Raw genomic sequence first — 102,795 nt, 5'->3', positions numbered from 1 at the left:
ACCGTCAGCTTCCAACTGGGCGGGGCGCCGGGAACCCCGCCCGCCAGCCAGTACTCGTACCCGGACGACCCGCAGCCCATCAACTGGCCGGTCCCCGACCCGGTTTGGGCGGGCCACTGGTTCGACGGGTGGGCCAAACCCGACGGCAGCCCCTGGGACTTCACCCAACCCGTCAGAAACGACCTGACCCTGACCGCCACATGGAGGACCCCACGGTTCACCATGACCCCCACCCGGGGCCCGGACACCGGCGGCACCACCGTCCACATCACACCACCCGACCCGCCCCAACCCCTCCGGTTCACCCAAATCAGCGCGGGCAGCTTCCACAGCCTGGCCATCGGCACCGACGGCAACACCTACGCCTGGGGGTACAACTTCAACGGCCAGCTCGGCGACGGCACCCGCGCCAGCCGCAGCGCGCCCGTGCGGGTGAGCACGCCCCCGGGCGTGCGGTTCACCGCCGTCAGCGCCGGCGGCTACCACAGCCTCGCCATCAGCAGCGACGGCCGCCTCTACAGCTGGGGATCCAACAGCAACGGCCAACTCGGCGACGGCGGCAGCAGCGACCGCAACACGCCCGCCCCCGTCAACCCGGCCACCGACAACACCGCCACCTGGAAAACCATCAGCGCCGGCGGCTACCACAACCTCGCCCTCCGCGCGGACGGCCACGCCTACAGCTGGGGAGCCAACACCCACGGGCAACTCGGCGACGGCGCCAACGACCCGAACCCCCACAGCACGCCCGCGCCCGTCAACCCCGCCGCCGACAACACCGCCACCTGGAAAACCATCAGCGCCGGCGACAGCCACAACCTCGCCCTCAACCGCGACGGCCACGCCTACAACTGGGGAGCCGACAACAACGGCCAACTCGGCGACGACAACACCACCGACCAACGACAACCCACGCCCGCCAGCCCGGCCGCCGACAACACCGACACCTGGACCGCCATCAGCGCCGGCGGCTACCACAGCCTCGCCCTCAACAGGGACGGCCACGCCTACAACTGGGGAGCCAACGGCTACGGCCAACTCGGCGACACCACCACCACCGAACGACACACCCCCACCCCAACCACACGCGCCATCACCATCACCGGCACCACCTTCGAGCCCACCAACGCCCCCACACCCACCTGGAACCCCACCACCCACACCTGGGACACCACCAGCCCAACCCACCCCGAAGGACAAGCCACCGTCACCATCCACTGGACCCTCGACGGCGCCACCCAACCCAACCACACCCTCACCTACGACTACACCCACTACTACACCCTGCCCAAAGCAGGCGGCGCCCCCACCCAACAACTCGCGGGAGCCACCCTCCTCACCCTCACCACCCTCACCGCCCTCACCCTCACCAGCCACCACATCACCCGCAAACACCACCACACCAACCAACCCACCACCAGCAGCAAATAACCAAGCAACCCCAACACACAACAGGCCCGGCAGCCACACCCAGCCGCCGGGCCATCCCATACCGCTGCCTCCCACAGCGCTTGCGGAAGCAAGGCTGACGCGCACCCCTCCTCGCCCTGCTGCTACACTCCTCCCTCAGCCGAAACGGCCGGAGATGTAGCGCTCGGTGTCCTCCTCATGGGGGTTGGAGAAAATCGTGGTGGTATCGTCCATCTCGACCAGGTGGCCGGGTTGTCCCACCGCCTTGAGGTTGAAGAAAGCCGTATAGTCGGAGACGCGGGCGGCTTGCTGCATGTTGTGGGTCACAATCACAATCGTATACTCCCGCTTCAACTCGTTAATCAAATCCTCCACCGCCAAGGTGGAAATCGGGTCGAGCGCCGAGCACGGCTCATCCATCAGCAGGACCTGCGGGTGCACGGCGACCGCGCGCGCGATGCACAGACGTTGCTGCTGGCCGCCCGACAGACCCACGCCAGGTTTGTCCAACCGGTCCTTGACCTCGTTCCACAGGTTGGCGCCGCGCAGGGCCCACTCCACCAAATCGTCCGCGTCCGACTTGGAGATGCGCTTGTTATTCAGCGTGATGCCAGCCAGTACGTTCTGGCGGATCGACATGGTCGGGAAGGGGTTGGCCCGTTGGAAAACCATGCCCACATCGCGCCGCACCGAGACCGGGTCCACATCCGGCGCATACAAGTCCTGACCTTCCAGGAGCACCTGGCCCTCGACCCGGGCGCCGGGCGTGATCTCATGCATCCGGTCCAAGGTGCGCAAGACCGTGGACTTGCCGCAGCCGGAGGGCCCGATGAAAGCGGTGACCTGGTTGGGCCGTATGGTCATGTTCACGTCCTGCACGGCCAGGAAGTCGCCGTAGTAGACGTTCAGGTGGTTGATGTCGATTCGCTGGCCCATATCACCGCACCGCCTTCCGCTCGGCGCCGCTCCGGGCGCCCCGCTCCCCCGCGCCGGGCTGGCGCAGGCAGAATCGCATGATTGAATCCATCATCATTCACTGGCTTTCGCAGAGAAGACCCGCGAGACCAAGCGCCCCAGCAGGTTCAACAAGAGGACTACGACTATCAACGCGAGCGCCGCGGACCAGGCCCGCTCCATGCGGATGCCTGCCACGCAGCCCGGGACCGCGCCGGGCCCGCAAACCGCCAGCCCCTGGGAGAACTCATTGTAGACATAGACCGGCAGGGTGGTCATGCGCCCGGAGAACAAGTTCGGGTTGGTGGAGGCGATGAAGCCCGAAGCGATCAGCAGGGGCGCCGTCTCGCCGATCACGCGGGCGGTGGCCAGGATCACGCCGGAGACGATGCCAGGCAGGGCCGTGCGCAAGACTATTCGGGTGATCGTGCGCTGCTTGCTGACGCCCAGGGCGTAAGCCGCCTCGCGCAAATCGTCGGGCACCACCCGGAGCATATCCTCCGAGGTCTTGACCACAGTGGGCACCATCAGCAGGCTGAGGGCCACCGAACCCGAGAAACCGTTGACCGTGCCGGGGCCCGCGAGCGCGGCGAACATGGAGAAGGCGAACAGGCCGGCCACAATCGAGGGGATGCCGCTCATCACGTCCACCAGCAGGGAGACTGCGCGGGCCAAGCGGGAACCGGAGGCGTACTCGACCAGGAAGACCGCGCACATGACCCCGATGGGCACCGAGATGACCATGGCTCCAGCCGTGACCTCCAAGGTGCCGATGATCGCATGGAGGATGCCGCCGTGGCCGCCGGTGGCCGTAGGGTTGCCACCCACCACGCCGGACATGTTGTGGGTCAGGAAATCCCAGTTCAAGCGCTTGACCCCGCGCGAGACGCTGACCCACAGGACCGAAGCCAGGGGGACCAAGGCGATCAGGAAGGAGCAGGCGATCAGGGCGGTCATGACCCCGTCGTGGCGCTTGCGGGCCCGGATGGAGGAGCGTGTGGGGCGGAAGCGGTCGAAGTCGATGACCGGCCTGGCCTCTGGGACCGTTTCCGCTCCCGGTTCGCGCGCGGAGCGGCCGTCATCGGAGACCTGGTTTAGCTCCTTGGGATTGGCTATGTCCGACTGTCTCATCGCGCACCCCCCTTCCGCGTGATGCGCCGGGCTAGATAGTTGACCAGGAAGGTGATGGCGAAGAGGACCAGGCCGCTGGCGATCAGGGTGGACACGCCCATCGAATTGGCCTCCGGGAACTGGGCGGCGATGTTGGCGGCGATGGTCTGGTTGGTCGAGGCCCTCAGCAGGCGCACCGAGTAGGTCAGGCCGGGAGAGAGGATCATCAGCACGGCCATGGTCTCGCCCAGGGCGCGGCCCAGGCCCAGCATCGAGGCGGAAATCAGCCCTGCACGGCCGAAGGGCAGGACGGCCAGGCGGATGGTCTCCCACTTGGTGGCGCCCAGGGCCAAGGCGGCCTCCTGCTGGAGACGGGGTGCTTGAGCGAAGATGTCTCGGGCCACCGAGCTGATGATTGGGATGATCATGACAGCCAGAACCAGGGCGACTGTGGCGACCGAGCGGGCGGGCGCCGCTGCGGGCCCAGCGAAGATTGGAATCCAGCCCAGCCAGCGCGCCACCCATGCCCAGAAGCCGGTGATCGCGGGCACCAGGACCAGCGCCCCCCACAGGCCGTAAATCACTGACGGGATGGCGGCCAGGAGGTCGATCACGGCCGACAGCGCCGAGGACAGGCGGCGGGGGGCGTAGTGGGTGATGAAGAGGGCGATGCCGGTCGAAATCGGGAAGGCGACCAGCAGGGCCAGGCCTGCGATCAGGACCGTACCGAACAAGAGAGGCCCCACGTACGACAGGAAGCCGTGGGCACGCCCGCCGGACAGGGAGTCCAAGGCCGAGGCGCGCGCCGCCGGATCGCCGGTGAAGGCGGGCAAGGCCCGCAAGACCAGGAAGAGGGTGACAGCGGCCAAGGCCACAAGAATCAGCAGTCCTGCCCCCCAAGCGCAAGCCTTGAAGGCTTTATCGGCCACACGGCCCGACGACGCACCATCCGCTGATCCGCCTCGCTTACCGGATGGTGCGGGCTCCGCGAGCTCGGGCGGCGCTGAGGTTTTCAATGATTCATCCGACCGGTCCATGTCATCCCGACTTTCCCGTCCCGCGCTCATGCGCCCTCGATCGCTCGCACGGAGCCCATGATCCGCTCGCGCACGGCCGGGCTCAGGGGGGCCGATCCGGCGTTGGACGCAGCCTGGGCCTGCCCGTCCTCAGAGGCCAAGTAAGTCAGCCAGGCCTTGGCGAACGTGGCCTTACGCCGGTCTGGATCGCGCTTGTAAGCCTGGCAGACCACGTCGTAGGAGACCAGGAGGACCGGGTAGGCGCCCGGGGTCTGGCTGGCGTAGTCCACATCGATCACTTGACGCAAGGATCCCGCAGGCTGCGGCAGGAAGGAGGAGTGGTCCAGGGCCTTGGCGGCGCCCTTGGCCGAGGCCGGTTCGTATCCCTCGCCCACCTTGACCGCGACCGTGCCCAAGCCTGTGGTCTGGGCGGCGTCGGCGTAGCCGAACGTGCCCTCAGCCTGGGTCAGCGTCATCACCAGGCCCGAGGTGCCCTTCGCGCCCTGGCCCACATCGTTGGGCCAGTTCTCGCCCGGCTTGTGGGGCCAAGCGTCGCCAGCCGCGGCCTTGAGGTAGGAAGTCAGGCTCTTGGTGGTGCCGGATTTGTCGGAGCGGTGAATCACGGTGATTGGCAAGTCAGGCAGGTCCACCCCAGGGTTGAGCCGGACCAAGCGGGGGTCGTTCCAGCGGGTGATGCGCCCGTCGAAAATCCGCGCCACGGTGGCCGGGTCCATCTTGAGGTGGCGGCCGGCCTGGTTCAGCCCGGCCGAAGGCAGATTATAAGCGAAGGCGATCGGGGTGGCGTAGACCGGCAGGTCAAAGGCGGAACCGGTCGCGCAGACGGACCGGGAGGCCTCCACCTGGTCCTGGGTCAAGGGCTCGTCGGTGCCGGCCCAGACGACCGCGCCGGACAGGAAGGCGGTGACGCCAGCCCCGGAGCCCGCCGGGTCGTAGGAGATTCGGGACGAGGGATGCCCGGCATGGAAGGAGGCGATCCAAGCTTCGTCGGCCGATTGCTGGGAGGAGGCCCCCGAGCCCGCGTATTCGCCGGGCAAATCCACCGCCGCCGGCTGCCCGGACCGCTGGGGCGCGGAAGCCGGCTCATTGTCCCCGCATGCGGCAAGGGACAGCGTCAGGGCGAAAGCGGTCAGCAGGGCCGCGCCTCGAACGAAGGCAGGCTTGCTCATGTTTCTCCTTGACTGGTCATCAGAAAGAGCCACATGAACCAGCTTAACCGAACCTGATGATGAATGGCGCCAGCCGGCCCTAATCCAGCCCAAGTACTAGGGTGAAATTGTGTTGGACGAATCTTTTCACAGGGTTCGCGGCGGAGGAGCAAGAACTGTCCTCCCTTTTCCCATGGGCGGAATTCTGGACGAGCGGTCCACCATTACTACGTATCACGAGACGAAACACCGCGTTAACACGCATGGTAGAACTGATGAATCTGGGAAAATCCGCACTCAGCGGTCCAGTTAATCGGACACGAGAAAAGGAAGTGGTTGTGCATGAGGAAGCCGGAGCTGACTGCAAGCAAGCAGGCGCTCACTAGGGAGGCGGCTTACACCGACGGGCATTTAACAAGGACGGCCCTGATTTCCCTATCCATCCTTACCGCCATCACCTTTTTGGGCAACTTTACCCAGCTCCAGTTGGCTTCAGCCCTGCCCACCATCGTGGGCGAATTCCACATCACCCTGACCACCGGTCAGTGGATGACCTCGGTCTTCCAGCTGGTGATGGGCGTCATGGTGCCGCTGACCGGCTTCCTGACCAAGCGCTTCTCCACCAGGCAGATCGTGATCACCTCGATGACGATCTTCACCATCGGCTCCCTGCTGAGCTGGCAGTCCACATCGTTCGCGCTGGTCCTCCTAGGCCGCGTCCTGGAAGCGGTCGGCACCGGCGCCATGTGGCCGGTCCTGCAGATCACGGTCTTCTCCATCTACCCGCTGGCCAAGCGCGGCATGGCCATGGGGACGGTCGGCGTAGCCATGAGCGTGGCCCCGGCCATCGGCCCCACCTTCGGCGGCTGGCAGACCGACTCCCACGGCTGGCGCTCCATCTTCCTCTCCCTCGCGGCGCTGGGCGCCTTGGCGCTGATCGTCTCCATCCTGTGGCTGCGCGATTTCGGCAGTACTGACAAGTCCATCAAGACCGACTTCTTCTCGGTGGCCCTGTCGATCTTCGGCTTCGGCGGGCTGATGTTCGGATTCACCAACATCGAGACCTTCTCGCTGTCCAGCCCGATGTTCTGGCTACCGACGGCGATCGGTCTGGTCGGCATCGTCTGGTTCTGCCTGCGTCAGCTCCACCAGGCCAAGCCCCTGCTGGACCTGCGGGTGCTTAAGGTCAAGAACTTCACGGTCGGCACCGCCATCGCCTCCCTCTCCTTCTTCGCCTTCAGCTCCGTGACGGTGATCCTGCCCCTGTACATCCAGACCGACCGAGGCTTCTCGGCCACCATGTCGGGCCTGGTCATGCTGCCCGGCGCGATCGGCACCGCCATCGCCCAGTTCTTCGGCGGCCGCCTCCTGGACCGAATGGGGGCCCGGCCTGTGGCCCTGACCGGCTGCACCATCCTCTTCCTGGGCACCTTGGGCATGAGCATGATCGGAGCGACCACCTGGATCGGCATGGTCTCCATCCTCCAGTTCATCCGCCAGATCGGCATGGGCTTCACGCTGATGCCGCTGACCACCTGGTCTCTGAACAACCTGCCGCCCAAGAATCTGTCCGCCGGGTCCGCCGTGACCAACACAGCCCGCCAGATAGCCGGAGCGGTCGGCGCGCCGGTCCTGGTCATCCTGATGGAGACGATCACCTCCATCCACCACCAGGCCATCGGCGGTGGCGCCTCCACCCAGGTCGCCTCGAATATCTTCGGCGTCCAGTGGGCCCTGCGCATCTCCGCCATCATCTGCTTCTGCATGTTGGCCCTGGTCTACTTCGGCGTGCGCGGCGAGGACGCGGGCTCGGGCCGGGCCATGACCCGCATGGTCCTGCGCCACATCCGTTTCGTCCATGTGCCTGGGGCCGCTTCCGCCCGCAGCTCTTCCACCAGCGAGGAAGAAGCCGATCAGAAGGAGGAGGCCGCGGCCACACAGATGACCACGCCCCCGCTCAACGCTCCCGCCAAGCCCATCGGTAAGGACTGATCAGCCCCTTATCGGGCGCGAGCCCACGCTCACTTACTGGGCACCGGCTGCCCAGGGCAGGAGTGCAGGACCATCATCATGGCGTCCTTCTCCTGGGAGGTGACACTCAGCTCGTACTTGGACTTGACCCCGATCTGCCGGGCTACGTAGTCGCAGCGGTAGCTGGCCTGGGGCGGCAGCCAGTAGGCGGCTGAGGCTGAGCCCTTCTCCTGGTTGGAAGGACCATCCACGGCCAGGAGGTTGTACGGGTCGTTGCCCAGCTGGTAGCGCCGGGCCTGGTCCCACTCGCTAGCCCCGGACTGCCAGGCGTCCTCCAAGGCTACAACATGGTCGATCTGCACCTGGGCGCTGGTGCGCGCCCCCCGGGTGAAAGCGATCGTCTTGCCGGTGTAGGGGTCGTGCAAAATCCCGCTGGCGACCTTGCAGCCGCCGGGCGTGGTGGTGCGCACGTCCTTTAAATCCCTGGTGAGCACATCCTCGCGGATGTTGCAGCCGTTGCCATCCTCGTCGGTCATCTTGAAGCCAAAGCTGTCGCGGTTGTAATGGTGGTGGGGTTTGGGTCGGTCCACGACGCTCAAGGTCCCCAGGGTGTTCGCCGCGTCGCCGCTCGCCGTATAGCCCCCGGTCATCCGCGAGACCTGCGGGCTCAGGCGAGGCAGGAGCAAGCCGATGGTGACGCCGATGACGACAGCGACCACCAGCGCGATCAGCAGGCGCTCGCCTAGGCTGGAGGAGCGGAAACGGGCCGATCCCGGGCTCCGGCGGCCGCGCCTGGAGCCGCCGCTTGGTCTATAAGCGCCCATAATCAGGCGTAAGTGAAAGTCAACGGATCGTGGCCGGCTCGGGTCGGCCCGTCCAGGGCGTCGATTTGGACGTGCTCACCCTGGCTCAGCGAGAAGGAGAAGAGATCCAGGTTCTCCACTTGCCGTGCGCGGCGGACGGACTTGGGGATGATGATGGTCCCGTTCTCAATATGCCAGCGCAGAATCACCTGGGCGGGACTGACCCCGTGGGCGCGGGCTATGGCGGCTATCAGGCCTCCTCCGGCCTCCAGGTCGGCGCCGCGCGCCAGGGGCGAGTACGCTTCCACCGCTATGCCATGCTCTCGGCAGTAAGCGACCGTCTCCCGCTGCTGCCAGCTGGGGTGAAGCTCGATCTGGTTGACGACCGGGTACTCGCCGGTCTCCTTATGAAGGCGATCCAGATGTTCGGGCAGAAAATTGCACACGCCCAGCGAGCGCGCGCGGCCCTCCTGGCGCAGGCGGTCGAAGGCCCGCCAGGTCCGGTCCGCCCGCCAGTTAAAGGGCGTGGGCCAGTGGATCATGTACAGGTCCACGTAGTCGGTGCCCAGCAGACCAAGTTGGCGGTCGAAGGCCTTCAGCGCGTTGTCATAGCCCTGCTCGGAGTCTTTGAGCTTGGTCGTCAGCCACAAATCCTCCCGCTCCGGCCAATCGGCGAGACCCGCCTGGGCCAGCCCCTGGCCCACGCCTCGCTCATTGCCGTAGCCCGCCGCCGTGTCGATATGCCGGTAGCCCACTTCCAGGGCGGATGCCACCACCCCGGCGGTGCGCTCGTCCTCCACCCGCAACACGCCCAGGCCTACCTGGGGAATCGTCCTACCGTCCCGCAACGCGATACCCGGCACTTGGCCCATAGTCGCTTCCTCCGCCCGTCCGCGCGCACGCCGCGCGCTTCGTCTCCGTCGGTTCCAGGGACCACTCTAGTCGGCCACCCGCCGCCGGACTAGGGGCCTGTCAGCCATGTGGTCGAATCTCGCGCAAACGCGCTAGGAAGCGCTCTCGGACCCTCGCGCGCACCGCCTCCAGGCACGCGAAGGGCCGGCCGCCACAATCGACGACCGGCCCCTTGTCGGCTACTGGGCTGCTCAGGCCCGACTCAGGCCGAACTCAGCGCTGGTTATCCAACCGATGGTAGATTTCCTCCATCATCATGTCCTTCTCGAACCGATCCGGCGTGGTGTCCTGGTCGATCACAGCCAGCTCCACCCCAGCGATGCGGGCGAAGTCCTCCCAGGCCTCGCGCCCCACCGAGGTGGTCATGCAGGTGTGGTGGGCGGCGCCGGAGCGCAGCCAGCACTCAGCGGACACCTTCAAGCTGGGCTGCGGCTTCCACAGGGCGCGCGCGGTCGGCAGCACCTTCAAGGAGCCGCCGGGCTCCACTACGTCGACCACGTTCATGACCAGGCGGAAACGCTCGCGCATGTCGGCCATCGAGACCACGACCGCGTCCCTGCGCGGAGCGACCGAGAAGACCAGGCGCACAGGGTCGGCCTTGCCGCCGATGCCCAGCGGGTGGATCTCCAGCTTGGGCTTGGCCATCGAACCCACCGAAGGCGAAACCTCCAGCATGTGCGAGCCCATGATCTCCTCCTGGCCCTGCACGAAGTTGTAGGAGTAGTCCTCCATCAGCGAGGCGCCGCCGTCCAGGCCTGCGCCCATCACCGAGCCGATGCGCACGAGCATGGAGGTCTTCCAGTCGCCCTCGGCGGAGAAGCCGTAGCCGTGCTCGGAGGGGAGCCGCTGGGCGCCGACGCCAGGCAGCTGGCTCAGGGTGCCGAGGTCCTCGAAGTTGTCGACGGCAGCGGTGGCGCCGTAGTCCTCCATCATGTTCACCATGCCGGCCTCCTCCTTGGCGGCGGTGAACAGGGAGTCGTAACGCTTGTCCAGGAGCTCGGGGGCCACGTCGTACTTGGCCTTATAGTCCTCGATCAGGTCCTTCACCTGGTCGTCCTTGACCTTGTCCACATAGGAGACCAGCTCGTTGACGGCCCAGGTGTTGACCTGGGTGCCGAAGACCCGTTCGGCCTCGGTCTTGTCGCCCTCGGTCACGGCCACGTTGCGCATGTTGTCGCCCCAGCGCATCACGCGCATGTTCTGGGCGGCGTCCCATCCGGCGCAGGCGCGGGCCCAGGTGCCGATCTGCTCGGCCACCTGCGGGTCGGTGTAGTGACCGACCACGATCTTGCGCGGCACGCCCATGCGGGTCAGGATGTAGCCGAACTCGCGGTCGCCGTGGGCCGACTGGTTCAGGTTCATGAAGTCCATGTCAATCGTGTCCCAGGGGATCTCGAAGTGATGCTGGGTGTTGAGCTGAAGCAGGGGCTTGGTCAGCGCCTCCAGGCCGCGTATCCACATCTTCGCCGGCGAGAAGGTGTGCATCCAGGCCACCACGCCGATGCAGTCGGGATCTGCCGAGGCCTCGACCATGAACCGCTTGATGCCGTCAGAGGACTTCAGCGTGGGTTTGAGGACCAGCTTGACTGGAATCCTGCCGGTCTTGTTCCAAGCGTCCACGATTTCGGCGGACTGGGCGGCCACCTGCCGCAGGGTGTCCTCACCGTAGAGGTCCTGCGATCCGACGCCGAACCAGATTTCCTTGCCTTCAAAGGGGTTTTCCATGGGTGTGCTCTCTTTCCCGCCCCCTGCCCGCCGCTCCGGGTGGCGAGGGGGCTGATTGTACTGCTGGGTATTTCAGGTTTCCACCGGTCTGCGCGTCCTGGCGGGGCTCAGGCCCGAACCAAGGCGCTAGGCGAGGTGGCGGGGGCAGCGTCAGTGCTGGCCGTAGACGTTCTGGTAGCGATCGTTGAGCTTGTCGATGTCATCCGGGTCAAGCTCGATGATCTTGCCCAGCTGGCTGGCGGCCCACATGGTGTGCGCCACCTCCTCGGTCATCGCAGCAGCCTTGACCGCGTCCTCCGCGTCCTTGCCTATCGTGAACGGCCCGTGGTTGCGCATCAGCACGGCGGGCGAATGGGGGTAGCGCTCCAGGGTCTCCACCACGCCCTTGCCGATTTGCTCGGAGCCGATCAGCTCAAAGGGGCCGACCGGCACTGGACCGCCGAACTCGTCGCCCATCATCGTCAACCCGCAGGGGATCTCCTTGCCGGTGGCCGCCCAGGCGGTGGCGTAAGTGGAGTGGGTGTGCACCACGCCGTACACGTTCGGCATGTGCCGGTAGATGTAGGCGTGTGAGGCCGTGTCCGAGCTGGGGGCCTCCAGGCCGTCCACCACGTTGCCCTCCAGGTCGGTGACCACCATGGACTGCGGGGTCAGGAAATCATAGCGCACCCCGGAAGGCTTGATGACCATCAGGTCCGCGCTGCGCAGACGCTGGGAGACGTTCCCGGCCGTCCACACCACCAGGTTCCACTTAATCAGCTGCTCGTGCAGGGTCGCCACCTGCTCGCGCACCTGTTTGACCTCAGCCCGCACCTCGGGTGAATAGTCTGCCAATGTAGCCATTTCAGCTCCTATCGCTGTCTTGTGGCGCCCTATCCAGACACCGTTTACACGCTTCTTCGCCAGGTAAGCCCCGGCTGGCTCAGGATTGCAGGGGAATCGCCCCAATCGCGGCCCGTTCGATCGGCAGACCTTGCCGCCAGCGGTCGAAGAAGGCCTCGAAGCCCTTCACATCCTGGGGATCAGGCTCTTCGGTGGTGGAAGCGACCCCGGCGAAGACCCGCGAATCCAGGTAATCCGCCAGGCTCTGATCCCTGTGGCCCAGGTAATCGGCCAGGACGGCCATCCCCCAAGCGCCGCCTTCGGCCGCGGTCGCCATGACCTTGATCGGGGCGTCGAAGGCGGCAGCCAGGATTTTTTGCGCCACCTTGGGCGTAGCGAAGACACCGCCGTGACCTACCAGAGAATCCACCTGCACCCCCTCCTGCTTGGTCATCACATCCATGCCGATTTTGACTGGCGAGAAGGCGGAGAAGAGCTGGGCGCGCATGAAGTTGGACAGGCTCATCCGGGACTCAGGGCCCCGGGCGAAAACCGGCCGACCTTGCTCCAGGCCAGCCAGGAACTCACCCGAGTAGAAGCAGTAGTTGACCAATCCGCCTGCGTCCGCGTCCCCCTCCAGGGCCGACCGGAAGAGCGTGGCGTACAAGTCGCCTTCGCTCATCGACAGTCCGGATGCTTGGGCGAAATCGGAGAAGACTTTCACCCAGGCGTTCAGATCGGAGGTGAAGTTGTTAGCATGGCTCATGCCCGCCGGGTCGCCGGCCGGCGTGGTGACCGGGTCCACTTCCGGGTGCAGGGCGACCAGGCGGCGTTCCAGGACGACCATAGCGAAGATCGAAGTGCCGGCCGAGACGTTGCCGGTGCGGGGCCTGACCGCGTTGGTGGCCACCATGCCCGTGCCCGCGTCGCCCTCGGGCGGGGCCAACGGCGAGCCGGGCTGGAGGGCGCCGGTCGGGTCGAGGAGCTTGGCCCCCTCGGCGCTCAGGCTGCCAGCGTCCTGGCCAGCGACCAGGGGCTCAGGCAGCAGGTCGGCTATGTCCCAAGGCTGGGCCGCCACCTCGGGCAGGCCCCGGAAGGCGTCGAGCATGGCCTGGTCGAACTGGCGGGTGGTCGAATCGATCGGGAACATGCCCGAGGCGTCGCCGATGCCGATGACCTTGCGACCGGTCAGCTTCCAGTGCACGTAGCCGGCAAGGGTCGTGAAAAAGCCAAGCCGGGGCACATGAGGCTCATCATCCAGGATCGCCTGGTAGAGGTGGGCGATCGACCAGCGCTCGGGGATGTTGAAGCGGAAGAGCTCGGAGAGCCGCTCGTGGGCCTGGCCGGTGTTGGTGTTGCGCCAGGTGCGGAAGGGCACCAGGAGCTCACCGGAACGGTCGAAGGCCAGGTAGCCGTGCATCATCGCGGAAAAGCCCATAGCGCCTATACGCGTCAGCCCCAGACCGTAGCGGGAGCGCACGTCCTCGGCCAAGGCGGCGTATGCGGCCTGCAAGCCCCGCCAAACCTCTTCCAGCGGATAGGTCCACAGCCCATCAACCAGCTGGTTCTCCCAGCCGTAATCGCCCGAAGCCAAGGTCCGGCAGTCCTCGTCGATCAGGACGGCCTTGATGCGGGTGGAGCCCAGCTCGATGCCCAGGCGGGTCCTGCCTTCCCTTATGGCTTGGGCCGCGCCCTGGGGCGTGGGCTTGCTCTCATTCGGATTCGTCATGGCGCAACTCCCTTGTGACCAATCAACGCCTGCGCGCTCGACCCCCGTCAGCGGCCGGGTATTCAGCCGTCTGAGCATGGATTGTGAGCGCTCACATTCTATGGTCAGATTATAGTCGCTCAATCCCGCTTGAGCAAACGCGGAGGCGGGGGACGGTATGGGCTAGAGCCGGCTGACGGCGTGGCCCAGAGAGGAGCGCAGGACCAGGTCGGCCTGGATCAGCCCCACCCCGTGGCGCGTGACCGGAAGCTCAACCGGGGCGCCCTGGTTCGTCAATGCCAGGGCCTGGCGCATGGTGGCGACCCCAAGGTCAGCGAAGCGGGGGCGGACCGTGGTCAGCGGGGGGTACATGTTATCCACAGTCGGTATGTCGTCGAATCCCACCAGGGATATGTCCTGCGGGATGCGCAAGCCGTGCTCGTGCAGGGCCCGGGCCGCCCCCACGGCCTGGTTGTCGTCGGCGGTGACCACGACCGACGGCAGGGAGCTCCCGTTCATCCCCCGCTCGTCGATCAGGTGGTTCATCAGGGCGTAGGACTCGCGGGCCCGCCAACTGCCGGAGCGCACCACCACGGTGCGAATCCTGTAGTGCTTGGCCGCCGCCCTCCAGGAATCCAAGCGGGTGGCCGCATCCCGCCACTCCGTAGGGCCAGCCATATACAAGGCGGTCCTGTGGCCTCGGGCGTGAAGGAGCCGGGCCACTTCCTGCACGGCCCCCCACTGGTCGATGCCGGTCATGGCGATAGGCCGGGAGTCGCGCACCAGGCTTAGGCCCTCGTCGGCGCGCATGGCCCCGTGGGTCGAGGTGACGATCACCCTGGGCTGGCTGACCTGCGCCTTGCAAGCCGCCTCGAACATGGCATCGGTCGGGGTCAGGAAAATGAACGCGTCCACGTTCTGCTGGAGGAAGCTCTCGCACATGGACTCGAAGTCGGCCTGGGTGCAGCTGGCCTCGTCCACCATCATGACCGACATGAACAGGCCGTGTTGCCGGGCGATCGATTCGATCGAAGTGATCGAGGAGACCGGGCCGAAGTGGTCCACCCCGCCGGCGATCAGGCCGATCGTGCGGGAGCGGGCCGAAGCCAGGGCGCGGGCTGAGTTGCTGGGCCGGTAGCCCAGGCGATTGATCGCGTCCTGGACCTTAGCGCGGGTGGGCGCGGAGACGTCGGGCGAATGGTTGATGACACGCGAGACGGTCTGGTGGGACACCCCTGCCAGATGCGCCACCTGAAAGATGGATGGACGATTGCTCCCTCGCCTGGTCGCCGGCATGGCCACCTCCTTCGCTCCCGCCTATCAAGGCCCTTACGAGCTTACTCCCCCACTGGCCCTCAATGCAGGAGTCAAACCAGGTGCCAGCTGACCCGATGGAGGTCGGTGGGGCCAAGGCTGGCGATCGCCGCCTGGTGCTTGGGCGAGCCGTAACCCTTGTTATTGGCCCAATCGTAGGGGGCGAACTCGGGGTGGGTCCGCGCTAAATCCACCATCAGCCGGTCGCGGGTCACCTTGGCCAGGACCGAGGCGCAAGCCACGCTGGCGCAGGAGGCATCGGCCTTGACTTGCACGCTCACTTCCGCCGGAAGCTGGGGAACCGGGGCGTCCAGGGTGCCCAGGGCCTTGGATATGTAGTCGTAAGGGCCGTCCAGGATCGCGGCCAAGGTCCGCGAAGCCGAAGCGCCGGACCGGCACCCGCAGGGCCCCGCCAGGCCCAGGCCCTCCTCCACGCTGGCCAGGGCCCGCAAAGCGGCCAGGCCCAGAGCGTGCATGATCCCCCACTGGTCAATCTCCTGATTGCTGGCCGAACCCACAGCCCAGGCATCCGCCCAGGTCTCCAGACCTGGGACAAGGCCCTCGCGCGCGGCTGGGCTCAGCCGCTTGGAGTCGGCCAGCCCTTCCGGCACCGCCAAATCCGGCAGGCGGTCGGCGCGCAGGGCGGCGGCACCGACCATGACCGGCCCCGCCAGGGCTCCCCGTCCCACCTCGTCAAACCCGACCACCCAGCGGGCGCCCAGGTCCGCCAGGGAGCGTTCCAGGGCCAGGGTGGGTTTCACCCGACGCGCCGTCATTGACCCTCCGAACGAACGCTGGCACTGGAAGCGGAACCGGCTTGCGAGGCGGGGCCGTCGGCAGCGTCCGACGCAACAGACTGATTGATATCGGGCACCGAAGCGAAGGGCCCATGCTGGTTGTCCAGCCGCTTGAAACGGCTCAAGGGCCAGCAGGTGGCCAGCGCCACGCCCGCCACGTTCTCCACCGGCACCGTGCCTTGGGCGCCATCATCGACGTGATAGCGCGAATCCGCTGAATCGGCGCGGTTGTCGCCCAGCACGAACAGGTGCCCGGCCGGCACCGTCACGGCGAAAGCGAATGAGCTCGGCTGCACGCCCGCCTTTACGTAAGAGGATTCATCAATGGCCACGCCGTTGACCTTGACCGGCTCTCCCCTGCCCGCGCAGGAGACCCTGTCCCCCGGCAGGCCGATCAGCCGCTTGATCAGGAAATCATCGCCCGCGTTCGAGGCGCTCTCGCCGCTGAGCCAATCGGCCGGGTCATGGAAGACGATCACGTCGCCACGCTGGAGCTTAGCCAGGTTGAGGGTCAGGTTTTGGCTCGTGAGCACGCGGTCTTCGACCTCCAGCGTGTTCTCCATCGAACCGGAGGGAATCATGTACTGCCCAACCAGAAAGACGCGCACCGTCAGGACCAGCAGGATCGGAATCAGGACGGCCAGCATGAAGTTGCGCACAGTGTCGACCAACTCATAGCGGATGGATTCAGGCAGGACCATCCGTGTAGCGTGGCGGGGGTGGAGTTCGAAGGCCTCACGAACCTCGTCGCCGGACTTGGGCTTGGCATAGGGCGCGGAAAGCCGGTTGGGACGCGACTGGTCCCTCAAGCCACCGCCCTTCCTGGCCATGTAAGTTCCTTCCCCTGGGTTCCAACGACCCCGCCTACCGACACGACGCGAGCGGGCACAAGGGCCCGGACCCCGAGCGAGGTCCGCCGCTCTTGGCAGCTTAGCGCAGAAAGGGTCCGAAAGCCGTCAGACTTTCGGACCCTCCACATGATAGGCGACCTCGTTCAAAAGCCACCCGACCAGACCCTCAGGGCCTGGAGCGAACTCAGCGCTGATCTTCCTTGGCGTCACGACGCTCGGGGATGCGGGCCGCCTTACCACGCAGGTTGCGCAGGTAGTAGAGCTTGGCGCGTCGGACGCGGCCACGGCGGGTGACCTTAATCGAATCGATCTGCGGGGAGTGCAGGGGGAAGCGACGCTCCACACCTACTCCGAAGCTGACCTTGCGCACCAGGACGGTCTCGCGCACGCCCTTGCCCGACAAGGCGATGACGACGCCGGTGAAAGTCTGAATACGAGTGTGATCACCCTCGCGGATGTTCACGTTCACCTCGATGGTGTCACCGGGGCGGAAGGACGGAATCGCGTCCGCATCCTTCATGTGCTTGGCGTCGAATTGATCAATCGCGTTCATAATCTGCCTCCGTCGCCGCCGCATATCAGCGCACTGTCCTTGGGCACGGCCCGGTTCGACCACCGTCCTGCCTCTGCTTAACCCCGTGGGTCAGCCCACGAGGAGCGCCGATCCGCCGGACGAACCGGCTGGACCTTGAGGGAGGGGACCTATGCGGCGGCCCGTCTCCCGGCACAACATCTCTTAACCTTACCCCACCGACCGGACCCCGCGCACGCGATCCCGCGCCAGGACCCCAACCGGTGGGTTCGCGCCTTTCCTTGGCGGTGGCCCCTGAAACTCGCGACGGCGGACCGACGGCGCCGCCCCGCGAGTTTCAGGCCACCGCGAGGCCTTAGTGACGGTGGGCCCGGTAGAAGGCGATCAGGGACTTGGTGGACTGGTCCTGGGCCGCCAGGGCCGCATCGTCCTTGGAGATGGCCGGGGTGATCTCCTGGGCCAGCTTCTTGCCCAGCTCCACGCCCCACTGGTCGAAGGAGTCCACGCCCCAGACGGAGCCCTCGGTCAGCGTGATGTGCTCGTACAGGGCGATCAGCTCACCCAAGGAGTATGGGGTGAGAGCCTCGCCGAAGATGGAGGTCGTCGGGCGGTTGCCAGTGAACACACGAGCCGGGACGATGGCCTCGGGCGTGCCCTCGGAGCGTACCTCGTCAGCCGTCTTGCCGAAGGCCAGGGCCTTGGTCTGAGCGAAGTAGTTGGCCAGGAAGAGCTCGTGCACATCCTGGTCGCCGTCCTTGGCCGGGTTGGGCGTATTGGCGAAAGCGATGAAATCGGCCGGAATCAGACGGGTCCCTTGATGGATCAACTGGTAGAAGGCGTGCTGTCCGTTGGTGCCGGGCTCGCCCCAGAAAATCTCGCCGGTCTGGGTGGTGACGGGAGTGCCGTCCCAGCGCACGGACTTGCCGTTGGACTCCATCGTCAGCTGCTGCAGGTAGGCCGGGAAGCGGTGCAGGTACTGGTCGTAGGGCAGCACGGCGTGGGAGTGAGCCCCGAAGAAGTTGACGTACCACACGTTCATGAGCCCCATCAGCGCCACCACATTGCGCTCGAACGGCGTGGTGCGGTAGTAGGTGTCGATCGCGTGGAAGCCCTTGAGGAACTCCTCGAAGCGCGTGGGGCCGAAGACGATGGCCAGCGAGGTGCCCACGGCGGAATCGACCGAGTAGCGGCCGCCCACCCAGTTCCAGAAGCCGAACGCGTTGGCCGGGTCGATGCCGAAGGCCTCCACCTTGTCCAGGGCGGTGGAGACGGCGACGAAGTGCTGCTTGACGGCCTGGGCGCGGGAGGCGTCGGAACCGTCGATCGCGCGCTTGGCCTGGAGCTGGTCCAGGAGCCAGGCGCGGGCCTCGCGGGCGTTGGTCAGGGTCTCCAGCGTGGAGAAGGTCTTGGAAACGATCACGAACAGGGTGGTCTCGGGGTCCAGGTCGCGGGTCTTCTCGGCCAAGTCGTTGGGGTCGATGTTGGAGATGTAGCGGGCGGTGATGCCGGCGTCCGCGTAGGGCTTCAGGGCCTCGTACACCATGACCGGGCCCAGGTCGGAGCCGCCGATGCCGATGTTGACCACGGTCTCGATCCGCTTGCCCGACACGCCGCGCCACTGGCCGGTGCGCACCTGGTCGGCGAAGTCGTAGATGCGCTGAAGGGTCTCACGCACATCCTTGACCACGTCCTGGCCATCCACGATCAACTCCCCTTGTTCGGACGCGGGGCGGCGCAGGGCGGTGTGCAGCACGGCCCTGTCCTCCGTGTTGTTGATGTGCACGCCGGTGAACATTTGCTCGATCCGCTCGTCCAGGCGCACCTCCTTGGCAAGCTGGGCCAGGAGCGTCAAGGTCTGGGGCTGGATCAGGTTCTTCGACAGATCGAAGTGGAGGTCGCCGGCCTCGAAAGTCAGCTTGGCGGTGCGCTCGGGGTCGTCGTCGAACCAGCGGCGCAGGTTGATGCCCTGACTCTGCAAATCGTTGAAGTGCTGCTGGAGCTGGGCCCAGGCCGGGGTCTGGGTGGCGTCCACAGGAGGATTGATGGCCATGGAGAGGTCCTTTCATAGCAGGAAATGCCGTCTGCTGGCCGCCCGGGTATGGGCCGAGCGAACCGGTTTGATGCCATCATCCAAACTACTCACAAAAGGGGACAAAATAACACAAAAAAGCAAAGCCCGCCTAAGCGCCGCGAGCACCGCCGCGCCCCGCCTGACCCTCGCTGGTCATAACCCCAACTTGGCGAGCAAAGGCTTGCGAACCAGACGGTCAAAGAGCGTGGCCACAAGCACGAACCCCAGGCCGAACACCAGCCCCAGGACCAGGAAGAGGGCGACTGAACCCGTGCGGATGGCCCGGGACAAAAGCCTGGCGCAGAAGGGGTCCCAGAGCCCATACATCAAGGACTGCACGATGTAAAAGCCCAAGATGCCGGAAGCCAGAGCGCTCACCGCCAGCGGCGCGAAACCACGGGCCCGCGCCCTGACCTGGCCCCGATCCCGGCCGCTTGGACTGGAGACTGAGCCGCTCAGCGCGCACCAGAAGAGCGCCGCGAACGCCAGCGCGAACGCCAGCAAAGAAGTGGATTTGAACGACAAGTCATACAGGGCTTCGGGGAGCCTGCCCCACACCAGGGCGCCGGTGATCGCCAGCGCAGCCAGCAGTATGACGCTCAAAGCGCGGCCCCAGAACCGAGGGGACGCCAGGCGGCTGGCCCCGCCCCGCGCGGCCGAGCGGCGGACCCGACAGCTCAGGGCACCGGACAGCATGAAGGAAAGCAAGTAGGTGACGGCGCTCATCTGCTTGCGCCAATCAAGCAGGCCTCGCTGGTTTACGTCACCCTGAGACAGGAAAGCGACATAGAAGTTCACCGCGTACACGAGGAAAGCGAAGAACGCCAGAAGCGCCTGGGCCCAACGCCGCCCCCCATAACGGCGCACCAGCCAGGCCCAGGACGGCGCCAAGAGGATGAAGAGCATGTAGAGCCAGATGAACTCAAGCCCCTGTCCAATCCAATCCAGGGAGCCAGCCCCGGGCACCGGGCGCGCCAGACGGCTGAAAAGCAGCACAAGCACGGCGTAGAAGACCACTGCGGCCAGCACTACCGCGCAACGATGGAGACAGGCCCTCCACTGCCTGCGCCAGTAACCAGCCGCGCCCACCTGCGCCGCCATGTCCGGGACCAGGTAAAACGCGGAAATCATATAAAAAATATGGTTGCCCCAAGCGCCCAGCAGCCCCACTAAACCCAGAATCCACAGGGGCCATCCGACGGCTGCCAAGGGGCAGATGGAGCCTGGCGCTGGATTGAGGCCCACCGCGCCAGGGGCGATGGAGGGGTGGGTGGCCCAAAAGAACCAAGGGGTGAAGACATGGAAGACGGAGATACCCACAATCGCGGCCAGGCGCAAGGCCTCTACGCGAAGGTTGCGCACCCGCTTGCCGGTTGCGACCGCGGACTGTGCGGCCGAACCGCCGGCCTGGCCCTGCGTCCACGGTTCAACCTTTCGCCGCTCCGGGCGCACCGGCTTACCCATTGCCCTACCTTCTCGCTCCACCTAGACCCCTCGCGACCGTAACCCGCGCACACCGAGCCGTTTTTCACGCCTTGAACCCTTCCGCGAAAGGCCTTACAGGATGTTCTCCCGCCCTTCCTCGGTAAGCTTGGCGACCATGTCCTTGACCTCTTGGCTGCGGGCGCGGGGGGCGATAAGCAAGGCATCGGACGTGTCCACCACGACCATGTCGTCCACCCCCAGCAGGGCCACGGTGCGATCAGCGTCGGGGACGACCACATCGCCGGCCGAATCGAGATAGACCACCCGGTCCGGGTCGCCAAGAATCTTGATGTTCCGCCGGTTGGAGGAAGGCAGCAGTGCGGCCACTGAATTGAAGTCGCCGATATCGTCCCAGCCGAAACCGCCAGGCACTACCGCCACGCCACCAGCCACGGACAGGGGCTCGGCCACAGCGTAATCGAATGCGATCTTCTCGATGCCCGCCCAGTGCTCGCGCATGGCCCGCTCGCGCGCCTCAGGGCTGACATCCCAAGCCTGGGCGATGGCCAGTACGGAGCGGTGAAGCTCGGGCTTGTAGCGGCGCAGGCAATCCAGTACCACATCGGCCCTCATCACGAACATGCCCGCATTCCAGCGGTATTCCCCCGTCGCCAGGTAGGCCTGGGCGGTGGCGGCGTCGGGTTTCTCCACGAACTCGCTGACCAGGCGGGCGTCCGGCGCGTCGGGCACCCGGTCGGCCAGGGAGCGCCCCTGATGGATGTAACCGAAAGCTGTGGAAGGACGGGAGGCCGCAATACCGATGGTGGCCACGTATCCGGCCCGGGCGGCGGCCACCGCCTGGCGCACCGACATAGCGAAGGCCCCATCGTCCCGGATCACATGGTCGGCGGCGAAGGAGCCCACGACGATATGGTCGCCGTGGCGCTTGGCCAGGACGGCGGTAGCCAGGGCGATGGCGGCGGTGGAGTCGCGCGGCACCGGTTCGGCGAAGACCGCGTTCACCCCCAGTTCGGGCAGCTGGGTGCGCACCGCGTCGACGTGCTGGGCGCCGGTCGAGACGGCCACATGGTCATCGCCGCAGATGGCCGAAAGCCGGTCGAAAGTAGCCTGGATCATGGTCCGCCCCTGGCCCGGCAGGTCGAACAGGAACTTGGGCCTCGACCGCCGGCTCAGCGGCCATAGCCTGGTGCCCACTCCCCCGGCGGGGATGATCGCGTAGAAATCGTCCGTACTCATAGGCCCCATTCTCGCAAGGGACACGTACAGGCGCCGGTTCAACCCGCCGATCTGCGCTAACTGGACAAATCGAGCCCACCCGCTACAATTTTCAATGTTGTCTCTTGAGCTCGGCGGCATGTGCGGCCGGACCCAGGCAGCAGGCCACTTTAGCTCAGTTGGCAGAGCGTCTCACTCGTAATGAGAAGGTCGACAGTTCGATTCTGTCAAGTGGCTCTTCATCGCAGGTTCGTCGTTTATTCCTTGCTTTCCCGCAAATCCTTCACCTGCACCGGCTGCCCAAGCACCAAGCAGTTACCGCTCTCGGCTATGCGTCGCTCCCAGCGATCGCCCTTGTAATCGGTATAGGCCAATCTGCTCACGTACAGTGCGCTGTCCCCATAATTCGGAACCCATTCGCCCTCCCCCAAACCGAGGGTTACCGGCACCGGATGGCTGGAAGGATATTTCACGTCAGGTTGGACCTGCCAGAATCCCGGAGGGATGACCGACCACGTGGAAGCCTTTCCAGGCAGCGTTCTCGCGCTTTTCGTGTCATGGGCCTTCTGCGGCCACACACTCCAGTGACCGCAAACGTCTATCTGCACATCCGCGATGAAATGGGCGGAATCATTCTCGATGATGACCCCGTTGGCTCCGTCGTGTTTCGCGGCCCAAGCCGTGACCCAAGCGGCCTTTTGCCTGCGGTCTTTTTCCTGATTGATTTTTTCGTCCCGGGCCCGCTTGCGGTCATCCCGGTATGTCATCAGCGCTACCACGACGCTGGCCATAGCCACGACAGTCGCTATGGCTTCGACGGCCCCCCAGCCTTGCCAAGCGAAGAAATCCATATCCGCTTCTCCTCCAACATGCATAGCTCTTTCATGCTTCTCACCCCCCCTGAAGACACTTTTACCACAGGATGAAGAATTTGGAGTTGGGGACAACACGCTCAACGCGGGAGATTCCGAAAAAAGCAGGCACTGACCATTGATGCCGTTCAAGGCGCTCCGGGCCTGGAATCATCACTTTCCTGGACGGCAGCAGCGTAGAAGGAACGTGCCGTTCCAATGCCGCAGCCGACACGATTCAGCCAGTGCGCACGAGGGGACTTGAACCCCTACGACCGAAGTCACAGGAACCTAAATCCTGCGCGTCTACCGATTCCGCCACGTACGCTTGTGCGTCAGCCCGCTCACATAATTTAGCACGGCCCTAGGCCTGAGCCCGACGGCGACGGCACGAACCAGCCAAGAGCAGGGCGCGCATCCGCCAATCGCCGCAGAACCGCGCTTACCGGACGCCAGCCCGCCGTTGCAGCAGGCCACGGACGCCCATAGCGCCCATGAAGGCCAGCAGCAGGCCGACATACACCATCCAACCATGGCCTCCTGCCAAGGGCAAAGTGCCCACGTTGGTAGCGTCATCGAGTTGAAAGTCCTGCGGGGCCGACTCGTTGCCAGCAGCGTCCACGGCGCTCGCGCTCGCCTGGCCGGAGGAGGCCGAGGCGGGCAGGGGCAGGCTCCAGGCTCCGTCGGGGCCGGAGGTGGAGGTGGCGCTAGTACCGTCTGGCCAGGAGACGCGGATGCTGACGCCCTCCTCGCCAATCCGGTCCCGGCCGCTGACCGCGCGGCCGTTCAGGTTACCGGCTCGGACGCCGGACACGCCGGGGTCTGGGGCTTCCATGTCCACCAGCTGCGTCCAGGACGTGGACGAAATCTGCTTGCCGGCCTTGTTGGTCAGCACGACCACGAAGTCGTAGTATAGGCCACGCCCGTCTGCAGGCCGGACGTCCAGGAAGAGCTGGGGATCCACCTGGGCCTGCCAGTCCATTGGCCCTACGGGCAGGTCGCTGCGCTTGTAAACCAGACCCTCGTCAGGCAGGGCGCCGGCTGGAGCGGCGGCCTCAGTCGGCACGACGGTGGATGCAGACCCAACCCCGGAAGAAGGTATAGCCCTAGGTACAGCAGCTGCACGAGCGGAAGCACCCGAAGCGGTAGCCTTGGAGCCCGCCCCGGTGGCGTCTCCACTAGCACCAGAGCCACGCGCGGCACCGGTTCCACCGGCACCACTCGCGCCTCGGTCCGTCGGCCTGGCGTAGAGGGTAAGCTCGCCCCCGGGATTCACCGGGTTCACTGCCCCCACCACCTTCACCGCGGCTCCATCCGGCAGGGCCCCACCTAGGGAGTGCGGCACGCTCACCGACTTCACGCTCGGCGCCGGGTCCTCACCGGCCAGGAAGTTCAGGCTCAGGATGTTTGAGAAGTCAGAGGTCAGCTCGTAGCCGGACTGAAGCTCCGTTTGCCAAGCATGGTAACGGCGGGAGCCGCCCGGCTTGTTGGGCTCGGGGGTCCCGTTGGCGTCATGGACCGTCCAGCGCCCATCCGGGCCGACAATCGCCGACCCCAACTCGAAACCACGGCTGGCCTTGCTGTCGCTGTCGGCGGCCGCGATCGGGTGAGTGGCGTCCTCTGCGAAGAGGGTGACCCGCTGGCCGGGACTGCCGCTGCCGGAGATGGACGGGGTCAATCCGTCCTGGTAGCTGCCGTCGGCGGGCGCGTCGATTACCGGGCGGCTGGGCTTGGGCAGCTCGTAGCGGTAGAAGGCCGTGCCGACGGTCCAACCCTTATCGATACGTTCGGCGATCATCGCCTGGTCCATGCCGGCGCTGATGCCAGCCTCGGGATTGTAGGCGTCACGGTTGATATCGGTGACGCAGCCGTCGGTGCTGCCGTTGGCATTGGTCGTCACTGGCCAAGTGACCAGTTTGAAGTAGCCGTCCAGCCCGTCGGCCAGCTTAGCCTTAGCGAAGTCGATCGAGCCGTCGGGGCGCTGGGCGGATTCGGAACCGTCGCTAGGCCCGGGCGCAATCAGGTTGTAGCCGGACTTAGGCGCGTTGTAGGCGGCGCCTTCATTCAACCCGGGGGGCGGCACGCCGGGGCCCACTGCCTTCTGCCCTTTCGCCAGCTGCCGGTTAGGGGTCAGCGCCGAGACCGGCACCCACTCGCTCCCGTCCTTAAGTCCAATCCACTGATAATAGAAGGATGTGTTGACTGAGCATGGGAAGGGCATGCCGTTGGAAATCATGCCGTAGGCGGGATTGTACCAGTAGACGAAAAAGGACTTGGCCGGGGCGACACCTGCGGGTTCGCTGCGCCCGGAGAAGCCGTGGTCGGTCACCATACCCCAGTTGGCCTGGCCCCCGCTCCACAGGAGCGGATTAGCATCCCAGCCGATGAACGACATGGGCCCATTGCAGGCGCCACCAATGCTGCCAGCCAGACAGTAGGGGGTGTACACGTAAGCCGGGAAGTCGGCGGTGATGTTAGTAGCGTAACGGGGGTCGAGCTTCGTACGAGCGTCCATAAATGGCGCGTTACCCAATTCCCAGTGCGCGGTCCCCTTGCCTGCGATCGCGTAGACATACTGGTTGAGCTTGGCGCCGCCCGGCTGTTTGTAGCTCACTTTTTCCTTTGCGGCAGCATCATAGTCGGGGGAAACGTTACTGTCCGGGTAGCCGATGTCGGCTTCCAACGAGATCGTAAGGTAGTCATAATTGCCCGAGCTCAGCACGTTATGGATCGTGAAGTAGGAGTCGATATTAGTTGCCCAGCGGGTGGCGCCGGTCTTGCCTTGGGTGTTCAGGTAGGTGGACCTGTAATACTGGGCTGGTCTGTCGCCCACCGAACTGTATGAGTAGAGGAAGGAAAGGCCGCACCGATCGCCAAGGTCTGATGTGCCCGCGGGCACGCAGTTCGTGTCGACCTGTCCGTGCTGGACGCGCAGCACGAAGTCCATGCGAAGCTCATCGTTTAGTGTATCGATGCGGTTGTTGTAAGCCAGCATCTTGTATAACCGTGGTTTAGGGTCCACAGGCACCGCAGCCAGGTCATCCCCTTGAGATGTTGGCGTGGCATGGGAGTGCGGTGCGAGCACAGCCAAGACCACCAGGATCATCGCCATTCCCATCGTCGCCGCCATAGTCAGCGTCAAACCCAACCGCTTCCTACATATGCTCATGCTCACCTGTCATCCGCATCTGGAGGCTAATCACGGGTGCACCATCTTGCCCTCGTTGGTTACTCACTGCAGCGGCGGACTCACCTCCAGCGATGCCTTCCACCTGCATCCGCCTCCATCCTTACAGTGGCAGGGCCACCATCGGACAGTGGGGAACAGGTAAGCACAAACAATTCATTTTATCAAGTATATTTTTTGAGAAAATCCTCATAAAGTCAGCAAAATCAAAAAATTTCACTGAGAATACAAGGCCTCAACGCCACCTTGTGTGAAATGGTAAACATTGACCATATCAGCTGAATGATAAGTGCCCCGAACATTGTGAGCGCGCATAGTGGGCATGCAGGGGCCTCCCCTAGCAGTCGCGGTGTTCTCTCAGCCGGCTCTCAGGCCAGGGACTCAATCAGGATGGGCATGATGGCTTTCAGAGCCTTGCCCCTGTGGGAGATGGCGTTTTTCTCTTCCGGCGTCAGCTGGGCAGAGGTGAGCTCCAGGCCGGCTTCACGCGCGCGCTCAGGCTGATTGTCGGGCACGAAAATCGGGTCGTAGCCGAATCCTTGCTCTCCCCGGGGCTCGTGAATCAGATGCCCTTCCATGCGGCCGGTGCGAATGAACTCAGTAGGGCCCTGGCGGCCGGCCGCATCTTGACGCCCCACGCCTGGCGGCAGGACCAGGGCAGCGGCGGTGACGAACCGGGCTCCCAGCTCGCTGACCGGCAGATCGTGGATCTGGGCCAACAGGAGGCGGACGTTCGCCTTATCATCGCCGTGGACGCCGGACCAGCGGGCCGAAAGGATGCCGGGAGCCGCGCCCATCACATCCACCACCAGGCCTGAGTCGTCAGCCAGGGCGGGCAGGCCGGTGCGGCGGGCCACATCCTTGGCCTTAATCAGCGCGTTCTGCTCAAATGTCACGCCGGTCTCGGCGGGGTCCGGCAGCCCGAGTCGTCCGGCTGAGACCAGCTTCAGGTCCGGAAGCACGGACCGCCCACCCCCCAGCTCCCCCAGGCTGGCTTGGAGGATGGCGCGCATCTCGATGAGCTTACCCTCGTTATGGGTGGCGACGACCACCCGTCCGCTTGGCGCGGTCACGGCTCATGCCTCCGCCCCGGTCGAGCCGACCATCTGCCCGGGCTCCGCTTCCAAGGCCCGGCGCTGGAGGGTCTGCAGGGTCTTGTTGCCCTTGGTGGCAAGGTCCAGCAAGGTCCCCAGCTCCTGGCGGTTGAAGGGGCGGTGCTCGGCCGTGCCCTGAATCTCGATGAAGTCCCCTTCACCGGTCATGGCCACGTTCATGTCGGTCATGGCCCGGCTGTCCTCCACATAGGGCAGGTCCAGCATGGGCCGCCCATCGATCACGCCGACCGACACGGCGGACACCTGCCCGGTCAGGGCGCGTTCGGCGTTCTTGATGTGCTTATGGCGTTCGGCCCACTTGAGCGCGTCGGCCAAAGCGATCCAAGCCCCGGTGACCGACGCGGTGCGGGTGCCGCCGTCGGCCTGAAGCACGTCGCAGTCGATCTGAATCTGATTCTCTCCAAGGGCCTTCATGTTCACCACCCCGCGCAGGCAGCGCCCGATCAGGCGGGAAATCTCCTGGGTGCGACCGCCCACCTTGCCGCGCACCGACTCGCGCGCGGTGCGTTCAGACGTGGCCCTAGGCAGCATCGCGTACTCAGCGGTCACCCAGCCCAGGCCGGACTCCTTGCGCCAGCGGGGCAGGCTGGGAGTGAAAGAGGCCGTGCACAGCACCCGCGTGCCGCCGCACTCGATCAGGACCGACCCCTCGGGCGCCTGGGTCCATCCGCGCGTGATCCGCACAGGCCGCAGCTGGTCCGCAGCCCGCCCGTCGGGCCGCACCACGGTGCCCTGCGCGATCATGTCCGCTATAGCCGCCATCTGAAACCGCCTTTCCCCGACCGCCGCTTGGGCCCGGAGCTCATACGCGCCCCTGCTTCCTGAAGCGCCCACGTTTTACTCTAACTCATACAGGCAGGCCTGAGCCCTAGGCTCCGCCCACGCTCAAGCCCGTACGCCTGGGCAAGATGCGATCCACCAGGAAGAGGCACAAGGCGAGCGCGAAGCAGACTAAGAGGTATTCGGCCGCGTTGACGGTCAGCCGCGCCCAGCCCAAGGCCCTCAAATCCAAACCCGGATAGGGGTAAGGGGTGGCGAGGGCGTTCGGACCTGTGCCTGAGCCGGAACCCGGCCAAATCGCGGCCCGCACCAGCACGAAGGCAAGATAGCAGGGCAAGTAGGCCATCCAGGAGAGGGGATAATGCCAGGAGAAGCGCCTGTGGGGGTCGAACAGGAGGAAATCCAGGGCGGCCATAACCGGTATCAGGACCCGGGTCATCAAGCCCACAGGGACCCCCCAGACTCGCGGACCCGAACCCAGTCCGGCGGAACCTTCCATGGCCCACGCGGCCAGGGCTCCAATCAGTGAGTACAGAATGGCGAAGCCCTTGAGCCAGGCCGGCGGCTCGACACCCTTGAGCAGGCTCGCGGCCCCGGCCCAGAGCATGACGAAGGCCAGCACCAAGCAGGCTTGGAAATCCAGGGGCGTCCAAGCCCTGCCCATGCCTTTGAGCCAGCCTTGGTAGCTAGCTGCGAGCGCGAAAGCGGCCAGGGCGAGCCTGTAGAACGAGGCCAGGAATCTCATAACGCCCAGCTTAGAGCGACGCCTTGGCAAGCGACGCGCACCTGACGGCGCAGGTGGGCGGAGCCGGCAGGCCCTATCTGGCCTGAAAGCTAAGCTGGTGCATGAACGGCCGGAGCCCTGGGCGGCGCGCCTCGACAGGGCCGGTCCGGCAGCTCTCGCGCGGGGCGCGCAGGAACGAGCGAGTCATGAGCATGTGCCCGGGGGCCGGTGCGCCCACCGCTTTGTTGACGGACATGTACGAGTACACGATGCTGGACGCGGCCTTGCAGGACGGCACGGCCGACCGGCGCTGCGTCTTCGAGGTCTACACCCGTCACCTGCCCCTGGGACGGCGCTACGGGGTCGCTGCGGGGGCGGGCCGGCTGATGGAGTCCATCGACGCTTTCCACCCCAGCGAGGACGACCTGCGCTTCCTGTCTGACCGCCATATCGTCAGCCCGCCCACGCTGCGCTGGTTGGAGGACTACCGGTTCTCCGGCTCCATCCGTGGCTACCGAGAGGGCGAGACCTTCTTCCCGGACTCCCCCATCCTCCAAGTCGAGGGCACATTCGCGCAGTGCACCCTCCTGGAGACGCTGATTCTGTCCACCTTGAACTACGATTCGGCCGTGGCTTCGGCCGCCTCCCGCATGGTCTCCGTGGCCGAGGGCCGCCCCTGCATGGACATGGGCGCCCGCCGGGCCAACGAGTGGGCGGCGGTCTCAGCGGCCCGCTCAGCGATCGTCGGCGGATTCCAGGGCACCTCCAACCTGCAAGCGGCCAAGCTCTACGACCTACCGGCCATCGGTACCGCCGCCCACTGCTTCACCCTCCTGCACGACAGCGAGCGCGACGCCTTCGCCTCGCAAATCCAAGCTCTCGGCAAGGGCACCACCCTGCTGACCGACACCTACTCGGTGCGCGAGGCCGTCCAAACCGCGGTCGAACTGGCCGGTCCCGATCTGGGCGGCGTGCGGCTGGATTCGGGCGACTTGGCCTCCCTGGCCCAGCAGGTGCGCGCCCTGCTGGACTCCCTGGGAGCCCGCAAGGCCACTATCACGGTGACCAACGACTTGGATGAGTACGCAATCGCGGCCCTGAAGACCGCGCCGGTCGACTCCTACGGCGTGGGCACGCAGCTGGTCACCGGCTCGGGCGCGCCCACCTGTGCGATGGTCTACAAGTTGGTGGAGCGTGAGGGGGCGGACGGTTCGATGGTCCCCGTGGCCAAGAGGTCCGTCGGCAAGGCCTCGATGCCCGGTCGCAAGCTGGCCTTCCGCGCCTTGGAGGACGGCCGGGCCGTCAGCGAGCAGGTCGTGGCCGGGGGTGAGGAGGCCCTGGACGCTTTCCAGCCCCCCGAGGGCTGGCGGAACCTGCTGGACACGTATATGGAGGACGGCGAGACGAACCCGGACTTTGTGGGGCGCGAGGCCCTGCTGCGGGCCAGGGACCGGCGGGCCGCCAGCCTGGCTGAGCTGCCGATCGCGGCCATGAGCCTGATGAAAGACGAGCCGGTCATTCCCACGCTCACCCAAAGTTTGGGATAGCGCAACCGGCGGAGGGCAGGCGCCGCCAAGCAGGGGCTCCTAGATCCCAGGCTCAGCGCTCCGGGCCGCTGGCCGCGCACGCGCGGCACAAGCCCCGACCGTCAGCCGCACCTGTAACGAACACGTATCGAACGCTCATAAGCGAGGGACCGTCCCCCGCTGGAAAGGAAACATGATGGACGAGTGCGCCAAGCAATACATACCCGCGCCGGATCGCTACGAGTCGATGTCCTATAGGCGTTGCGGGACCAGCGGCCTCAGACTGCCCGCCGTCTCCCTGGGCCTGTGGCACAATTTCGGCGATTTGACGCCTGTGGAGCATATGAAATCCATGCTCTTCACGGCCTTCGACCACGGCATCACCCACTTTGACCTGGCCAACAACTACGGTCCGCAACCGGGTGCCGCCGAGCGCCACGCCGGTGAGATCCTGTCCCACGACTTCGCCGGCCATCGCGATGAACTCGTCATCTCCACCAAGGCCGGCTACCTGATGTGGCCGGGGCCCTACGGCGACTGGGGCAGCCGCAAATACCTGCTCTCCAGCCTGGACCAGAGTCTGGAGCGCCTGGGCTTGGACTATGTCGACATCTTCTACCATCACCGCCCCGACCCGAACACCCCGCTGGAGGAGACCATGGGCGCCCTGGCCCAGGCGGTGAGCTCCGGCAAGGCCCTGTACGTGGGACTGTCCAACTACGACGGCCCCGCCTTGGAACGCGCCACGACCATCCTGAACGAATTGCACTGCCCCTTCATCATCTGCCAGAACCGCTATTCGATCTTCGACCGCACCGTCGAGAGGAACGGGCTCAAAGACGCGGCCAGCCGACTGGGCAAGGGGCTCATCACCTTCAGCCCCTTGGCCCAAGGGCTCCTGACCGACCGCTACCTGCAAGGCATCCCGGCCGACTCCCGCATCAAAGTGGACGGACGGTTCCTGAAGTCCGATGCCCTGACCGAGGGCCGGTTGGCGCAGATACGCGAGTTGAACCGCCTGGCCGGCGAACGCGGGCAAACCCTGGCCGAAATGGCCCTGGCCTGGATCCTGCGCGACGACAGCGTCACTTCGGTGCTGATCGGCGCCTCCAAGTCCCAGCAAATCCTCGACAACATCGGCGCCCTGTCCAACACCTCCTTCACCGCAGAGGAGCTGGCAGCCATCGACCGGGCCAGCCTGGGCTAGGCGCCCGCGAAAAGCGCTTCGCCCCACTAGCGACGAACCCCCGCAGCGGCCGCTCCTGGCCACCACGGGGGTTCGTCGCCCTGCCACGGGCTTTGCCCGCTTAGAACCCGCCCTGCTTCATCTGCTCGTAGATGCGCTTGCAGTCCGGGCACACCGGGTAGCGCGAGGGGTCGTGCTTAGGCACCCATACCTTGCCGCACAGGGCCACCACCGGCCGCCCGGTCAACTTGGATTCAGCGATCTTATCCGCCGACACATAGTGGGAGTAACGGTCGGCGTCGCCGGTGTCGCTCCGCTGCGTCTCTTCGCGCGTCTCAGGCCGCTCCAGCAGGGCCGTCCCGCGGCCCTCCTCAGGGCTGCCCGCCGGCGCGTCCTCGTCCGTCCAATCCCAAGTCATCGTCTCCATACCCCCCATCATACCGACCCAGTCAACCCTCACCACCTCATCGCCGCAGAGCGCTGGGCCAGCGGGCAGCTACACGCGAGTGGTTGGTTTCCGGGACGCGCGGTAGGCTTGAAGGCATGACTATAGCTGTGTGCCCTGGGTCCTACGACCCCGTGACCTCTGGACATCTTGACGTGATCGAGCGCTGCGCCTCCTTCTTCGAGGAGGTCCATGTGGTGGTGGCGGTCAACATGGCCAAAACGCCCCTCTTCTCGGAGGCGGAGCGCGTGGGCATGGTCCAGGAGGCGCTGGCGGCGGACGGCTACTCCAACATCAAGGTGGCATCCACGGACGGATTGATCATCGACTACTGCAAGCAGGTGGGGGCCACGGTGATCGTCAAGGGGCTGCGGCAGAACGGCGATTACGAGGCTGAGCTGGGCATGGCGCTAGTGAACCGCAAGCTCTCCGACGTGGAAACCCTCTTCCTGCCGGCCGACCCCTTGCGCGAACACATATCCAGCACGATTGTGAAGGACGTGGCCCGGCACGGGGGCGACATAGAGGGCATGGTGCCGGACAACGTGATCGGCAAACTGCAAATGGCGATGAACAAGGGAAAGAGCTGACATGACGGAAGGCACAGGCAACAAGCGTAGCGGCGAGCCGGAAGGCCAGGCCACCAAAGCCGACGCGGACCCGAACGCCCGCTTCAAGCCGGCCGATTCCGTTGCCGATATGCCCATCCAGGCCAGCGGACGCGCGCGCAGGCTGATCGCTGAGGACGACAGCACCAACTCCTCGACCGCAGTGCCCAGCAGGGTCAAGGCCCAGGAGCCAGGCGCTTCGCTCCCCGCAGCCAAGGCTTCCGAGAAAGGGAGCCCGACCCCAGTGGCGGCCAATTCCGGCGGCCCAGCCATGACAGGGTCCCTGCCCGGCTTCATGACCGGCACTGGGACCGTCGCGGCCGCCAAGGCCCGGCGGAACCGACAGCGCCCAACACCTACCAGTCCCTCCCTGCCCGCGGCTTCCGTGACTTTCGCGTCCTCCACGTCCTCGGCCGCCATGCCCGCCGCCTCCCCACAGGTCGAGCCGGACTCAGGAGCCGACGCCTCTGACTCGGACGACGCCACCAACACCGACATCCACACCGCAGCGTCCACGCCTTCAGCGGCCTTCGCCGCGTCATCGGCATCCGCGGCCGACGCAGGCAAGGCATCCAAGCGCAAACCCGCAGCAGCGGAGGGATCGCTTGCTTCCCGTGAGTTGCAGGCCATGCCTGACCTGCGTGAGAACGAGACCGCATCCGCCGCCTCCCCCACATCCAGGGCCGAGTTCACGACCGTCTACGACATCATCGACAAGATGGAGAACCTCCTTGAGGAGGCCAAGTCCTCGGTCTTCACCCCCTCCGTGGCCAAGGTGGACCGCGAGGAGTTCCTGGGGGCCCTGGCGGACCTGAAGAAGATGCTCCCAGTGCAGTTGGAACGCGCCTCGGCCTTGATGCGCGAGTCCGAGCGCCGCTTGGACGGGGCCCAGACCCAAGCCAACGCCATCATCTCGGAGGCGCAAAGCCGGGCGGCGGACGTAGTCAAAGAGGCCGGGAAGCAGGCCGAATTCCTGGCCGGCCAGGAGAACGTGGTCGCGATCGCCCAGCGCAAGGCCCAGGTCATCCTCGATAAGGCTCAAGCCCAGAGCGATAAGCTCGTCCAGGGGGCCAACCAGTATTCGTCCAAGGTGATGGAAGCGTTGGCCTCCCAACTGGAGCGTTACCAGCAAGACGTGCAGGCAGGCGTCGAAGTGCTGCGCGAACGCGAACGCGAGGCCGCCTCCAAGCTGGAGGGGTCTTACTCCGACCAGAACCCCGATCAGCATTCCGACCAATAAGCAGGCCTTGGCGGACCAAGCAGGCCCCGGCAGCACCAGGTGGCCGCCCGGGCGCGGCACATGAAGGCTAAAGGAGACGAACACTGATATGACGAGAGCAGCAGACTCACCCTGGGCTATACCAGTGGCGCAAGTGGCCCAGCGAGCCGGGCAGAGCAAGCCGATTGACGCTGATTTCCCCGCCCCCAGTGGCATCGGCGATGCCATCGTAGGCGTGACCGAGGGCGAACCGGTCCACTTGTCCGGCAGCATGGATTCGATCGTGGACGGACTGATTCTGAACGCCCGCCTCAGCGCCCCCGTGCACGCCGAGTGCACCCGCTGCCTCAAGCCGCTCTCCGGCCCACGCGAGTTGGACGTCGTGGCCTTCTTCCCCTTCGAGGACCCGCGCGAGCAGCGTCAGCTCCAGGGCGAAGTGGAGATCGTGGCCGGCGAGGAGGAAGCCGACGACGGCAACACCTACCCCTTGGCGGATTCGGGCACGGTGACGGACATCGAAGCCCTCCTGCGCGACAACCTGGTGGAGGCCCTGCCCTTCAAGGCCCTGTGCAAGCCGGATTGCCGGGGCTTGTGCCCCCAGTGCGGCGTGAACCTGAACGAGCACCCTGACCACCACCACGAGGTGAGCGACGATCGTTTCGCCGCCCTGACCTCGTTCAAGGCCCGGCTGGAGCGCGAGGCTCAAGGCCGGCAGGCTGGCCCAGCGGCCGAATAACCCCGGCGGGCCTCCAGCGCTTGTCCGGCCGCTTGGCTTTTGGGTAGGGTATGCGCTAGACTGCTCTAGGCTTAAGCTCAATGTAGTTTCGATCGGAACAGAGGAAGACAATGGCACTGCCAAAGTACAAGACTTCGCGCGCTAACACGCATTCGCGCCGCGCCAACTGGAAGACCCAGGCCGCGAGCACGGTCGCCTGCCCCAACTGCGGGGCCCCGACCCTGCCGCACATGGCTTGCCCCTCCTGCGGCACCTTCCGCGGCCGCGTCTACAAGGATGCTATGCGTTCCAAGTTCGCCGCCAAGTGAGCGCGAACCCGTCACAGGCCGGTGATCCGGCCGCTGGCGGCATCATACGGGGCCCTGCCATCGACGGGTGGCGGGGCCCTTTGATATTCGGATTAACGTACTTGGATTGATACAACGCCCGCGCGCTGGCCTGAGGAAGGCCTCGGCAGGCTGGTTAGGAGCGGGACATGACCTCATCAAGTCACGACGAAGCGCAGGGGAGCGAAACGCACGGCAGGTCGACGCAAGCCGCCATGCGGACCGAGGCGGCGGGCAGCCAGGAGGCGCAAGACGGGACCGCTAGCCAGGAGCTGCCCGCCAGGGAGCTCTTCAAGGCCCTGGGGCAATCCCTCAAGCCGGACCTGCTGATCCATGCGCTCACCCATCGTTCCTTCGCCCACGAGCACGAGGGGATGCCCAATAACGAGCGCTTGGAGTTCCTGGGCGACGCGGTGCTGGAGCTGGTCTCCACCGAAACCCTGTACAAGGACCATCCAAGCATGAACGAGGGCCAGCTGGCCAAGATGAGGGCCAAGGCCGTCTCGGAGGACTCCCTGTCCGCCATAGCCCGCAGCAAGCTCCACTTGGGCCAGTACATCCTGCTGGGCCGGGGCGAAGCGGAGTCCGGCGGATCGGACAAGAACTCGATCCTGTGCGACACAGTCGAGGCGCTGATCGGCGCGGTTTTCATCGAACACGGCATCGAGGGCGCCCGCAAGACCGTCCACACGCTGGTGGACGACACGCTGGCGGAAGTGGCCACCGAAGGCCCGGCCTTGGACTGGAAGACCTCAATCAGCGTGAAAGCCCGCCAGTCGGGATTAGGCCAACCCGAGTACCGGATGGCGGTCTCCGGACCGGACTACGCCCAGGTCTTCACAGCGGACCTGGTTTTAGAGGGCACCCACTCGGTCATCGGCCACGGACGGGCCTCCAGCAAGCGCAAGGCCCAGCTGGCCGCCGCCGAACAGGCGTGGAAGGCCTTGGATGGACCCAGCGCCCTGAAAGCGCTCAAGCAGGAGCAAGCCGAGGAGCGGGAGCTCGCCCAGGAAGAACAGTCCAAGCAGGAGGCGTAGGAGGAGAACAGCTCCGACCGCTCCTGACCCATCCCCGCCCCGTAGTCAGCCAAGGGCGCTGCCGGCTCAACCCCAGCCGGAAGCCTCCCCCCCCCCCCCCCTCACGGCCTTCCCACTATGAGGAACCGCTTCCCCATCCTGTCGGTCTGGCGTTTAGACTGTATAAAAACGAGGGGATAGGAGCTTGATGGCACTGCCGACACCTCTGCAAGCATTCAACTCGGTTCCCAAGGAGCCGTCAGACAAAGACACCGCGCGCGATGCGGAGCCCGCCGGCGAGCCGATGACCGGGGCCCAGGCCCTCGTCCGCTCCTTGGAGGACTTGGGCGTCAAGGTGGTCTTCGGCCTGCCCGGCGGCCAGATTCTGCCGACTTTCGACGCGATCGGCCCAGACACGAAGTTCCGCTTCGTCCTGACCCGCACCGAGCAGGCCGCCGGTCAGGCCGCTGAAGGCTATGCGTTGGCCGTCGGCCAGCCGGGTGTCTGCCTGGTCACCTCCGGGCCAGGGGCCACGAATATGGTGACCCCCATCGCGGAGGCGGCCCGCGACTCGGTGCCCCTGATAGTGGTCAGCGGCCAAGTGGGGGCCGAGGCCATGGGCACGGACGCCTTCCAGGAGGCGGACATACTGGGCATGACCTACCCAGTGGTCAAGCACTCCTACCTGGTCACCCAGGCCCAGGACATCCCCCGCGTGCTGACCGAGGCCTACTATGTGGCCCTCAGCGGACGGCCTGGCCCGGTGTTGATCGACTTGCCCTACACCGCCCAAACCCAAAGCATGGCTTATTCCTGGCCCCAGCGGATGATTCTGCCGGGCTACAAACCCACCACCAAGGCCCACGGGCACATGCTCCAGGACGCGGCCGAACTCCTGGCCCGCGCGTACCGGCCGGTGATCTACGTGGGCGGAGGCGCGACCCGGGCCCACGCCTCCGAGCAGGTGGCGCAGCTGGCGAAGCTGACCGGCGCCCCGGTCACGACCACCCTATCCGCCCGCGGGATCGTGCCTGACAGCGACCAGCACGTGCTCGGCATGCCCGGTATGCATGGCACAGTGGCGGCGAACGGCGCCATGCAGGAGTGCGACCTCCTGCTGGCGGTCGGCGCCCGCTTCGACGACCGGGTGACCGGCGACCTGGAGAGTTTCGCCCCTGCCGCCAAGGTGATCCACATTGACATCGACCCGGCCGAAATCGGCAAGAACCGGACCGTTGACGTGCCTATCGTAGGCGATGCTGCCCAAGTGCTGACCGACCTGAACCGGGAGTTCCCCCGCGTCCAAGAGCGCCTGGGCCGAACCGACTTGGCCCCCTGGTGGCGGCAGATCGACGCCTGGCGCTCGCGGTTCCCATCGACCTACGACCCGGCCCCCGACGGCCAGGTCGAGCCGCAGTGGGCCATTCAGGAGCTGGGCCGCCTGGCCTCGCCGGACACCCTATGGGTCACGGACGTAGGCCAGCATCAGATGTGGGCCAGCCTCTTCCTGGACTTCGAGCTCCCTGGCTCCTTCATCTCCTCCTGCGGCATGGGGACCATGGGCTTCGGGCTACCGGCCGCGATCGGCGCGACAGTGGGCGTCGCAGGCTCCCGTCCGGTCTGGCTGATCGAGGGCGACGGCGGCTTCCAGGCCTCCAGCGGCGAGCTGGCCGTGGCCCGCCAGGAGGGACTCCCCCTCAAAATCGCAATCCTCGACAACGCCTCCTACGGCCTGATTCGCCAGTGGCAGACCCTCTTCTACGGGGACCACCACATCCTGAGCGACCTGGCTTCCGGCGCAGCCGGCCCGGCGGACGGCCCGGGGCTGCCGGTGCCGGACTTCGTCAAGCTGGCCGAATCCTACGACTGCCTTGGCATCAGGGCCAGCAACCGCCAGGAGGTCACCGGCGCGATCGAGCGGGCCTTGGCCGTCAACGACCGGCCGGTCCTCATCGACATGCGCGTCTGGAAGGATGCCCAGGTGTGGCCGGTCGTGCCCCCGGGCGCCTCGAACAGCGAAATCGTCTACCGGCCGGGTGTCACCCCGCTGGCGGCCCAGGGCTCAACCCACGGGGCCGACGGCCAGGCACCGCGGCCCGAGCAGCAAGGGAAGGCTTGAACAATGGCTACGAACAACGGCACCCAGCAGCACACCCTCTCGATTCTGGCGGAGAACAGGCCGGGCGCCCTGGCCCGCATCACCGACCTGTTCGCCCGTCGCTCCTTCAACATCACCTCGCTGACCGCCTCCTCCACCGAACGCGCGGACATCTCCCGCATCACGGTCACCACGGAGGCGGAGGACGCCCCGCTGGAGCAGATCATCAAGCAGCTGAACAAGCTTCTGCATGTGCTCAAGATCGTGGAGCTGGACCCGGGCCGGACCGTGGAGCGCGAGCTGGTCCTCATCAAGGTCAAAGCCAATGAGCGCAACCGTTCCGACGTGCTGGAGATTGTCCAGCTCTTCCGCGTGCGCGTGGTGGACGTCCACCCTGAATCGCTGACGATCGAGGCTACCGGCGCCCAAGGCAAGTTGGACGCCCTGCTGGGGCTGCTGGCCCCTTTCGGCATTGTGGAGATGGTGCGCTCCGGCACGGTGGCGGTCACCCGGGGCCCCAAAGCCCTCTCGGAGAAAGTGCCGGATACCGAGATCGGCTCCCGAACGGGCCGCTGAACTGGTCCGGCGCGCTCCAGGCCGCGCGCTAGATTGGTGAATCATGCCTACCTATGACCTCGGTTTGGAAAACGTCTCCCTCTCTTTCGCCACCAAGAACATCTTCACCGATGTGACCCAAGGCGTCTTCGAAGGTGATCGGATTGGCATCGTCGGCCGCAACGGCGACGGCAAGTCCACGCTCCTGCGCTTGCTTGCAGGCGACCAGGAGCCGGATTCAGGGCGCGTGACCCGCCGGGGCGGCCTGACCTTCGGCAGGTTGGACCAGCGCGACCCCCTGCGCGACGAGGACAGCCTGCGCCAGGCGGCCCTAGGCGACCGCGAGGATTACGAGTGGGCATCCGACCCCAAGTCCCGCGAAATCGTGCAGACCTTGCTGGCCGGCATGGACCTGGACGCCCCGGTGGGCTCCCTGTCCGGCGGGCAGCGGCGGCGGGCGGACCTGGCCCGGCTCCTGCTCCAGGATTGGGACATCCTGGCCCTTGACGAACCCACTAATCATCTGGACATCCTCACCATCCACTGGCTGGCCGAGCACTTGAGGCACCGCTGGTCCAAGGGCTCGGGAGCGCTCCTGGTCGTCACCCACGACCGCTGGTTCCTGGACGAGGTCTGCACCCGCATGTGGGAGGTGCACGACGGCGCGATCGACCCCTTCGAGGGCGGCTATTCGGCCTACATGCTCCAGCGCGTGGAGCGCGACCGCCAGGCGGACGTGGCCGAGACCAAGCGCAGGAACCTCGCCCGCAAGGAGCTGGCCTGGCTGACTCGCGGCGCCCGTGCCCGCTCCACCAAACAGAAGTTCCACGTCAAGGCCGCCAACGAGTTGATCGCCGACGTACCGCCCATCCGCGATTCCCTGGAGCTCAAGCGCATGGCCACCTCCCGCCTGGGCAAGCAGGTGGTGGACCTCAAGAACGTGACCAAGTCGTATCCGCCTCGCACGGTGATCGACGACGTGACCTGGCTGATTGGCCCGGGCGACCGTTTCGGCATCGTCGGCGCCAACGGCGCAGGCAAATCCACCCTCCTGGGCCTGATTGACGGCACCGTCCAGCCCACTTCCGGCCATGTCAAAATCGGCAAGACGGTCAAGTTCGCGGTCCTCACCCAGCGTTTGGACGAGCTGGAGGAGCTGGCCCAGTACCGTATCCGTGAGGTCCTCTCCCGCTATAAGGCCACCTACGAAGTCGAGGGCAAGGAGGTCACGCCTTCCCAGCTGATGGAGCGTTTGGGCTTCTCCTCCGCCCAGCTGATGACCCGCATAGGCGACCTGTCCGGCGGCCAGAAGCGCCGTATGCAACTCCTGCTTATCCTGCTCGACGAGCCCAACGTGCTGATCATGGACGAGCCAGGCAACGACTTGGATACCGACATGCTGGCCGTCATGGAGGACCTGCTGGACTCCTGGCCTGGCACCTTGATCGTCGTCTCCCACGACCGTTTTCTGCTGGAGCGCGTGACTGACCAGCAATACGCGCTGCTGGACGGCAAGGTGATCCACCTGCCCGGCGGCGTGGATGACTACCTGGATATGGTCAAATCCGCAAAATCTGGGACAGGCTCCTCCCCCGAGATCGGCGGCGACGCGCGCGGAACCCGCAGCCCGAATTCAGCTTATAGCGCCACCGCTAAGAACGCTTCCTCCCAGGCCGGCAAATCGGGCCGCCAGGCCCAGCGGGAGCTGGGCAAACGCGCCCGCGCCATCGAGCGCAAACTCTCCAAGCTCAACACCCAGGTCCAGGACTTGCAGGCCCGGATGGCGGCTCACGACCCAGCCGATTACGAGGGCCTGGGCCAGCTCAACGAGCAAGTCAAAACCATCCAAGCCCAAATCGAGCCCCTGGAAGAGGAGTGGCTTGAGATCGGCGAGGATCTGGAGGACTGAGCCAGTCCGCCTGCCTTACTCCCCGACGGGCTGCGCCGCGCAGGTGGAGCAGCGCGCGGCGAAAGCGGAGAAGATCGAGTCCGCCAACGGTTGGACCAGGTCGTCCTTGGCCTGGAAGTCCTCCAATAGCTCGGCTATCTGCCTCTTCTTAAGCCCTTTCACCATTTGCGGCATGTCAAGCCACTGCTCGAACAGCGGTCCGGTCACTTCCAAGTGGAATTGCAGACCCAAAGCCGATCCAGCCCGGAACGCCTCGACCTTGGTGTCGGCGGATTTGGCCAGCAGTTTGGCACCTTCCGGCAGGCTTGCCGAGTCCGAATGCCATTGCAGCACCGGGGTGGTCTTGTTCGCCCAGGTGGACACAGCATCGTCGGTCGCCACCCACTTCACGGTTCCCATCCCCTGGTGCATCCCGTCGCTGGGTTGCAAGCGCGCACCGAGCGCCCGGGCCAGTATCTGGTGCCCCAAGCAGACGCCCAGCACCGGCACCTCCGCTTGCGTGGCTTCCTTGACCAGCTTGGTTTCGGCTTTGAGCCCCGGGTGGTGCTCGTAGTCATCCGCCCGCATAGGCCCGCCCATCAGGACCAACCCGGCCAGCTCGCCTGGCTTCGGCAGTTCGGGTTTATTCACGTCCACCACGCTCAGGGTCTCAATATCGAGCCCGGCGTCTTCCAAGGCCTCTCCGACTCGCCCGGCTCGTTCCCAGGGTGCATGTTGGATGACCAGCACAGTGCGTTTCGCCATACCCCCATTGTGACACGCCCACCACCCTAGCGACACACGCCCCGTCAGACAGGCTCCTCTCCCTACGCCTCCAAGCGCTGACTCTCCCCGACCATCCACCCTCCCAGGCCTCATTCCGCCTCCGACCGACACCGCATCACGCACGCCCCTCACACCGCCGCGCCCCACCCTCGCTTCCGAGTGGAAAACCGGGCGCACAATCCGCGCAAGCCTGCGCGGAACCGGGCGGATGACGCAGGGCTCGATGTCAGGCTTGGCGGGTAGCATCAACCCTATGGATATGAGCTCGAAAGCGCGCGATTTCAACGATTCTCTGAGCCGAGCGGCGGCGGGGCTGCGGCTGTATGACACAGCGACCAAGGCGGTGAGCGCCTTCGAATCCATCGAACCGGACCGGGTGGGGATCTACGTGTGCGGGGCCACGGTGCAGAGCTCGCCGCACGTGGGCCACCTGCGCACCACGCTCGCCTTCGACGTGATCCGCCGCTGGATGCTCAAGCTGGGCTACCAAGTGACGCTCGTGCGCAATGTGACCGACATCGACGACAAAATCCTGGATAAGGCGGCCGCCGCCGGCCAACAATGGTGGCAACGCGCCTACATCTATGAGCGCGAGTTCACCGCCGCTTACGACACCCTGGGGGCCCTGCCCCCCACTTACGAACCGCGCGCCACCGGGCATGTGCCGCAGATGGTTGAGCTGGTGGAACGGTTGATCGACCGGGGCCACGCCTACATCGTGCCCGACGAGGAAGGCCGCCCATCCGGCAACGTGTACTTCGACGTGGAATCCTGGCCCGAGTACGGGGCGCTCACCCACCAGGAGACCGGCACCCAAGCCGCCGACGAGCAAGCCGCCGTGGCCGACCGCATGGGGCCGAGCGTAGACGCCGAAGGGCCGGACCAGTACAAACCGGCTGACGACGCCGACCTGGCCTCAGGTAAGCGCGGACCCCGGGATTTCGCCCTTTGGAAGGCCTCCAAGCCCACCGACCCGCCGACCGCCCGCTGGACCACGCCGTTCGGCACCGGACGCCCGGGCTGGCACCTGGAATGCTCGGCCATGAGCCGGCGGTACCTGGGCGCGGATTTCGACATCCACGGTGGCGGACTGGACCTTCGCTTCCCTCATCACGAGAACGAAATGGCCCAATCCCACGCCGCTGGGTGGGGGTTCGCCCACCGCTGGATGCACACCGCCTGGGTGACGCAAAAAGGCGAGAAGATGTCCAAATCGCTGGGCAACGGGCTGGCCGCGGACGCCGTGCTGGACGCCTACCCCGCTTGGGTGGTGCGGTACGCGCTGGTTTCCACCCACTACCGCTCCATGCTGGAGTGGGGCGATCAGACCATGAACGAGGCGCAGGCGGCTTATGAGCGCATCAACGGGTTCGTGGATCGCGCCGGTAAGGCCCTGGGCTGGCAACCCTCCCGGCAGGAGGTGGCCGAGCGCACGGCCGACCAGTTGCCCGCCGATTTCGTGGCCGCCATGAACGACGACATCAAGGTGCCCGAGGCGCTGGCGGTTCTGTTCGCCACCATCCGCCGCGCTAATTCCGGCATGGCCGGGATTGCCGGTGACCCGAACGCCCGCGACGCCCAGGACGGACTGCTGCGGGACCTGCTGGACGTACGCGCCATGCTCGACGTGTTCGGCCTTGACCCTCTTGACCCCCATTGGGCCCAACCAGGACGGGGGGCCGCCGCCGATACCGCCCACGAGGCCCTGGACGCCCTGGTCTCCCAGGAGCTCGCCGCCCGCCAGACCGCGCGCTCCGCCAAGGACTTCGCCCAGGCTGACGCCATCCGCGACCGCCTGGCACAGGCCCACATCACCATAGAGGACACCCCAACCGGCCCCACTTGGCAGCTGGAAGGCTGAGCCCGGCCGGTCCTGCCGTCTTTTCCCGGGCGACCGCTAGAATTATGGGATTATGGCTGCTTTTTCTTCTTTGACCGACAGGCTGTCGAACGCCTTCACCCACTTGCGTTCCAAGGGCAAGCTGAGTGAATCCGATATCGACGGCACCATCCGCGAGATTCGCCGCGCCCTGCTGGACGCCGACGTGTCGCTCGACGTGGTGCGTTCCTTCACAGCCAAGGTGCGCGAACGCGCGTTGGGCGCCGAAGTGTCGGAGGCGCTCAATCCGGCCCAGCAGGTGGTCTCGATCGTCAACGACGAGCTCACGCAGATTCTGGGCGCCGGCGTGGACCGGCCGCTCAACTTCGCCAAGACCCCGCCCACTGTGATCATGCTCGCGGGCTTGCAGGGCGCCGGTAAGACCACCCTGGCCGGCAAGCTGGGATACTGGCTCAAAGACGCTGGCCACACCCCCCTGCTGGTGGCGGCCGACCTGCAGCGGCCGAACGCGGTGACCCAGCTGCAAGTGGTCGGCGAGCGCGCCGGTGTGCCGGTGTACGCCCCCCAGCCCGGCGTACAGACCGAAAGCTCGGACGTGGTTTCGCCTGGTCAAGCCACCGGCGACCCGGTGAAGGTGGCGCGCGACTCGATTCAAGAGGCGCAGTCCAAGCTCTACGACACGGTCATTATCGATACGGCCGGCCGTCTGGGCGTGGACCAGGAGCTGATGGCTCAGGCGCGCGACATCCGCGACGCGGTCCACCCCGACGAAATCCTGTTCGTGATCGACGCGATGATCGGCCAGGACGCGGTGCAAACCGCCAAGGCCTTCGATGAGGGCGTGGACTTCACCGGCGTGGTGCTCTCCAAGCTGGACGGCGACGCCCGTGGCGGCGCGGCCTTGTCCGTAGCCTCAGTGACCGGCAAACCGATTCTGTTCGCTTCCAACGGCGAGGGGCTCAAGGACTTCGAGGTCTTCCACCCCGATCGCATGGCCTCCCGCATCCTCGACATGGGCGATATCCTGACCCTGATCGAGCAGGCCCAACGCGAGTTCGACGAGGAGGAATCGCGCAAGGCCGCCGAGAGGATGCTCGAGGGCTCCTATGGCCTGGACGACTTCATGGACCAATTGCAGCAGGTGCGCAAGCTCGGCTCCTTGAAGTCGATTCTGGGCATGATCCCCGGCATGGCCCAGCACCGCAAGGAGCTGGAGCAGTTCGACGAGAGGGAGGTCGACCGCACGGAGGCCATCATCAATTCGATGACCCCCCAGGAGCGGCGTGACCCGAAGATCATCGACGGCTCCCGCCGCGCCCGCATCGCTTACGGAGCAGGCGTCACCGTCTCCTCGGTCAACGGCCTCCTCCAGCGCTTCGATCAGGCCGCCAAGATGATGCGGCGGATGACCAACGGCGTCCGTCAGATGCCCGGTATGCCCGGTTTTGGGGGCAAGGGGTCGAAGAAGGGCAAGAAAAGCAAGAAGAAGGGTAAATCCCGCTCCGGCAACCCAATGAAGCGCGAGGCGGAGGAGAAGGCCTTGCGCGAGCGCTTGTCCGGAGGCAAGGGCTCCGGCGCGCCCAACTCGGGTTCCGCTTTCGCGAAGCCCCAGACCACTCAGGTGCCCGATGGCATGCCCCAGATTCCACCGAACCTAGGCGGTGGCCTGGGCGGGCTCCTAGGAGCCTGACAGCCGCGTGTCCACCCTGCTCTGGGCCCTGCTGGCCCTATGCGCCCTGTGGATGGCCTTGCGCTACCTGCCCGCCGGCTGGGACTGGCACCGGCCCCTGCCCGAGCTGATAGCCCTCGTACCACTACTGAGCGCGCCTTTGATGGTGCTGCTCGTTTGGTCCCTGGTCATCACCGCCTGGCCTCAAGCGGTAGCCGCCACGCTTCTGCTGCTCCTGGAAACCATCTGGCTCCTCCCCTTCCTTCTCCACCTCCCTTCCGGGGTCCTTGCCATATCCGCCCTTCCGGGTTTCAGCCAGCCTGACGCCGCTACGGTCAGCCCAAAGCGTTTAACCGTCATGAGCTTGAACTGCAAGTATGGCCACGCCGATGCGCAGGCCATAAAGGCCGCGGTCGAGCGCCAGCATGTGGATCTGCTCGCTTTGCAAGAGGTCAGCCAGACCCTGCTCGACCGCCTCCGGGAAGCTGGACTGCCCATGGTGCTGCCCTACCAATCAGTAGGGGTCGCCACCACTGACGACAACGGCGGTTTCAATGCGGTATTCAGCCGGATCCAGCCGAAGGGCCGGCGCCCTCAATCGGTATCCTTGCCCGCTTCCGCCGTGCCGACACTGACGGTAGAAGCTTTGGGGCGCACGATACTGGTCGCGTCAGCCCACCCCAAATCCCCTCAGCGTGGCGGCAGCAACTGGGGGGCCTCGATTTTGGCTCTGGCGGGCCTGAGCCCTGCGGCCCCCTCCCCCGCCGCCCAAGCCAGCGCGCGTCGGCAGGCGGGAGACGCGGATGACGCGCTCATCATGGGCGACCTCAATTCATCAGTCCACCACCCCTCCTTCCGCCGTCTGCTGAGCGACGGCCACCTGCTTGACGCCGGCGGCGAGGCCAGCGCGGGGCTTCATCCCACGTTCCCCGCATCCTGGGCTACCCTGCCCCCGCTCATAGAGATCGACCATGTCCTGCACACCCAAGGATTGGCCTGCACCGGACTGCGTTCCTTGCGCATCCCCTCCACCGATCATATGGCCCTGGTGGCCACCCTGCAAGCAGCCTGAGGGACCTCCCGCTGGAGCCAGGGCCCGTCGCGCGGCTCAGGCGCATCGTTCACGCACGATTTATCCGGTCTGAGCGGTATACTGTTGCTGTTATTCGTGTGGACGGGCCCTCTCATACCGTCGCGCGCGAGGACACGTGGCGCCTGGATTCCATGCCCCACATGGAGTGCGGATACCGCAAACCTAGCTACAAGGAGAGCCGCTTTGGCAACCAAGATTCGCCTGAAGAGAATGGGCAAGAAGTTCTACGCCTTTTACCGCGTGGTCGTCGTCGATTCGCGTAAGAAGCGCGACGGCAAGGTGATCGAGGAGATCGGCACCTACAACCCCAACACCCAGCCTTCTACGATTAAGATCGACTCCGAGCGCGCGCAGTACTGGCTCGGTGTGGGCGCCCAGCCCAGCGAGCCGGTTTCCAACCTGCTCAAGATCACCGGCGACTGGCAGAAGTACAAGGGTCTGCCCGGCCAGGAGGGCACGCTGAAGGTGCCCCAGGCCGAGAAGGACGCCCAAGCCCGCATCGAGCAGGCAGAGGCCGAGGCCCAGAAGCTCAAGGCCAAGAAGTCCGAGGCCGAGGCGAAGGCCAAGGCCGAAGCCGAAGCCAAGGCGGCCCAGGACAGCGAGGCTGAGACCGCCGAAGCCCAGTCCGGTGAAGAGGAGAACCCCACCGCCGAGTGAGCGGCCCCAGGGGACCTGAAGCGTTTGGAGGAGTGATTGCCATGCTCGCGCAAGCAGTCGAACACCTGATTAAGAACATTGTCGATTTCCCCGACGACGTCTCCGTGCGCTCCCATGAGAACGCCCGTGGCGAACTGCTGCGGGTGCGGGTGAACCCGGAGGACATCGGGCGTGTGATCGGGCGCAACGGGCGGACGGCCAACGCCGTTCGCACCGTGGCCCAGGCCATCAGCGACCATAAGATCCGCGTCGACATCATGGACGTACGCAGGTGAGCGCGGACGCCAATCGCTCGGTTGCAGACCCTCAGCAGTCAAGACTGTTGAGGGTCTGCCGTATTGGGCGCGCTCAAGGGCTCAAGGGCGAGGTGAACGTGTTCGCGTACACCGATGAGCCCGAACGCCGCTTCTCCCCCGGTTCCGTGCTCACCACCGCCGACCGGAGCCGGGCGTTCACCGTCGTATCCTCCCGTCGATTCAAAAGCCGCTGGATTGTGCTCTTTGAGGGCGTGGCGGACCGGAACGCCTCCGAAGCCCTGAGCGGCACCGAGCTGTACGTGGAGCCCGACCCGGAAACTGAAGAACAAGACGATGCCTGGTACTTGGAGGACCTCATTGGCCTTGAAGTGCGCATGGCCCCCGGCAACGCCCTGGGATTGCCGGCTGACAAACTGGTGGGCACCGTCAAGGACGTGATTGACGCCACCGCCCAGCAGCTCCTGGAAATAGAGCTCGCCCCCACCGGCAAGGCGGGCGACCACGGCGAGAACGGGACGGACGAAGAGGCCGGACCCGTGACCGGCTTAGTGCCGTTTGTAGAGCAGCTAGTGCCCGAAGTGGACCCGGACGCGGGATACATTGGCATCGACCCGCCCAAGGGCCTCTTACCCGGCCTGGATTAGGCGGAGGCAGGGGCCACGTACCCCTCCCCTCCCAGCAGACGCACCGCGACCCCCTGCCAGGATTATTGATCCTCCGGCAGGGGGTCGCCTTATCAACGCCCAGGCTCTGCCCTACATGTCCTCGACGACCAGGTAGGTCATGTCCAAGGGACCGTGGACGCCCACGACCAGCACCATCTCGATGTCACCGGTGTTGGACGGGCCGGTGATGATGTTGATGTTGGAGGTTTTGAGCTCGCCGGACTTCATGGCCTTGTCGTAGCGGTCCATGGCCTGGCGCGAGCGCGGCAGGATGCAGGACTTGCGCACGATGGCCAGGTAGTGCACTGGCAGGAAGTGGAAGGCCCGCCCCTGCCCCGGCGTGGTGGCCGTAGTGATCGAGCAGGACTCGGCCAGCATGTAATCGGCGAAGGCGATCGCCGCCCCGGCGTGCTCAGCCGTGTCAATGTTCGCGTCCCGCCCCGCGCCCGGCTTCCAGAACGTGGGCTCCGGGTCGTGCAGGCCATCCCTCCAACCTTCCAGACCGAAGTCCGCGTACAGGTCGGATGTGGGCAGCAACAGGTGGTTGTGGCCGTTCGCCTGATACTCGTCGTCCGGGCGGTCGGAGATTTTAGCCCTGATGAAGTCGTCCAAAGCGCGTGGCAGACCGGCCTTGCTGGTGGTCTGGAAGTTCACATTAACGGCCTTGCTGTTGGCCCTGGCGATCTCCATCAGCTCGTCCTGGCTCTTGCCGGATAGTGTGGTCTCCGGCAGGTCGTTGACCGGCACCAGGGGGTTGTCGGCCAGCTGGTGGCGGGGGCGCCGGGCCTTTTCGGCCAGGTAATTCAGAAAGGTCTCGCGGTCAGTCATGCTCTTGCACTCCTTCCTGACGGGCGGCTGCCTTGGCGATGTCATCACCGTCGATGTGGCTGCCAGCCGGTACTTCCTCCTGGGAGAGCGAAGCTGCCCGTGACGCGACCCGTCCGGGCGCTGCGGCCTGCCCTTCGGCGTGCGCCCTCTCCTCGGTGATTCGATGGCCATTTTGGTAGTACCCATCGGCCTTCAGTACGGGTTCGCCGCTGGGACGGAAGGCGTTCGGATTCTTAGGCGCTTGGGGCTCAGCGGGTTGTCCGCCTCCCTGCATGGCCTGCTCCCGTTTATGCTCGCGGAACCAGGAACGGAAGTTCTTGGAGTGGGCAGGCGGATCAGGCAGGTCGCGCACCTTGGTCCAACCACCGAAGACGAACGGCATCCATTCCAGGTGCTTACCGTTGGAGTAGAGGTTCTCGGCTGTTTCCGGCTTGGATTTCTGCAGGGGGGTGAGCATGGTGTGGTCCAAGCCCAAGGCCATGCGGAAGAGCGAGGAGTGGCCGGTGCCGATGCCCACCACCCGCATGACCGCGTCATCAATCAGCTTGCTCTGGTGCAGGTCGTCCATCTCAATCTCTCGGTGCTTGATCAGCAGCTTATGCAGCGGAATCTTGACCGGGCACGTGGCCGTGCAGGCCGAGCACAGGGAGCAGGCGTAGGGCAGTTCGGAGAAGTCGTCGTAATTGCCCTGCAAGACGGGCGAGAGCACGGAGCCGACCGGTCCGGGGTAGATGGAGCCGTAGCCTTCGCCGCCGATGTGGCGGTATATCGGGCAGACGTTCAGGCAGGAGGCGCAACGGATGCACTGCAGGATGGGCTCGAAGTCGGTGCCCAGGGCGTTGGAGCGGCCGTTGTCGATGATGACGACGTAGAACTCCTCAGGCCCGTCGGCCTCCCCGTCCACCTGTCGCGAGGTGAACGTGCAGTAGGTGGTGATCTTCTGGCCGACCGCCGAGCGGGCCAGCATGTTATCCATGGTCTCGGCCTCGCGCATACTCGGCACGATCCGCTCCATGCCCATGCAGACCACCTGGATCTTGGGGATGGCCATGCACAAATCGGCATTGCCCTCGTTGGTGTCCAGGTTGATCATGCCGTTGTCAGCCACCGCGAAATTGCAGCCGGTGATCGACATCTCGTTCTTCAGGAAGCGCTCACGCATGACCTTTCGGGCGAAGCGGGCCAAGTGCTGGGGGTCGTTGTCGCCCTCATAGCCCAGCTTCTTCATGAATACCTCGCGCACCTGGTCGCGGTTCTTGTGCAGGGCGGGGAACACCAGGTGGGTGGGTTCGTCCCAGTCGTCCTGCTGGAGGATGAACTCGGCCAGGTCGGTCTCCAGCAGGTTCATGCCGTCAATCTTGAGCAGGGCCTTGTCGATGCCGATCTCGGAGGTGACCATCGACTTGGACTTGACGACGTTCTTGACCTGCTTTTCCTTGGCCAGATTGACGATGAAGTCGCGCGCCTCCACGTCGGTCTGGGCGAAGAAGACGTGACCGCCGTTCTTCTCCACGTTGTCGGAGAACTCCTCCAGGTAGTCCGGCAGATAGCGCACCGAATGCTGTCGGATCTGCTCGCCCAGGTCCCGCCAGTCCTCCCAGTTGCCCAGCTCCTGGCGGGCGCCCTCGCGCTTGACCCACTGGGCGTCCTGGGCCTTGGCCACGGCCTTCTGGGCGAAGGTGTTCTTCTCGGAATCGGCGACGCGGGTCAGGAAATCATGGTCGTTATTACGAATCATCGTTGCGGTCTTCATGCCGGCACCCCTTCGTTCTCCTTGGCATCCACATAGGTCACCCGGCTCATGTCCACGTTGTGGTTGAGCACTTCCGCCAGGTGCATGATGGTGATTTTCTCGCCCCGGCGGTTAAAACGTCCGCCGATGTTCATCAGGCAGCCCGGATCGCAGGAAATCAGGACCGAGGCGTTAGTGGAGAGCACATCGTTGACTTTCTCATCCACCATCTGCCGGGAAATCTCAGGCTCCTTCATGGAGAACATGCCCCCGAACCCGCAGCAGTTCTCGATATGCGGCAGTGGAATCATCTTCAAACCCTTGACATGGTCCAGCAGCACGAAGGGGCTGGTGCGCTCCCCCAGCAGGCGGGTCATGTGGCAGGAACGGTGGTACGTGGCCACGGCGTCCAGTTCGGCGCCGGCGTTCTCGACGCCCAGGACCCGGTAGAGGAACTGGGAGAATTCGTATGTCTTGTCCGCCACAGCCTGGGCCTTAGCCTGGTACGCTGGCTCACCCTTCAGGTGGAAGGGAAGCTCCTTGAGCATGTTGACGCAGGAGCCGGCCGGGCCCACGATATAGTCCGCGTCCACGCCAAGCAGGGCGTCGACCTCGTTGTGCATCACGTGCTTGGTTTCCTTGATGTATCCGCTGTTGAACGTCGGCTGGCCGCAGCAAATCTGCTGCATGGGCATGCAGGTCTCGCAGCCGAAGCGCTCCAGGACCTCGACCATGTCCTTGCCTACATTGGGAAACATCAGGTCTACCACGCAGGTGGAGAAGATGGCCACTTTCATGTCTACCCCTTTTCCGTGAGCGTTCTCGCCTGCAGGCCCTCGACAGCCTGCGAAACCGACAGGGCGCCATCATGACTGCGCCCGAACTCGCCTGGCCTCATGCAACATTGATGAAGCCTGGTTGGGAACCACACCCTCAATCATCTCACCAACCCCGCCCCAGACACCCCCTTTCGCCCAATCTTTCCCTAACCCGACGCATGGACCTGTACCCGCCCCAACCCTCGGACGGCCTTATCCGGCCCAAGGACGGCAGGCACGCGACGCCTTACGCATATGCGCCAACGTCTCTCACCAGCCAGCGAGAGCGGGGACGACGTCGGGGAAGGCGGGGCGGGGCGACGGTTAGAGTGAGGGGCATGAAGATCGATATTGTTTCAGTGTTTCCTGAATACTTTGAGGTAGCGGGGCTGAGCCTGCTGGGCAAAGCCCAGGACAAGGGGCTGGTGACGGTCAAGGCTCACAACCTGCGCGACTGGACCCACGACGTGCATCATTCGGTGGACGATACGCCCGTGGGGGGCGGGGCCGGGATGGTGATGAAGCCGCAGGTCTGGGCCGAGTGCCTGGATGATTTGCTGGGCCTGGATGCGGCCGGCGCGGAGGAAACGGGAGACGCGCAAGCCACTCCCACGGAAAGGTCAGAGGACGCCCCTGTCCAGCAAGCCCGCGACGGGCGGGGCGGACGGCCTGTGCTCATCTTCCCCAACCCTTCAGCCCCGCTTTTCAAACAGGCCGATGCCGCCGAGCTCAGCCAGGCGGACCATCTGATCTTCGGCTGCGGCCGCTACGAAGGCTACGACGCCCGCATCCCCGACTACTACCGGGGGCAGGGCCTGGACGTGCGCGAGTACTCGATTGGCGATTACGTGCTCAACGGTGGCGAGGTGGCCGTATCGGTCATGATGGAGGCCATCGCCCGCCTGCTTCCCGGGTTCATGGGCAATCCCGCCTCAATCGAGGAGGAGTCCTACACCGGCGCGAAACCCTTGTTGGAGTACCGCCAGTACACGCGACCAACCAACTGGCGGGGCATGGAGGTGCCGCAGGTGCTGATCTCCGGCGACCACGCCAAAGTGGACCGTTTCCGCTGGGATGAAGCACTTGAGCGCACGAGTCGGATCCGGCCGGACCTGATTGAGCGCCTGGATTGCTCCCAACTGGATAAGCACGACTTAGCCAAGCTGGAGGACCTGGGCTGGAGGGTGGACGGCGATCACCCCCGCCCCCACGAGGACTGACGACCCTGGAGCGCGAGGCCTCGGGCTGGCTAGGGGCATGAGGACCAGAGCCAGTGGCCAGCCCGCCATCCCAGGAGGCGGCCCGGTCGGAGCGTTCGTTCGCGCCTCGCGCGATCAACGGGTCGCGTCGCTGGAGGTCGGCGCCCGTGCCAGGCTCGGCCGGCGCCGCCTAAACAGCCGGTTCTAGCCTGCCGCTGAGCTCGCAGGCTAGATTCTGGAGATGTAGTAGACGCGGGTCTCGCCGTAGGTCCGCTCGTCATCCAGGGACCAGCCTTCGGGCAGCTGCGGCGGCTCGGAACGGGCGGAACGCTCCAGGACGACCAGGCATCCAGACAAGGCCAGGCCGCGGGCCGCTAAGGAATCCAGGATGCGATCGCAGTCCGCCGACGGCAGCGCGTAGGGCGGGTCGATGAAAATCAGATCGAATGACCGCTCCGCGTGGCTTTCACGGGAACGTTCCACCTCCGCTTCCAGGAAGCGCTCGACCTTGACGCTCAGCACCTGGGCGCTGTCATCCTCCCCCCAGGCCGGTGAGGCCTTAAGCGCGGCCAGGGTGCGGGAAATCAAGCCTGCGGCCCGACGCGAGGCCTCAACGGCGACCAGACCGCGACCCCCACGGGAGAGAGCCTCGAAGCCGAGCGCTCCGGTGCCAGCGTAGAGGTCGAGCACCCGGGCGCCGCTCAGAGCCCCCCAAGCGTCCAACCGGGAGAACATCGCCTCTTTGGTCCGATCGGTCGTGGGCCGGGTGCCTTTGAGCGCTGACGGTATCGCCGCCCCCTTGAACCTACCGGCGATGACGCGCATGGCCGCCGCCCTCCCTCTGTCTGGCTGATGGATGATTCCTGGACCGCCCGCTGCAGGGGCGCGGCGGGCTCAGGTGGAGGTCAGGAAGGTCTCATTACCCCGGGTGAAGTCCAGGGCCGCGCCCGCCAGCTCCACATGGCCCTTAAGCTCCGGGTCCTGCTTCAGGAGCCCCTCGGCTTGTTCCCGGGCTTGGGCGATCATCTTCGCGTCCTTGACCACGCGCAAGAGCTTCAGCGATGAACGGCCGCCCGACTGGGCGTCGCCCAGCACATCGCCCGCGCCGCGCATCTCGATGTCGGCCTGGGCTATCTCGGCCCCGTCGGTTGATGCACGGATGACCTCCAGGCGCTGGGCGGCCAGGGAATCGGATTCGGCGCGCGAGACCAGGAAGGCCCAGCTGTCGGTGCCGCCGCGCCCCACCCGGCCGCGCAATTGGTGGAGCTGGGACAGGCCGAATCGGTCGGCGTCGAAGATGACGATCTGCGAAGCCTGGGGCACATCCACGCCCACCTCGATGACGGTGGTGGAAACCAGGACCTGGGTCTTGCCGGATGAGAAGTCCGCCATCACCTGGTTCTTGGTCTCATCATCGTCGCGACCGGTCAGGGTGGCCATGCTGATGCCCTGGAACTGGGGCAGCGCGGCCAGGCGATGGCTCATCTCCTCCACCGAATGCAGGCGAGGCTTAGGTTCGGCGCCCTCAGCATCCGCCTGGGCGTACGGGTCGATCTCCGGCAGGTCGCCCTCAGCCGAACGGCGGGCGGAGCCCTTGCGCTTGGCGCCAGACCCGGTTTGAGCGCCCTCCTCGTCCTCGTCGATGCGGGGGCAGACGATGTAGGCCCGTTCCCCAGCCTGGACCCGCTCGCGGATGTGCAGGAACATGGCCGCCATAGTGGGGCCATCCGCCTCCGGAACCACGAAGGTCCTGATGGGTTTGCGGCCGCCGGGCAGCTCGGTGAGCGAAGAGATGTCCAGGTCGCCGAACCACGTCATCGCGGCGGTGCGCGGGATCGGCGTGGCGGTCATGACCAGCAGGTGGGGGGAACGTTCGGACTTGCGGCGCAGGGCCTCGCGCTGCTCGACGCCGAAGCGGTGCTGTTCGTCGATGACGGCGAGGGCAAGGTGGGGGGCCTGGAAGGTCTTGGAGAAAGCAGCGTGCGTGGCGACGACGATGCAGGGCCGTCCGGAAGCGGGGATCGCCAAGGCCCGGCGACGCTCGGCCAGGCGCATGCCGCCGGTCAGCAGGACCAGCGGCACCTGGCCCGCCTCGTTTACGTGCTCAGGCTTGGACTGGCCCTCGCTTGCGTCCGCGCCACCGCTGGGCTCGGTGCCGGCGCTGGCGGCAGGGCCGGAGGCGGCCAGGGCCTGGAGCATCCGGCCGATTGATTCGAAGTGTTGTTCGGCCAGGACCTGAGTAGGCGCCACCAAGACGGCTTGGAAACCGGCGTCCACGGCCTGAAGCATGGCGGCCAGGGCGACCACGGTCTTGCCTGAGCCCACCTCGCCTTGCAAGAGGCGCTGCATCGGGTAGTCACGGGCCATGTCGCCCCCGATGCGCCCTATGACCTCTTCCTGGCCCTGGGTCAGACGAAAGGGCAGCGAGTCGACAAAGCGGGTGACCAAGGAATCCTGGCCCGGCTGGGGGCAGGGGTAGGCACGGACCCTCCGGGAGTCCTCGCGGCTGCGCAGGAGGGCCGTCTGGGAGACGAAGGCCTCCTCGAAGCGCAGGGTCCGCAAGGCCTCGCGGAAGTCCTCCACAGCGCCGGGGTCATGCATCCCCAGGAAGGCCTGGGCCCGGTGGAGGTAGTGCCCGTTGACGCGCGCCGATTCAGGCAGGATATCGGGCACAGCCCGGCCGAAAGCCTCAGCGTCGATCGCCGGTTCCATCTCGCCTTCGAAGGGCTGCCCCTGGCTCGCGCTCTGGGCTGTGCCGAGGGTCGCGCCTTGGGCCTGCTCCCCCAGAGCCGTCCCGCCGCCGTGGGCCCGGGCCAGGAGGCGGATGAAACCCAGAATCGCGTCATGGATGTGGTCTGAGGAGATGCGGGAGTTGGCGTGGTAGACCGGTCTGGGCCGCGAGACCTTGGCCAGGGCCTGTTCCTGGGAGTCCGCGTCAGGTCGAATGGAACCCGGCAGAGGGTCGGCGCCCCCCTCGCCCCCGCCCGCCTCAGGCAGCAGGAGGACGTCCGGGTGGGTGAACTGCAGCTGGCCGTTGAAGACGGAGGGCTCGCCAGCCAGCACGACCCGGGCGCCGGGGCGCAGGCGCAGGCTCATCCAGTCTATGTAGGACTTACGGTGCGAGAAGAAGACCAGGCGGGCTGAGGACGAGGCCACCCCGCACGAGGCCGCGAAGTCCTCATCGCTGACCAGCACGTCCAGGCGCAGGCCCCGCTTGCTTCCCATAGGCACCACCCGCGCCCACTTCACCCGGGCCGCGAAGGCCACTGGTGAGCCCAGGCGCACGGACCGAATCGGCAGCACCGGCACTGGCTCGCTCACCCGGAAAGGGTAGTAGGTCAGAGCCTCCCCCACGGTCGTGATTCCCAGGGATTTGAGCGCGCTGACCCGCCGTTTGTTGGGCAGTAGCGCAGAGACCGCGCTATCCAGGCTGACAGCCGGACCTTTCTCCATGGCTCCTCCTCCCTGCCCTTCCGACTCTACCGGAAGACCCGGAGGCCGAATACGAAAAAGACCTCCAGGGCCTAAGCCCTGGGAGGTCCGAAAAACAGCCGACTTCCGCCGGATGGGTCAGGCCGCGACCCGCTGCACCTTACCAGCCTTGATGCACTTGACGCACACGCGGACGCGCACGTTCTCGCCGTCGATCTGGGTGTGCACGGACTGCAGGTTGGGGCGGAAGACGCGCTTATTGCGGATATGCGAATGTGAAACACTGTAACCAGAGCGCGGGCCTTTGCCGCACACTGCGCAACGAGCTGCCATGATGACTCCCTTTGACGTCGTTCTTCCAAGTCCTACCGTGCGCTGGGCCGGCGGCTGCAAGCACCCGCTCAAACACACAACTTGTCTAAGATACCATATCCGCGAGCGACCGGCAAGCGCCCCGCGCGGCCTGTCGCGCCAGCCGCCCTAGGCCAGGAGCTCGGTTGAAGCGAACTGGCTGTTATAGAGGTCGGCGTAGAAGCCGCCCTGCTTAAGCAGCTGCTCGTGGGTGCCCCGCTCGATGATTCGGCCGTGGTCCATTACCAGAATCAGGTCGGCGTCGCGGATGGTCGACAGGCGGTGGGCGATAACCACGCTGGTCCGGCCCACGGTCAGCGCGTCCATGGCCTTCTGGATCAACTCCTCAGTTCGGGTATCCACCGAGGATGTGGCCTCGTCAAGGATCAGAATCGGCGCGTCCTGGACCATGGCCCGGGCGATGGTCAGCAACTGCCGCTGGCCTTGGGAGAGCGAGGTGTCGTCGGTCAGCACCGTGTCGTAGCCCTGGGGCAGGGTGCGGATGAAACGGTCCAACCCTACGGCCTGGCAGGCGGAGACCACCTGTTCGTCGGTGACCCCCTGCTTGGAGTAAATCACGTTCTCCTTGACCGTGCCGCGGAAGACCCAGGTGTCCTGCAGGACCATGGAGAACTGGTCGTGGACGTTCCAGCGGGGCACATCCTCGGTGGAGACCCCGTCGATGCGGATGTCGCCGGAATCCAGCTCATAGAAGCGCATCAACAGGTTCACCATCGTGGTCTTGCCAGCGCCTGTCGGCCCGACCAGGGCCACCTTCTGCCCTGGCTGGGCCTGAGCGGTGAAGTCCTTGATGATCGGATGATCCGGCTTATAGGAGAAGTTCACGTGCTCGAAGTCCAATTGCCCGCGCACCGGCTTGGGGCTTCCATCCGCCGACCGACCCAGCAGGGCCCGCTTGTCGGACTCGTCGGCCATCTCGGGTGCGTCCAGGAAGCCGAAGACGCGCTCGGATGCGGCCGCGGTGCGCTGGAGGTTCTGGAAGGCTTGCGCGAACTGGCTCAGGGGCTGCGTGAACAGGCGGATGTACATCATGAAGGCCACGATCACGCCGAAGGATATCTTGCCGTTCATGGCGAGTGAGGCGCCGACCACGCATACGGCCACGTAGCCGAAGTTGCCGACGAAGTTCATCAGCGGCATCATCAGCGAGGAGAGGAACTGGGACTTCCAGCCCGACTCGTACAGGTCCTGGTTGTACCGCTCGAACTGCTCGATCGAATCCCGCTCGCCCGAGTACGCCTTGACGATCACGTGGCCCGAGTACTTCTCCTCCACGTGGCCGTTCACGTCGCCCAGGGCGATCTGCTGGCGCACGAAGTACTTCTGGGAGACCCCCATGATGGCCATCATCAGGATGCCGCCCACGACCGCCGACCCAATCGCCACCACGGTCATGATCACGTCGTTGGCGAACATCATGATCAACGAGCCCACGAACGTAGTGATTGAGATCACCAAGGAACCCAGGCTCTGGCCCAGGGTCTGGCCGATAGCGTCCACGTCGTTGGTGATCCGTGAGAGCACGTCTCCGTAGGAGACCCTGTCGAAGTACCTGAGGGGCAGACGGTTGATCTTCTTCGAGATGGCCTCGCGCAGGCCCTGGGCGGTGCGCTGGGTGAGCGTGGCCATGATCCAGGACTGCACATAGGTCAACAAGGCGTAGCCCACGTACAGGCCCACGAGCACGAAGCAGACGCGCTCCACATAGCCCAGGTCGATCGAGGCCATGACGGGGCGCCCGTGGACGATGGCCGGCATGCCCTTAGCGATGGCATCGGTCACCCTCTTAAGCCAGTCGGGGCCCACGATCTGGCAGGCCGCGCCCACCGCGCCGAAAGCGAAAGCCACAATCACGGCTGGGATGTATCGCTTGGAGAAGCGCCCCAACTGCTTCATGGCCTGCCCGAAGCTCTCAGGTTTCTCCATGCGACCGCGCATCTGGCCGTGGCCGCCCCTGGACGGCCTGGCGGCCATCGAACGCTGTGCTGTACTCATCGTGTCCTCAAACTCCTCGCCATAGCGAACTCTGCAACTACCGCGGCTCCGGCCGCCGGGGCGCCAAGGCCCTGTAAGGACCGGATCATGCGGCCAGCTCCTTTTCGGTCAGCTGGCTCTTGGCGATCTGCTGGTAGACCGGGCAGGTCTTCAGGAGCTCCTGGTGGGTGCCCTTGCCCACCACCCTGCCCTGGTCCAGGACCAGGATTTGGTCGGCGTCCATGATCGTGCCGATGCGCTGGGCCACGATCATCATCGTGGCCCCCTTCATCTGGTCCTTCAGGGCGTCGCGCACCTGGCGGTCGGTCTTGAAGTCCAGAGCGGAGAAGGAGTCGTCGAAGATCAGGATCTCCGGCTTGCGCCACACGGCCCGGGCTATCGAGAGGCGCTGCTTCTGCCCGCCGGAGACATTGGAGCCCCCTTGCGAGATGGCCGACCGGTAGGTGTCGGGCATGCCCGAGACGAACTCCTCGGCCTGGGCCACACCCACGGCCTGCTTGACCCGCTCCAGCTTCTCCTGCTCGCTCACGCCGTCGGCCTGGTCGCCGTAAGCCACGTTGGACTCGACGGTGCCGCGGAACATGAAGGACTGCTGGGGCACGTAGCCGATCTTGTCGCGCAGGGCCTTGACCTGGTAGTCGCGCACATCCACTCCGTCGACCAGGACCTGCCCGCTGGAGACGTCGGCGAAGCGGGGCACCAGGTTAACCAGGGTGGATTTGCCTGAGCCGGTGGAGCCGATGAAGGCCACGGTCCGCCCCTGCCCCACCGAGAAGTCCACGTGCTCCAGGATGGGGGCCGAGGCTCCCGGATAGGTGAAGGACACGTCGCGGAAGGTCACCTGCCCGCGCTCGCCCGGCTTGCCGGAGGCCTGCTGGCCGTCGGCGATCGAGGGCCTGGTGTCCAGGACCTCCATGATGCGGTGGGCGGAGACGTCGGCCCTAGGCCACAGGACGAAGACCATGCTCATCAGCAGGAAGGACATGATGACCTGCACCGCGTAGGAGGAGAAGACCACCATGTTGCCGAACAGGGTGATACGGTCCATCATTCCGGCGGCGTTGATCAGGTAGGCGCCGATCCAGTAGACCGCCAGCATCAGCCCGTTCATGATCGTGTTCATCACCGGCATCATGATGCTCATGGCGCGTGTGGTGGAAAGCTGGGTGCCGGTCAGCTCGTCGTTGGCCCGGGTGAACTTATCCTCTTGGTAGTCCTCCGCGTTGTAGGCGCGCACGACTTTCAGGCCGGTCAGGTTCTCGCGGGCCACCTGGTTGATGTTGTCGGTCAGGGACTGCATCCGCTTGAACCTAGGCATGACGAAGACCATCAGCAGCCCGACGACGACCAGCAGGATGACCACGGAGATGCCGGTGGCCATAGTCCACTCATAGCCCTTGCCCGCGATCTTGCAGACCGCCCACACGGCCATGATCGGCGCCTTGATCAGCATCATCAGACCCATGGTGATGAACATCTGCACCTGGGTCACGTCGTTGGTGGAGCGCGTGATCAGCGAGGCGGTGGAGAAACGGCCCATCTCGGCTGTGGAGAAGGACTCCACCTTGGCGAACTCCAGCGAGCGCAAGCGCTGGGAGAAGGAGGAGGCCACGCGCACAGCGAAGTAGGAGGTCAATACCGCGCACACCAGGGAGAGCAGCGAGACCAGGAGCATCTTGCCTCCGGACTTCCAAATCTCGCTCATCTGGCTTCCCGGAGTCTCGACTTGGCGGGTGATGTCGGCCATATAGTCCGGCAGCTTCAGGTCCAGCCAGACCTGGGCCACGATGAAGCCGACCACCAGGACCAGCTGGCCCAGCTCCGCCTTGGACAGGTATCGACAGATTCGTATCATGCTGCTTCTTTCTGCTTATCTAAGCGTCCACTTACTGGTCGCCTGCGCCGCGTCAGCCCGCTCGTCGCCCCGCGCGAACAGGACTCGAACCGGTTCGACCAACTGTTGGCAGTACGTCTTCTCATAGGTGGGGTCAAGGACCCCGGGTTTTGTTGTCACGAAAAAGGTGCGACGGCTTGGGGCGCAAGGCCCTGCTTACGTCCGCCCATCAGGGCACAGGCCGCCTCCGGCCGGCTTGGCTTATGCGGCTTTCGCAGCGCTCAGCCACATACCTGTCGAAGAGGGCGCACAACCTCAGGAACTCGCTGGCTTGCGCCTGTCCCATCTGCCCAAAAACCCAGCATATGTCTCGTCTCATCATGCCGTAGGCCTGACGGTTACGCTCCCTGCCGACCTCGGTGATTGAGACATGCACGTTGCGGCGGTCCTCGTCGTCGGCAGTCCGGCTGACGCAGCCCTTGCCCTCCAGCGAGCGCAAGAGCGAGGAGACCCGCCCCGAGCTGAGCCGGGCGACTTTACACAGTTGCGAAGGCGTCAGTCTCCCGAACTTCTCCAAGGCCCGCAAGATGACGGCTTCCCCACGGATGGACCGGTCCACCTTCTCCGGCACGACGGCCCGGTGCTCCATGACCAGGCGCGAGAGCTCATCGAAGGCTTCCTCGGCATAGGACATCAGTTCGCCTCCTGACCCTGGCGCCTGCCGGTACCAGCCGCTGGACCGACCAATTTGGCCGCCCGCTCCCATACAGAGTATCTTCTACCCAAAACTATTTTGGGTAGAAGATACTATTACACACACTCTACACATAGTGCGATTCGCAGGTCACTACGCCCCCACGCTTTCCAATGCGAGCGGCGGAAACGAAGCCGTGCGACTAGGAGCGCTCGGGGAACCGGGTGGGGAGGGCCATACGGTCCGCCTCAGTCAGCTGGCGGGCGACACGGCAGGGGGTGCCATAGGCCAGGGAGTGGGGCGGGATGTCGTGGGTGACGACCGAGCCGGCGCCGATGACGGAGCCTTCGCCAATCGTGACGCCGCCGGTCACAGTCACATTCGCGGCCAGCCAGCAGTTGGATCCGATTGTGATGGGGGCGCCGTACTCGTAGTCGAAGAGCTCGCCGGACTCGGCCTCACGCAGGTTTCGGTCCTCCCAGCACAGGGGGTGCAGGGGCGTCATCAGGGAGACGTTCGGCCCGAACATCACGTTGCTGCCGATCGTGACCGGGCACACGTCCAGCACGCTGAAGTTGAAGTTGGCGAAGACCCGCTCCCCTATGGTCGTGAATACGCCGTAGTCAAAGAAGACCGGCCCCAGGATCTCGCTGTCCGCGCCTATGCCGCCCACCAGTTCCTTCATGATGGCCTCGCGCTCCTGGCTGGCGGCCTCAGACAGCGCGTTGTAGCGCCGGCAGAGCTCGTGGGCCTTGGCGCGCATGGCGGACAGTCCGGGGTCAGCGGCGTTGTAGGGCTCCCCGGCCAGCATCCGCTCGCGCTCTCCGCGCGCGTCCCGCTGGTTGGCTTGGTTCATCGTATCGGCTGCCATGAGCGCCCCTTCGAGTAGTCGACAATCGTCATGCATCACCTTATCGGTCACCTTGGCCAGCGCAGCGGGCAAAGCCGCGAGCGCTGACGCGGAAGCGTCCAGCCTGCGCCCAGGAGGCTTTCATGCCTGATGGTGCGGTTCAGATTAGAATGGCAGAACAGGCACGCTCCCACCCGAAAGAAGACCGACATGCGCACGCAGACCTACCGAAGGCTGCCGGACCAGGCCCGCCGCATCCGCGAGCTCGTCTTCATGCGAGAGCAGGGCTTCCACGACGAATTCGACGCGCTCGACGACCTGAGCACCCACATGCTGGCCTTCGCCGATGCAGACGGACTCGCGGGCGGCGAACAGGGCGACCCCGCCAGGCGGGAGGCCATCGCCACCTGCCGGTTCTTCCCCAGCGACCCGCAGGGCCGGTTCGACGCCGGCGGACGCTCAAGGCAGTACACCATAGGCCGCCTCGCCGTGCTCAAAGACCACCGTGGCAACCATGTGGGCGCGGCCCTGCTGACCGCGGCCGAAGCCGCGATCACCGGGCACGGGGGCGAGCGGGTGCTCCTCCACGCCCAGGAGCAGGCGGAGGGTTTCTACCGCAGTCTCGGCTATGAGCCGACCGGCTTGCGCGATTTGGACGAAGGCTGCCCGCACATGTGGATGAGCAAGCGCCTGGGCGGCGGGAGCGCCGGGCGGGCCGAGCACAGGCAAGGGCAAGAACCAGGGCGAGGGCAGGGGGAATTGGCATGAACTGGTTGCTGGCGGCGGGCGCCGAGCAGAAGGCCGAACAGACCGCTAACCTGGCGCAGACCTGGCTGGAGCGCAACTTCGGGCACATCGTCCTGCTGGCCATCGTCATCATCTGCGCAGCCCTGGCCTCCCGCTGCGTCTCGGTGGTCATGAAGCGCACCTTGGAGCACACGGTCATCCCATCGGCGTCGATTTTCGTCAACATCGTCAAGGCGGTCATCTGGATTTTCGCGGCGGCCTGCGTGTTGCAGCCGGTCTTCGGCATCAATCCGACGACGGTGGCCACGGCCCTTGGCGTCTCCGGTTTGGCCCTGTCGCTGGGCTTGAAGGACACGATCGCGAACATCGTGGGCGGCTTCGGCCTGATGCTCAGCAAGGTGATTCAGCCTGGCGACATCATCTCCATCCAGGGCATCACCGGCACGGTGGAAGACATCACCTGGCGGCACACGATCGTGGCCGATCGCACCGGCAACCAGATGTGGATTCCCAATTCGGTGCTCAACACCACCGCCCTGGAGAAGATCCCGCCCCTGAGCGAATCAGCGGCCACGGTCTCCTTCACGGTGCGCGGCGGCCAGGACCTGGACCGTTGCGCCCAGTCAATCGCCCAACGGGTCGAGACCGCCACCAGCGCCATGATGCTGCCCGGCAAGCCGCCCGTCGTCCAGTTCCAGGGCTTCTCCCCGTACGGGGCGACGGGCCAGGTGGTCATGTTCGCCAAACCGGGCGTAGCCGCCAGCGACATGCAGGACGCCGCCACCCGAGCCCTCTCCAACCAGCCCTACCTGGTCCAAGACAGCGCCGACTAGCCTTGCGCGTAAAAGCGGCCCAGGGCGGCGTGTGAAACCGTTATCATCAAAGGCCTGCGCTTGGTGTACACGGCGAGCCCCTTTTCCAGGAGCTCGCCGACATGGATTCTGACGCTCTGCTTGCTGCGCCCGAGCTCCTGAGACAAATCGCCTAAGCCGACACCCTTGCGCGTGCCCAGAACCGCCTCCCTGAAGACGCTCTCAAGGATGCGGGTGGCCGGACCCGTCAAGCCCCTCTCCCTCCCGATACTTTCGCACAGGGGGGAAATCTGGGTCCTCTCTTCAAGCTGCCTGCCAAAGGCCTTCATGAAATCATCCTGGGCTTCTTGGATGAACCCGAGGAAGGTGATTACGAACTGGGTGAGCTCGCCGCAGTTCAACTTATCCTGGGCTTCGCGAAACGCCTGGTAGTACTCGCTTCTGTGCTCCGCCATGACCCGCGACAGAGAGAGCACGACAGGCAAGGACAAATCCTCGTTGAGGTACAGGGACAGCAGGTAGCGGCCTGTCCGCCCATTGCCGTCATAGAAGGGGTGGATGTACTCAAAGAGGAAGTGGGACATGATGACTGCCGGTATGTGCGGAATCTCGCGCGAAAAGACCAGTCCCAGCATTTGCATCAGCATCGCGCCGATATTGACCTCGCCGGACACGCCTGCATGCTCCACACCCCGGGGCCCCTCTATCTCGACGCTTCCTTTGCGAAAGAGCTCTCCGTCGGGTTTGTCCGCATCGGGCACCCCGTCAAGGGCGATGGCGTCGTAGACCCGGCGAATATCAGCCAAGTCCTTCGGCATCTTCGTGCGGTCAGTGCGGGAATCGGTATCGGCGCTGTTCACCAGCTCCTTGTAGAGCCTGGCGAACTCGCCGAACCGCGGGGTCGCGGAACCCTTACGGGCGCCGTAGATGGCCTCCACCGCGGCTTTGGTCTCTTTGCGGGTGCTGCGCACCCCCTCCATCAGGTTGGTGTTCAGCAGCTCGTCGGAAATTGCCTCCTCTATGTACGAGTCGCGGAACTCGGGATAGGCGTCCTTCCACATCAAGGCGATCCGCTTGTCTGTCGTCAGAACGTCCTCAAGCTTGAGCACCAAATCGCGCGACATGGCCACGAAGAGCTCACCAAAGCTCGTTTCTATGCCCGTACGGAAGGAGGAGGTGGACTCCAACCGCTGGCGCTCGAGCTCTTTGTGATTCGACAGGATATTCGCCGACCTATCGGCGTGGTACTCCCTCGCCAATGACCTGTAAGCATCCGCCATAGTCTCACCTCTCTACCCATTCCACTAATTATAGGAGCACTATAATTATGCTCTATATTGAGCTTATTTATCCATATATTCTACTGTAACATCAAATATTCGATTCATAAGGACTCTTCAAGTCACCTTTTTAACACACAAAGCGATAAGTAACGCAGCCAATCATGTTCTCGGACATGCCCCGGAGCGCATCAGGCGCTTCGCTCCTCACCCACGACTACACCGACTCCCGCAGCGCGTAATTCCCGCAGCTATTGAGCCTGGAGCAACGGTGCAGGACGGCTTGCTGCGCTCCTTGGATCTGACGGGGCGTAAACTTGCTTGAGGCCGAGAACCCCATCATCGTGCCCATCATGTTCAGGGGCAGCGGCAGGCAGGCGCCGTCCACCCCACCAGCGGGCATGCCAACCAAGACGCCACCGCCACTTTGCCTCAACCCGCCACAGTTGTGCTAAACTTAATAATCAGAAAATGGGTTTTGCTGCCCTGAACTGGCTGGAGAGTTTTGTTCTGCCGCGCACCACCCGAATACCAACAACACACTTTTTCATGGAAGAGCGCGCATCTGTGCGCTCTTCCGCCAGCCTGTTTTGGAGGGGGCAATGAGTCGTTTCCGCGCCGCCAGCGCCGCATTCGCGGCCCTGGCCATGATCCTCCTGGGGGGCAACGCGGCGGCCCGGCCCGCCCACGCTGAACCCAACCACCTGACCCGATCAGGAGCCCCCGCCTCGCAAACCGTGAACGGCTTCACCCTCACCCCCACCAAAGGCCCCGCCAACCAAGACGCCACCGCCACACTCACACCACCAGCCCCGCCAACCAACCTGCGCTTCACCCGAATCAGCGCAGGCTGCTGGCATAACCTGGCCATCGGCTCGGACGGCAACACCTACGCATGGGGAGGCAACCTCGTTGGCCAGTTAGGCGACGACACCGCCACCGACCGCAGCACCCACAGCACGCCCACGCGAGTGCACGCGCCAGCCGGCGTGCGCTTCACCCAAATCAGCGCAGGCTACGAGTACAGCCTGGCCATCGGCTCGGACGGCAACACCTACGCCTGGGGAAGCAACGACTCCGGTCAGCTGGGCGACGAAACCGGTGGCGACAGCAGCAAACCGGTGCGCGTGCACGCGCCAACCGGCGTGACCTTCACCCAAATCAGCGCAGGCAACGATCACAGCCTCGCCATCGGCTCCGACGGCAACACCTACGCTTGGGGAAGCAACAGCTACGGCAAGCTGGGCGACGAAACCCCTAGCGACAGCAGCAAACCGGTGCGCGTGCACGCGCCAGCCGGCGTGCGCTTCACCCAAATCAGCGCAGGCAACTGGCACAGCCTGGCCATCGGATCGGACGGCAACACCTACGCATGGGGAAGCAACGTGTTCCGCCAGCTGGGCGACGAAACCGGTAGCGACAGCAACAAACCGGTGCGCGTGCACACGCCAGCCGGCGCGCGCTTCACCCAAATCAGCGCAGGCTACTACCACAGCCTGGCCATCGGATCGGACGGCAACACCTACGCATGGGGATACAACACTTACGGCCAGCTGGGCGACGAAACCGGTAGCGACAGCAACAAACCGGTGCGCGTGCACACGCCAGCCGGCGCGCGCTTCACCCAAATCAGCGCAGGCTTCTACCACAGCCTGGCCATCGGATCGGACGGCAACACCTACGCATGGGGAAACAACATGCTCAGCCAGCTGGGCGACGAAACCACTAGCAACAGCAGCAAACCGGTGCTCGTGCACGCGCCAGCCGGCGCGCGCTTCACCCAAATCAGCGCAGCCTACTATGACAGCCTGGCCCTCGACTCGGACGGCCACGCCTACAGCTGGGGATACAACGAATACGGCAAGCTGGGCGACGGCACCACCAACCCCCACAGCAAGCCCGCGACGATGCTCACGCCCCGGTATGTGATCGACAACGTCACCTTCGGCGGGGCAAGCGTCGCCAGTAAGACCGTCAACGCCACCACCGGCGCGCGGGACATGCACGTGCCCCAGCATACCCCGGGCGCCGTCGACGTGACCGTCGCCTACCATCTCGACGGCCTCGACGTGAACGGCAGGGTCGCCAGCCCCAACTACCAGTCCGGCACGGTCACCCTGAACTACACGTACGCCACAGCGTACACCGTCAGCTTCCAACTGGGCGACGCCGCCGGGCACACCACCAGCCAGGCGCCCGCCAGCCAGTACTCGTACCCGGACGACCCGCGGCCCATCACCTACCCCGAGCCCGACCCGGCCTGGGCGGGCCACTGGTTCGACGGGTGGGCCAAACCCGACGGCAGCCTGTGGAACTTCAACACGCCCGTCACTTCCAACATGACCCTGACCGCCAAATGGAGGACCCCGCAATTCACCATGACCCCCACCCGGGGCCCGGACACCGGCGGCACCACCGTCCACATCACGCCCCCCGACCCGCCGCGGCCCCTGCGGTTCACCCAGGTCAGCGCCAGCACCTACCACAGCCTGGCCATCGGCACCGACGGCAACACCTACGCCTGGGGGTACAACTTCAACGGCCAGCTCGGCGACGGCACCACCAACGACAGCAGCGCGCCCGTACGCGTGAACACGCCCCCAGGCGTGCGGTTCACCAGCGTCAGCGCAGGCAACTACCACAGCCTCGCCATCAGCAGCGACGGCCACGCCTACAGCTGGGGGCGCAACAGCAACGGCCAGCTCGGCGACGGCGGCAGCAGCGACCGCAACACGCCCGCGCCCGTCCACGCCCCCGCCAGCGGCAACCCCGCCAACACGTGGAAAACCATCAGCGCCGGCTACTACCACAGCCTCGCCATCGCGACGGACGGGCACGCCTACAGCTGGGGGCGCAACAGCAACGGCCAGCTCGGCGACGGCGGCAGCAGCGACCGCAACACGCCCGCGCCCGTCCACGCGCCCGACAGCGGCAACCCCGCCAACACGTGGAAAACCATCAGCGCAGGCAACTACCACAGCCTCGCCATCGCGACGGACGGGCACGCCTACAGCTGGGGATGGAACAGAAACGGCCAGCTCGGCGACGGCGGCAGCAGCGACCGCAACACGCCCGCGCCCGTCCACGCGCCCGACAGCGGCAACCCCGCCAACACGTGGAAAACCATCAGCGCAGGCTCCAACCACAGCCTCGCCATCGCGACGGACGGGCACGCCTACAGCTGGGGATGGAACAGAAACGGCCAACTCGGCGACGGCGGCAGCAGCGACCGCAACACGCCCGCGCCCGTCCACGCCCCCGCCAGCGGCAACCCCACCGACACCTGGACCGCCATCAGCGCAGGCGGCTGGCACAGCCTCGCCATCAGCGGCGACGGCCACGCCTACAGCTGGGGATGGAACAGCAACGGCCAGCTCGGCGACGGCGGCAGCAGCGACCGCAACACGCCCGCGCCCGCCAGCCCGGCCGCCGACGGCACCGCCACCTGGACCGCCATCAGCGCCGGCGGCTGGCACAGCCTCGCCATCGCGACGGACGGGCACGCCTACAGCTGGGGAGCCAACGGCTACGGCCAACTCGGCGACACCACCACCACCGAACGACACACCCCCACCCCAACCACACGCGCCATCACCATCACCGGCACCACCTTCGAGCCCACCAACGCCCCCACACCCACCTGGAACCCCACCACCCACACCTGGGACACCACCAGCCCAACCCACCCCGAAGGACAAGCCACCGTCACCATCCACTGGACCCTCGACGGCGCCACCCAACCCGACTACACCCTCACCTACGACTACACCCACTACTACACCCTGCCCAAAGCAGGCGGCGCCCCCACCCAACAACTCGCGGGAGCCACCCTCCTCACCCTCACCACCCTCACCGCCCTCACCCTCACCAGCCACCACATCACCCGCAAACACCACCACACCCACCAACCCACCACCACCACAACAACCACCAGCGGCAGGTGATTGATCCCAAGGCCTGCGGTCCGGCCCACCCCAAAATGGGCCGGACCGCACCCCACCCGATCACAATCACCGTCAGCGCTCGACCCACACACACCAGCCAGCGCCGGACCCACACGCCCGGCACAGACCGCATCAGTGCCAACCACCGCCAGCTCAGACAGCCCGAATCGCAAGGCAGCAACCTGGACTGTGTCCTAAACTGCAAGGGTTTGAGCTATCTTTTGCGCGAATGATGGTAAACTGGCTTCAGGAAATTGGGGTTCGTGTCAAGCGCGTAGGCGATTGGGGAACGGCAAGCCTGCGATTAGGCGCGCAAGAAACTTAAATGGGGCCACCGGGCACTACATACGGTTTGAGGAGTGCAATTATGCGACGGTTTCGCACAGCAAGCGCCATACTGGCGCTTATCTCCATGATTGTCCTGGGGGGGGGGGGGAGCAGCTAGTTCACTGATCCATCCCACTCCAGTGCGCGCTGACGAAACCTCCAACCACTTCCGGCTGTCCCCTAAATCAGGCCCTGCCGCCGGAGGCACAAGGGCTACCATCAACCCCTACACCATAGGTGGCGTGAAATTCACAACTATTAGTTCTGGTTACTATCACACGCTGGCTCTCGGCGATGATGGCAACGCTTACGCCTGGGGAGACAACCAGTACGGCCAGCTGGGCGACGACACCAACACTCAACGACTCGCACCCGTGCGCATACAAACACCAGCAGGCATCAAATTCACCGAAATAAGCGCAGGCTTTTACGGACATTCGATAGCTCTAGGCACCGATGGCTATATCTACACTTGGGGCCTGAATAATAGGGGCCAATCGGGTTTAGGAGATACTAACAACCGCCTTATTCCCACCAAAATACAGCCACTACCCGCAGGCGTGAACCGATTCACCCAAATCAATGCCGGGGCCGACTTCAACCTCGCTATCGGCGACAACGGCAAAGTCTACGCGTGGGGCTGCAACGATACATCGATTAACAACGTTTCGGGCGGTGGCCAGCTTGGAGTTGGTGATACGGTAATGCGTTCCAGCCCCACGCTGGTTGCTGGCATTCCGGGCACAGTTCGCATTATTAGCATCAGCGCAGCTGCCTATTTCAGCATGGCACTAGGCGACAATGGCGTCATCTACACCTGGGGAGACAACGAATATGGTCAGCTAGGCACCGGTGACACCACTAACCGCACTTCCGCCTTTCCGGTAAACCCTCCTAACGGCCTTCGATGGACTAGCATCACCGCAGGCGGATACACAGCCTTCGCTACCACTAATGACGGCAACAACTACGCATGGGGAGCCAATCGCATAGGTGGCCAGTATGGGGACGGAACCTCAACCTATCCAAGCGAGCCCACAGCCGAAAAACACACGCCAACACTGGTCACACTTCGCATGCCAGCTGGAGTGCATATCGTACAACGCAGCAGCAACGGCTGGCACACCCTCGTTATAGGAAGCGACCACAAAACATACGCATGGGGAAGCAACTACTATACTGAACTCGGCAACAACAGCTCAGAAAATGTTACAACACCAGTTACGGTGCAAGTACCAGTAGGAGTAACCTTTGTCAGTGTCACAGCCGGCTACTGGAACTCTTTCGCTATTGGTAGCGACGGCAACACCTACAGCTGGGGACTTGGTGAACTCGCGAATCTCGGCGACGGTAGCACCACCAATAGCAGTACTCCGGTACGTGTGGGTGGGCCGATTAGGATTACTCGGGTTACGTTTGGGGGTATCGCTACGCCGGGTACGGTGACTGATGTGTCGAGTATTTGGACAGGGAACACCCCGCCCCATGCTCCGGGGGATGTGGATGTGGTAGTGAGTTGGACCTTGAATGAGGTTGCGCAACCGAATGAGACATTGAAGTACCATTACTTGGATACGTTTACTGTCAGTTTTAACCTGGGTGCCGCTCCTGGTAGCACGCCAAGTCCTCAGCACGTGGAGGAAAACTCGAAAGCAGCATGGCCAACGCAACCATCCTGGAATGGGCATCGGTTTGTGGGCTGGTTCCTCGACAACAAGCCCTACACGTTTAACGAGCCAGTCACGAGCAACATTACCTTGACCGCTCGTTGGGAAAAACCAGCCTTCACGTTCACGATGGACCCGAATCGAGGGCCTAACAGTGGTGGCACCAGTGTCACCATCACCCCGCATCCTGCAACGTCAAGTGTGCAGTTTACCCAAGTATCAGCAGGTTGGTATCACACACTCGCTATCGGCTCTGATGGTGACCTGTACGCGTGGGGGGAAAACGATGCCGGGCAGCTTGGGGACAACAGCATCACCAGCCGGCTGCAACCCACGAAGGCAGTCACGCCAAACGGGGTGAAGTTCCTGAAAGTCAGTGCAGGCCCTAACAACTCGTTCGCACTGGGTAGCGATAACCGCTGGTACGCGTGGGGGTTTAATACGAGTGGTCAATTGGGTCTCGGGACCACTAATAACCAGTTGCAACCTCTGCCGATCAGCATGCCTGCTGGCGTGGGCGCGTACAGGCAGGTCAGTCCAGGCGTAGACCATACTCTCGCCATAGGCGACAACGGTACCACCTATGCGTGGGGAGCCAACAACAGCGGACAGCTTGGCGACAATACCACCATTAACCAGCTCAGTCCGGTAGCGGTGCAGATGCCAGCTGGCGTCTACCAGTTCACCCAAGTCAGTGCTGCCGCCGGGCACTCCATCGGCATCGGAGATAACGGGCAGGCTTATAGTTGGGGGTCCAACCAATTCGGACAACTGGGAACCAGTGTCATCAACGTGGGCGGCAGCAGCGCCGTGCCCGTACAAGTGCAACTACCCGTTGGCGTGAGCACCTTCAAGCAGGCCACCGCTACCGCGGATTGGTCACTCGCTATCAGCGACACTGGGCGCATTTACACGTGGGGGTACAACAACGACTACGAGCTCGGCAACGGCACCACCACAAATCAGCAACTACCAGCCGAACCGACCCTACCCGCTGGTATCACCTTCACCAGCGTGACCACCAGCAGCGACAGCGCCATGAGCATCGCCAGCAACGGGAGCATCTACGCATGGGGCGACAACGCCTCCGGCCAACTTGGTACCGGTAGCCAAACCACCCCAACCCGGCCCATCGTGGTTAACCCTAAGCCCGGTACCACGTTCGCCAAACTCCTCTCCGGTTGGAAACACACCATCGGAGTAGACACCACCGGTGGAGTCTGGACCTGGGGAGACAACCAATACGGACAACTCGGCGATAAGCAAGGCGGGCCAGGCAAAATAAGCCTCACCCCCGTGAGCACAGGCATGTTCTACAACATCAACATCACTGCCGTCAAGTTCGGTACTGCTCCAGCCCAAAGCGGCCCCACACCCAACGACGGTGCCAGCACCTGGAACGTCACCTCGCCCAGATACGACTCGGGAGGCCCAGTCCCCGTCATCGTCACCTGGACCTTGGATGGCGTAGCGCAAACCGACTACCCCATCCACGATTTCACCTACATCTACATTCCCTACACCCTCCCCCGAGCCGGCAGTATCCCCTTCCACGGGCTCATCGGAACAACGTTCATCGCCTTCACTTGTCTCGCAGGGGTCACTCTCGCAGGCTACCAGCTCTCGAAGGCCCGTAAACAGCGCCAAAGCCCACATACACTCCGCCTTCATCACACGCAACCTTGAGGTTAGGTATATTCAAGCCCGCGATGCGAAACGTGCTGTTGGCGGGATTCGTTGTGAAGCAATAAGCAGTTCCCTTGCTGAGCAACCAATCCCGCCAACAGCACGCCCAAAACAGAGCGAATCAACTAGAGTGTAAAAACCCAACACGCGAATCCAGACATCACCAACTCAGAGCCGGTAAAGCAAACATGCCAAAACAAGCATCAACGCTTCACTCAGCAGCCATCCCTGTAAAGGGATAGCCTAGAACACCGCTCTTCCAAAGTTGCCGACGAGAGCCTTCCTTGACAGGCGAGCCGACCTATTGCAGGACACCCTCGATGAGTTGGGTAATCAGGTCTGTGTAGGAGACGCCCGTGGCTTCCCACGCCTTGGGGTACATGGAAATCGGCGTGAAACCGGGCATGGTGTTGATCTCGTTGACCAGGACTTGGCCGTCGGGCAGCACGAAGCAGTCCACCCGGCTCAGCCCCCGCCCATCCACAGCCTTGAAGGCGCGCGCAGCTGTCCGCCTCACCCGCTGGAGCACGTCCTCATCCAACTTGGCCGGCACTTCGACATGCGATGCGGCCGCATCCATGTACTTGCTGTCGAAGTCGTAGAACGCGTCATCGGCGGGCTTGTCAAGCACGATCTCACCGGGCCAGGCGGTCCATGGCTCTTCGCCGTCAACCGGGTTCAGGACCGCGCACTCGATCTCGCGGGCCTCAATCCCCTGCTCGATCAGGACGCGCCAGTCGTGGCGCGAAGCCTCAAAGAGCGCCCGGGCCAGGTCCTTGGCATTCTCATGCTCCACCTTGGTCACCCCGAAGGAAGAGCCGGCCCTGGAAGGCTTGACGAAGACAGGGTAGGTCAAGTTGGCCTCGCGCACCAGGCCGACCAGCTCGTCGCCGGCCGCCTCAATGGACTCGCCCCCTGCCAGGGTGCGAGAATCCACGGTGATGCCGGGCGCGACAGGAATGCCCGCCGCGCGCAGCAGGATCTTCGTGAAGTGCTTGTCCATGCAGGCGGACGAAGCGAAGACGCCGCAACCGATGTACGGTAGGCCCATCATGTCCAGAAGACCCTGGACCGTACCGTCCTCGCCGAAGGGACCGTGCAGGACGGGAAAGACCGCGTCGATGTGCCCCAGGGGCTCCAGGGACCGGCCATTCGCGCCCGAACCCAGGACCGGCGGGCGCGAAGCCCGCGAGGCGGCCTCAAGGTCTTCGTGGGCGCCGGCATAGAAGCCGTCGGCCCCCTCGGCGATGTCGAGCAGGACCGGCCGGCTGGTCTCACGTACGAGCACCTCGGGCAGCTCAGGGCCGCCCAGGTTCCACTGGCGCGGGTCTTCACCACCGACGGTCCACACGCCATCACGGGTGATGCCAATCGGCGCCGGCTCGAACCGGTCGCGATCTATGGCATTGAGGACCCCGGCTGCGGAAACGCAGGAAATAGGGTGCTCATCCGCCCGGCCACCGTACAGTACCGCCACCCGCCGCTTACTCGCCATATCGCTTCTCATTCCTTAGATTCCTTGGCCCGCGAATCAGCGCATGCGCAATCGCGCGCCCGCTGCGCCCGCAGGCGTTCCCTTACTTGCCAGGATAGGCCCCGGCATGGCCCGGCGGCGGTTCGGCTCAAGCCCGCGCGGCGCAATCAGCGGAACCAGGGACGGACCATCCCCACCAGGCTCATTCGGCCGAAATCGGACCACCGAACAGTTCCTCGATCATTCCCGCGCAGTCCAGGCCCTGGTCCAACACATGGCTCATGGCCTGAGCCAGCGGCGTCGGCTCGCCCAGGCTCCGGCCCATGCCTACCACCGCGTTCGTGGCGGGCACGCCCTCAGCCACGCCCTGGCTGGCCTCGGTGGCCTCCTCGATGCTCATCCCACGGCCCAGATTGAATCCGAAGGTGTAGTTGCGGCTCAGGGATGAGGCACAAGTGGCGATCAGGTCCCCCACGCCGGCCAGCCCGGCGAAGGTCTTGGCATCGGCACCGGCCGCCTCGCCCAGTGCGGTCAACTCGGCCAGCCCACGGGCTTGGATCATGGCGGCGGTGTTCTCGCCGTAGCCTGCCCCGCGCGACATGCCGACAGCGAGCGCGGTCACGTTCTTCAAGGCCCCGCACAGCTCCAGCCCGATGACATCGGTGGACACGAACGGCTTGAAATACGGCGCTTCACAGGCTTGAGCCACGCGCTGCGCGGTTTCGGGGCTCACTGAGGCGACCACTGCGGCCGAAGGTTGGCGGACGGCCACCTCCCGACTCAGGTTGGGCCCGGAGACGGCGGCGAACCGCTCTTCCGGCAGCCCCAGGGCTTCGGTGACCACCTGGTCCATGCGCTTGTCGGTCGTCCGCTCGATGCCTTTCATCAGGGAGACGACGACGGCGTCCGCTCCGATTAGGGGCCGGAAGGGCTCCAGGGCCTCGCGGGCGTGCTGGGCCGCGATGGCCACGACTACGATTCCGGCGCCGTCCACGGCCTCCTCCCGGTCCAGGCTGGCGGTCATGGCATCCGGCAGACGCTCTATGGTCGGCGTACGTACGGGGTTGCGATGGTCATGGTTGATGGCGTCCACCACTGCAGGCTCAATGCCCCACATGACCACCTGGTTGCCCGCGTCCGCCAGCACCTGCCCGAAGGTGGTGCCCCACGCTCCGGCTCCTAAGACCGCAATCTTCGTCATACCGCTCCTTGTGCCTGGCCGGGTTGGCATCAATGCCACCTGACCAACTGTTTGCCGATTCTGGATGCGTTCAAACACACCCATCCTAGACTTGCGCCCATACGGCCTTCAAGTTGCGCCGAACCGAGACCGTCAGGGACCGTCACCACCCGGGGGCAGACCAATCCTTGAGGGCGCACGCGGCACAGAGCCGCCAGGCCCTTATGCTCTGGGCTTGCGCGTCATGCTCCCATAGTCGAAGTAGCCTTCGACCGGCGGGTCCTCGCCCCGGATCTCGCTCATGACGGCTTCCATCCGATCGCGCAGACGACGGCACAGCTCGTCCACCGCCTCACGCGGCGGCTCCTCCCCCCAGTCCTCCATGCCTTCCAGTAGGTCGGAGTAGTCCAGGGCCTTGTCGTAGCACATGACCACGTTTTTGCGGGGCCACGGCCACCAGTGGTTGATTGAGGCGGCCCCCCAGGTCACGCAAGGGAAGAGGGGCACCTGTCGACCCAGTATTCGCGAGGATTTGAGGGCTATGACCCCAACGCCGGGTTTCAGGGACATGGGCCACTTGAGGGGGTCACGGGTCACTGTGCCCTCAGGCCAGATGGTCAGCGGCCTGCCGGAGGTCACGATCTTGATGGATTCACGCTCGATCCGCTCGGCCTGCCCGCTCCTGCGCGGCACCGGCTGCATGCCCACCCAGCGGAACCAGCGGCCTATCAGTGGCCAGCTGGCCATCTCGGCCTTAGCCATGTACCGGGGGCGACGCCCCTGGTGGAAGAGCGAAATCATGGGGATGAACACGTCGAACTGGGTGACATGGGTGGCGGCGGTAATGAAGGGGCCGGTCTCAGCCACCTGCTCCAGCCCCCAGGCGCGCACCTTGCAGGAGGCGCGAACAACCCGGGAGGCGCCGGCCAGAAGGCGGCCCGTCGCCTTGGGGTTCTGCTCGTCGATCTCGGCCTCGTTGGGTTTACGCGGCCCTGTCGGGTAGTAGTGGGTGGGGTCCACCAGCCGATGGGCCTGGGCCAGCTTGGCCACCTGTTCGTTCGAGAGCGGGCTGACCGCCGAACGCGGTGAGGGTTTGCCTTTCGATGCCATGCCACTATTGTGCACCAGGGCAAGCCCAGGAGCTCACGGGCGCAGACAAGCAGTGGACTTTCTACACTTTTCCGCAGGACTGCGAGGAGACTCGGCTGCATGGGAGCACAAACAAGGGAGGACGGCCCCGAACGAGCCGCCCTCCCCTGCCTTCAACAAGCAATCACTGGACTTGCTACGGGACCGCCGTCAGTCTCAATCGATGTCGGCGCCCAGGGCGACCAGCTTGTCGCGGAAGTCCTCGTAGCCCCGGTCGATCAACGAGATGCCGTGCACCTCGGAGGGCCCGGAGGCCGCCAGGGCCGCAATCAGATGACTGAAGCCGCCACGCAGGTCGGGCACGTCGATGTCTTGCCCGGTCAGTGGCGTGGGGCCGAAAATCACAGCCGAATGCTCGAAGTTGCGCTGCTGGAAGCGGCAAGGCAGGGAACCCAGGCACTCCCGGTAGAGTTGGATGGTGGCGCCCATCTGCACCAGGGGCTTGGTGAAGCCGAAGCGGTTCTCGTAAACGGTCTCGTGCACGATCGACAGGCCCTTGGCCTGGGTCATGGCCACCACTAGCGGCTGTTGCCAGTCGGTCATGAACCCGGGGTGCACGTCGGTCTCGATCGCCACCGGCTTCAGGTCACCGCCCGGGTGCCAGAAACGGATGCCATCGTCGCGCACGTCGAACTCGCCGCCGATCTTGCGGAACACGTTCAGGTAAGTCATCATGTCGGGCTGGTGAGCGCCACGCACGAAGATGTCGCCGTGGGTGGCCAGGGCCGCCGAGGCCCAGGAGGCCGCCTCGATCCGGTCGGGCAGGGAGGTGTGCCGGTAGCCTTGCAGGGACTTGACGCCCTCGATGCGGATCGTGCGGTCCACATCCACGGAGATCTGCGCGCCCATCTTCTGCAGCACCGCCACCAGGTCCATGATCTCGGGCTCAGTGGCAGCGCCGGACAGCTCGGTCTTGCCTTCGGCCAAGACCGCAGCCAGCAGGGTCTGCTCAGTGGCGCCGACCGAGGGGTAGGGCAGGTGGATCTTCGCGCCATGCAGGCCGTCGGGCGCGGTGATGTGGATGCCGGCCTCGTGCTCCTTGTCCACCTTGGCCCCCAGCTTGCGCAGGGTTTCCAAGTGGAAGTCGATGGGCCGCGAGCCGATCTTGCAGCCGCCCAGGGCCGGGATGAAGGCTTCGCCCAGGCGGTGCAGGAGAGGACCGGAGAACAGGATCGGGATGCGGGAGGAACCGGATAGGGTGTCCACATCCGCCACGTCCGCCAGCTCCACGTGGGTCGCGTCGATCGTGACCACGCCCTCCTCGGGCTCCACGTCCACGCTTACCCCGTGCAGGCGCAGGAGGTCCGAGACCACCTGCACGTCACGGATCTCCGGCACGTTCTTCAGAATCGAGACGCCAGGCGCCAGCAGGGCCGCGACCATGGCCTTGGAGACGAAGTTCTTGGCCCCGCGCACATGGATGCTGCCGGTCAAAGGCTTGCCGCCCACTACGTGCAGCACGTCCGCCTTAGGGTTCACCGCTGTCATTCCCGCTCCTCTTCACGCGCCCCGGACCCACATCGGCCTGCGCGCCTCTTATACACTGAAATCCATACTCATAACACCACTAAGGAACAGTGTGCCACAGCGACTGTAAGCGCCCCGTGAAAATGCGCGCGGAGCCGAAAGCTCCCAACTGCGGGCGCAACCGCCCGAGCTCAATGGCCTCGTGGGGGGGGGGGGGATCACGACACAGACGGCGCGAACTCCATTGCCGTGACGAGGATTTGCAGGATGAGGTAGACAATGAACCACAAGCCGCCCCAGGAGGCGTAAATCCCCTTGCTGGCGCGGTTGGCCAGGATGAAGCCACGGACGCGCCCCCGGGCCAGGTAGAGGACCAAGGCGCCCAAAAGGAGGCCGCCGACCAACAGGACCGGGTCGACCCAGTCCTTGGCGGGGCCGGGCAGGCTCGACACGGCCATGGAACCCAGGTTGGAAATCAGCAGGTTGTTCGCTATGTGCAGGAGGATGGACCAGAAAATCGAGTACTCGCAGGCCACATAGCCCAGGACCAGCCCAATGCAGAAGGCGAAAAGCCCCTGGGAAATGTCGGAATGGAAGAAGGCGAACATGGTTGACGAAGTGATGATGGCGAAGACCTTGCCGTAGGGCTTGAGGCTGTTCATGATCACGCCCCGGAAAACCACTTCCTCGACGACCGGTCCAAAGAAGGAGACATAGAGGAACATGGCCGTGGAGCCGGACGCGGCCTCGATCATCTCGGAGGAGGTCGTGGCCCTGAGAGACAGTCGGTGGATGACCCAGTTGAAGCCCTGGTCGTAGATGGTGCTCAAGGACTGGCCGGTCAGGAGCAGGGCCATGCAGCCCAGGAGCACCCAGGGGGTCATCCGGCGCAGACGGCGGTGGAAGACCCCGTCGGGGCCCGGGTCGGCGATCTGACGCTTGTGGGTGGCGATCCAGAAGACGAAAGCGGTGGCCGCGCAGACGAGGTTCATCACCCCTGCGTACTTGCCGTCGATCTGCGAGACGACAGTATCGACCGACACCATCTGCTTGCGCATGCTCTGCAAGATGACGATCAGGGCCGCGGCCACAGCTGGCCCGATCAGCTGCATGACCACCAGGTAGATGATTAACGCGCCCGACTGGTCGTTCAACCTAATCCGCGCTTGCCTGGTCGTACTGCGGGAGGCCGACTCGGCCGATTGCGACGGCCAGGTTTGGGAAGGTGAGAGCTGAGGAGTCAGGCTGGATTCGGCTTGGCCTAAGGCACGCTCCCGTCCACTGGCCGCTTTCCTCGACCGCTTCATAACCACCCCTTTTCCCGTGCTTGCAGCCATCCGCTCCGACAGTCTTTCAGGCGCGGCTCTCCGAAATGTAACGATTCCCAGTCTAGCGCCACCCCTTACTGGCCTCCGGAACGCTCGCGAGCGCCTGCGGTCAGGCGCGTCAATGGACCAGGCGCCACAGAATCAGGGCCACCTGGATCCCACTGACGAACAGGAACCAGTAGGAGCCCCAAGAGGCGTAGAGGTTGGGCGCCGACCGTTCGGAGCGCAGGAAGGCGACCAAGCTGCGGCGCTGGACAAGCAAGGTCAGGGCGGCCAGGGCCGCTATCATCGCCCAGAAAGCCGCCTGCCCACCCTCCAGTCCAGCCCCCGACAGACCTCGGGCCTCCAGGGACTCTCGCAGGAGGCCTGGCAGGAAGATGGCGATCAGGTTCGAGGTGATGTGCAGGGCAATCGACCAAATCAGGCTGTGCTCGCAGGCCAGGAAACCCAGCACCAGACCCAGGCCGAAGGCGAAGAAGGACCGGGAGAGGCTGCCGTGCATCAGTGCGAACAGGAAGGAGGATGTAACGACCGCGAACCCCCGCCCGTAGCGTTTGAGGGAGCCCAGGACGGCCCCCCGGAAGACGGTCTCCTCCACCACCGGCGCCCACAGGCAGCTGTATAGGAGCATGGGCGGCGAGGCGGGCGACGAGCCCACGGTCTCCAAGGCCGAGGCTCCCAGACCGTTCAAGGTGGTCTCTCTCAGGCCACCGACGGTCCGGCTCAGGCCGAAGTCGTAGAACATGGACAGCGATTGGGCGCCTAGGGACAGGAGCAGGCAGGTCAGCATGAGCGGCGCGGTCATGGACCGGCTGGAACGACGGAAGACGCCGTAGGGTCCCGGATCAGCGACCTGCTCGCGCCGGTAAAGGACCATGAACGCGAAGGCGATGGCGGTGGAGAAGAGATAGAGCTCGGCGGTGGACGAACCGTCCAGACTGGCGACGGTGCGATCGAAGGCTATGCCGCCCGTCCGAGGCAGTTGTCGGACCGCTATCAGCATGATTCCGAGGGCGTAGCCGACCAGCTGCATGGCAACCATGTACAGGAAGACGAAGACGGCCTGGGAGCTGACCTCGTCCCGCACTTTGGCCAGGGCGCTCCGGCTCAGGGCTTGCGGATCGACCCGACCGGGCGCAGATGCCGCGACGGCTGGCACCTTGGCGAGGATGCGACGAGACCCCGGACGGGGATGACCCTTGCCGCATCCAGCGTGTCTGCCCGTCATCCACTCCCCAACTGCCGAAACCCCGGGCTGTAATGCCCAGCGCGTTCTCTCTCCCAGTCAAAGATACACCAGCTCCGCACGGCTCGCCCGCTCGGACGACCCCGGGACCGTAAGCTTCCAGTAACAAAACTGACTTCTATCGTTCACATAGTGAGATGTACCCTGTCAGGGTATGGCGCATTCTTCACATGCAGCAGCTATCGACCATACCTGGCTCCGCGAAGCCGTACAGGAAGCGCGGTACCGTGACGCAGACGAGCCTGCAACCGACGATGGCGACATACATTCCGGCGTCGGAGTGCTCGACAAAACAGTCAAAATCCTGGAAGCTCTGGAAAATGGGCCCATCACACTAGGTCAACTCGTCAAAGCCACCGGCCTCGCCCGACCCACGGCCCACCGCCTGGCCACCGCCTTGGAGAGGCACCGCTTCGTCTGCCACGACGAGCACGGGCGCTTCACGCTGGGCTCCCGCTTCGCCGAGCTGGCAGCCGCCGCTGGCGAGGACCGGCTCCTCAACGCCGCCGGTCCCATCCTGCGCACCCTGTTGAACCGGACCGGCGAATCCGCGCAAATCTTCCGCCGCCAGGGCGAGCATCGAATCTGCATAGCCGCCCTGGACCGCCCCTCCGGCTTACGTGATTCAATCCCCGTGGGCGCCGTGCTTTCCATGCAGGCGGGCGCCGCCTCGCAGATTCTACTGGCTTGGGACTCCCCCGAGCGTATCCATCAAATCCTGCTACGGGCCAAATTCAGCGCCTCCCGGCTGGCCGACGTGCGCAAACGCGGCTGGGCTGAGTCGATTAACGAGCATGAGCAGGGCGTGTGCTCAATCTCCGCCCCGATTCGCAACCCAGCGGGCCAAGTCATGGCCGCAATCGCCATATCCGGCCCGGTCGAACGCATGAGCCAAGCCCCCGGCCGCCACTACGCGCCACTGGTCATGGCTGCAGGCAAGTACTTGAGCGATGCCCTCCAACAGAGCGCTTCCAGCATAGGACCGCGCGGTTAACGGTCCGAGTGTCCCCTGCGTTCGCCGTCTCCGACAGCGCCGGAACCTGAGGATCCAAGCGAAGCGACCAGCCCCGCCGCCAAGGTGGCCAGACTGCCGGCCAGGATCCTGGGCTTACGCAGCAGGTCGAAGGCATCGCCCTTAGACACGGGCATATGACTTAAGGCGAAGGTGTAGGCCTTGTTGGAACTGGGCCGTCCGACAAGCCTTCCGAACTCCAGGAGCTGGGTGCGCGGCTGGTGGGGATGGCGGATGTCGAACTCGAACAGGCGGGCGGACCGCTTGGCCGGCACCGGGCCGTAGGAGGCGAACCCGCAGGTGGGCGTGACGCCCAGCGTGACCCCATCCACCGAGCCCACGAAACCGTTGCGGTGGTCGTGGCCCGCGAACAAGGCGAAATAGTCGGCCTTTTTCAGAATTGCGAACTCACCGCTGTCGTGGTCCGGGCAGGAGACGCCCTCGCCCAGGAATGAACCAGGCAGGGTCTTGGCCTCATCCAGGGTGTAACAGGCGGAGTCGAAGGCGCGGTAGCCCTGGATGGCGTTGGCCGTGGTCGCGGGGACCGGTTTAAGCAGCTGGTAGTACTGGGGCAGCGGCATGTGCTGGAAGACCATGGAACGCTGTCCGATGAAGCCAGGCGCCCGCCTGAGGAAGTCCAAGCCCCGCCGTGAGGGCGATCCATAGCCTCCCGTGCGCGCGTAGTCGCCCGAATCCAGCAGGACCAGCCCCAGGACGGGCGCCTCGCCTTGGACGGGGGCGACAGGCAGGGCGAAGGTGCCAGGCTCGCAAGCATAGGCCCGCTGGTCGGACATGCCGGAGGCCGGCAGGGACCGGGGCAAGTCGGATTGGGCCGCCGCCGCGGACTCCGGGTTCAAGCAGCCGGGGAACTCCCTGTAGATGGCGTCCATCCGGTCGGTGTCCAGACCGCACTGGAAGTCGTGGTTGCCGTAGGTCACGGCGAAGGGCACGCCCCGCTCGACCAGGGGTTGCACGATTTGCGCGATGGTCTGTCGCACCAGGTCCTCACTGGCCCGCAGCTCCTGCTCCCGGCGCGGGGCGGAATCGGCTTCCTGTCCGCGCGCCTGGCCAGGGACTGCGGACTGGTTGGGCCTCATGAAGCCGTGCAAGGCGTCCCCCATCCACCGGCTCATGGTCAGGCCGGTGGAATACACGGAGTCCAGGCGAGTGGACCAGCGGCGCTTGCGGAAGGTCTTCTCGAAGGCGGAGTCGTAGCCGGCGATTTGGTTGCCGGTGAAAATCACCAGATCGGGCCGGGCCGCGTCGCAGGCGGCGGCAATCAGGCGGACGGTGTCCTTGGAGACTTTGGGGCCCTCCTGAACGTCCGCGAATTGGAGGACCCGGAACTTGCCGGAACGGTGAAATTGCAGGCGTCCCAGCCGGGCGGAGACAGACAGGCGACGGTCGTCCTCGCTGACGCCGCCGGGCTGGCTGCTCAAAAATCGGTGTGCATCGCTCATGCCTCCACCCTACTTCATTCCCTCCCGCTGGGCGGCGGCCGGCCAGCGCCTCATCGGGCGCCGCCAGCCGGGACCCGCCTCTCTGTGAGCTGAGGCACAGTTGGGCGCAAGCAGGGTCGGTCGGCGGTGAATCAGGCGGGTCATCACCGCTCCTCCTTGCTATATTGGGAGCAGTCAAATCGTTTGAGAGGTTGAGTCGCTTATGACAGACAGGCAACGAGAGCTGCTCAAGGGGGACATGCAGCAGGTCATCGGTCGGCTGGAACGCGAGGAGACCTCCGTGGAGCCTTACCAGCAGGACTACCGCAGGCTCCTGAACAATCACGGCAAGATGGTGCGCGCCGCCCTGGTCCTGATTTTCGGCCGTGCCCAAGAGTCCGATGACGCCCGACCCTTCGGCCCTGACAGCCTGCTGGTGACCGGAGCGGCGGCGATAGAGATGCTCCACCTGGCCACGCTGGTCCACGACGACGTGCTCGACGGCGCGGACGTGCGGCGCGGCCAGCCCACAGTCCACAGGATCCGCGGCAACAAGGCGGCCATCTACCTGGGCGACCTGATTCTGTCCCGCTACATGGAGATTATGGCCTCGATCGCGCCCTCTACCGCGTTCATCCGCGAGCAGGCTGGCACAGTGTGCGAGATTGTGGGCGGTGAACTCCTGCAGGAGTCGGGCCGAGGAGACCTGACCGTCACCCGCGCTTACTACGAGCGCGCCATCCAGGGAAAGACCGCTGCCCTCTTCCGCCTGGCTTGCCTCACCGGCGTCAAACTGAGCGCGTCCGAGCCGGAGGAGGGTCTGCTGGCCGCTGCCAGCGCTTTCGGCGAACACTTGGGGATGGCCTTCCAAATCATCGACGACATCGGCGACTTCGACGTTGTCCACGACTCCGGCAAGCCCAAGCTGGAGGACATCCAGGACCGCATCTACACCCTGCCGGTCATCCTGGGCTTGGAGTCCGATCCCACCTTCAAACAGGTCTTGGAGGCCGACGACCCCTTGAAGGTGCTGGACTATCTCCAAGCCCATCCGGACCTGATTGAAGGCGCCAAGGCCCAGGCCCGCTCCCAGGTGTCCCAGGCCCGCCAAGCCCTAAGCTGCGCGCCAATGGCTTCCCCAGTCGCCGGACTCCTGGACCGCCTGGCAGCCAAGCTCGCCGCCCAAGCCTGATCCAGGCCGCCACCGCCACACTCACACCGCCTACGAGCACTACCACAGCCACAACCTGCCGAAAGCCAGCGGCGCCCCCGCACAATGCATGCAACGCTGTCGGCCCCAAAGCCAGGCGGTGCTACGGGCAGAACGGGATGGAAGAAACCGCGATCGCCTCCCCGGCCCGCCGGTGTCGACCCCTAGGAGCGAGCGGCGGCCTCCTGCGCCAAACGGAGCGAATCAGCGGCGTCACGCTGGAGCTGGTCGGCGAGCGCATCCCCGTCGGCGAACTTCTCCTGTGGCCGCAGGTAGGCCAGGAACTCCACCCGGACCCGGTGGCCATACAGCTCCAGCCAGTCGTCGCCGGCTATGGCGTTGACCTCCAAGACCCGCTCGTAGGTCCGCCCGTCTTCAGCGAAAGTCTCCTTGCTGCCTATCGAAATGTCGGCGGGCCAGCGCCAGGGCGATCCGGGGGCTAGCCGAGCCTCAAGGCTGCTGACGGCCACGCGCTCCTGGTCCTGGTCACCGCTGGCTGCCTTGGCATCGCGCTCGGCCTCCTCGGCGGGCCCCAAGTCCACCAACCAGCCCGCATACACCCCTTCTGCGGGCATGTATCCGCTGTAATCAGGCGAGATATTGGCGGTCGGGTAGCCAAGGGCGCGGCCCCGCTGCTCCCCGTGCACCACTTCGCCCTCAACCACGTGCGGCCGCCCCAACACAGCATCGGCGGCACCAATACGGCCCTGGTCCAGCAGCGAGCGCACGTTCGAGGAGCTCCAGGCCCGCACATGCTTGCAAGCGTGAGCCTTGGTCCAGGCCCGCCGCTCAGCCTTGTTCATCCCCTCCAGCGGGTCCGCCGGCTCGCCCGGGCCTTGGGGGACGGGGATGTGACAAGTGGGCGTCCAGGTCAGGCCAGGACCGGCATCGTCCACCACTTCCAGCCTGAATACGCCGGTGGCCTCGGCCAGCTCCTGGATGGCGCGGATGTCGCCCACGCGCCCCGAGCCCATACTCGCGTCCTGCCCGAGCACTAGCGTGCGCATACCGATTGTGCCCGCCAGCGATCCCAAGAAGTACCGGTATGATTTGGCCGCGAAGGCCAAGGAGTAACCTACGGACAGCACCCAGTCCACCCCCAGGCCGCGCATCAGACGAATCCGCTCCCCCGCAGCCATCAGCTCGTCCGGATCGGCCGAGGGCTCGCCGTCGGGCAGTTCAGCACCGCCGTGCGTGGCCGCGTAGGAGTGCACGCGCTTGGGGCTGGGGTCGAACATGATGACGACCGCATAGTCGCCCTGTTCGTGGGCCAGCTCCACCAACCGCTCAATGACGGCCCGGTGCCCTCGGTGCATCCCGTCGAACACGCCTACGCTCACCACGCTCTGTTTTCTAGTGCTCAGTGTGGGCCAGTCCACAATCCCGCTGGTATCCGGTTCCAATCTGCTGACGTTCATTCGTGTCCTTTTCCTCTCGCCGCCCGGCGATTCGCCGCTCACCGGGCAGGTGGCTTTTTCAGCCTTCGTCAAGGGTGAATACCGCGCGGGGCTTGGCCCGACCCACCCCATATGGCTCCAGTATGGCCACCAGACGCTCTTCACAGCCGTCAGTTGGAGCGAGCAGGGCCGCCGTGGGACCGGATAAGGTCAAGTCCACGAACCGCCCGTGTTGGAGCTCCTGCGCTTGCTTTGGGCTCACCGGTTGGGTCGGCATGGCGAGTTTCGCGCCCTCAGCCAGGCTCAGAGCCCGCCGATGCAGCTCCAGCCGGTCCTGGTCCAGGTCGGCCCGCTTACGGATTCTGATCTGCCCCTGCCGGTCCGTGTAGGTGCGCTCCCCTACGCGTGCAGTGAGCGCTCGTGCGCGCATGTCCGGGTCGGCCAAATCGAACCGCCCCACCCGGGTGCGGCGCAGGGCCGTCAGATGACCGCCGACGCCCAGTTCCCGGCCTAAATCCCGGGCTAGGGCGCGTATGTAGGTGCCTGACGAACAGGACACGCGAGCCCGGCAGTCAATGACCGCCGCCCCGTCCGCCGCCCGGGTGGGCTCATAGCTCAGTAGTTCGAACTCGCTGATAGTGACTGGTCGGGCTTTCAGCTTGACGTCCTGCCCCGCGCGCGCCAGGTCGTACGCCCGCTTGCCGTCCACTTTGATAGCGGAATAGACGTTCGGCACCTGCTCGATGTCCCCGGTATAGTGCTCCTTGATGACCGCTTCCACCCCTTGCCGGGTGAGTTCGGACAGCAGCTCCTCAGCGCCCGGCTCGGCCGGCAATGGTTCGCCGTCCGCATCGTCGGTGTCGGTGGCCTGACCGAGGCGGATGGTGGCCTCGTAAGTCTTGTCGTGCCCCACGATGGCGTTAAGCAGCCGCGTAGCCTGGCCGAACCCCACAATCAGGGCCCCAGTCGCCATCGGGTCCAGGGTGCCGGCATGGCCCACGCGGCGCATCCCCAGCCGGGCGCGCACCGCAGCCACCAGGTCGTGGCTGGTGACCCCTTGGGGTTTATCGACTATCAGTATTCCGCTGCGCATCCGCCCACGTCTCTTTCGCCTCGCCGCCCGCCGCCAGGGGTCGCCGTCCTCTTGAGAGCGGTTGGCGGTCAGTCCTCGACCTCTTGGGCGTGGCCGAACTCCGGGTCCAAGTCGGACCAACCAGCCTGGTCGTGCCCCTCGTCATCATCGGCGGTGCGGTCGGGGTCGTCCCCGGCCTCGTCTTCCTCGTCATCATGCTTGTATGGGTCAGGGTCGCCGGCGTATTCAGCGTCGGCCCGGGCCGCTTGGAGCTCCTGGTCGCGCTTCTGGGCGATGGTGAGCGCATCCTCGATCTCGGTGGCCTGGCTGGGCACCTCGTCGTAGATGAACCGCAGGGTCGGCGTCAACCTCAGACCGGCCTTGGCGCCCACCAGCGAGCGCAGGCGGCCGGTCGCCTGGCGCAGGGCTTGCTGGGCGCGCTTTCGCTCGCCTTGCTCGTGGCCGGGCTTGCCTATCTGGGTCCAGTAGACCTTGGCGATTTGCAGGTCGTTGGTGACCCGCACCTCGGTGATCGTCACCCCATCCAGGCGCTTGTCGTGCATCTTGGATTCCAAGGATGAGGCGATGACCCGTTGAATCAGTGCCGCGATTCGTACCGCTCTCGGGTTGCTGCCAGAGGCCATCGCCTATTCTCCTTACTCGTCCTTCGCTTGTACATCTGTCCGATCGGCGCCCTTAGGGCCCGGGCGCTTACTTGCGCTCGACTTCCCGCATCTCGTAGGTCTCGATGATGTCACCGACCTGGATGTCGTTGAAGTCGCCCAGGTTGATGCCGGCCTCGTAACCCTCGGAGACCTCGTTGACGTCGTCCTTGAACCGGCGCAGGGAGGAGATCTCCAGCTCGTTGACCGTGACCACCCCGTTGCGGGAGATGCGGGCCTTGGTGCCCCGCTTGACCGTGCCGTCCTGGACCATGACTCCGGCGATATTGCCGAACTTGGAGGAGCGGAAGATCTCGCGGATCTCCGAGTGCGAGGTTGTCGCCTCCTCGTACTCGGGCTTGAGCATGCCCTTGAGGGCGGCCTCGATGTCCTCGGTCGCCTGGTAGATGACCGAGTAGTACTTGATCTCCACGCCCTCTTGATCGGCCAGCTCCTGCACCTGCCGGTTGGGGCGGACGTTGAAGCCGATGATGACGGCCTTGTCGACCGTCGCCAGGTTCACGTCGTTCTGCGTGATGGCGCCGACGCCGCGGTGGATCACCTGGATGCCGACCTCGTCGGAGACCTCGATCTTCATCAAGGAGTCCTCCAGGGCCTCGACCGAGCCGGAGGAATCGCCCTTGATGACGATGTTCAGCATGTCCACCTCGGACTTGGCGAACTGCTCCTTCAGGCTCTCCAGGGAGACGACCTTGCGGCGCTTGGCCAGCTGAGCGGCGCGGGTGGTGGCCTCCCGCTTCTCGGCGATCTGGCGGGCCGTGCGGTCCTCGGGGGCGACCAGGAACAGGTCACCGGCCGAAGGCACGGATGTAAGCCCTAGCACCTGCACGGGCGTGGAGGGCGTAGCTTCCTTCATGGAGCGGCCGTTCTCGTCCATCATGGCGCGCACACGCCCGTAAGCCGAACCAGCCACAATCGCATCGCCCACGCGCAGGGTGCCCTGCTGGACCAGCACGGTCGCGACGGCGCCGCGGCCCTTGTCCAGACGGGCCTCGACGGTGGCTCCACGCGCGTCCATGTCCGGGTTGGCGCGCAGGTCCAGGTCGGCGTCCGCCGTCAGGAGCACGGCTTCCAGGAGCTTGTCCACATTCGTGCCCAGCTTCGCGGAGATATCGACGAACATGGTGTCGCCGCCGTACTCCTCCGAGACAAGGCCGAATTCGGTCAACTGCCCGCGCACCTTCTCGGGGTTGGCTCCCTCGACATCGATCTTGTTGACCGCCACCACGATCGGCACGTCGGCCGCTTTGGCGTGGTTGATGGCCTCGACCGTCTGCGGCATCACGCCGTCGTCCGCGGCCACCACCAGGATGGCCACATCGGTCAGCTCGGCTCCGCGGGCGCGCATGGCCGTGAAGGCCTCGTGACCGGGGGTGTCCAGGAAGGTGATCTTGCGCGGCTCGCCCTCCAGATCGACGGTCACCTGGTAAGCGCCGATGCGCTGGGTGATGCCGCCGGCCTCGTGTGCGGACGTGTTGGTCTTGCGGATGGTGTCCAGGAGTCGGGTCTTGCCGTGGTCGACATGGCCCATGACCGTCACCACCGGCGGCCGTGGCTTCAGGTCCTGATCGTCCTGACCCTCCTTCTCGGAGTCCAGGTCGATGTCGAACTGCTGCAGGAGCTCACGGTCCTCTTCCTCAGCGGAGACGATCTTGATGTTCCAACCGATCTCCTGGCCCAGCACCTCGAAGGTGGTCTCGTCCAACGACTGGGTGGCCGTGGCCATCTCGCCGAGGTGGAAGAGCACAGTGACCAGGGCGGCCGGATTGACGTTGATCTTCTCGGCCAGGTCGGACAGGGTGGCGCCTTGGCGCAGCTTAATGGTGCGCCCGTTGCCTGCGGGGATGCGCACGCCACCGATGACGGGTGCCTTCATCTCCTCGAACTCATGGCGTTTGGCCATGCGGTTCTTACGCGCCTTGGAGGACTTGCCTCCCTGACGCCCGAAAGCGCCCGCCGCTCCGCCATGACCGTGGTTGTGCCCGGCGGGGCCGGAGGTCTGGAAGCCGCCGCCGAAGCGGTTGCCGCCGGTCTGACCGGGACGGGCGCCGCCTGCGGATGCGCCGGTGTGGTTATGACCCCACTGCCCCGGCCTGCCGGTACCGGTGCCCTGTCCGGGGCGTCCGTTGCGGAAACGGCCCTTGCCGCCGCCTCGCCTGCCGTCGCTGACTGTAGGCCTGGCCATTGGGTGCGGACGAGGGATGTCGCCAGGCGTAGGGGTCCTCATACCCTGCTTGCGGCTGAAGGGATTGTTGCCCGGCCGTGGAGCGTTGGCGCCCTTCCTGGCTCCAGGCTGCTGTGGGCGCGGGCCGGGCATAGCCGCTCCGGGCGTACCGGGACGGGGCGTCTGGGCCTGCCGCCGCTGGGGCTGCTGACCAGGGCGCGCCTGGCGCTCGTGCTCCCCAGGTGCGCCTTGACGGCGGGAACCGCCAGGGGCGGGGAAACGGCGGTCGGCTGGACGGGGGGCCGCCGGGCTCGGGCTTTCAGCCTGCGCAGGGCGCTCCGGGGCCTGAGCCTGGGGCTTGGGCTGGGCTTGCGTCGGAGCCGGCGCAGGCTTCGCTGCGGGCTGCTGCTGAGGTGCGCCTGGCTTCGCGGCGGGCTTGGCGGCGGCACGGTGCTCCCCTGGAGTGGGCGTTCCCGTGCGCTGCTGGTTGGTCTTCTTGTTCCCCGCCTGCTGATCAGGCTGGGGGAAAGCGTTCTTGAGACGACGAACGACCGGCGCCTCCACTGTGGAAGAGGCGGACTTGACGAACTCCCCCATGTCCTTCAGCTTGCTCAAGACAGTCTTGCTGTCTACACCAAGCTCCTTGGCTAATTCATACACGCGCGCTTTGGGCACTTACTTCTCTCCTAACACCGACCGCGCGTATGAAGGCGCGATCACTCCTTTTCGACGGCGAACCTATCCTGCATCATCGTGCAACCATGACCGTGTTACCTCGTCTCTTTGCCGCATCCGGGCAGCTTAAAACCGCGCACTTCGGACACTGTTTTAAGCATACTCGCGCCTGCGGATGTTCGACTCAGCCCTCTTCACCTTGGGGGGAAGGCCCTGCCGACTCTTGCGATGCGGCATCCGAAGTCCGCTCGGCCGCCTCTGGCGCGGCGGCTGGCGCGGCCTGGGCCGTCTGACCTTCCTGCGCAGCCTGGGCTTCCTGCTCCTTGAGCTTGGCCTGATGGGTCTCCAGGGACTCGATGCCTATCTTCCATCCGGTCAGCTTGGCGGCCAGACGGGCGTTCTGCCCCTCTTTGCCGATGGCCAGCGAAAGCTGGGAATCGCGGATGTACGCGATCGCGGTCTGATTGCGTTCGGATACGATGGCGACCTCGCGCACGGTGGCCGGCGAGAGGGCGGAGGCGATGAACTCGTCCGGCGCTGCGGACCAGTCCACAATGTCGATTTTCTCCTCGCCCAGGTTCTCCATGACCGCGCGGACGCGTGCGCCGCCCGGGCCAATCAGAGCGCCCTTGGGGTTGACGCCCTTGGCGTTGGCTTTGACGGCTATCTTGGTACGGGCACCGGCCTCGCGGGCGATGGCCATAATCGAGACGGCCCCCGAGTTGAGCTCCGGCACCTCCAGCTCGAACAAACGGCGCACCAGGCCCGGATGGGAGCGGGAGACCACGATCTCCGGACCCCTCATACCACGCGAGACGGTGACCACGTAGACGCGGATGCGCTGCCCATGCCGGTAGCGCTCGCCCGGCACCTGCTCGCGCTTGGGCAGGATGGCCTCAACTCCGCCGACAGCCACGTGTACGTTGTTGGGGTCCAGGGCGTCCTGCTGAATCACACCGGTGATCAAGTGCTCCTTTTGACCGGCGAAAGCCCCAAAGATTCGCTTATCCTCGGCCTCGCGGAAGAGGTCGTTCAGAACGCCGCGCGCCGTGGCGGCGGCGACCCGACCGAAGTCGTTCGGCGTGTCGTCGTACTCCTCTCCCAGCTTGGGGGCGGGGTGGGAGTCTTCCTCGGTGGGTTCTTGGGGAATCTCGTCCTGGGCCCAGACGGTGAATGTCCCAGCGCGATCGTCAAGCTCGACCCGGGCGTGCTTGGCGGCATGGGGCGTCTTGGAATAGGCCAGACGCAGCGCCTCGGTAAGCGACTCGTCTAAGGTCTCGGCATCTATTCCTTGCTCTGCGGCTAACTGATGAATCTCAGCCAGGTCCAATTCCATGTCAAGACCTCCTATGAAGTTATGCTTTTGTAAGCCCGCAGGCTCGCGGTCCGCAGTCTGCAATCCATACTATTCTAGCCTTTCATGCAGACACTATTGAGGCTGGGAGCGAACGGCCGAGGCGGCCTCAATCGGCGGAGCATGGGCCGGTTCCGCCGCTGCCTCCTGCTCCTGTTGGGCGTATTCGTTACAGCCTCCGGTTGCGCTTCCCCAATCGCCATCCAGCGGGTGGATCCCCACCAGGACAACTTGAGCCTGAGCTCCTGCGACCGCGCTTGGACCGACGCCCGCTTGCTCACCCGGCGCGCCGCGGATCCCTTCTTCACCAGCGCCGCCGGTGCCCGAATCATCCTGCCCCTTGCGGCCGCCCAGACTTGGCAGGATGTGACCGTCCGCTGCCCCACCCGTTTCGACGAAGCCGTCAACCGCTCGGCCTTGGCGTGGATGACCGCCCACACCCGGGCGCAGCAGACCCCCGCCAGCCCCTTGTCCGCCACCGTCGAAGACCCAGGAACCCTGACCACACAGGCGGTACAGAGCCTGCCCGCTGCGGCCCGCCTCTTGAACCCCGTACAGGTGTCCGATGCCGCCAAGGCGGAGGACGAATCCGGTTTCTCGCTCATCCTCCTGGCCGGTCGGCGGCCAGGAGGCGACCAAGCCCTCCTATCGGTCGGCGACCGCCACCATGAGGCCGCCCAGACACTGGCCTCGGCCGACCCTACCGCAGACCCCCGTCAAGCCGTCTATTCCGTTCAGAAGCTCCTCAAGCATCCACAGACCATGACCGACCCGGCCAACGGTCTGGAAGCGCCCACCGAATCGGTGGTGGAGGTCAATTGCGCCCGCTCCCTCACCCAGGTCTTCCGCTCCGCTGTCTCCACCGTCCAGGACGCCGACGGCTTCGGCACCGCCAGCCAAGGTCGCGACGACCGTTCCGAAGGCCCAACGCCCGCCTGCCACGAGCATGAGTCCACCCTACGCACCCTCTCCCTCTTGGCTACGGCCCATACTTACACCGCCCTCAGCCAGGGCTACCCTGCCTTTCCTCAGGCCTTGCTCTCCTTCGTCCAGGAATCGACGGCCCCGAACGAGTAACGCCCCGGGACCGAGGCCATAACGGTTGCGCCCCATCCAGACTGAGATGCAGTCGGGATGGGGCGCAACCGGCGAGGACGCCTGGGTGGATGCCAGGAAGGCTACTTCGCCAATGCCGCCTTATAGGAAGCCATCAGATCCTTGATCACCTGGCGGCCGTTGGCGCCGGAGAAGGTGACGACCGTCCCCATGGGCATGGTGCGGAACAGCACCATGGTGTTCGGATCATCGGGCAGATGGACGCCATCCGCCTCCAGCTCCTTGAGCTTGGCGCTCAGGATGGGGGACCCAATCGGGTCCTCCTCCCACTCCTGCATGCTGGATTCCTCATTCAGGCGGAAAGTCTTACCGTCACCATCGATATGGATGGTGACGGTCTGGACGATATCTCGCGAGGAAGTCGCCAGTTCGATGCCGTAATCGCCGGCTTCGATATGCCAGTCCTTCATGATCCTGGACCAATAAGCGAAGTCGCGCTCATCCAAGTCCATCGAGACGGCCTTGGACTCCCCGGCCTTGAGGAAGACCTTGCTGAAGGCCTTTAACTCATGGGCGGGGCGGTTGACCTTGGCCTTGCCTGGGGCCACGTAGACCTGCAAGGTCTCGGCGCCATCCACCTGGGAGGTGTTGGTCACCGTGGCATGGACGCGGGCCGCGTTCGCGCCGGTCTTCTCCACCTGCACGCCGCTGACCTCGAAATCAGAGTAGGAGAGGCCGAATCCGAACGGGAAGAGCACAGGCTTGTCGAGGGTGTCGTAATAGCGGTAACCCACGAAGACACCCTCACCATAGTTGACATGCCCTTCCTCCCCAGGGAAGTTCAGCACTGTGGGGTCGTCGTTCAAACGGAGGGGTATGGTTTGGGCCAGCTTGCCCGAGGGGTTGGCCCGTCCGGTCAGGAGGTCGACGACGGCCTGACCCCCAGCCTGGCCCAGGAGCCAAGCCTCGAGCACTCCCTTGGCCTGTGGCAGCCAATCGGTCAGGCTGACCACGGATCCATTGGATAGGACCACGACCACATTCGGGTTGACGGCGCTGACCTTGCCCAGCAGCCCCACCTGCTTCGCCGGCATGTCAAGGCTGGTGCGGTCGAAGCCCTCGGACTCCGCCTCTTCGGGCAGGCCAAGGAAGAGCACGACCTTGTCGGCCTTGCTGGCGGCCTGCAGGGCCTCGTTGGTCAGGGCTTCATCCTGAGGCTCCTCATCCAGGGTGAACCCGGGCGCGAAACTCACCTCCATGCTGGAGTTCTCGAAGGCCTCCAAGGCTGTAGTGACCATCGTCGGCGAGATGTGTGAAGACCCGCCGCCCTGGTAACGGGGGGTCCTGGCGAACTCGCCGATGACCGCAATCTTCTCGTTGGAGCGCAAGGGCAGGATCCCGTCCTCGTTCTTGAGCATGACCACGGATTCACAGGCGGCCTGACGGGCCACCTGGTTGTGGGCCTGAACGTCGTAGCGGTAGCCGTCACGGGACATGGCGGGCTTGGCCTTCTCAATCAGATCGATCATGCCTTGGGCCATCTTGTCGAGCTGTTCCTTGCTCAGTTCGCCGGCCTTGACCGCGGCGACGACCTGATCATCGCTGTCCGAGGGCGGCATCTCCAGATTGAGACCCGCGTTGAGGGCGGCCGCGCGGTTGTGGACGGCGCCCCAGTCCGACATGACGATGCCGTCGAAGCCCCATTCGCCACGGAGGATATCGGTCATGAGTCGGCCGTCCTCGGAGCCAAAGACCCCGTTAAGCCTGTTGTAGGCGCACATGAGGGTCCAGGGCTTGGCTTTCTTGACGATGTATTCGAAAGCCGGAAGGTAAATCTCGCGCAGGGTGCGTTCATCCATGTCGGAGCTTGCCCGCAAGCGTTCGGTCTCCTGGTTGTTGGCGGCGAAGTGCTTGACTGAGGTTCCGATTCCCTGGGACTGCACGCCCTCGACCAACTCGGCCGCCTGATGCCCTGTCAGCACCGGGTCCTCGGACCAGTATTCGAAGTCGCGTCCGCCCAAGGGGCTGCGTTTGATGTTGACGCCGGGGCCCAGAATGACCGCGACCTTCTCCTGCACGCACTCCTCGCCCATGGCCTGGCCCACCTTGTAGGTCAGTTCAGGGTTCCAGGACGAGGCCAGGCCAGCGGTCGGGGGGAAACAGGTAGCGGGCACGGAGCCATACACGTCCGTGGACGAGGAGTCCTTGGCCTTGCGCAGACCATAGGGCCCATCGGTGATCATGTACCCCTCAAGCCCCCGGTCGGGCAGGCCCTGGACGTGCCAGGAGTCCGAACCCGATGTGAGGCTCGCCTCCTCCTCCAAGCTCAGGTCGCTGGAGTTCACATGCGTTGGTTCACTCATGATGTTCCTTTCCACCTGCCGCCTCCAGCAGCTGTTCGGACACGTGGGGGCGGCCTGCGAATCTCACTTGCTGCTTACTTGGATCACTTGACTTTACGGATGGTCATGATGAAGAAGGCACCCACCAACAGGAACACGATGGCCACGGGGAAGACCATCTTATACCCGCCGGTGATGGCGATGACCCTGGTGGTGAAGACCGGTGCCAGGATCTGCCCGAGTGTATTGGCCAGGTTGAGAATGCCGAGGTCCTTGCCTGCCTCATCGGGGTTGGGCAGTACGTCCACGTTGAGGGCCTGGTCCACGGACATGTAGCAGCCGTTCGCGATGCCGGCCAAGGCCGCGTAGATGTACATGCCGGTCACGGTGGGCATGAAGATGGGGACAGCCAAGCCGATGGCAAAGAGCACTGTGGAGGCGGCGACGATGATCTTGCGACGGTGCAGGAAATCAGAGAGCGGGCCGGAGATCGCCGAGGCGCCGATGGTGGTGATGACCGTAATCACGGCGATGACCTGCAAACCGGTCCGGGCATCGCTAAGGCTCAGATGGATGTACTTCTGCAGGATGAACAGCTGGTAGCCGGAGATCATGAAGGTGCCGATGACGAACACCAGACGCCCGCCGAGGGCCAGGTAGAAGTCCCGGCAGTTCTTGGTGGGAGGTATGAACGAGCGGGCGATGTCGGCCGCGGAGACCTTGGCGGCGTTCTCGGCGGCGGACTGCTCACGGGGCCAGATAAGGACCACGATGATGCCGGAGAAGAGGAAGATGACGGTGCCCACGATGCCGCCCGCGTGCGTGTTGGACAAGAAGAAGGAGCCGACGAAGGTGCCCAACTGCTGACCTACGATTGCTCCCGCGCCATAGAGGGCGGAAAAGGTGCCACGTGTTAGCTCCGGGATGCGGTCCGAGAGCACGGCCACGGCGGGGGCGATGATGCAGTTCAGACCCACCTGGACGACGCACCAGGCAACCACGATCAGGGCCAGGCTCTGCGTGTTGAAAGCGAGCAAATAGCCAACCGCCGCGATGACGCCACCCAAGACGATCCAGGGCGTGCGCTTACCCACCTTAAACCGGGACATGTCCGAGAGAGCGCCAAACACGATGTTGGCCAGCAAGGAGAAGATGGAGCTGATCGAATTGACCAGGCCAATAGCCCCTTCGGGCGAGACTCCCTTCATGCCATCGAAAATGTGGGGCAGGAGCACGCTCGCGCCCATGAAGAAGGGCAGCGCCCACAGTATGGAGACCAGCGCAAAGCCCACAGCGAACCGAAGGTTCCTTCCGACGCTCAGTGGCTTGCCCGTATCTGGGGCGAGGTTAGTGGCCAAGGCCGGCTTCCCGGACGAGGGAGCCACGGGCTCTCCGCTTGTGTTCATGTCTTGTGTATCTACCATGGATATTCCTCCACGACGACGTTTGCTTCATTGGAAACCGCCGCCGCTCCCATCCCCAGGGAGCGAACATTGGGTTCTTAGGAATGTACTTGCCCACGTATGAAATCACGGTTCGCCACCCCTGTCAACGCAGGCATCGAACCGTGTCGATACGAACGTCGCTGACGCACCCCAGTCCCGCGAGCCTCTTAGGAACGTTTAGAGGCACCCGCCGTCGCCAGAAGTTGTGACGCACATCACAGAAACGACAGGTTGAGCGCGCGGCACACCAACCACAGGAAGCAGGCTCGGCCCCAACAACGCGAAAAGGGTCCGAAGAATACTCTCCGGACCCTCTCTCAGGCGGATGAGGCGAGATTCGAACTCGCGGAGGGGTTAGCCTCACACGCTTTCGAGGCGTGCTCCTTAGACCGCTCGGACACTCATCCTTTGCTACCAACGGCTGCACCGTGGCGGCAACTTTTCCATTATGCCACAGATAGGCGACCTGTCGAACGGCGCGTCGGCCTTCACCAGAGAGCGCAAGGCCTGACCCCCCCCCACGGGCGTCAAGGCTGGTATGGAGGAGTCAGTCCTCGAGCGTGCGCTTGGCCCGTATAGAGCGGGCCCTCGAAGCCAGCTGGTTGTCAGGTGGGTAGGCCACATGCTCCAGGGTCAACCCGCAAGCAGGCGCCGGACCGGTCGAGCCCTCACGCTCGGGGTGCGCGACCTTGCCCTGGAACCAGTCGACCCTCCGCTTGCCCAGACCGACCTTCAGGCAGGCGTTGACCAGGGAGCGGACCATATTGTGGGCGAACGCATCAGCCACAATCGTGAAGCAGACCAGGCCCGACTCGGCCATCGGGGCCAAGTAGGCCGGCCCCTCGCCTGGGCCTTGCCCCTCACACAGGAGCGGGTGGGTTGGCGCGCGATCCCAACGGGCATATTTGACCTCGCGGATAGTGGTGCCACCTGGGTTCGGCGTAGCGAAGGAGCCGAAGTCATGCAAGCCAATCGCAGCGGCGGCGGCCTGGTTCATGGCCTCCAAGTCCAGGCGGCCGTCCAGGGCCAGGACGAAGCCGCGTAAACGGGGGTCCAACCGGGCGGGGTCATCGCAAACCCGGTAGATGTAGGTGCGCTCCAGGGCGGAGAAGCGGGCGTCGAAACCGCTGGGGGCATACCCCACGGAGTGAATCGCGATGTCGTCAGGTAGCAGATGCCGCAATCGGCGCTCCAAGGCCACGGGTGCAGGGACGTCCATATGCCCCACAACAGCGGAGAGGGCCTTTTGAGGCAGGTCCACGTGGCAGACCTGGCCTAAAGCGTGAACACCGGTGTCTGTGCGGCCTGCGACCACGAGCCTGGGCCTCCAAGCCTCCTCTCCTCTGCGGGCTGCGCCCCGCTCGCCGCTGAAGGGAAATGCCTCTACCCCACGGCTTTCTCCAGCGACCCCTGGGCCAATCAAGCCCGGCAGGCGCAGCAGTCGGCTCAAGGCCTCCTCGACTTTGCCTTGGACCGTGCGTAAGCCGTTCTGGCGGGCCCAGCCGTGGAAAGCTCCACCCTCGTAGGCCAGGTCAATCCTCAGCCTGGTCAGGCTACCAGGTTCGTGGTTCGCATCCGCATGTTCGCCGCCCATGCCTCGTCCTCCTTACATCAGCACCCAGGATACGAGAATGGGCTGGGGGTTTAATCCCCAGCCCATTCACACCATCCAAGCGGGCCTAACAGCCACGCCTGGTTATATGCGCCTTACTTCTCGTCGGCCTTAGCGACGTCCTCGGCCACATCGGCGTCCTCTTCAGCCTGGGCTTCAGCGGCCTCAGCCTCCTTGGACTCCTTCTGCAGGTCGACTGCGGACTGGTCGGCGGCTGCGACGTCCTCACCGGACTCATTCGCGGCCACGGCCTGGTCGGTCGCGTCCTCGGCCATACCCCCGGTAATGGCGGCTTCAGTAGCCTCAGCCATCTCATTGTCCTCATCCTTGGCGGCCTGCTTCGCGGCTGCCTCGGCCTCGCGCACCGTCGCCTGCTTAGGGGACACAGGCTCGGTCACCAGCTCGATGATCGCCTGGGGAGCGTTGTCGCCCTTACGGGGGGCGATGCGGGTGATACGGGTGTAGCCACCCTCGCGCTGCTCCATCTGCTCAGCGATCTCGGTGAAGAGCTTGTGGACCACGGACTTGTCGCGGATCACGCGCATCACGCGGCGGCGCGAAGCCAAATCCCCACGCTTGGCGAAAGTAATCATCCGCTCAGCCAGAGGGCGCAGGCGCTTGGCCTTAGGCAGGGTCGTGGTGATACGGCCGTGAGCGTACAGGCTGGTGGCCATGTTGGCCAGCATCAGACGCTCGTGGGCCGGGCTGGAAGCCAGACGCGGGCCCTTTTTCGGTTGTGGCATTGTAATTCTCCTTATGATGCTCCCGAATCCAGGTGGGCATTCGCCCGAGCATCCGAATCCGGAAGGCTTGTGTGGGGGCGGGCGTTGCTTCTCGCCGGCGCCCGCCCCACGGTTGACCCTAGTTCAAGGGTCACTGATCCTCGGGCGAGAAGAAGGTTCCGCCTTCGAGGTTGTTCGTGTCGAAGCCCAGGGGCGATGGTTTGAGCGAGAGCCCCATGTCCTGGAGCTTCTCTTTGACCTCGTCAATCGACTTCATGCCGAAGTTGCGAATGTCCAGCAGGTCTTGCTCGGTGTGTGAAACCAACTCGCCAATCGTGTGGATGCCTTCGCGCTTGAGGCAGTTGTAAGAACGCTGCGTCAGGTTGAGGTCTTCGATCGGCACGGCCATCTCCGGGTCGGCCTCCTCCTGGACCGGCTCGGGGCCGATCTCGACGCCCTCGGCCTGGTTGTTCAGGTCGCGGCACAGACCGAAGAGCTCCACAAGCGTGGAACCGGCGGAAGCCACCGCATCTCGCGGCGAAATGGCGGGCTTGGTCTCCACATCCAGCACCAGCTTGTCGAAGTCTGTGCGCTGCTCAACGCGCGTCGCCTCAACCTTGTAGGAGACCTTGAGGACCGGGGAGTAAATGGAATCGACCGGGATTCGGCCGATCTCGTCTGAGTCCTGCTTGTTGAGCTGGGCCTGCACGTATCCGCGCCCGCGCTCGACGGTGAACTCAATCTCGAGTTCGCCATCCTCGGCCAGGGAGGCGATATGCAGGTCAGGGTTCGCGACGGTGACGCCAGCGGGCGGCGTGATGTCGCCAGCCTTGGCCTCGCCTTGACCCGACTTGCGCAGGTACATGACGACCGGCTCGTCGTACTCGCTGGTGAGCACGATGTTCTTGATATTGAGCAGGATCTCGGTCACGTCCTCCTCCACGCCTGGAAGCGTGGTGAATTCGTGCAGCGCACCGGAGATGCGGACCGAAGTGACGGCCGCACCTGGAATCGAGCTCAGCAGGGTACGACGCAGGGAGTTGCCGAGAGTGTAGCCGAAACCAGGCTCCAAAGGCTCAATCGTGAACCGGGAGCGCTGGGCATTGACTACCTCTTCAGTAAGTGTCGGACGCTGTGCAATAAGCACTGTTCTTATCCTTTCAGCTCCAACCAGTGGTGCACTCACCGGTTTTCGCGGGTGGACTTATGGGTTTCTAGTGCTCAGACGCGACGGCGCTTGGGTGGGCGGACACCGTTGTGTGCCTGCGGGGTGACATCGGAGATGGAACCGACTTCCAGGCCTGCGGACTGCAAGGAACGGATGGCGGTTTCACGGCCCGAACCGGGTCCCTTGACGAAGACATCGACCTTCTTGACGCCGTGCTCCATAGCCTTGCGGGCGGCGGACTCAGCGGCCATGCCGGCAGCGTAAGGGGTCGACTTGCGGGAGCCCTTGAAACCGACGTCGCCGCCGGAAGCCCATGCCACGACCGCGCCCGAGGGGTCGGTGATCGAGATGATGGTGTTGTTGAATGTGGACTTGATATGCGCCTGCCCGACGGGAACCGACTTGCGATCCCGGCGACGAGGCTTGCGCGTGGCCTGCTTATTGGCTGCCATTGCTCCTCGTTTCCTTCCAACGATTAAATTACTTGGCTTACCAGCCTGGGGCCATACCGCCCCGAGCCTTCACGACCCTTACTTGGTCGCCTTCTTCTTTCCGGCGACGGTGCGCTTCGGACCCTTGCGGGTACGGGCGTTGGTCTTGGTTCGCTGACCCCGCACAGGCAGGCCCCTGCGGTGGCGCTGGCCCTGATAGCAATTAATCTGGATCTTCCGGCGAATATCGGCGTCGATCTCGCGACGCAAATCTCCCTCAATCTTGTAATTGCCCTCGAGGTAATCACGCAGCGTAATCAGCTGCTCATCCGTGAGATCCTTGACGCGGGTATCTGGATTCACTCCAGTGGCGGCAAGCGTTTCCTTCGCGCGAGTGCGCCCCACACCGAAGATGTAGGTGAGGGCTATCTCGATGCGCTTCTCGTTGGGGATGTCGACTCCGACAAGACGTGCCATGCTCGATTCCTTCTGTTCACGCAGGTCGTGCACCAAATCGCCCGGTCTCCCGGCCCAGGCCTGCGCACCCGGGGCTCAGCCTTGACGGCTGTGATTTGACGCCTTCTTCAGTTATGCCGCTGGAAATCTACCTCAGCCTTGCCGCTGCTTGTGGCGCGGGTTGGTGCAGATCACCATGACGCGGCCGTGACGGCGGATCACGCGGCAGTTCTCGCAGATCCTCTTCACACTAGGGCTGACCTTCATGGTTTTCCTTTGCTTCTTGTACCTTACTTGTACCGGTACGTAATCCGTCCGCGGTTCAGGTCGTAGGGGCTCATCTCCAGCACCACCCTGTCCTGGGGCAGGATGCGGATGTAGTTCTTGCGCATCTTGCCGGATATGGTGGCCAGGACGATGTGCTTGTTCTCAAGCTCGACGCGGAACATCGCGTTAGGCAACGCTTCCACTACTCGACCTTCGACTTCGATCACACCGTCTTTTGCCATGAGCCTTCAATCCGTCCGTTGGCTGGTTACACGGCGCGCCTCAAGACACGCCAACTTGCTAGTGTAGCATACTCAAATCCCTTTATTCTGCGGCGTGTTACATCTGCGCTGAACGCTGAGGCCCCTTGTTCGAGCCAAGTCGCACGGACGCGGTTGCGCGAGGCTGGCAGACGAAAGGGCCGTCGGCGGGGTATCAGACCCGTCGACGGCCCAACCGTCAAAGCTCACGCGAAATCAGTCTTCGATCGAGATCGTCTTCTTGGTCTCCACCGGCCGCACCGACTCCTTGGGCACGGACACATGCAAAGTGCCGTCGGAGAACCTGGCGCGGATGTCGTCCTCCTTAAGGCCCTCACCGACATAGAAGCTACGGGAGCAGGCGCCGGTGTAACGCTCACGACGAATCCACTTACCCTCGTCGTCCTTGGAGCCCTGCTCGCCCTTCTTTTGGGCGGAGACGATCAGGTAGCCATCCTCCAGACGCAGGGCCACGTCGTCCTTGGTGAAGCCGGGCAGGTCAATGTCCAGCTCATAGTTGCCGTCCTTCTCCCGCACGTCCGTGTTCATCAGGGCGGAGGGGGTCATCTGGGCCGAACCGTCGGACCGACGGCTGTCACGCCAGTTATTGAAGAAGGGATCGTCAAAGAAATCGCTGAAAATCGAATTGTTCATCAACGCCGGAAGCATTGTCATCATGCACACTCCTTATAAGCAATGCAGTAAGTTCATATCTTCGGCGGATGCGGCCAGGCCCCGAATGACTACCCGGGGGGAGGTCCCTCGCCGTTCACTCAATACAACCGGCCTCGGTCTGGACTATGCCCGTTTTTAACCGACAGCAAAATACTTGAGTCAAGCAAACTCAACTTTTGCTCGCATACTCGCCTAACTCTCGGCTCTTCTCCGCTATTCCGCTATCTTCACTGCCCCTGCCCCACCGGCAAGGCCGTTACCACGACCATGCAAAGGCACCCATATGAACGTGCCGACCATGACGAACCCCGGCGACGGCCTCTGGGGCTTTCCAATCGCGATTGCCGCCGTCCTCGCTGAAGCGCGGTCATCATAATGATCAAGAGCATTACGCGGTCCGCAGTCCGACCGCTGGCCGTATCAACTGAATGGCCGGTTGAATCGTGGTTCGATTCGACCGGCCATTCTCGCCATTTGCACCGAGATCAGGAACGGGCATCCAGATCGGCGATGATTGAAGCGCTGATGTCGTTGATTTCACCCACGCCATTGACCTTAATCAGCAGGCCGCGATCAGCGTAGGTCTGGAGCAGGGGTTCGGTCTCCTTGGCGTATACATCCAAACGCTTGGCGATGGCCTCAGGGGTGTCGTCGGCCCGTCCTTCGATCTGAGCCCGCTTCTGCATCCTCGCCATCAGCACATCTCGGTCGGCGTCCAAGGCCACTACAGCGCTCAAAGGCGTGTCCAGGTGCTCCAACATGGCGTCCAAGGCCTCCACCTGGGGGGCGGAACGCGGGTACCCATCCAGGATCCAACCGCCCTTGACGTCATCCATGCCCAGGCGGTCCTCCACGACCGCGTTAGTGAGTTGGTCGGGCACCAGTTCGCCCTTGTTCATGTACGACTGGGCCTGCTTACCCAGCTCGGTGCCGTTCTTCAGGTTATAGCGGAAGATGTCGCCAGTGGAAATCGCGGGAATGCCGTAATGCTCGCTCAGCAGGGCGGCCTGCGTGCCTTTGCCTACTCCCTGGGGTCCCATGATTAGCAGTCGTTGAGCCATCTTTCATCCTTTTCTCGTCAGTCGGTGTGATTGGTCTACAGCTTATAAAAAATGATGATCCGGCCTGGCGAGCTCGCCGCGACCGGATCAATGCACAGCATGTGGAGGTACCCAGGGGCTCACCCCTCCTTATGGTCGCCTTCCAGCAGGAAGCCGGTGTACTGGAACTGCTCGGTCTGCGCCTTGGCCTGGCGCAAAGTGTCGAGGCCGACGCCGGCGATAATCAGGATCGTGGTGCCGCCGAAGGGCAGTTTGCCATTGATCTTAAGCAGCATAATAAGCACGGTGGGAATCAACGCCACGAAGAGCAGGTAGATGGCGCCCACGGTGTTCAAGCGATTCATCACGTAGTTCAGGTAGCGGGAGGTGGCCCTGCCGGCGCGGATGCCAGGGATGAAGCCGCCGTACTCCTTCATGTTGTCCGCAGTCTCATCCGGGTTGAAGGTGATCGACGTGTAGAAGAAGCAGAAGAAGACGATCATGACCGAGTACAGGGCGATGTACCACACGCTCGTGGTGTTCGCCAAGTTGGTGTTGATCCACTTGACCCATGACTGATCCGCCTTGCCGAACTGTGAGACCAAGGTTGGGATTGCCAGGATCGAGGAAGCGAAGATGGGCGGAATCACGCCGGACATATTGATCTTGAGCGGCAGGTAAGTGGAGGAGCCGCCGTACATCTTGCGGCCGATCATGCGCCGGGTGTACTGCACGGGGATGCGGCGCTGCGCCAACTCCACGTAATTGACGAAAATCAGGATGGCGACCAGGACCGCTACGACGATGCCGAACTTCTTCCAATCACCGTCCTTGCCGTTGGTCCCCCAACCGATGTTCCACAGCTGCGGCAGGAAGCCGGAGCAAATGGAAGTGAAGATGAGGACGGACATGCCGTTGCCGATGCCCTTGTCGGTAATCAGCTCGGCCATCCACATGATCAGGCCGGTGCCTCCGGTCATGACCAGAATCATGACCACGAAGTTCCAGACGGACCCGTCAGGGATGACCTTCTCCGTGCATGCGTTATTGAACAGCGCTCCGGAACGGGCCGTGACCAGGATGGTCGTGGATTGGAGGACAGCCAGGCCAATGGTCAGATAACGAGTGTACTCAGTCAGCTTGGCCTCGCCGGACTGCCCTTCCTTGTGGAGGGCCTCGAAGCGGGGAATCACCACGCGCAAAA

The 102,795-nt window shown here is 64.8% G+C and carries 84 protein-coding genes and 3 tRNA genes (1 of these 87 only partly in view); 27 read left to right on the top strand and 60 right to left on the bottom strand.

Translation table 11 applies throughout. The features are described from left to right. The first annotated feature begins 222 nt into the window (after positions 1-222). Entirely contained in the window at positions 223-1,431 is a 1,209-nt protein-coding gene (locus AB656_RS07505) for an RCC1 domain-containing protein (RefSeq protein WP_052201427.1), read from the top strand. Positions 1,432-1,566: 135 nt separating this feature from the next. Here the strand turns inward: AB656_RS07505 and pstB are convergent, their stop codons facing one another. The 4 genes from pstB to AB656_RS07485 all read right to left on the bottom strand — a co-directional run bounded on the left by pstB (position 1,567) and on the right by AB656_RS07485 (position 5,677). Continuing rightward, positions 1,567-2,346 (bottom strand): phosphate ABC transporter ATP-binding protein PstB, encoded by a 780-nt coding sequence (gene pstB / locus AB656_RS07500; RefSeq protein ID WP_033504731.1) that lies wholly within the window; start codon positions 2,344-2,346, stop codon positions 1,567-1,569. Between the two features lie 93 nt (positions 2,347-2,439). Next, entirely contained in the window at positions 2,440-3,495 is a 1,056-nt protein-coding gene (gene pstA / locus AB656_RS07495; RefSeq protein ID WP_081924895.1) for a phosphate ABC transporter permease PstA, read from the bottom strand. Beyond that, positions 3,492-4,541: a phosphate ABC transporter permease subunit PstC gene (pstC, locus tag AB656_RS07490; protein WP_236681875.1), complete on the bottom strand. Its 1,050-nt coding sequence runs from the start codon at positions 4,539-4,541 to the stop codon at positions 3,492-3,494. Before pstC ends, pstA begins: the two co-directional genes overlap by 4 nt. After that, the gene (locus AB656_RS07485; protein WP_033504729.1) at positions 4,538-5,677 is read right to left on the bottom strand and encodes a phosphate ABC transporter substrate-binding protein PstS; all 1,140 of its coding nucleotides are present in this window, start codon (positions 5,675-5,677) and stop codon (positions 4,538-4,540) included. Before AB656_RS07485 ends, pstC begins: the two co-directional genes overlap by 4 nt. Positions 5,678-5,998: 321 nt before the next feature. Between AB656_RS07485 and AB656_RS07480 the strand changes: the two genes are divergently transcribed. After that, a complete protein-coding gene (locus tag AB656_RS07480; protein WP_081924897.1) occupies positions 5,999-7,648 on the top strand; it encodes an MDR family MFS transporter in 1,650 nt (549 codons plus the stop codon). A 29-nt stretch (positions 7,649-7,677) separates the two neighbouring features. Here AB656_RS07480 and AB656_RS07475 read toward each other — a convergent pair whose 3' ends face one another. From AB656_RS07475 to AB656_RS07420, 12 genes are all read right to left on the bottom strand, one after another. Next, positions 7,678-8,451, bottom strand: a complete 774-nt coding sequence (locus AB656_RS07475) for an HNH endonuclease family protein (protein ID WP_033504728.1) — start codon at positions 8,449-8,451, stop codon at positions 7,678-7,680. Between the two features lie 2 nt (positions 8,452-8,453). Next, complete coding sequence (locus AB656_RS07470) at positions 8,454-9,302, bottom strand: aldo/keto reductase (RefSeq protein WP_033504727.1); 849 nt, start codon at positions 9,300-9,302, stop codon at positions 8,454-8,456. Between the two features lie 253 nt (positions 9,303-9,555). Then, the gene (araA, locus tag AB656_RS07465; protein WP_033504726.1) at positions 9,556-11,067 is read right to left on the bottom strand and encodes an L-arabinose isomerase; all 1,512 of its coding nucleotides are present in this window, start codon (positions 11,065-11,067) and stop codon (positions 9,556-9,558) included. Between the two features lie 150 nt (positions 11,068-11,217). After that, positions 11,218-11,910 carry an L-ribulose-5-phosphate 4-epimerase gene (locus AB656_RS07460; RefSeq protein ID WP_033504725.1) on the bottom strand — a complete coding sequence of 231 codons (693 nt, stop codon included), beginning with the start codon at positions 11,908-11,910 and terminating at the stop codon, positions 11,218-11,220. Between the two features lie 79 nt (positions 11,911-11,989). Continuing rightward, positions 11,990-13,618, bottom strand: coding sequence for a xylulokinase (locus AB656_RS07455; RefSeq protein ID WP_051905369.1), 1,629 nt, complete (start codon positions 13,616-13,618; stop codon positions 11,990-11,992). Positions 13,619-13,780: 162 nt separating this feature from the next. Then, entirely contained in the window at positions 13,781-14,893 is a 1,113-nt protein-coding gene (locus tag AB656_RS07450) for a LacI family DNA-binding transcriptional regulator (RefSeq protein ID WP_033504724.1), read from the bottom strand. A 71-nt stretch (positions 14,894-14,964) separates the two neighbouring features. Beyond that, a complete protein-coding gene (locus AB656_RS07445) occupies positions 14,965-15,687 on the bottom strand; it encodes a ribonuclease HII (RefSeq protein WP_081924898.1) in 723 nt (240 codons plus the stop codon). After that, a complete protein-coding gene (gene lepB / locus AB656_RS07440; RefSeq protein WP_414630299.1) occupies positions 15,684-16,538 on the bottom strand; it encodes a signal peptidase I in 855 nt (284 codons plus the stop codon). Before lepB ends, AB656_RS07445 begins: the two co-directional genes overlap by 4 nt. A gap of 205 nt (positions 16,539-16,743) precedes the next feature. Further along, complete coding sequence (rplS, locus tag AB656_RS07435; protein WP_414630298.1) at positions 16,744-17,112, bottom strand: 50S ribosomal protein L19; 369 nt, start codon at positions 17,110-17,112, stop codon at positions 16,744-16,746. 334 nt (positions 17,113-17,446) lie between these two features. Then, entirely contained in the window at positions 17,447-19,141 is a 1,695-nt protein-coding gene (pgi, locus tag AB656_RS07430) for a glucose-6-phosphate isomerase (protein WP_033504723.1), read from the bottom strand. 174 nt (positions 19,142-19,315) lie between these two features. After that, the gene (locus tag AB656_RS07425; RefSeq protein WP_033504722.1) at positions 19,316-20,626 is read right to left on the bottom strand and encodes a hypothetical protein; all 1,311 of its coding nucleotides are present in this window, start codon (positions 20,624-20,626) and stop codon (positions 19,316-19,318) included. Positions 20,627-20,719: 93 nt separating this feature from the next. Then, entirely contained in the window at positions 20,720-21,844 is a 1,125-nt protein-coding gene (locus tag AB656_RS07420) for a mannose-1-phosphate guanylyltransferase (RefSeq protein WP_033504721.1), read from the bottom strand. 143 nt (positions 21,845-21,987) lie between these two features. Here AB656_RS07420 and AB656_RS07415 point away from each other — a divergent pair. Beyond that, a tRNA-Thr gene (locus AB656_RS07415) sits at positions 21,988-22,060 on the top strand. A 20-nt stretch (positions 22,061-22,080) separates the two neighbouring features. On the opposite strand, the gene AB656_RS07410 is transcribed toward AB656_RS07415, so the two are convergent. The 6 genes from AB656_RS07410 to AB656_RS07385 form a co-directional block, all read right to left on the bottom strand. Next, on the bottom strand, positions 22,081-22,674 hold the full coding sequence (locus AB656_RS07410; RefSeq protein WP_033504720.1) for a hypothetical protein: 594 nt from the start codon (positions 22,672-22,674) through the stop codon (positions 22,081-22,083). Between the two features lie 246 nt (positions 22,675-22,920). After that, positions 22,921-23,002 (bottom strand) — tRNA-Leu (locus tag AB656_RS07405). A gap of 114 nt (positions 23,003-23,116) precedes the next feature. Next, positions 23,117-25,792, bottom strand: coding sequence for an Ig-like domain-containing protein (locus tag AB656_RS07980; protein WP_033504719.1), 2,676 nt, complete (start codon positions 25,790-25,792; stop codon positions 23,117-23,119). Between the two features lie 437 nt (positions 25,793-26,229). Further along, complete coding sequence (locus tag AB656_RS07395) at positions 26,230-26,874, bottom strand: non-canonical purine NTP pyrophosphatase (RefSeq protein ID WP_051905443.1); 645 nt, start codon at positions 26,872-26,874, stop codon at positions 26,230-26,232. Positions 26,875-26,937: 63 nt separating this feature from the next. After that, entirely contained in the window at positions 26,938-27,738 is an 801-nt protein-coding gene (gene rph / locus AB656_RS07390; RefSeq protein ID WP_051905370.1) for a ribonuclease PH, read from the bottom strand. A gap of 106 nt (positions 27,739-27,844) precedes the next feature. Beyond that, complete coding sequence (locus AB656_RS07385) at positions 27,845-28,501, bottom strand: Pr6Pr family membrane protein (RefSeq protein ID WP_033504717.1); 657 nt, start codon at positions 28,499-28,501, stop codon at positions 27,845-27,847. Positions 28,502-28,692: 191 nt separating this feature from the next. Between AB656_RS07385 and AB656_RS07380 the strand changes: the two genes are divergently transcribed. Next, the gene (locus AB656_RS07380; RefSeq protein ID WP_033504734.1) at positions 28,693-30,027 is read left to right on the top strand and encodes a nicotinate phosphoribosyltransferase; all 1,335 of its coding nucleotides are present in this window, start codon (positions 28,693-28,695) and stop codon (positions 30,025-30,027) included. Between the two features lie 175 nt (positions 30,028-30,202). Beyond that, positions 30,203-31,213, top strand: a complete 1,011-nt coding sequence (locus tag AB656_RS07375; RefSeq protein ID WP_033504716.1) for an aldo/keto reductase — start codon at positions 30,203-30,205, stop codon at positions 31,211-31,213. Between the two features lie 100 nt (positions 31,214-31,313). Here the strand turns inward: AB656_RS07375 and AB656_RS07370 are convergent, their stop codons facing one another. Further along, positions 31,314-31,610, bottom strand: coding sequence for a DUF3039 domain-containing protein (locus tag AB656_RS07370; protein WP_051905372.1), 297 nt, complete (start codon positions 31,608-31,610; stop codon positions 31,314-31,316). 125 nt (positions 31,611-31,735) lie between these two features. On the opposite strand from AB656_RS07370, the gene coaD reads away from it, so the two are divergent. The 8 genes from coaD to AB656_RS07330 all read left to right on the top strand — a co-directional run bounded on the left by coaD (position 31,736) and on the right by AB656_RS07330 (position 40,104). Further along, positions 31,736-32,227: a pantetheine-phosphate adenylyltransferase gene (gene coaD, locus AB656_RS07365; RefSeq protein ID WP_033504714.1), complete on the top strand. Its 492-nt coding sequence runs from the start codon at positions 31,736-31,738 to the stop codon at positions 32,225-32,227. 436 nt (positions 32,228-32,663) lie between these two features. After that, complete coding sequence (locus AB656_RS07360; protein WP_051905444.1) at positions 32,664-33,485, top strand: hypothetical protein; 822 nt, start codon at positions 32,664-32,666, stop codon at positions 33,483-33,485. An 88-nt stretch (positions 33,486-33,573) separates the two neighbouring features. Continuing rightward, positions 33,574-34,200, top strand: coding sequence for a YceD family protein (locus tag AB656_RS07355; protein ID WP_033504713.1), 627 nt, complete (start codon positions 33,574-33,576; stop codon positions 34,198-34,200). A 110-nt stretch (positions 34,201-34,310) separates the two neighbouring features. Continuing rightward, a complete protein-coding gene (gene rpmF / locus AB656_RS07350; RefSeq protein ID WP_033504712.1) occupies positions 34,311-34,508 on the top strand; it encodes a 50S ribosomal protein L32 in 198 nt (65 codons plus the stop codon). Positions 34,509-34,741: 233 nt separating this feature from the next. Then, on the top strand, positions 34,742-35,563 hold the full coding sequence (rnc, locus tag AB656_RS07345) for a ribonuclease III (protein WP_051905445.1): 822 nt from the start codon (positions 34,742-34,744) through the stop codon (positions 35,561-35,563). 187 nt (positions 35,564-35,750) lie between these two features. After that, positions 35,751-37,661 carry a biosynthetic-type acetolactate synthase large subunit gene (ilvB, locus tag AB656_RS07340; protein WP_051905373.1) on the top strand — a complete coding sequence of 637 codons (1,911 nt, stop codon included), beginning with the start codon at positions 35,751-35,753 and terminating at the stop codon, positions 37,659-37,661. A gap of 3 nt (positions 37,662-37,664) precedes the next feature. Further along, the gene (gene ilvN, locus AB656_RS07335; RefSeq protein WP_033504702.1) at positions 37,665-38,216 is read left to right on the top strand and encodes an acetolactate synthase small subunit; all 552 of its coding nucleotides are present in this window, start codon (positions 37,665-37,667) and stop codon (positions 38,214-38,216) included. Between the two features lie 43 nt (positions 38,217-38,259). After that, positions 38,260-40,104: an ABC-F family ATP-binding cassette domain-containing protein gene (locus tag AB656_RS07330; RefSeq protein ID WP_033504701.1), complete on the top strand. Its 1,845-nt coding sequence runs from the start codon at positions 38,260-38,262 to the stop codon at positions 40,102-40,104. 15 nt (positions 40,105-40,119) lie between these two features. Here the strand turns inward: AB656_RS07330 and AB656_RS07325 are convergent, their stop codons facing one another. Next, positions 40,120-40,848 carry a type 1 glutamine amidotransferase gene (locus tag AB656_RS07325; protein WP_033504700.1) on the bottom strand — a complete coding sequence of 243 codons (729 nt, stop codon included), beginning with the start codon at positions 40,846-40,848 and terminating at the stop codon, positions 40,120-40,122. 274 nt (positions 40,849-41,122) lie between these two features. On the opposite strand from AB656_RS07325, the gene cysS reads away from it, so the two are divergent. The 6 genes from cysS to rimM all read left to right on the top strand — a co-directional run bounded on the left by cysS (position 41,123) and on the right by rimM (position 47,029). After that, positions 41,123-42,730, top strand: coding sequence for a cysteine--tRNA ligase (gene cysS, locus AB656_RS07320; protein WP_033504710.1), 1,608 nt, complete (start codon positions 41,123-41,125; stop codon positions 42,728-42,730). A 52-nt stretch (positions 42,731-42,782) separates the two neighbouring features. Then, positions 42,783-44,399, top strand: coding sequence for a signal recognition particle protein (gene ffh / locus AB656_RS07315; RefSeq protein WP_033504699.1), 1,617 nt, complete (start codon positions 42,783-42,785; stop codon positions 44,397-44,399). Between the two features lie 7 nt (positions 44,400-44,406). After that, entirely contained in the window at positions 44,407-45,450 is a 1,044-nt protein-coding gene (locus AB656_RS07310) for an endonuclease/exonuclease/phosphatase family protein (protein ID WP_051905374.1), read from the top strand. Positions 45,451-45,654: 204 nt separating this feature from the next. After that, positions 45,655-46,128 carry a 30S ribosomal protein S16 gene (gene rpsP / locus AB656_RS07305; protein WP_033504698.1) on the top strand — a complete coding sequence of 158 codons (474 nt, stop codon included), beginning with the start codon at positions 45,655-45,657 and terminating at the stop codon, positions 46,126-46,128. 41 nt (positions 46,129-46,169) lie between these two features. Beyond that, entirely contained in the window at positions 46,170-46,403 is a 234-nt protein-coding gene (locus AB656_RS07300; protein WP_033504697.1) for an RNA-binding protein, read from the top strand. Next, positions 46,400-47,029, top strand: coding sequence for a ribosome maturation factor RimM (rimM, locus tag AB656_RS07295; protein ID WP_033504696.1), 630 nt, complete (start codon positions 46,400-46,402; stop codon positions 47,027-47,029). Before AB656_RS07300 ends, rimM begins: the two co-directional genes overlap by 4 nt. 111 nt (positions 47,030-47,140) lie before the next feature. Here the strand turns inward: rimM and AB656_RS07290 are convergent, their stop codons facing one another. Genes AB656_RS07290 through AB656_RS07280 form a run of 3 tightly spaced genes read right to left on the bottom strand, consistent with a single transcriptional unit; the run spans position 47,141 to position 50,407 of the window. Next, positions 47,141-47,878 carry a LutC/YkgG family protein gene (locus AB656_RS07290; protein WP_033504695.1) on the bottom strand — a complete coding sequence of 246 codons (738 nt, stop codon included), beginning with the start codon at positions 47,876-47,878 and terminating at the stop codon, positions 47,141-47,143. Continuing rightward, entirely contained in the window at positions 47,871-49,631 is a 1,761-nt protein-coding gene (locus AB656_RS07285; protein ID WP_201777328.1) for a LutB/LldF family L-lactate oxidation iron-sulfur protein, read from the bottom strand. Before AB656_RS07285 ends, AB656_RS07290 begins: the two co-directional genes overlap by 8 nt. Further along, entirely contained in the window at positions 49,628-50,407 is a 780-nt protein-coding gene (locus AB656_RS07280; protein ID WP_033504694.1) for a (Fe-S)-binding protein, read from the bottom strand. The genes AB656_RS07285 and AB656_RS07280 overlap by 4 nt, the downstream gene beginning before the upstream one ends. A gap of 359 nt (positions 50,408-50,766) precedes the next feature. On the opposite strand from AB656_RS07280, the gene trmD reads away from it, so the two are divergent. Beyond that, the gene (gene trmD, locus AB656_RS07275) at positions 50,767-51,648 is read left to right on the top strand and encodes a tRNA (guanosine(37)-N1)-methyltransferase TrmD (protein ID WP_033504692.1); all 882 of its coding nucleotides are present in this window, start codon (positions 50,767-50,769) and stop codon (positions 51,646-51,648) included. 207 nt (positions 51,649-51,855) lie between these two features. Here trmD and AB656_RS07270 read toward each other — a convergent pair whose 3' ends face one another. The 7 genes from AB656_RS07270 to AB656_RS07240 all read right to left on the bottom strand — a co-directional run bounded on the left by AB656_RS07270 (position 51,856) and on the right by AB656_RS07240 (position 60,825). Next, positions 51,856-52,452: an RsmD family RNA methyltransferase gene (locus AB656_RS07270; protein WP_033504691.1), complete on the bottom strand. Its 597-nt coding sequence runs from the start codon at positions 52,450-52,452 to the stop codon at positions 51,856-51,858. A gap of 69 nt (positions 52,453-52,521) precedes the next feature. Beyond that, the gene (locus tag AB656_RS07265) at positions 52,522-55,080 is read right to left on the bottom strand and encodes an ATP-dependent DNA helicase RecG (RefSeq protein WP_033504690.1); all 2,559 of its coding nucleotides are present in this window, start codon (positions 55,078-55,080) and stop codon (positions 52,522-52,524) included. Between the two features lie 117 nt (positions 55,081-55,197). Beyond that, positions 55,198-55,392 (bottom strand): 50S ribosomal protein L28, encoded by a 195-nt coding sequence (gene rpmB, locus AB656_RS07260; protein ID WP_033504689.1) that lies wholly within the window; start codon positions 55,390-55,392, stop codon positions 55,198-55,200. Between the two features lie 147 nt (positions 55,393-55,539). Continuing rightward, positions 55,540-57,405: an ABC transporter ATP-binding protein gene (locus AB656_RS07255; RefSeq protein ID WP_414630307.1), complete on the bottom strand. Its 1,866-nt coding sequence runs from the start codon at positions 57,403-57,405 to the stop codon at positions 55,540-55,542. Between the two features lie 106 nt (positions 57,406-57,511). Continuing rightward, complete coding sequence (locus AB656_RS07250) at positions 57,512-59,281, bottom strand: ABC transporter ATP-binding protein (RefSeq protein ID WP_033504688.1); 1,770 nt, start codon at positions 59,279-59,281, stop codon at positions 57,512-57,514. Positions 59,282-59,489: 208 nt separating this feature from the next. After that, positions 59,490-59,954: a MarR family winged helix-turn-helix transcriptional regulator gene (locus AB656_RS07245; protein WP_052201426.1), complete on the bottom strand. Its 465-nt coding sequence runs from the start codon at positions 59,952-59,954 to the stop codon at positions 59,490-59,492. Positions 59,955-60,156: 202 nt separating this feature from the next. Then, positions 60,157-60,825 (bottom strand): sugar O-acetyltransferase, encoded by a 669-nt coding sequence (locus AB656_RS07240; protein WP_033504687.1) that lies wholly within the window; start codon positions 60,823-60,825, stop codon positions 60,157-60,159. Between the two features lie 189 nt (positions 60,826-61,014). Here AB656_RS07240 and AB656_RS07235 point away from each other — a divergent pair, with 189 nt between their 5' ends. Next, entirely contained in the window at positions 61,015-61,572 is a 558-nt protein-coding gene (locus AB656_RS07235) for a GNAT family N-acetyltransferase (RefSeq protein ID WP_051905376.1), read from the top strand. Next, positions 61,569-62,384, top strand: a complete 816-nt coding sequence (locus AB656_RS07230; protein WP_081924899.1) for a mechanosensitive ion channel family protein — start codon at positions 61,569-61,571, stop codon at positions 62,382-62,384. Before AB656_RS07235 ends, AB656_RS07230 begins: the two co-directional genes overlap by 4 nt. On the opposite strand, the gene AB656_RS07225 is transcribed toward AB656_RS07230, so the two are convergent. Beyond that, positions 62,381-63,643, bottom strand: coding sequence for a Fic family protein (locus AB656_RS07225; RefSeq protein ID WP_033504686.1), 1,263 nt, complete (start codon positions 63,641-63,643; stop codon positions 62,381-62,383). The genes AB656_RS07230 and AB656_RS07225 overlap by 4 nt on opposite strands. Positions 63,644-64,245: 602 nt before the next feature. On the opposite strand from AB656_RS07225, the gene AB656_RS07215 reads away from it, so the two are divergent. Then, positions 64,246-67,587: an RCC1 domain-containing protein gene (locus AB656_RS07215; protein WP_052201425.1), complete on the top strand. Its 3,342-nt coding sequence runs from the start codon at positions 64,246-64,248 to the stop codon at positions 67,585-67,587. Between the two features lie 569 nt (positions 67,588-68,156). Next, a complete protein-coding gene (locus AB656_RS07735) occupies positions 68,157-71,267 on the top strand; it encodes an RCC1 domain-containing protein (RefSeq protein ID WP_156097191.1) in 3,111 nt (1,036 codons plus the stop codon). Positions 71,268-71,568: 301 nt separating this feature from the next. On the opposite strand, the gene AB656_RS07205 is transcribed toward AB656_RS07735, so the two are convergent. The 6 genes from AB656_RS07205 to AB656_RS07180 form a co-directional block, all read right to left on the bottom strand. Beyond that, entirely contained in the window at positions 71,569-72,762 is a 1,194-nt protein-coding gene (locus tag AB656_RS07205) for a D-alanine--D-alanine ligase family protein (RefSeq protein ID WP_033504370.1), read from the bottom strand. 181 nt (positions 72,763-72,943) lie between these two features. Beyond that, positions 72,944-73,942 carry an NAD(P)H-dependent glycerol-3-phosphate dehydrogenase gene (locus AB656_RS07200; RefSeq protein WP_033504369.1) on the bottom strand — a complete coding sequence of 333 codons (999 nt, stop codon included), beginning with the start codon at positions 73,940-73,942 and terminating at the stop codon, positions 72,944-72,946. Positions 73,943-74,143: 201 nt separating this feature from the next. Then, the gene (locus AB656_RS07195; protein ID WP_033504368.1) at positions 74,144-75,031 is read right to left on the bottom strand and encodes a lysophospholipid acyltransferase family protein; all 888 of its coding nucleotides are present in this window, start codon (positions 75,029-75,031) and stop codon (positions 74,144-74,146) included. A gap of 195 nt (positions 75,032-75,226) precedes the next feature. Continuing rightward, the gene (murA, locus tag AB656_RS07190; RefSeq protein ID WP_033504366.1) at positions 75,227-76,558 is read right to left on the bottom strand and encodes a UDP-N-acetylglucosamine 1-carboxyvinyltransferase; all 1,332 of its coding nucleotides are present in this window, start codon (positions 76,556-76,558) and stop codon (positions 75,227-75,229) included. Positions 76,559-76,755: 197 nt separating this feature from the next. Beyond that, positions 76,756-77,844, bottom strand: coding sequence for a CPBP family intramembrane glutamic endopeptidase (locus tag AB656_RS07185; RefSeq protein ID WP_033504365.1), 1,089 nt, complete (start codon positions 77,842-77,844; stop codon positions 76,756-76,758). Positions 77,845-77,983: 139 nt separating this feature from the next. After that, entirely contained in the window at positions 77,984-79,093 is a 1,110-nt protein-coding gene (locus AB656_RS07180) for a CPBP family intramembrane glutamic endopeptidase (RefSeq protein ID WP_033504364.1), read from the bottom strand. Positions 79,094-79,265: 172 nt separating this feature from the next. Between AB656_RS07180 and AB656_RS07175 the strand changes: the two genes are divergently transcribed. Beyond that, positions 79,266-80,105 carry an IclR family transcriptional regulator gene (locus tag AB656_RS07175; protein WP_081924996.1) on the top strand — a complete coding sequence of 280 codons (840 nt, stop codon included), beginning with the start codon at positions 79,266-79,268 and terminating at the stop codon, positions 80,103-80,105. On the opposite strand, the gene AB656_RS07170 is transcribed toward AB656_RS07175, so the two are convergent. Then, entirely contained in the window at positions 80,102-81,583 is a 1,482-nt protein-coding gene (locus tag AB656_RS07170; RefSeq protein WP_051905492.1) for a metallophosphoesterase family protein, read from the bottom strand. The genes AB656_RS07175 and AB656_RS07170 overlap by 4 nt on opposite strands. 202 nt (positions 81,584-81,785) lie before the next feature. Between AB656_RS07170 and AB656_RS07165 the strand changes: the two genes are divergently transcribed. Then, positions 81,786-82,754 carry a polyprenyl synthetase family protein gene (locus AB656_RS07165; protein WP_081924995.1) on the top strand — a complete coding sequence of 323 codons (969 nt, stop codon included), beginning with the start codon at positions 81,786-81,788 and terminating at the stop codon, positions 82,752-82,754. Positions 82,755-82,936: 182 nt separating this feature from the next. Here AB656_RS07165 and AB656_RS07160 read toward each other — a convergent pair whose 3' ends face one another. From AB656_RS07160 to nusA, 5 genes are all read right to left on the bottom strand, one after another. Next, positions 82,937-84,190 carry a riboflavin kinase gene (locus tag AB656_RS07160; RefSeq protein ID WP_033504363.1) on the bottom strand — a complete coding sequence of 418 codons (1,254 nt, stop codon included), beginning with the start codon at positions 84,188-84,190 and terminating at the stop codon, positions 82,937-82,939. 58 nt (positions 84,191-84,248) lie between these two features. Then, positions 84,249-85,262, bottom strand: coding sequence for a tRNA pseudouridine(55) synthase TruB (gene truB / locus AB656_RS07155; RefSeq protein WP_033504361.1), 1,014 nt, complete (start codon positions 85,260-85,262; stop codon positions 84,249-84,251). Between the two features lie 68 nt (positions 85,263-85,330). After that, positions 85,331-85,885, bottom strand: a complete 555-nt coding sequence (gene rbfA / locus AB656_RS07150; RefSeq protein ID WP_051905490.1) for a 30S ribosome-binding factor RbfA — start codon at positions 85,883-85,885, stop codon at positions 85,331-85,333. Positions 85,886-85,952: 67 nt separating this feature from the next. Further along, positions 85,953-88,763, bottom strand: a complete 2,811-nt coding sequence (gene infB, locus AB656_RS07145; RefSeq protein WP_033504360.1) for a translation initiation factor IF-2 — start codon at positions 88,761-88,763, stop codon at positions 85,953-85,955. A 184-nt stretch (positions 88,764-88,947) separates the two neighbouring features. Then, positions 88,948-90,099: a transcription termination factor NusA gene (nusA, locus tag AB656_RS07140; RefSeq protein WP_081924994.1), complete on the bottom strand. Its 1,152-nt coding sequence runs from the start codon at positions 90,097-90,099 to the stop codon at positions 88,948-88,950. Between the two features lie 141 nt (positions 90,100-90,240). Here nusA and AB656_RS07135 point away from each other — a divergent pair, with 141 nt between their 5' ends. Beyond that, entirely contained in the window at positions 90,241-91,194 is a 954-nt protein-coding gene (locus AB656_RS07135; protein WP_051905489.1) for a hypothetical protein, read from the top strand. Between the two features lie 101 nt (positions 91,195-91,295). Here AB656_RS07135 and AB656_RS07130 read toward each other — a convergent pair whose 3' ends face one another. The 13 genes from AB656_RS07130 to secY form a co-directional block, all read right to left on the bottom strand. Further along, entirely contained in the window at positions 91,296-93,536 is a 2,241-nt protein-coding gene (locus AB656_RS07130) for an exo-alpha-(1->6)-L-arabinopyranosidase (RefSeq protein WP_033504359.1), read from the bottom strand. Between the two features lie 83 nt (positions 93,537-93,619). After that, the gene (locus AB656_RS07125; protein WP_236681874.1) at positions 93,620-94,939 is read right to left on the bottom strand and encodes an MFS transporter; all 1,320 of its coding nucleotides are present in this window, start codon (positions 94,937-94,939) and stop codon (positions 93,620-93,622) included. A gap of 343 nt (positions 94,940-95,282) precedes the next feature. Next, positions 95,283-95,367 (bottom strand) — tRNA-Ser (locus AB656_RS07120). A gap of 140 nt (positions 95,368-95,507) precedes the next feature. Next, positions 95,508-96,512, bottom strand: coding sequence for a tRNA pseudouridine synthase A (locus AB656_RS07115; protein ID WP_033504398.1), 1,005 nt, complete (start codon positions 96,510-96,512; stop codon positions 95,508-95,510). Between the two features lie 155 nt (positions 96,513-96,667). Next, positions 96,668-97,315 (bottom strand): 50S ribosomal protein L17, encoded by a 648-nt coding sequence (gene rplQ, locus AB656_RS07110; protein WP_033504356.1) that lies wholly within the window; start codon positions 97,313-97,315, stop codon positions 96,668-96,670. A gap of 130 nt (positions 97,316-97,445) precedes the next feature. After that, on the bottom strand, positions 97,446-98,441 hold the full coding sequence (locus tag AB656_RS07105) for a DNA-directed RNA polymerase subunit alpha (RefSeq protein ID WP_033504355.1): 996 nt from the start codon (positions 98,439-98,441) through the stop codon (positions 97,446-97,448). 74 nt (positions 98,442-98,515) lie between these two features. Then, positions 98,516-98,914, bottom strand: coding sequence for a 30S ribosomal protein S11 (rpsK, locus tag AB656_RS07100; protein ID WP_033504354.1), 399 nt, complete (start codon positions 98,912-98,914; stop codon positions 98,516-98,518). Between the two features lie 78 nt (positions 98,915-98,992). Then, positions 98,993-99,370, bottom strand: a complete 378-nt coding sequence (gene rpsM, locus AB656_RS07095) for a 30S ribosomal protein S13 (RefSeq protein ID WP_033504353.1) — start codon at positions 99,368-99,370, stop codon at positions 98,993-98,995. 132 nt (positions 99,371-99,502) lie between these two features. Beyond that, positions 99,503-99,616 (bottom strand): 50S ribosomal protein L36, encoded by a 114-nt coding sequence (gene rpmJ / locus AB656_RS07090; protein WP_003814578.1) that lies wholly within the window; start codon positions 99,614-99,616, stop codon positions 99,503-99,505. A 23-nt stretch (positions 99,617-99,639) separates the two neighbouring features. Continuing rightward, positions 99,640-99,858, bottom strand: coding sequence for a translation initiation factor IF-1 (infA, locus tag AB656_RS07085; RefSeq protein ID WP_004268611.1), 219 nt, complete (start codon positions 99,856-99,858; stop codon positions 99,640-99,642). Positions 99,859-100,092: 234 nt separating this feature from the next. Next, the gene (locus AB656_RS07080) at positions 100,093-100,551 is read right to left on the bottom strand and encodes an Hsp20/alpha crystallin family protein (RefSeq protein WP_033504397.1); all 459 of its coding nucleotides are present in this window, start codon (positions 100,549-100,551) and stop codon (positions 100,093-100,095) included. A gap of 485 nt (positions 100,552-101,036) precedes the next feature. Beyond that, entirely contained in the window at positions 101,037-101,612 is a 576-nt protein-coding gene (locus AB656_RS07075; RefSeq protein ID WP_033504352.1) for an adenylate kinase, read from the bottom strand. A 119-nt stretch (positions 101,613-101,731) separates the two neighbouring features. Beyond that, a protein-coding gene (gene secY, locus AB656_RS07070; RefSeq protein ID WP_033504350.1) for a preprotein translocase subunit SecY crosses the window boundary here: on the bottom strand, positions 101,732-102,795 show its 3' portion. It continues 265 nt past the right edge of the window; only the last 1,064 of its 1,329 coding nucleotides appear in the window; its start codon lies beyond the right edge, outside the window — the gene reads right to left on this strand; the stop codon is at positions 101,732-101,734.

The sequence above is a fragment of the Bifidobacterium actinocoloniiforme DSM 22766 genome, assembly GCF_001263395.1.
GTDB lineage: Bacteria > Actinomycetota > Actinomycetes > Actinomycetales > Bifidobacteriaceae > Bombiscardovia > Bombiscardovia actinocoloniiformis.
This window is presented reverse-complemented; position numbering and strand designations above follow the sequence as displayed.

What these genes read in the sequence shown, in the direction of transcription:
- AB656_RS07505 (WP_052201427.1), top strand. Translation starts at nt 223, where the DNA reads ATGACCCCCACCCGGGGCCCGGACACCGGCGGCACCACCGTCCACATC.
- pstB (WP_033504731.1), bottom strand. Translation starts at nt 2,346, where the DNA reads ATGGGCCAGCGAATCGACATCAACCACCTGAACGTCTACTACGGCGAC.
- pstA (WP_081924895.1), bottom strand. Translation starts at nt 3,495, where the DNA reads ATGAGACAGTCGGACATAGCCAATCCCAAGGAGCTAAACCAGGTCTCC.
- pstC (WP_236681875.1), bottom strand. Translation starts at nt 4,541, where the DNA reads ATGAGCGCGGGACGGGAAAGTCGGGATGACATGGACCGGTCGGATGAA.
- AB656_RS07485 (WP_033504729.1), bottom strand. Translation starts at nt 5,677, where the DNA reads ATGAGCAAGCCTGCCTTCGTTCGAGGCGCGGCCCTGCTGACCGCTTTC.
- AB656_RS07480 (WP_081924897.1), top strand. Translation starts at nt 5,999, where the DNA reads ATGAGGAAGCCGGAGCTGACTGCAAGCAAGCAGGCGCTCACTAGGGAG.
- AB656_RS07475 (WP_033504728.1), bottom strand. Translation starts at nt 8,451, where the DNA reads ATGGGCGCTTATAGACCAAGCGGCGGCTCCAGGCGCGGCCGCCGGAGC.
- AB656_RS07470 (WP_033504727.1), bottom strand. Translation starts at nt 9,302, where the DNA reads ATGGGCCAAGTGCCGGGTATCGCGTTGCGGGACGGTAGGACGATTCCC.
- araA (WP_033504726.1), bottom strand. Translation starts at nt 11,067, where the DNA reads ATGGAAAACCCCTTTGAAGGCAAGGAAATCTGGTTCGGCGTCGGATCG.
- AB656_RS07460 (WP_033504725.1), bottom strand. Translation starts at nt 11,910, where the DNA reads ATGGCTACATTGGCAGACTATTCACCCGAGGTGCGGGCTGAGGTCAAA.
- AB656_RS07455 (WP_051905369.1), bottom strand. Translation starts at nt 13,618, where the DNA reads ATGACGAATCCGAATGAGAGCAAGCCCACGCCCCAGGGCGCGGCCCAA.
- AB656_RS07450 (WP_033504724.1), bottom strand. Translation starts at nt 14,893, where the DNA reads ATGCCGGCGACCAGGCGAGGGAGCAATCGTCCATCCATCTTTCAGGTG.
- AB656_RS07445 (WP_081924898.1), bottom strand. Translation starts at nt 15,687, where the DNA reads ATGACGGCGCGTCGGGTGAAACCCACCCTGGCCCTGGAACGCTCCCTG.
- lepB (WP_414630299.1), bottom strand. Translation starts at nt 16,538, where the DNA reads ATGGCCAGGAAGGGCGGTGGCTTGAGGGACCAGTCGCGTCCCAACCGG.
- rplS (WP_414630298.1), bottom strand. Translation starts at nt 17,112, where the DNA reads ATGAACGCGATTGATCAATTCGACGCCAAGCACATGAAGGATGCGGAC.
- pgi (WP_033504723.1), bottom strand. Translation starts at nt 19,141, where the DNA reads ATGGCCATCAATCCTCCTGTGGACGCCACCCAGACCCCGGCCTGGGCC.
- AB656_RS07425 (WP_033504722.1), bottom strand. Translation starts at nt 20,626, where the DNA reads ATGGGTAAGCCGGTGCGCCCGGAGCGGCGAAAGGTTGAACCGTGGACG.
- AB656_RS07420 (WP_033504721.1), bottom strand. Translation starts at nt 21,844, where the DNA reads ATGAGTACGGACGATTTCTACGCGATCATCCCCGCCGGGGGAGTGGGC.
- AB656_RS07410 (WP_033504720.1), bottom strand. Translation starts at nt 22,674, where the DNA reads ATGGATTTCTTCGCTTGGCAAGGCTGGGGGGCCGTCGAAGCCATAGCG.
- AB656_RS07980 (WP_033504719.1), bottom strand. Translation starts at nt 25,792, where the DNA reads ATGGGAATGGCGATGATCCTGGTGGTCTTGGCTGTGCTCGCACCGCAC.
- AB656_RS07395 (WP_051905443.1), bottom strand. Translation starts at nt 26,874, where the DNA reads ATGCGCGCCATCCTCCAAGCCAGCCTGGGGGAGCTGGGGGGTGGGCGG.
- rph (WP_051905370.1), bottom strand. Translation starts at nt 27,738, where the DNA reads ATGGCGGCTATAGCGGACATGATCGCGCAGGGCACCGTGGTGCGGCCC.
- AB656_RS07385 (WP_033504717.1), bottom strand. Translation starts at nt 28,501, where the DNA reads ATGAGATTCCTGGCCTCGTTCTACAGGCTCGCCCTGGCCGCTTTCGCG.
- AB656_RS07380 (WP_033504734.1), top strand. Translation starts at nt 28,693, where the DNA reads ATGTGCCCGGGGGCCGGTGCGCCCACCGCTTTGTTGACGGACATGTAC.
- AB656_RS07375 (WP_033504716.1), top strand. Translation starts at nt 30,203, where the DNA reads ATGGACGAGTGCGCCAAGCAATACATACCCGCGCCGGATCGCTACGAG.
- AB656_RS07370 (WP_051905372.1), bottom strand. Translation starts at nt 31,610, where the DNA reads ATGACTTGGGATTGGACGGACGAGGACGCGCCGGCGGGCAGCCCTGAG.
- coaD (WP_033504714.1), top strand. Translation starts at nt 31,736, where the DNA reads ATGACTATAGCTGTGTGCCCTGGGTCCTACGACCCCGTGACCTCTGGA.
- AB656_RS07360 (WP_051905444.1), top strand. Translation starts at nt 32,664, where the DNA reads ATGCCCGCCGCCTCCCCACAGGTCGAGCCGGACTCAGGAGCCGACGCC.
- AB656_RS07355 (WP_033504713.1), top strand. Translation starts at nt 33,574, where the DNA reads ATGACGAGAGCAGCAGACTCACCCTGGGCTATACCAGTGGCGCAAGTG.
- rpmF (WP_033504712.1), top strand. Translation starts at nt 34,311, where the DNA reads ATGGCACTGCCAAAGTACAAGACTTCGCGCGCTAACACGCATTCGCGC.
- rnc (WP_051905445.1), top strand. Translation starts at nt 34,742, where the DNA reads ATGCGGACCGAGGCGGCGGGCAGCCAGGAGGCGCAAGACGGGACCGCT.
- ilvB (WP_051905373.1), top strand. Translation starts at nt 35,751, where the DNA reads ATGGCACTGCCGACACCTCTGCAAGCATTCAACTCGGTTCCCAAGGAG.
- ilvN (WP_033504702.1), top strand. Translation starts at nt 37,665, where the DNA reads ATGGCTACGAACAACGGCACCCAGCAGCACACCCTCTCGATTCTGGCG.
- AB656_RS07330 (WP_033504701.1), top strand. Translation starts at nt 38,260, where the DNA reads ATGCCTACCTATGACCTCGGTTTGGAAAACGTCTCCCTCTCTTTCGCC.
- AB656_RS07325 (WP_033504700.1), bottom strand. Translation starts at nt 40,848, where the DNA reads ATGGCGAAACGCACTGTGCTGGTCATCCAACATGCACCCTGGGAACGA.
- cysS (WP_033504710.1), top strand. Translation starts at nt 41,123, where the DNA reads ATGGATATGAGCTCGAAAGCGCGCGATTTCAACGATTCTCTGAGCCGA.
- ffh (WP_033504699.1), top strand. Translation starts at nt 42,783, where the DNA reads ATGGCTGCTTTTTCTTCTTTGACCGACAGGCTGTCGAACGCCTTCACC.
- AB656_RS07300 (WP_033504697.1), top strand. Translation starts at nt 46,170, where the DNA reads ATGCTCGCGCAAGCAGTCGAACACCTGATTAAGAACATTGTCGATTTC.
- AB656_RS07290 (WP_033504695.1), bottom strand. Translation starts at nt 47,878, where the DNA reads ATGACTGACCGCGAGACCTTTCTGAATTACCTGGCCGAAAAGGCCCGG.
- AB656_RS07285 (WP_201777328.1), bottom strand. Translation starts at nt 49,631, where the DNA reads ATGAAGACCGCAACGATGATTCGTAATAACGACCATGATTTCCTGACC.
- AB656_RS07280 (WP_033504694.1), bottom strand. Translation starts at nt 50,407, where the DNA reads ATGAAAGTGGCCATCTTCTCCACCTGCGTGGTAGACCTGATGTTTCCC.
- trmD (WP_033504692.1), top strand. Translation starts at nt 50,767, where the DNA reads ATGAAGATCGATATTGTTTCAGTGTTTCCTGAATACTTTGAGGTAGCG.
- AB656_RS07270 (WP_033504691.1), bottom strand. Translation starts at nt 52,452, where the DNA reads ATGCGCGTCATCGCCGGTAGGTTCAAGGGGGCGGCGATACCGTCAGCG.
- AB656_RS07265 (WP_033504690.1), bottom strand. Translation starts at nt 55,080, where the DNA reads ATGGAGAAAGGTCCGGCTGTCAGCCTGGATAGCGCGGTCTCTGCGCTA.
- rpmB (WP_033504689.1), bottom strand. Translation starts at nt 55,392, where the DNA reads ATGGCAGCTCGTTGCGCAGTGTGCGGCAAAGGCCCGCGCTCTGGTTAC.
- AB656_RS07255 (WP_414630307.1), bottom strand. Translation starts at nt 57,405, where the DNA reads ATGGCCGCCAGGCCGTCCAGGGGCGGCCACGGCCAGATGCGCGGTCGC.
- AB656_RS07250 (WP_033504688.1), bottom strand. Translation starts at nt 59,281, where the DNA reads ATGATACGAATCTGTCGATACCTGTCCAAGGCGGAGCTGGGCCAGCTG.
- AB656_RS07245 (WP_052201426.1), bottom strand. Translation starts at nt 59,954, where the DNA reads ATGTCCTATGCCGAGGAAGCCTTCGATGAGCTCTCGCGCCTGGTCATG.
- AB656_RS07240 (WP_033504687.1), bottom strand. Translation starts at nt 60,825, where the DNA reads ATGGCAGCCGATACGATGAACCAAGCCAACCAGCGGGACGCGCGCGGA.
- AB656_RS07235 (WP_051905376.1), top strand. Translation starts at nt 61,015, where the DNA reads ATGCGCACGCAGACCTACCGAAGGCTGCCGGACCAGGCCCGCCGCATC.
- AB656_RS07230 (WP_081924899.1), top strand. Translation starts at nt 61,569, where the DNA reads ATGAACTGGTTGCTGGCGGCGGGCGCCGAGCAGAAGGCCGAACAGACC.
- AB656_RS07225 (WP_033504686.1), bottom strand. Translation starts at nt 63,643, where the DNA reads ATGGCGGATGCTTACAGGTCATTGGCGAGGGAGTACCACGCCGATAGG.
- AB656_RS07215 (WP_052201425.1), top strand. Translation starts at nt 64,246, where the DNA reads ATGAGTCGTTTCCGCGCCGCCAGCGCCGCATTCGCGGCCCTGGCCATG.
- AB656_RS07205 (WP_033504370.1), bottom strand. Translation starts at nt 72,762, where the DNA reads ATGGCGAGTAAGCGGCGGGTGGCGGTACTGTACGGTGGCCGGGCGGAT.
- AB656_RS07200 (WP_033504369.1), bottom strand. Translation starts at nt 73,942, where the DNA reads ATGACGAAGATTGCGGTCTTAGGAGCCGGAGCGTGGGGCACCACCTTC.
- AB656_RS07195 (WP_033504368.1), bottom strand. Translation starts at nt 75,031, where the DNA reads ATGGCATCGAAAGGCAAACCCTCACCGCGTTCGGCGGTCAGCCCGCTC.
- murA (WP_033504366.1), bottom strand. Translation starts at nt 76,558, where the DNA reads ATGACAGCGGTGAACCCTAAGGCGGACGTGCTGCACGTAGTGGGCGGC.
- AB656_RS07185 (WP_033504365.1), bottom strand. Translation starts at nt 77,844, where the DNA reads ATGAAGCGGTCGAGGAAAGCGGCCAGTGGACGGGAGCGTGCCTTAGGC.
- AB656_RS07180 (WP_033504364.1), bottom strand. Translation starts at nt 79,093, where the DNA reads ATGACGGGCAGACACGCTGGATGCGGCAAGGGTCATCCCCGTCCGGGG.
- AB656_RS07175 (WP_081924996.1), top strand. Translation starts at nt 79,266, where the DNA reads ATGGCGCATTCTTCACATGCAGCAGCTATCGACCATACCTGGCTCCGC.
- AB656_RS07170 (WP_051905492.1), bottom strand. Translation starts at nt 81,583, where the DNA reads ATGAGCGATGCACACCGATTTTTGAGCAGCCAGCCCGGCGGCGTCAGC.
- AB656_RS07165 (WP_081924995.1), top strand. Translation starts at nt 81,786, where the DNA reads ATGACAGACAGGCAACGAGAGCTGCTCAAGGGGGACATGCAGCAGGTC.
- AB656_RS07160 (WP_033504363.1), bottom strand. Translation starts at nt 84,190, where the DNA reads ATGAACGTCAGCAGATTGGAACCGGATACCAGCGGGATTGTGGACTGG.
- truB (WP_033504361.1), bottom strand. Translation starts at nt 85,262, where the DNA reads ATGCGCAGCGGAATACTGATAGTCGATAAACCCCAAGGGGTCACCAGC.
- rbfA (WP_051905490.1), bottom strand. Translation starts at nt 85,885, where the DNA reads ATGGCCTCTGGCAGCAACCCGAGAGCGGTACGAATCGCGGCACTGATT.
- nusA (WP_081924994.1), bottom strand. Translation starts at nt 90,099, where the DNA reads ATGGAATTGGACCTGGCTGAGATTCATCAGTTAGCCGCAGAGCAAGGA.
- AB656_RS07135 (WP_051905489.1), top strand. Translation starts at nt 90,241, where the DNA reads ATGGGCCGGTTCCGCCGCTGCCTCCTGCTCCTGTTGGGCGTATTCGTT.
- AB656_RS07130 (WP_033504359.1), bottom strand. Translation starts at nt 93,536, where the DNA reads ATGAGTGAACCAACGCATGTGAACTCCAGCGACCTGAGCTTGGAGGAG.
- AB656_RS07125 (WP_236681874.1), bottom strand. Translation starts at nt 94,939, where the DNA reads ATGGTAGATACACAAGACATGAACACAAGCGGAGAGCCCGTGGCTCCC.
- rplQ (WP_033504356.1), bottom strand. Translation starts at nt 97,315, where the DNA reads ATGCCACAACCGAAAAAGGGCCCGCGTCTGGCTTCCAGCCCGGCCCAC.
- rpsK (WP_033504354.1), bottom strand. Translation starts at nt 98,914, where the DNA reads ATGGCAGCCAATAAGCAGGCCACGCGCAAGCCTCGTCGCCGGGATCGC.
- rpsM (WP_033504353.1), bottom strand. Translation starts at nt 99,370, where the DNA reads ATGGCACGTCTTGTCGGAGTCGACATCCCCAACGAGAAGCGCATCGAG.
- rpmJ (WP_003814578.1), bottom strand. Translation starts at nt 99,616, where the DNA reads ATGAAGGTCAGCCCTAGTGTGAAGAGGATCTGCGAGAACTGCCGCGTG.
- infA (WP_004268611.1), bottom strand. Translation starts at nt 99,858, where the DNA reads ATGGCAAAAGACGGTGTGATCGAAGTCGAAGGTCGAGTAGTGGAAGCG.
- AB656_RS07080 (WP_033504397.1), bottom strand. Translation starts at nt 100,551, where the DNA reads ATGACAATGCTTCCGGCGTTGATGAACAATTCGATTTTCAGCGATTTC.
- AB656_RS07075 (WP_033504352.1), bottom strand. Translation starts at nt 101,612, where the DNA reads ATGGCTCAACGACTGCTAATCATGGGACCCCAGGGAGTAGGCAAAGGC.